This is a genomic window from Paraburkholderia sp. RL17-381-BIF-C (assembly GCF_046026435.1).
Classification (GTDB): Bacteria; Pseudomonadota; Gammaproteobacteria; order Burkholderiales; family Burkholderiaceae; genus Paraburkholderia.
The window spans coordinates 1-105,176 of sequence record NZ_JARESX010000023.1 but is presented as its reverse complement, the minus strand read 5'-3'; the positions used below and the strand labels follow the sequence as shown (position 1 = coordinate 105,176).

Annotated in this window: 85 protein-coding genes, 1 tRNA gene and 1 pseudogene; 67 read left to right on the top strand and 20 right to left on the bottom strand. The window is 60.7% G+C overall.

What is annotated here, in order from left to right:
* From P0D70_RS16605 to P0D70_RS16530, 16 genes are all read left to right on the top strand, one after another.
* Positions 1 to 786, top strand: a 786-nt coding sequence (locus P0D70_RS16605; RefSeq protein ID WP_408185311.1) for a hypothetical protein, incomplete at its 5' end; no start/stop codon positions are given.
* Positions 764 to 1,042, top strand: a complete 279-nt coding sequence (locus P0D70_RS16600; protein WP_408185310.1) for a hypothetical protein — start codon at positions 764 to 766, stop codon at positions 1,040 to 1,042. The genes P0D70_RS16605 and P0D70_RS16600, both read left to right, overlap by 23 nt.
* Positions 1,039 to 1,467 (top strand): hypothetical protein, encoded by a 429-nt coding sequence (locus tag P0D70_RS16595; protein WP_408185309.1) that lies wholly within the window; start codon positions 1,039 to 1,041, stop codon positions 1,465 to 1,467. The genes P0D70_RS16600 and P0D70_RS16595 overlap by 4 nt, the downstream gene beginning before the upstream one ends.
* A 48-nt stretch (positions 1,468 to 1,515) precedes the next feature.
* Positions 1,516 to 1,974, top strand: coding sequence for a tetratricopeptide repeat protein (locus tag P0D70_RS16590; RefSeq protein ID WP_091795591.1), 459 nt, complete (start codon positions 1,516 to 1,518; stop codon positions 1,972 to 1,974).
* Between the two features lie 55 nt (positions 1,975 to 2,029).
* Complete coding sequence (locus P0D70_RS16585) at positions 2,030 to 2,296, top strand: EscF/YscF/HrpA family type III secretion system needle major subunit (protein ID WP_408185308.1); 267 nt, start codon at positions 2,030 to 2,032, stop codon at positions 2,294 to 2,296.
* Positions 2,293 to 3,141, top strand: a complete 849-nt coding sequence (sctJ, locus tag P0D70_RS16580; RefSeq protein WP_408185307.1) for a type III secretion system inner membrane ring lipoprotein SctJ — start codon at positions 2,293 to 2,295, stop codon at positions 3,139 to 3,141. The genes P0D70_RS16585 and sctJ overlap by 4 nt, the downstream gene beginning before the upstream one ends.
* Entirely contained in the window at positions 3,138 to 3,713 is a 576-nt protein-coding gene (locus tag P0D70_RS16575; protein WP_408185306.1) for a hypothetical protein, read from the top strand. The genes sctJ and P0D70_RS16575 overlap by 4 nt, the downstream gene beginning before the upstream one ends.
* A complete protein-coding gene (locus P0D70_RS16570) occupies positions 3,707 to 4,666 on the top strand; it encodes a flagellar biosynthesis protein (RefSeq protein WP_408185305.1) in 960 nt (319 codons plus the stop codon). Before P0D70_RS16575 ends, P0D70_RS16570 begins: the two co-directional genes overlap by 7 nt.
* Positions 4,663 to 5,634 carry a FliM/FliN family flagellar motor switch protein gene (locus P0D70_RS16565; protein WP_408185304.1) on the top strand — a complete coding sequence of 324 codons (972 nt, stop codon included), beginning with the start codon at positions 4,663 to 4,665 and terminating at the stop codon, positions 5,632 to 5,634. Before P0D70_RS16570 ends, P0D70_RS16565 begins: the two co-directional genes overlap by 4 nt.
* Entirely contained in the window at positions 5,631 to 6,275 is a 645-nt protein-coding gene (sctR, locus tag P0D70_RS16560) for a type III secretion system export apparatus subunit SctR (RefSeq protein ID WP_408185303.1), read from the top strand. The genes P0D70_RS16565 and sctR overlap by 4 nt, the downstream gene beginning before the upstream one ends.
* Positions 6,272 to 6,547 (top strand): type III secretion system export apparatus subunit SctS, encoded by a 276-nt coding sequence (gene sctS / locus P0D70_RS16555; protein ID WP_408185302.1) that lies wholly within the window; start codon positions 6,272 to 6,274, stop codon positions 6,545 to 6,547. The genes sctR and sctS overlap by 4 nt, the downstream gene beginning before the upstream one ends.
* A 2-nt stretch (positions 6,548 to 6,549) precedes the next feature.
* On the top strand, positions 6,550 to 7,272 hold the full coding sequence (locus P0D70_RS16550) for an EscT/YscT/HrcT family type III secretion system export apparatus protein (protein ID WP_286161964.1): 723 nt from the start codon (positions 6,550 to 6,552) through the stop codon (positions 7,270 to 7,272).
* Entirely contained in the window at positions 7,269 to 8,009 is a 741-nt protein-coding gene (locus tag P0D70_RS16545) for an EscU/YscU/HrcU family type III secretion system export apparatus switch protein (protein ID WP_408185301.1), read from the top strand. The genes P0D70_RS16550 and P0D70_RS16545 overlap by 4 nt, the downstream gene beginning before the upstream one ends.
* 1 nt (position 8,010) lies before the next feature.
* Positions 8,011 to 10,089, top strand: a complete 2,079-nt coding sequence (locus P0D70_RS16540) for a flagellar biosynthesis protein FlhA (RefSeq protein WP_408185300.1) — start codon at positions 8,011 to 8,013, stop codon at positions 10,087 to 10,089.
* Between the two features lie 11 nt (positions 10,090 to 10,100).
* Complete coding sequence (locus tag P0D70_RS16535) at positions 10,101 to 11,423, top strand: FliI/YscN family ATPase (protein WP_408185299.1); 1,323 nt, start codon at positions 10,101 to 10,103, stop codon at positions 11,421 to 11,423.
* Complete coding sequence (locus P0D70_RS16530; protein ID WP_408185298.1) at positions 11,420 to 11,839, top strand: hypothetical protein; 420 nt, start codon at positions 11,420 to 11,422, stop codon at positions 11,837 to 11,839. The genes P0D70_RS16535 and P0D70_RS16530 overlap by 4 nt, the downstream gene beginning before the upstream one ends.
* Positions 11,840 to 12,040: 201 nt before the next feature.
* Here P0D70_RS16530 and P0D70_RS16525 read toward each other — a convergent pair whose 3' ends face one another.
* Positions 12,041 to 13,009: a DUF1521 domain-containing protein gene (locus P0D70_RS16525; protein ID WP_408185297.1), complete on the bottom strand. Its 969-nt coding sequence runs from the start codon at positions 13,007 to 13,009 to the stop codon at positions 12,041 to 12,043.
* 339 nt (positions 13,010 to 13,348) lie between these two features.
* Positions 13,349 to 16,636: a helix-turn-helix domain-containing protein gene (locus P0D70_RS16520; RefSeq protein WP_408185296.1), complete on the bottom strand. Its 3,288-nt coding sequence runs from the start codon at positions 16,634 to 16,636 to the stop codon at positions 13,349 to 13,351.
* Between the two features lie 225 nt (positions 16,637 to 16,861).
* Here P0D70_RS16520 and P0D70_RS16515 point away from each other — a divergent pair, with 225 nt between their 5' ends.
* From P0D70_RS16515 to P0D70_RS16495, 5 genes are all read left to right on the top strand, one after another.
* On the top strand, positions 16,862 to 19,540 hold the full coding sequence (locus P0D70_RS16515; RefSeq protein WP_408185295.1) for a hypothetical protein: 2,679 nt from the start codon (positions 16,862 to 16,864) through the stop codon (positions 19,538 to 19,540).
* Positions 19,541 to 20,134: 594 nt separating this feature from the next.
* Positions 20,135 to 22,117, top strand: coding sequence for an acetate--CoA ligase (gene acs / locus P0D70_RS16510; RefSeq protein WP_091795544.1), 1,983 nt, complete (start codon positions 20,135 to 20,137; stop codon positions 22,115 to 22,117).
* A gap of 159 nt (positions 22,118 to 22,276) precedes the next feature.
* Positions 22,277 to 22,645, top strand: coding sequence for a DUF4212 domain-containing protein (locus P0D70_RS16505; RefSeq protein ID WP_408185294.1), 369 nt, complete (start codon positions 22,277 to 22,279; stop codon positions 22,643 to 22,645).
* A 4-nt stretch (positions 22,646 to 22,649) separates the two neighbouring features.
* Positions 22,650 to 24,668 carry a sodium:solute symporter family protein gene (locus tag P0D70_RS16500; protein WP_408185293.1) on the top strand — a complete coding sequence of 673 codons (2,019 nt, stop codon included), beginning with the start codon at positions 22,650 to 22,652 and terminating at the stop codon, positions 24,666 to 24,668.
* 61 nt (positions 24,669 to 24,729) lie between these two features.
* Positions 24,730 to 24,820, top strand: a tRNA-Ser gene (locus P0D70_RS16495).
* Between the two features lie 223 nt (positions 24,821 to 25,043).
* Here P0D70_RS16495 and P0D70_RS16490 read toward each other — a convergent pair.
* Positions 25,044 to 26,045 carry an AraC family transcriptional regulator gene (locus P0D70_RS16490; RefSeq protein ID WP_408185292.1) on the bottom strand — a complete coding sequence of 334 codons (1,002 nt, stop codon included), beginning with the start codon at positions 26,043 to 26,045 and terminating at the stop codon, positions 25,044 to 25,046.
* Positions 26,046 to 26,291: 246 nt separating this feature from the next.
* On the opposite strand from P0D70_RS16490, the gene P0D70_RS16485 reads away from it, so the two are divergent.
* From P0D70_RS16485 to P0D70_RS16450, 8 genes are all read left to right on the top strand, one after another.
* Positions 26,292 to 27,347, top strand: coding sequence for a beta-keto acid cleavage family enzyme (locus P0D70_RS16485; protein ID WP_091795531.1), 1,056 nt, complete (start codon positions 26,292 to 26,294; stop codon positions 27,345 to 27,347).
* Between the two features lie 181 nt (positions 27,348 to 27,528).
* Positions 27,529 to 28,848 carry an MFS transporter gene (locus tag P0D70_RS16480; RefSeq protein ID WP_408185291.1) on the top strand — a complete coding sequence of 440 codons (1,320 nt, stop codon included), beginning with the start codon at positions 27,529 to 27,531 and terminating at the stop codon, positions 28,846 to 28,848.
* 114 nt (positions 28,849 to 28,962) lie between these two features.
* On the top strand, positions 28,963 to 29,943 hold the full coding sequence (locus P0D70_RS16475; protein ID WP_408185290.1) for a quinone oxidoreductase family protein: 981 nt from the start codon (positions 28,963 to 28,965) through the stop codon (positions 29,941 to 29,943).
* A 10-nt stretch (positions 29,944 to 29,953) separates the two neighbouring features.
* Complete coding sequence (locus tag P0D70_RS16470) at positions 29,954 to 30,802, top strand: TauD/TfdA dioxygenase family protein (RefSeq protein ID WP_408185289.1); 849 nt, start codon at positions 29,954 to 29,956, stop codon at positions 30,800 to 30,802.
* A gap of 93 nt (positions 30,803 to 30,895) precedes the next feature.
* Entirely contained in the window at positions 30,896 to 31,444 is a 549-nt protein-coding gene (locus P0D70_RS16465; RefSeq protein WP_408185288.1) for an RBBP9/YdeN family alpha/beta hydrolase, read from the top strand.
* Positions 31,445 to 31,515: 71 nt separating this feature from the next.
* Positions 31,516 to 31,929, top strand: coding sequence for a Rieske (2Fe-2S) protein (locus P0D70_RS16460; RefSeq protein ID WP_408185287.1), 414 nt, complete (start codon positions 31,516 to 31,518; stop codon positions 31,927 to 31,929).
* 43 nt (positions 31,930 to 31,972) lie between these two features.
* Positions 31,973 to 33,118: a porin gene (locus tag P0D70_RS16455; RefSeq protein WP_408185286.1), complete on the top strand. Its 1,146-nt coding sequence runs from the start codon at positions 31,973 to 31,975 to the stop codon at positions 33,116 to 33,118.
* A 31-nt stretch (positions 33,119 to 33,149) separates the two neighbouring features.
* On the top strand, positions 33,150 to 33,536 hold the full coding sequence (locus P0D70_RS16450; protein ID WP_408185285.1) for a BON domain-containing protein: 387 nt from the start codon (positions 33,150 to 33,152) through the stop codon (positions 33,534 to 33,536).
* Positions 33,537 to 33,763: 227 nt separating this feature from the next.
* Here the strand turns inward: P0D70_RS16450 and P0D70_RS16445 are convergent, their stop codons facing one another.
* Positions 33,764 to 34,267 (bottom strand): hypothetical protein, encoded by a 504-nt coding sequence (locus P0D70_RS16445; protein ID WP_408185284.1) that lies wholly within the window; start codon positions 34,265 to 34,267, stop codon positions 33,764 to 33,766.
* Positions 34,268 to 34,660: 393 nt separating this feature from the next.
* Positions 34,661 to 35,788: pseudogene (gene hpnI, locus P0D70_RS16440) on the bottom strand (bacteriohopanetetrol glucosamine biosynthesis glycosyltransferase HpnI); the annotation flags it as partial.
* A gap of 618 nt (positions 35,789 to 36,406) precedes the next feature.
* On the opposite strand from hpnI, the gene hpnJ reads away from it, so the two are divergent.
* On the top strand, positions 36,407 to 37,828 hold the full coding sequence (hpnJ, locus tag P0D70_RS16435; protein WP_091795503.1) for a hopanoid biosynthesis associated radical SAM protein HpnJ: 1,422 nt from the start codon (positions 36,407 to 36,409) through the stop codon (positions 37,826 to 37,828).
* Positions 37,829 to 37,901: 73 nt separating this feature from the next.
* Here the strand turns inward: hpnJ and P0D70_RS16430 are convergent, their stop codons facing one another.
* The gene (locus tag P0D70_RS16430) at positions 37,902 to 38,795 is read right to left on the bottom strand and encodes a transporter (RefSeq protein WP_408185283.1); all 894 of its coding nucleotides are present in this window, start codon (positions 38,793 to 38,795) and stop codon (positions 37,902 to 37,904) included.
* Between the two features lie 339 nt (positions 38,796 to 39,134).
* On the opposite strand from P0D70_RS16430, the gene P0D70_RS16425 reads away from it, so the two are divergent.
* The 5 genes from P0D70_RS16425 (at position 39,135) to P0D70_RS16405 (ending at position 44,826) form a co-directional block, all read left to right on the top strand.
* Positions 39,135 to 41,471: a DUF3141 domain-containing protein gene (locus P0D70_RS16425; RefSeq protein ID WP_408185282.1), complete on the top strand. Its 2,337-nt coding sequence runs from the start codon at positions 39,135 to 39,137 to the stop codon at positions 41,469 to 41,471.
* 38 nt (positions 41,472 to 41,509) lie between these two features.
* Positions 41,510 to 42,448 carry a phosphate acetyltransferase gene (locus P0D70_RS16420; protein ID WP_286161963.1) on the top strand — a complete coding sequence of 313 codons (939 nt, stop codon included), beginning with the start codon at positions 41,510 to 41,512 and terminating at the stop codon, positions 42,446 to 42,448.
* Between the two features lie 4 nt (positions 42,449 to 42,452).
* On the top strand, positions 42,453 to 43,640 hold the full coding sequence (locus tag P0D70_RS16415) for an acetate/propionate family kinase (protein WP_408185281.1): 1,188 nt from the start codon (positions 42,453 to 42,455) through the stop codon (positions 43,638 to 43,640).
* Between the two features lie 66 nt (positions 43,641 to 43,706).
* The gene (gene fabI, locus P0D70_RS16410; RefSeq protein ID WP_408185280.1) at positions 43,707 to 44,489 is read left to right on the top strand and encodes an enoyl-ACP reductase FabI; all 783 of its coding nucleotides are present in this window, start codon (positions 43,707 to 43,709) and stop codon (positions 44,487 to 44,489) included.
* Positions 44,490 to 44,514: 25 nt separating this feature from the next.
* The gene (locus P0D70_RS16405; RefSeq protein ID WP_408185279.1) at positions 44,515 to 44,826 is read left to right on the top strand and encodes a hypothetical protein; all 312 of its coding nucleotides are present in this window, start codon (positions 44,515 to 44,517) and stop codon (positions 44,824 to 44,826) included.
* Between the two features lie 16 nt (positions 44,827 to 44,842).
* Here the strand turns inward: P0D70_RS16405 and ydiK are convergent, their stop codons facing one another.
* The 6 genes from ydiK to P0D70_RS16375 form a co-directional block, all read right to left on the bottom strand.
* Positions 44,843 to 46,018, bottom strand: a complete 1,176-nt coding sequence (ydiK, locus tag P0D70_RS16400; protein ID WP_408185278.1) for an AI-2E family transporter YdiK — start codon at positions 46,016 to 46,018, stop codon at positions 44,843 to 44,845.
* Between the two features lie 20 nt (positions 46,019 to 46,038).
* Positions 46,039 to 46,971, bottom strand: coding sequence for a carbamate kinase (gene arcC / locus P0D70_RS16395; RefSeq protein WP_091795485.1), 933 nt, complete (start codon positions 46,969 to 46,971; stop codon positions 46,039 to 46,041).
* 64 nt (positions 46,972 to 47,035) lie between these two features.
* Positions 47,036 to 48,046: an ornithine carbamoyltransferase gene (locus tag P0D70_RS16390; RefSeq protein WP_408185277.1), complete on the bottom strand. Its 1,011-nt coding sequence runs from the start codon at positions 48,044 to 48,046 to the stop codon at positions 47,036 to 47,038.
* Positions 48,047 to 48,115: 69 nt separating this feature from the next.
* Positions 48,116 to 49,372, bottom strand: coding sequence for an arginine deiminase (gene arcA / locus P0D70_RS16385; RefSeq protein ID WP_408185314.1), 1,257 nt, complete (start codon positions 49,370 to 49,372; stop codon positions 48,116 to 48,118).
* A 481-nt stretch (positions 49,373 to 49,853) separates the two neighbouring features.
* The gene (locus tag P0D70_RS16380) at positions 49,854 to 50,441 is read right to left on the bottom strand and encodes a hypothetical protein (protein WP_408185276.1); all 588 of its coding nucleotides are present in this window, start codon (positions 50,439 to 50,441) and stop codon (positions 49,854 to 49,856) included.
* A gap of 92 nt (positions 50,442 to 50,533) precedes the next feature.
* On the bottom strand, positions 50,534 to 50,983 hold the full coding sequence (locus tag P0D70_RS16375) for a glycine zipper family protein (protein ID WP_408185313.1): 450 nt from the start codon (positions 50,981 to 50,983) through the stop codon (positions 50,534 to 50,536).
* A gap of 520 nt (positions 50,984 to 51,503) precedes the next feature.
* Here P0D70_RS16375 and P0D70_RS16370 point away from each other — a divergent pair.
* The 4 genes from P0D70_RS16370 to P0D70_RS16355 all read left to right on the top strand — a co-directional run bounded on the left by P0D70_RS16370 (position 51,504) and on the right by P0D70_RS16355 (position 56,988).
* Positions 51,504 to 53,237 (top strand): SulP family inorganic anion transporter, encoded by a 1,734-nt coding sequence (locus tag P0D70_RS16370; RefSeq protein WP_408185275.1) that lies wholly within the window; start codon positions 51,504 to 51,506, stop codon positions 53,235 to 53,237.
* A 127-nt stretch (positions 53,238 to 53,364) separates the two neighbouring features.
* Entirely contained in the window at positions 53,365 to 54,786 is a 1,422-nt protein-coding gene (locus P0D70_RS16365) for a DUF2252 domain-containing protein (protein WP_408185274.1), read from the top strand.
* A 354-nt stretch (positions 54,787 to 55,140) separates the two neighbouring features.
* Positions 55,141 to 56,154 (top strand): hypothetical protein, encoded by a 1,014-nt coding sequence (locus P0D70_RS16360; RefSeq protein WP_408185273.1) that lies wholly within the window; start codon positions 55,141 to 55,143, stop codon positions 56,152 to 56,154.
* A 279-nt stretch (positions 56,155 to 56,433) separates the two neighbouring features.
* Positions 56,434 to 56,988 carry a sn-glycerol-3-phosphate transporter gene (locus P0D70_RS16355; RefSeq protein WP_408185272.1) on the top strand — a complete coding sequence of 185 codons (555 nt, stop codon included), beginning with the start codon at positions 56,434 to 56,436 and terminating at the stop codon, positions 56,986 to 56,988.
* Between the two features lie 178 nt (positions 56,989 to 57,166).
* Here P0D70_RS16355 and P0D70_RS16350 read toward each other — a convergent pair whose 3' ends face one another.
* Positions 57,167 to 57,817: a hypothetical protein gene (locus P0D70_RS16350; protein ID WP_408185271.1), complete on the bottom strand. Its 651-nt coding sequence runs from the start codon at positions 57,815 to 57,817 to the stop codon at positions 57,167 to 57,169.
* Positions 57,818 to 58,079: 262 nt separating this feature from the next.
* Here P0D70_RS16350 and ppk2 point away from each other — a divergent pair, with 262 nt between their 5' ends.
* From ppk2 to P0D70_RS16290, 12 genes are all read left to right on the top strand, one after another.
* The gene (gene ppk2, locus P0D70_RS16345; RefSeq protein ID WP_408185270.1) at positions 58,080 to 58,901 is read left to right on the top strand and encodes a polyphosphate kinase 2; all 822 of its coding nucleotides are present in this window, start codon (positions 58,080 to 58,082) and stop codon (positions 58,899 to 58,901) included.
* Between the two features lie 405 nt (positions 58,902 to 59,306).
* Positions 59,307 to 60,761 carry a two-component system sensor histidine kinase NtrB gene (locus P0D70_RS16340; RefSeq protein WP_408185269.1) on the top strand — a complete coding sequence of 485 codons (1,455 nt, stop codon included), beginning with the start codon at positions 59,307 to 59,309 and terminating at the stop codon, positions 60,759 to 60,761.
* Complete coding sequence (locus tag P0D70_RS16335; protein ID WP_091795455.1) at positions 60,748 to 61,383, top strand: response regulator transcription factor; 636 nt, start codon at positions 60,748 to 60,750, stop codon at positions 61,381 to 61,383. The genes P0D70_RS16340 and P0D70_RS16335 overlap by 14 nt, the downstream gene beginning before the upstream one ends.
* A gap of 148 nt (positions 61,384 to 61,531) precedes the next feature.
* Complete coding sequence (locus tag P0D70_RS16330) at positions 61,532 to 61,930, top strand: response regulator transcription factor (protein ID WP_408185268.1); 399 nt, start codon at positions 61,532 to 61,534, stop codon at positions 61,928 to 61,930.
* Positions 61,931 to 62,090: 160 nt separating this feature from the next.
* A complete protein-coding gene (locus tag P0D70_RS16325; RefSeq protein ID WP_408185267.1) occupies positions 62,091 to 62,483 on the top strand; it encodes a hypothetical protein in 393 nt (130 codons plus the stop codon).
* Between the two features lie 14 nt (positions 62,484 to 62,497).
* A complete protein-coding gene (locus P0D70_RS16320) occupies positions 62,498 to 63,916 on the top strand; it encodes an efflux RND transporter periplasmic adaptor subunit (RefSeq protein ID WP_408185266.1) in 1,419 nt (472 codons plus the stop codon).
* Between the two features lie 13 nt (positions 63,917 to 63,929).
* Positions 63,930 to 67,163, top strand: coding sequence for an efflux RND transporter permease subunit (locus P0D70_RS16315; protein ID WP_408185312.1), 3,234 nt, complete (start codon positions 63,930 to 63,932; stop codon positions 67,161 to 67,163).
* Between the two features lies 1 nt (position 67,164).
* Positions 67,165 to 68,694, top strand: a complete 1,530-nt coding sequence (locus P0D70_RS16310; RefSeq protein ID WP_408185265.1) for an efflux transporter outer membrane subunit — start codon at positions 67,165 to 67,167, stop codon at positions 68,692 to 68,694.
* The gene (locus P0D70_RS16305) at positions 68,691 to 69,971 is read left to right on the top strand and encodes a paraquat-inducible protein A (RefSeq protein ID WP_408185264.1); all 1,281 of its coding nucleotides are present in this window, start codon (positions 68,691 to 68,693) and stop codon (positions 69,969 to 69,971) included. The genes P0D70_RS16310 and P0D70_RS16305 overlap by 4 nt, the downstream gene beginning before the upstream one ends.
* Complete coding sequence (locus tag P0D70_RS16300) at positions 69,958 to 71,577, top strand: PqiB family protein (protein WP_408185263.1); 1,620 nt, start codon at positions 69,958 to 69,960, stop codon at positions 71,575 to 71,577. The genes P0D70_RS16305 and P0D70_RS16300 overlap by 14 nt, the downstream gene beginning before the upstream one ends.
* A 164-nt stretch (positions 71,578 to 71,741) precedes the next feature.
* On the top strand, positions 71,742 to 72,386 hold the full coding sequence (locus tag P0D70_RS16295) for a PqiC family protein (protein ID WP_408185262.1): 645 nt from the start codon (positions 71,742 to 71,744) through the stop codon (positions 72,384 to 72,386).
* 97 nt (positions 72,387 to 72,483) lie between these two features.
* Positions 72,484 to 72,882 (top strand): hypothetical protein, encoded by a 399-nt coding sequence (locus tag P0D70_RS16290; RefSeq protein WP_091795436.1) that lies wholly within the window; start codon positions 72,484 to 72,486, stop codon positions 72,880 to 72,882.
* Positions 72,883 to 73,027: 145 nt separating this feature from the next.
* On the opposite strand, the gene P0D70_RS16285 is transcribed toward P0D70_RS16290, so the two are convergent.
* Complete coding sequence (locus P0D70_RS16285; RefSeq protein ID WP_091795433.1) at positions 73,028 to 73,615, bottom strand: BPSL1445 family SYLF domain-containing lipoprotein; 588 nt, start codon at positions 73,613 to 73,615, stop codon at positions 73,028 to 73,030.
* Between the two features lie 102 nt (positions 73,616 to 73,717).
* Here P0D70_RS16285 and P0D70_RS16280 point away from each other — a divergent pair, with 102 nt between their 5' ends.
* The 4 genes from P0D70_RS16280 (at position 73,718) to P0D70_RS16265 (ending at position 78,298) form a co-directional block, all read left to right on the top strand.
* Entirely contained in the window at positions 73,718 to 73,882 is a 165-nt protein-coding gene (locus tag P0D70_RS16280) for a hypothetical protein (RefSeq protein WP_408185261.1), read from the top strand.
* 186 nt (positions 73,883 to 74,068) lie between these two features.
* On the top strand, positions 74,069 to 75,820 hold the full coding sequence (locus P0D70_RS16275) for a SulP family inorganic anion transporter (protein WP_408185260.1): 1,752 nt from the start codon (positions 74,069 to 74,071) through the stop codon (positions 75,818 to 75,820).
* Between the two features lie 165 nt (positions 75,821 to 75,985).
* Positions 75,986 to 76,240, top strand: a complete 255-nt coding sequence (locus tag P0D70_RS16270) for an RNA recognition motif domain-containing protein (protein ID WP_091795429.1) — start codon at positions 75,986 to 75,988, stop codon at positions 76,238 to 76,240.
* A 267-nt stretch (positions 76,241 to 76,507) separates the two neighbouring features.
* Entirely contained in the window at positions 76,508 to 78,298 is a 1,791-nt protein-coding gene (locus tag P0D70_RS16265) for a SulP family inorganic anion transporter (RefSeq protein ID WP_408185259.1), read from the top strand.
* 69 nt (positions 78,299 to 78,367) lie between these two features.
* On the opposite strand, the gene P0D70_RS16260 is transcribed toward P0D70_RS16265, so the two are convergent.
* The 5 genes from P0D70_RS16260 to P0D70_RS16240 form a co-directional block, all read right to left on the bottom strand.
* Positions 78,368 to 79,870, bottom strand: coding sequence for a DUF2254 domain-containing protein (locus P0D70_RS16260; RefSeq protein WP_408185258.1), 1,503 nt, complete (start codon positions 79,868 to 79,870; stop codon positions 78,368 to 78,370).
* Between the two features lie 174 nt (positions 79,871 to 80,044).
* Positions 80,045 to 80,389: a hypothetical protein gene (locus P0D70_RS16255; protein WP_408185257.1), complete on the bottom strand. Its 345-nt coding sequence runs from the start codon at positions 80,387 to 80,389 to the stop codon at positions 80,045 to 80,047.
* Complete coding sequence (locus P0D70_RS16250; RefSeq protein WP_091795419.1) at positions 80,386 to 81,303, bottom strand: DUF2950 domain-containing protein; 918 nt, start codon at positions 81,301 to 81,303, stop codon at positions 80,386 to 80,388. The genes P0D70_RS16255 and P0D70_RS16250 overlap by 4 nt, the downstream gene beginning before the upstream one ends.
* A 12-nt stretch (positions 81,304 to 81,315) precedes the next feature.
* The gene (locus P0D70_RS16245) at positions 81,316 to 82,806 is read right to left on the bottom strand and encodes a DUF3300 domain-containing protein (protein ID WP_408185256.1); all 1,491 of its coding nucleotides are present in this window, start codon (positions 82,804 to 82,806) and stop codon (positions 81,316 to 81,318) included.
* A gap of 247 nt (positions 82,807 to 83,053) precedes the next feature.
* Positions 83,054 to 85,351, bottom strand: coding sequence for an Orn/Lys/Arg family decarboxylase (locus tag P0D70_RS16240; RefSeq protein WP_408185255.1), 2,298 nt, complete (start codon positions 85,349 to 85,351; stop codon positions 83,054 to 83,056).
* A gap of 443 nt (positions 85,352 to 85,794) precedes the next feature.
* Here P0D70_RS16240 and speC point away from each other — a divergent pair, with 443 nt between their 5' ends.
* The 9 genes from speC (at position 85,795) to P0D70_RS16195 (ending at position 101,037) form a co-directional block, all read left to right on the top strand.
* Entirely contained in the window at positions 85,795 to 88,098 is a 2,304-nt protein-coding gene (gene speC / locus P0D70_RS16235; protein ID WP_408185254.1) for an ornithine decarboxylase, read from the top strand.
* A 31-nt stretch (positions 88,099 to 88,129) separates the two neighbouring features.
* Complete coding sequence (potE, locus tag P0D70_RS16230) at positions 88,130 to 90,394, top strand: putrescine-ornithine antiporter (protein WP_408185253.1); 2,265 nt, start codon at positions 88,130 to 88,132, stop codon at positions 90,392 to 90,394.
* A 593-nt stretch (positions 90,395 to 90,987) separates the two neighbouring features.
* A complete protein-coding gene (locus P0D70_RS16225; RefSeq protein WP_408185251.1) occupies positions 90,988 to 91,782 on the top strand; it encodes a substrate-binding periplasmic protein in 795 nt (264 codons plus the stop codon).
* Entirely contained in the window at positions 91,779 to 94,577 is a 2,799-nt protein-coding gene (locus tag P0D70_RS16220; protein ID WP_408185250.1) for a bifunctional diguanylate cyclase/phosphodiesterase, read from the top strand. The genes P0D70_RS16225 and P0D70_RS16220 overlap by 4 nt, the downstream gene beginning before the upstream one ends.
* An 82-nt stretch (positions 94,578 to 94,659) precedes the next feature.
* Positions 94,660 to 95,793, top strand: coding sequence for an acyltransferase family protein (locus tag P0D70_RS16215; protein WP_408185249.1), 1,134 nt, complete (start codon positions 94,660 to 94,662; stop codon positions 95,791 to 95,793).
* Between the two features lie 170 nt (positions 95,794 to 95,963).
* Positions 95,964 to 97,226 carry an MFS transporter gene (locus tag P0D70_RS16210; protein WP_091795401.1) on the top strand — a complete coding sequence of 421 codons (1,263 nt, stop codon included), beginning with the start codon at positions 95,964 to 95,966 and terminating at the stop codon, positions 97,224 to 97,226.
* 114 nt (positions 97,227 to 97,340) lie between these two features.
* Positions 97,341 to 98,258: a LysR substrate-binding domain-containing protein gene (locus tag P0D70_RS16205; protein WP_408185248.1), complete on the top strand. Its 918-nt coding sequence runs from the start codon at positions 97,341 to 97,343 to the stop codon at positions 98,256 to 98,258.
* 163 nt (positions 98,259 to 98,421) lie between these two features.
* Positions 98,422 to 99,729: an MFS transporter gene (locus P0D70_RS16200; RefSeq protein ID WP_091795397.1), complete on the top strand. Its 1,308-nt coding sequence runs from the start codon at positions 98,422 to 98,424 to the stop codon at positions 99,727 to 99,729.
* 60 nt (positions 99,730 to 99,789) lie between these two features.
* Positions 99,790 to 101,037 (top strand): metal-dependent hydrolase family protein, encoded by a 1,248-nt coding sequence (locus P0D70_RS16195; RefSeq protein WP_091795394.1) that lies wholly within the window; start codon positions 99,790 to 99,792, stop codon positions 101,035 to 101,037.
* A gap of 34 nt (positions 101,038 to 101,071) precedes the next feature.
* Here P0D70_RS16195 and P0D70_RS16190 read toward each other — a convergent pair whose 3' ends face one another.
* Positions 101,072 to 101,983, bottom strand: a complete 912-nt coding sequence (locus P0D70_RS16190) for a DMT family transporter (RefSeq protein WP_091795391.1) — start codon at positions 101,981 to 101,983, stop codon at positions 101,072 to 101,074.
* A 125-nt stretch (positions 101,984 to 102,108) separates the two neighbouring features.
* Here P0D70_RS16190 and P0D70_RS16185 point away from each other — a divergent pair, with 125 nt between their 5' ends.
* The 3 genes from P0D70_RS16185 to P0D70_RS16175 all read left to right on the top strand — a co-directional run.
* Positions 102,109 to 103,038, top strand: a complete 930-nt coding sequence (locus P0D70_RS16185) for a LysR family transcriptional regulator (RefSeq protein ID WP_408185247.1) — start codon at positions 102,109 to 102,111, stop codon at positions 103,036 to 103,038.
* A gap of 131 nt (positions 103,039 to 103,169) precedes the next feature.
* The gene (locus P0D70_RS16180) at positions 103,170 to 104,264 is read left to right on the top strand and encodes an asparaginase (RefSeq protein ID WP_408185246.1); all 1,095 of its coding nucleotides are present in this window, start codon (positions 103,170 to 103,172) and stop codon (positions 104,262 to 104,264) included.
* Between the two features lie 596 nt (positions 104,265 to 104,860).
* The coding region (locus P0D70_RS16175; protein ID WP_408185245.1) for a PAAR domain-containing protein at positions 104,861 to 105,176 on the top strand (316 nt) is incomplete at its 3' end.

The window sequence follows — 105,176 nt, the reverse complement described above, 5'->3', positions numbered from 1 at the left end:
ACTCCGACGATGGCGGGCCACGCCGAGCGCGCCTATCTATTGCGCCATGCGCCGCTCGCCTATTGCGCGAAACGCTGGTCCGACGCGTCGCCCGTTGCGAAGGCGACGGTCTTTGCGGCGCCGGTCGCCTTCGCGCTGCTTGCGTGGATCACGTCGAATCCGATGACGGGCAGGCCGCACGCACCGCGCATCGACGACACGTTCCGGCTGGTTAAGACGCATCCCGATCCGAAGTCCGGCGCGCTCGTCTACGAGGGCTACGTGCAGTCGCCCGCGGATCTGTCCGCGCTGACCGCGCGGGCGTGGTCACGGCAGCGGGCGCCGGTCATGCGCGTGATCGTGCTTTCGCAATTGCAGGACCAGGTCGGCGATTTTCTCGCGCGCTATTACCGCGGCGCCGAGGTGCGGGCCGCCGAGCCGGGTGCGTTCACCGTGGTACTGCCTGGCGCGCCGGGGTTCGTGTCGCCTGAGTCGTGGGACTACGCACGTGTCGCGAGGCTGGCGCGCGCCGAGATCGAAGGGCTGCGCGAGCTCACGTTCCCCGGCCACTCGCTGGAGGGTGGAAAGGTGCGCGTGCCTCTCGAGGCACTGGGAATGAATCTTCTCGCCGGCAGTCACGCGGCCTGGCTGACCGATGCACAAGGTCAGCGCTATTTCGCCGGTGCGCGATTGCCTGTCGGGAGAATCACGCGGATCTCGGCCTGTGCGGCAGAGGTGACGCTCGACGATGGTTCGATCTACGAATTTTTTATGAGTACCGCCCATGACACGGAAAGATGCCGTTAGAAGTACGCCGGGTTCATTTGGCGAGCTTTCTATCGAGGAGAGGCTCGCTGAACCCGGAGGGGCCGGTCGAGAAGAACTCGTCGCCCGCCTGACGCATGAGATCGGCTGCCTGAACAGCGCAATGCCAACTGCTTCACGGGAGTTGCAAAAAGAACTGGTTTTGCTTGTCGAGTGTTTGCACGCGGCTCGGCAAGTTGTGGAGCGAAGTGTGAACTTCGCAAATGCGCGCGACAACCTTAAGGAAGAGAAATCATGAATGGTGTAAATCCGCTGGTCCAACCGAACCCGGGTATCAATCCCCACACCGCAGGCGGCGGTGGCGTCAACTCGGTATTTAACCGCAATGGCGGTGGTGGGGACGGTTCTTTTAGCGGCGACTTTAAGGTCGACAGCGTTAAAAACCTAGTCAAGGAGCTTTATCTGAAGTCAGTCGATAAGTTTAATTCAGCGGCGAACGCGGCTAAAGCCGATTCGCAACAAGCGACGCAGGCGGGCGGGCAGGGCGCGCAAGGTGGACAAGGCGCGCAAGGCGGACAAGGCGGCGCTCCGGGTCCTGCCTCCATGATGGACGCGCAGGCGGCATTGTCGGACGTCCAGACAACTCATTCGCTGGCTATCAACATGATCTCGGACGCTGGTCACGTGGCAACTGAGGCCGCGGGCGCACTTAAGACCTCCTAAAAAAGCGGTGCGAAGGCGCCCTCGCGGCGTCTTCCGGAGCTATTGCAGATGCAGGACGACACGTTGCAACTACTCATTTCGATTGGCCACTATGCCTGTGCTCATCGATGTTTCGACGAGGCGCGCTTTCTGTTCGGGCGGTTGGGATTGTTGTATCCGCAGCGCGCCTTCCCGTATATCGGGCTTGGCTTGGTGGAACTCAATCAGGCGAACTATCGCGCTGCCTCCCGGCTGCTCGGTCGGGCGGTGGATCTCGCGCCGGACAGCTCGGTGGCATGCGCATGGCTGGGTGCGTGCCAGTTGGCTGAAGGTCATTACGCACTCGGCACACGAACGCTGATGGCGGTGCCAAACGACGAGGATCCTAATGCGTTTTCGATGGCAACGGCGTTGCTGAAGCTACCCGAATGCGCGCCTTACACCCGTGCCGCGCGCGCTGCACAGACTACGCACGGCGCGGCTTTGTTTTCAACGATTGAACGACTAACTATTCGAGGCGGCCATTGACACGACTACCAATTCTTTTACTCCGTTGCCGGCGCCAGTCGATGCATGGTCCGCCATGCCTGCCGCCACTCCCCAGCTCACTCTCGGGTCGGGCGACGCACACCCGATGTACGAGCGTTTGCTGAACGACCTGCAGGACGGCTACGACGCATCGAAGCACGAGGTGACCAAACACCTGCATCATCGCGCATCCGGCAGCTTATCGACCCTGCAGATGCTGGACTTGCAGGCCGACATGATTAATTTCAACGTGCGGGTGCAATTCGTGACGAACGTCGCCGAGAAGATCAGCCACGCGATCGACAATCTGACGCAAAAATGATGCGCCGCGCCCTGATCCTGCTGCCGGTGCTGCTTCTCCTCGTCGGCTGCAGAACCTCGCTTTTCGAAGGCCTGGACGAGGACCAGGCGAACCATATCGTCGCCGCGCTGAGCCATCACGGCATCAACGGCTACAAGGAGCGCAACCCCGACCGCACCTGGAACATCTCGGTCGACGACGCCGATGCCGTGGTCGCCACCGAACTGGCGAGCGCTTATGCGCTGCCGCGCGGCGGCCACCCGAATCTCGGTGAACTGTTCAGCCGCCAGGGACTCATTTCGAGCCCTGAGGAAGACCGCGTCCGCTACGTGTACGGGCTCTCGCAGGAAATCTCCGAGACGCTCGAAAAAATGGACGGCGTGCTGCTGGCGCGCGTGCATATCGTGCTGCCGGAAAAGGATCCCATGGATCCGGCGCAGGACACACTGCCGTCGGCTTCCGTGATGATGCGCTATCGCAGCGACTACAACCTCGAACCGATGCGCGACCGGATTCGCGCGCTGGTCGCGGGCGGTGTCGAAGGGCTGACGCCGGCACGCGTATCGCTGACGCTCGTCGCGGTCACGCCGGTGCTGACCCTTCCCGCCGACTGCGCGGCGGATGACGGCGTCGCCAGTGCAGCGGGCGCGGTCGCCGCGACGACTTGCGCGCAGAGCGCCGGCTATACGCCGTCGCGTGCCACGGCGATGCTGGGCGTGCTGGCCTTGCTCGTGGCGCTGATGAGCGGCTCGATCTGGCTGTGGCGCTCGGGAAGGCGCACATGGTTCAAGCCGAAGAAGGGCGCCGAAGTGTCGGACACAAGTGCGCGTTCGGAGCGCGCCAGGCACGCCGGAGGCCAGGCATGAGGCGCGCCTACACCTGTGCGCCGGCCTATTGGGCGCATCACAGCTGGCTCGAACACGGCAAGCCGATCCGCGACGAACGTACCGCGCGCATCGCGCATGCGTTTCTGTTTGGAAGCTATCCGCAACTGGTTCAGGTGGCGCTGGCCGACGTGCCGCCCGCGCTGCCGATCTGGCCGCGGCCGGCTTGCGCGCGGCTGTGCCGGATCGTCGCCGCGCTTGCGTTCGCGCCTTCGCTGCGCCGCGTGGTCGCCGCGCAGGCTCGTGCCGCCTTTGCGGCGGGAATTGCGCCGCGCCTGCTCGGTGCGATTCAGCGGCACCCGCGTGCGCAGACTGCCGATCTGCTCGTCGAACCGGCGCCGTCGCTATTCAGCCGGCGCGACATGACGGCAGTCGGCCTCGCAGTCGCGCTCGAAGCCACCGCCGACTCGCGCTACGCATTCTGGTGGAGCCTGCGCTTGCCGCGCGAGATGTCGGAAACCGCGTCGCGTTATCGCGTGAGCAATTTATCTTCCGCCGAAGCGCGTGAGCTGGTCGCCGAGGCGCGCCGTCTGATGGGAGCGCATCCATGCTGATATGTCGACTGGGTGCCTGGCGCATCGAATCGGACGGACATCTGAGCGCGCATGAACTGGCGTCGCTCGACGGCCTGCGCGCAGTCGATGCCGACCGTGCAGCGGAGGCGGCACACGAGCGCCGCCGCCTCGGCACGCGGGTGCGCGAACTCAAGCGCCGCGCGTGGCGTCATGGCCACGCGGCCGGCACGGCGGCAGCGCTGCGCGAACATGTCGGACGCACGAGCGCGGTGGCATTCGCCGCCCATCGTCTCGAAGAGAGGCTCACGCAGATCGTGCTCGGCGCGGTGAGCGACATTGTCGGCGAACTGCCGCCGTCGGCCGCGTTGAAGCATCAATTGCGCCGCTCGATTACGGTCGCGCAGTCGCAGCGGCTTGTGTCGGTCCGCGTGGCACCGGCCGAGTTCGATGACGCGGTGCGCCTGATCGCCGCCCTCGAGCAGGACCTCGGCGCGCCGCTATGCAGCGTGCTCGCCGATGCGGGACTGCCGGCTCGCTCGTGCGTCGTCGAAACCGAGTCCGGCGTGATCGACGCCGGCTTGAAAGTGCAGTTGCGGGCGCTGGAGCGTGGGATCCGCGACAGCGTGGCGGCGGTGCTGCGCGAGTATGACTTCGCCGATGGTTCGGGCCGTACGGCGCTCGACACGATCGAGCAGGGCGTGCGACAGACGTTGGCCGTGCTCGCGGCGCCGTTGGCAGCGCCGATGTTGCCTTCGCCTTCGCCAATGCAGCCATTGCAGCCATTGCAGCCATTGCAGCCATTGCAGCCATTGCAGACATCGCAGACATCGCAGACATCGCAGACATCGCAGACATCGCAGACATCGCAGACATCCGTGACATCAGCGACATCAGCGACATCGCCCACGTCGCCCACGTCGCCCACGTCATCGCCACCCAAACCGCGCCCAGTCCGTGTCGTCCGGCGTTCATTCGTGCGGGAGGCGGTGTGACGCTCTGGCACGACATGGAAACGGTCGCGCTCGCGGACGCCGAGCGCACCAACCTGGCGATCCGCCACTTCGGCAGTCCACACGCGGTGTCGGTGGGCACGCGCAGCTTCACGCTGCAGTTCGAGCCGTGCCGCGCGTCCTATCCGCTGCGGGTGTCCGGTTTCGCGGGCCAGGCGCCATTCAGCGCCGCATGCGACGCCGGCGCGCTGCTGCCGGAACTCGCGCCGTCGGTGATCGACGCACGCGGCGAGGCTGCGCTCATGCATGTCGCCGACGCGTTGAATGACTGGCTGTGCGCGCTCGAAGGTCTGTTCGGTTTCACGATCGACCTGACCAGCGTTGCGTTCGACGCCGTGCCAGAGCAGGGCGCATACGGCCTTGCCGTCACCCATACGGCGAGCGGCCGTGCTGCCCATTTCTCAGTACGCAGCACGGCGGTCGATGCCTGGCTGCGACTGCGCATACCGCCCGTGCCGTCGAGAGAAGCATTGCTCAACCGCCTGTACGTGCGCCTGCCGGTTTGCCTGCCCGGTCCGTGGCTGTCGCTGCCGCGGCTGCGCAGGATCGCGGTGGGCGATGCATTGCTGTTCGACCGTCATTCGACTTACCTGCGTGTGCCATTGCGAATTGGAACATGCCGGATTCTTTTGAAGTTTACTCAGGAGTACACCTTGATAGAGCATGTCATGACTGATGAAACCCCGCCCGTCGAAGTCACCAGTGAACTGTTGCCGATCGACTCGATCACTTTCGCCTTCGAAGCGGTGCTCGGCACGTTGTCGTTGTCGGTGGCCGAACTGGCGCATTTGCGCGAAGGGTCGATCGTCGCGTTCCGGCTGCCGGCTCGCGAGCGCAAGGTCACCCTGCTATGCCAGGGCATTCCGTTTGCGCGCGGCGAATTGATCGATATCGAAGGTGCGCTCGGCGTGCGCGTCACACGGCTCACGCAGGAGGATCTGCCGGCATGAACGACCAGTTCGATCCGCTACAGAACATCTTCCTGTTTTTCATGCTGGGGCTTTTGCCAATCGCAGTCACGATGACCACGTCGTTCACGAAATTCAGCATCGTGCTGACGTTGCTGCGCTCGGCGCTCGGCGTGCAGCAGGCGCCGAGCAATCTCGTGATCTCCGGCCTCGCCCTCGCGGCGACGCTGGTGGTCATGGCGCCGACGGTGTCGAAGATCGAGGCCTCGCTCGATACCGGCGAAGGCGGCCAGGCTTCCATGCCGCGCCCCGTCGAAATCGTGCGGGCCGTGCGCGGTCCGCTTGGCGACTTCATGCTGAAGCACTCGCGGCCCAACGAGCGGCAGTTTCTCGTCAGCGCCGCGAAGCGGATCGATCCGGAGCGCGATGCGCGCGAAACCGATTTGCAGCTGCTGATTCCGGCATTCATGATCAGCGAGATATCGAGCGGCTTCGAGGCGGGCTTCCTGCTCTACATCGCATTTCTGGTGGTGGATCTGGTGGTCGCCAATGTGCTGAGTGCGATGGGCATGATGATGCTCTCGCCGACGACGGTGTCGATTCCACTCAAGCTGTTCATGTTCGTGTCGGCGTCGGGTATGTCGAAGCTCATGCACAGCCTTATCGTCGGCTATGCAAAATGAACGGCCTGCCGTCTCTCCCCACCTTGTCCAGCGACGCGTTGATGCTGGTGTTCTGGTTGTCGTTGCCCGCGCTCGCCGTGGCTACCGTTATCGGCCTGCTGATCGGGCTATTGCAGTCGATCACGCAGATCCAGGACCAGAGCCTGCCCTATGGCGCGAAGATCATCTGCGTCGGCTTCGTGCTGATCGTCACCGCGCCATGGGCGAACCGCGAACTCGCGCGCTTCCTCGCGCACGTGTTCACCTATATCGCGGCAGGGCGCTTGCATTGAGCATGGAATATATCCCTTATCTCGAAGGCTTTGCGTTCTGCACGATCCGGCCGGCCGTCGCGCTTCGCATGATTCCCTTCGGCCAGAGCGACTCGCTAGGAACCAAGTTGCGCCTGCCGATCATGTTCGCCGTTGCCATGCTGCCGCAGCAGGTCGGTTGCCCGCCGAACCTGTTGCTGGCGATGATCGTCGAAGTCGCGACCGGTGCCGTGCTCGGCCTGCTGCTTGGCACGATCTTCCATGCCGCCGGCGCCGCCGGCGCGATACTCGATCAGCAGGGCGGCTATGGGAGCGCTGCGATGTACGACCCGCACTTCCAGCAGGAAGCGGCGTTGTTCGAACAACTGTTTCTGCAGTTCGCCGCGTTGATGCTGTTTACAGGTCCGGGTTTGCCGCTGCTGTTCGGCTTCTTCACGGATGCGTGGGTGCTATGGCCTCCCGGGCAATGGCGCACCGACCTGCTCGATGTGTTCCGGCAACTGGCGCTGCGCAATCTGCCCGACACGCTGACCGAAGGCGTGCGGCTTGCGAGCCCGTTGCTCGGCCTCCTGTTGCTTGTCGACGTAGCGTTCGGGCTCATGTCACGGCATGCGAAGCGGCTCAATCCGTTTGCGAACGCGCGCACCGTGAAAGCCGCGGTTCTGACCTTCGCCGCCGTGCTCAGCGTGCCCGCGTTGTTCGAGCAGTTGCGCGTCGCTTTCGATCATGTGATCCATCTGCGATGAGCGACAAGACCGAAGCGCCAACTCCCAAGCGGATCCGCCGCGCGCGGATGGACGGCCAGATCACGAAGAGCACGCATGTGACGGTGGCCTTCAGTGGCCTGTGCTGGTGGCTGTATCTGTTTATCGAGGGTCCGCATCTGTACGCACTCGGCAGCCGCCTGATCGTGCACGTGACGACGCTGGACGCATCGCGCGAATTCGGCGATCTGCTCGCGTCGACGGGCGGCGCGCTTTACGCTTTCATTGCGCCGGTGCTGATGACGCTCGGTGTCGGCGCACTCGCGGTGCTGGTGCCCGAACTGGTGCAAACGCGCGGCCTGCTCGCATTCAAGCGCGTCGTGCCCGACCTCAAGCGGCTGAACCCGATCAATGGATTGAAGCAGATGTTCAGTCTGCGCCTCGTGTGGGACAGCGTGCTCACGATCATCCAGTTCATGATCCTGCTGCTTCTGTTCGCAGAGGCCATCGAGGCCTGCCTGCGGCAGCTTGCGCCCGCATGGACGTTTTCCTTGCCGGTCCATCTCGGCAATACGGCAATGTCGCACTCGCATCTGCTGGCCTTGATGGCCGCCTCGCAGATCGTGCCCAGCGTTGCCGACTATTTCATCCAGCGCTTTTTGTGGCTGCGCGGCCTGCGCATGGACAAGAACGAAATCAAACGCGAATACCGCGACGACGAAGGCGACCCCTACATAAAGAGCCGGCGTCGAGCGCTTCATCGGGAGCTTGGTCAATAACATGTCGAACCGTTCCATTCTCAGCCGCTACGATCTGTCGGCTTTTCTTGCGCGTCACGCAGACCTTGCCGTCGGCGTGGGCATTCTGGCGGTCCTCGCACTGCTGATCGTGCCAGTGCCGCCGTTCATACTCGATCTATTCATCTGCGTGAGCTTCGCCTCCGGTCTGACGATGCTGAGCGCCACGCTGTATGTGTCGAAGTCCGCGGACCTGGCGAGCTTTCCGTCGCTGTTGCTGATCACCACGCTGCTGCGTCTCGCGCTGGCCATCGCCTCGACCAAAATGATCCTGCTCCATGCGCACGCCGGCCAGATCATCGGCGCGTTCGGCGAACTGGTGGTGGGCGGCAATGTGGCGGTAGGGCTCGTGGTTTTCGTGGTGCTGGCGGCGATCCAGTTCATTGTCGTGGCGAAGGGCGCAGACCGCGTCGCGGAAGTGGCGGCGCGCTTCACGCTCGACGGCATTCCGGGGCGGCAGATGAGTATCGACGCCGACATGCGCAACGGGGTGATCTCGGCTGCGCAGGCGAGCCGTCTGCGCGCGTCGCTCGAACGCGAAACCTATTTCTACGGCTCGCTCGACGGCGCGATGAAATTCGTCAAGGGCGATGCGGTGGCGGGCCTCGTCGTCGCGCTGGTGAATATCGTCGGCGGACTGGCGGTCGGCATCGCGCAGCGCGGCATGTCGTTCGGCGACGCGCTGCACACGTACACGATCCTGACTGTCGGCGACGGCCTCGTGTCGCAGATTCCTTCGCTGATCGTCTCGGTCGCCGCGGGCATTCTTGTCACGAGAGTGAGTGCCGGTGACGGCGCCGACGCGCATCTCGGCAGTGATATCTACAGGCAACTGGCGGAGCATCCGAAAGCCATGGCCATGGCCGGCGTCGCGTGTGTTTCGCTAGCGGTGATTCCGGGTTTTCCGCATGTCCAGTTCATGGTCGCCGGCGGCCTGCTGCTTGCGCTCGCCATCACGCTGATGCGTAACGCCGCGGTCGCCACGAACTCGCAACGCGCGCTGATGCCAGGCATGACGCGCGACGGCGGCAACTACGTGCCGCGTATTCTCGACGACGTCGAGTTGGGCACGAGCGCGGCACTGCGCTTGCGACTCGGCCTGAGCGCGTTCGATGCGCTGCGGCCCGAGGCGCTGAACCGACGGCTCGGTCAGTTGCGCCGCAAGCTGATGGTCGACCTCGGCGTGCCGTTTCCTGGCCTCGCGCTGCTGCGCGATGCGCGGCTCGAACCCGAGCGCTACGTCGTGGATATCGAGGACGTGCCGTTTGCCAGCGGCACGCTGGTCGACGCGCATATGCTGGTGAGCGGCGACGCGAACCGCGTCACGTTCGAGGGGATTGCGGGCTATCGGCCGCGCGCGGAGAGATCGGTCTGGGTGCCGAGCGCGACGGCGGCCTCGCTCGACGATCCGGAGATCCACAAGGCGAGTGTGGACGAGGCGCTATGCGATCACCTCGCGGAGGTGTGCGAGCGCTCCGCGGCTGATTTTCTCGGCACTCAGGAGACGCGCTTTCTGCTCGACCAGCTGTCGATCGAATTTCGTGAGCTGGTTGGTCAGGCGGCGCAGGCTGTGAGCACCGTCCAGCTCGCCAGCGTGCTGCGGCAATTGCTTCAGCAACGCGTGGCGATCCGCAATCTGCGCGCGATTCTCGAAGCCGTGGTGCGCGTGCCGGCGGGCGAGCGCACGATTGACCGGATGGTGCGCCAGGCGCGCATCCAGCTCGGTCCGCAGATCGCGCGCGGCCGCGCCGACCTCGATTCGTGGACGATTTTCGCGGCGGTGCTGGAGCCTTCATGGGAGGCCGAGCTGGAGGCGCAGATCAGAAGCGGTGTCGACGGTGAGCCGCAATGCGTGCTTTCCGTGGAAGAGCTGGAGCGTGCGCAACGGGTTTTCTTGGCTGAACTGGACGGAATCGCGTTGATCGTCACGAACGCGATTCTGCGTCCGCATCTGGCGCGGCTATTGCACGACTTCGGCCGGCGCGTCGAGGTGCTGGCCATCGAAGAGATTCCGCTCGACGTCTACCGCGTCCAGGCTGTCGCGACGCTGGGTGCCGCATGAAGGGGAACGGCATGCCGTCTTTGGAGAAAAGTACGCCGGTGTTCTCGTCCGCACCGACGTTGCGCGGCCGGGTGGTCGAAGCGCGCGGCGTGATCGCGCGGGTGGTGGGTGTGTCGTTGCGGATCGGCGAAAAGGTGCGCCTCGTGCGGCCCGATACGCTGGAGGCGCAATACGGCGAAGTGGTCGGGTTTGCGCACGATGGCGCATTGGTCATGCCGCTTGCCGGTCTGAACGGCCTGTCGGATATCACCGAGGTGCAAGGTTGTGGCTCGGCATGGGGCACGTTCGACGCGGCAGGGTTGCTCGGCCGCGTGGTCGACGGTCTCGGCAATCCGCTCGACGGTGGTTCTGCGCCGCCGCCGCTCGTCAGCGCCGCGGCGCAAGACAGCAGCGGGGCGACGCTCAATCCACTCGAACGGCCGGTCATCACGAGGCCGTTTGCTACCGGCGTGCGGGCGGTCGACGGATTGCTGACCTGCGGCGTCGGGCAACGCACCGGCATCTTCGCGCCTGCCGGCGGGGGCAAGAGCACGATCATGGGCATGATCGCCAACGGCGCATCGACCGATGCGGTCGTGGTGGCTTTGATCGGCGAACGCGGGCGCGAAGTCGCCGAATTCATCCACGACCACCTCGAGCGGCGGCGCGCGTCGACCATTGTGATCGCCGCGACGTCTGATCGTCCCGCCGCCGAACGGATCAAGGCGGCGGAACTCGCGGCGCAGGTCGCGGTAGGGCTGCGCGCGAGCGGACGCAACGTGCTGTTGCTGTTCGACTCGCTCACGCGTTATGCGCGCGCGCTGCGCGAGCTCGGGCTGGCGGTCGGCGAACCGCCGCTGCGAGGCGGTTTTCCGCCCAGCGTGTTTGCGCAGTTGCCGCGCCTGATCGAATCGGCCGGCGTGACGGCGCAGGGCAGCATCACTGCGTTCTACACCGTGCTCGCGGATGAGGCCGACCTGTCCGATCCGGTCGCCGAGGAAGCGCGCTCGCTGCTTGACGGGCATATCCAGCTTTCGTCGAAACTCGGTGCGGCCGGTCACTATCCCGCCATCGATATTCTGCGCAGCCGAAGCCGGTTGATGACGCGCGTTGCCGATGCTGTGCATCAGGCCCGAGCGAACCGTGTGCGCGACTGGCTCGCGCGCTATGAAGAGGTCGAACTATTGCTGCAGATAGGTGAGTACCAGCGTGGTAACGACGCGGAGACGGACCGGGCCATCGACCGGCGCGCGGCGATCGAGCGCTTTCTGCGTCAGCCGTACGATACGCGTTGCGGCTGGGAGGACACGCGCATGCAGTTGCATGCGCTATGCGATGGCGCTCATCCGCTATGACACATAGCGTTGCCAGGCTGGCGGCGTTCTGGCGCGTGCTTGCGCGCGTGCGCCGCTTGCGCGTTCAGCGCCGGCTGCGGGAGATGGTGGACGCGCGCCGCGGCGAGCGTCGCGCCGCGGGTGTGGTGGCCGAGCGGATCGCCGCGCTCGAACGGCATGCGGAGGAGCGGCTACGGGTGCTGGCGTCGTGCCGGCGCGATCTGAGCGCAAGCCGGCAGTGGCATGCGACGCTGCGTGCGCATGACGCGCTTACGCCGACGTTGCGCAGGCAACTGACCGAAGCCGAGGCGGCGCATACGCGAGCGTGCGAGGAAGTGGTGCGAGCTTTGACGAACTGGCGACGCGAGACGGTGCGGCAGGAGGAGGCCGATACGCGTGCTCGTGAATGTTTGATGCGGCTGCGTGAAAGCGGATAGCGTGAAGTCCATTGTCGAGACGGTCCCACGGATCACGGGAAGCAACGAAGCCGGACTGTCTCGAGGACGTCCGGCTGCTTTGCATCGCGTGAACCACGCTGGCACGGTGGGCGGTAATCGACCTCGGGCCGGCTCTCACGCTTCACTCACCGGGCGGAGGGCTGCGGCCGCGCCGGTGAGTATTGTCCAGAATCGGGAGAGTTACGCTGCGTAGCGGTTGAAATCGGCCTGCGTCGGCGCTTTGCCGGTGTGCGGATCGACAAAGCCGGCGGCGCCCATGGTGGCCTCGAGCGTGTAGCCATGCGGTGCGGAGCGGCCGCGGCTCTCCTGCACGGTGAGCGGTGCGCTGCTCTCCTGACTGATGTTGCCGATCGTGTACGTCTTATTTCCCATGCTTAGGGTCGCCGTGTCCGCGTAGGAGACCTTCGAATTGTTCTTGGCTGCCTTCGGGTCGACTGTGAGGTGGCCGCCTGGAATTTTGAAGTCCAAGGCGCCATTGAATGTGCCCTGCTTATCGTAATGCGGGTCGCCCCAAACTTTATTCGTCACGCCGGTTTGCTTGTTGGTGATGGAGATCGACGAGTCGGCCTTCGAGAATTTAAAGTCGAAGGGCTCGGTGTGAATGGTGCCAGTTTTGCCGTCGGTGAAGCCGTCCACTTTGACTTGCGATGAACTCCTATCGCGGTCGTTGCGCGGCGGCGTGCGATCGCAATCGCGCGAGTCCTTCACGGAGCGGCTGTTGATTGCCATATTGCTTTGGCTGTACGACTCGCCGCGATGGTAACCCGGTGCGGGCGGTTGGCCATAGCCGCGGCCGATGCTCGTCGATTGCGCGGTGATTGTGCTGCTCGAGCCGTGCGGCGAGTTGCGGCTGGTCATGGAGAACGACGTCTGCGAGAAGTTGCCCCGCATTCTGGACATCGGTTCCGACGGGCCGCGAGCGCTGAACGAGTTGGCGCCAAAACGCTGCGGCTGTGCTGCAAACTGCGAATGATTGTTCGCGTTGTTATAGACGGCGAAGGAGTTGTAGTGGGCTTGCGTCGTTGTTGACATGTCGATGTTCCGGAAATAAAAAAGTCGGCTTGACCAGATTGACGGAACCGCGTCGCCGACGGTGTGGAATTGGCTCCGTGTATGACATGGTAGAGAGATTCGATTGTCGTTCGGCATACTTATTTATAGGGTGAGAGATGAGATGCAAATTGTTCGGGTGGTCCTATTTTTCAGGAGGTGCCCGTCGTGAGTTAGTGGCTGTAGGCCGACCCACTGCCAAAACCGGAGGGACAGAGCCGTCTAACGCGATCCCAGGCGCAATCAAGGGACGCAGGCGTCGCCGGATTGGCAGCGAGTGCCATCCGTTCAGCTAATACGGCCGGATAAGCACAGGGAGTCGAATTGCGTGGACGGATGCGTCAGATGCCGCAGTTCAGTCGAAGGTTTTCGGCTGATGCATTTCAGGAAGACGCCGAGGCAGTGGTGAAGGCGCTCAATGCTCCGGCGTCGCGTGTTCTATTGCCTGAGTAAATCCGCGTTGAAATGCGCGAGCTCCTCCTGCAAGTACTGATCCCTGATCTGGTCAACCTGGAACACCGTCAGACCGGAATGAGCGGCAATGTCGGCCGGCGTTTGTCCGTTGTTCAGTCGACGGATCACGTCCTGCCGGGTGGCGGGCGGTACAACTGGCGTGGGTGCCGCGGCGATGGGCTGACGGGCCTGTTCGGCCAGGAACTCTTCGTGCAGCTTCCGGGTTTCGTCCATCACATAGCGCTCGATTGTCTGGTTGACGGCCTCCGGCGTCAGACCCAGGTTCTTTGCGATCTGTTCAGCCGGAATCTGGTTTTCGACCTGCCTGAGCACTTCCGATCTCAATGCTTCCGGGCCCAAGGATTGTGGCGCGTCGACGCGCGGGCGTTTTGTCGATGGGTCGGTGTGCCCGCCAGTGGAGGTGCCCGGTTGCGGCGACGCGGGTCCTTCAGACCCGGTCGAAGTTTCGAGTGGTGGGATACTGGGATCTACTTGCGTGAATTGCGCAAGCAATGACGGGTGCGCCCTATATTGGGAACGAATGTCCTGGTCGATGCGATCCACCGTTTCGGGTTGGATATGCATATCGTGTGCTATCTGCTCTCGCGGAATGCCAGCTTCCAGCCGGCTTATGACCGCACATACGACTGAAAGGGAAGCCAGCGGCCGTGCCGGGCGGCTCGAGAGGTCCGTACTCGTCCTCAACCGGCCGACGGAGGATCTGCTCATGCCCGTTTCATTGCTGGTCTCCATAATCGTCCACCCATCCTCAAGCAGGGCTTCAGCTTTTAGCCTTATATGCGGCGGCACATTCGAGAAAGTCATACTGCGTTTCAGGTTGCGACCCTGAGGGGTTTCTACCTTCCCGGCCTCGGTCCCGATGTTCGTCTGGACGGGGTTCTTCAGGTTAGTCGGAACATCGGTTCGTCCCCCAGTGGAGGTGCCCGGTTGCGGCGATGCACGTCCGTGCGGCGCGGCCGAAGCGGTCGGCTGTTGGGCGCCGGTTGCCTGCTGAGGCGCGTGCCTGTCCCGGCGATAATGCTGGTCGATGTAATCGACGGTTTCGGGTTGGATATGTTTATCGCGCGCGATCTGCTCTCGCGGAGCGCCGGCGTTCAGTTGGGCAATGACCTCCTGTCGGAAGGGTTCTGAGCACAGCGGCATCGTCCAGGGATCCGGATTAATAAACGAGCTCTGAATGCGACTGACAGAGTTTGGGCTGATACCCAATAGTGTCGCGACGTCCTTCTGCATCCACCCGTCGCAAAGCAAATCTTTGGCTTTTAGTTTCGTTCCCATCGATATAGGGGTGCCCCCTTGCAGCCCAACATCCCGATGGGTTTCCCACTTCCCGGACCCTGAATCGTGACGCACGGGATAGGTGGGACGGGTCGGATTGGCGGGGTCGTAGATCCGGTAGGTGGTGTTGTCCTTGTCGTATTTCACCGCAAACGCCTGGTGGTCGGCGAGGATGAATTTCTGGCCGTTGGCCGTATCGACATACACGCCCGGCGTAGCCGATGGACCGTACGAGGATGGCACGTTCTTGAGTGCATAGGCTTCGGGCATGCCGCCGGCCGTGAATGCGGGACCTGCGGTCGCGCCGCTCACTGGCGGTTGAACCGTAGAAGACGGGTTGCCCGTCGGACCTGGTTGCAGCTGCATCGCGCCCTCACCAGGCCCGCCCAGCAACGGCTTCAGCGCGCTCTCGCCCGCCTCGGGCTCCCCCCTGCCGAGCAGCAACCCGGTGAACATCGCCCCCAGGTCGATGTTCCTCACCTGCTGACCGGTCAGCCCGCCCTGATTGGGGAAGCTGGCATCGAGCAGCTTCGTGGCGAACCAGTCCATGCCGGGGATCGGCGACAGGTCCGCGACGAACCGGCCGATCGCGTACAGCGCCTTGTCCAAAGGACCGCCAGTGTCTTGCCTCAGCATCGTACGGATCTGCCTGTCGGTGTCCTGTAGTGCGCCCTGATAGCCGGCCGCGAGGTTCTGTACGTAGTTCTGATCATACTTCGGCGGATGGGCCGCCACGCTGCTCAGGGTCGTGGCCGGCGTGGCAGCGCTCAGACCGGGGCCGGGACTGGCCATCGTCGAGAGCGCCTGCTGCTCCAGCTTCGTGACGCGCTGGTGAATGTCCGACCCCGGCTCCGACATGCCCTGCTGGAAGGTGAGCAGATCGCGCGTGCGATCTTCGGGCGAGAGCGTTCGCGCGGTCGAACGGCCACGTTCCTCCTGCGAGTAGCCATCGGGCGAGAGCAGCTTCTCCATCACCGACTGGTACGGGAATGTCTTCCCGTAAGCCGGCAGCCGCGTGCCGCTGTCCCACTCCGAATCGTCGGAGTGGGTGCGCAGGTGGAGTGTGTCCTTGCTGTTATCTTGCGGGTCGTCTGAAATCCTGTAGTGTTCCGCGTCGTCGAGAACCTGCTTCACGCGGGCGCTGGACGCGTCCCAGAGTTTCTTCTGGGCCTCATGAATGTCCTGCGATTCTTGCAGAATCTGATCCTGCATCCGCGACTTGATCCCAACGGCTTCCGCGAAGGCCTGCTCGCACTGGGTGGGCGTGGCGCCCGGCGTATCCATCTTCGTCGCCTCGTTGAGCAACGCGGCCATCTGTTTCTGGCCGTCCTCGCCCAGCAACCCGATGCCGACCGGCGCATTGAATACCGCGTTCATGCGACTGACCGGGTCCGATTCGACGCGGCGCATTTCCTGGTCGACGTCCTGATGCAACGAGGAGCTTGCCGCTTCATAGCCATCTTGCGGCACCGTGCGTAACGCCTCGGCGCGCTGCTCGAACTGCTTGCGCGTGGCCGGGTCCATCTGCGCGAGCGCGGAGGCAAGCTCCTGCTGGTCCTGGTTGACCTGGACCTCGTCGCGCGGCAGGCCGGTCATCACCAGCCTGGCCGTCTTCCACAGGACCATCGCGCTCTTCAGGTCGGCGCCATGGTTGCGTGACTGAGCGCCGCCATCGTACCGACCGACCATGTCGGCGGCAAATTGCGTCGCCGACGTTGAGGTCGACTGCGGCGCGGCCGGCGATACCACCGATGATTGCAACGTCGGATTGGTGGCGTACTTCTGCAGCAACGCGTGTGTTGCAACCGGTTTGTGAGCGCCGCGCTGGCTGTGAGGCTCACGCGATGCCGGCTGCAGGGGTGGTCCCGCCAGCGCGTCACGCGGATCGGGAGCCGGTGGTACGGAAGCGCTGGCCGGGCCGGACGGATAAGGAGATACAAGCGGACCGGAACTGTTGATCGGACTGGTAGACATGGTCGCACCTCGAAGAGTTGTGGACGAACGGTGCGCGATGAAGATCTGCCCACCGTGGTGGTCATCAGATCACCGGCGAACCTGTGGCATGTCATAAGGGGGTATAGATTTTGCATTGGCATTCAGATAGGCGTGACTCTTTGAATGCAGTACCGCGATACCACATCGCACTGACGTGGCGTGACCTAATGATTGCTCGTGCCGCTCCATTCAGAGGTCATCAGAATGACGACGTCCACTATGGGAAGTACCGTACGTGATAGCGAATATGCAGTTAGCTATCCACGGCAAACTGAAAAGTCCGCCGATAAAAATGCCACGCCGCCGTTCCCGGCGATCCAACCGCCCGACCCGCACGACCCGGTCTCTCCTACCGTATCGACGCCGTTCTCCAACAGCCTGAACTTAAAGACTGGCCTTCTTCTATCTACCTTGAACACGCTGCAAGACAGGCCGTCGCTGCCGGGAGGCAGTTCGTTTTCGTCCCGCCTGGTCTCGGCAAACCGCATGGGGCATGCGGGCAATGGCATGGTGTCGAATCTCGGCAGGTTCTTCAGTTCTTTGGGGAAGACACAGGATCCTGACGGTGGACAGGACCCAGCCCTTGCCGGATTGCAGGCGGGTAAGGCGCTGGGCAATGCGATCGGCTACGCGATCGATTTCTCGAAGGTCGAGGACAAGCTGGCAACACTGCGTAATTACCTGCGTGGACCGTTGAGACAGGGCGCGTTCTCGTTTCTCCCCAGTCGCGATCCGCACGAAGAGATCGCGCTGGTCGATTTCCGACCGACTTCGGCATCGAAGCAGTCTCAGACGACCACACTCCGAACCGGTAATGCGCAAACGCAAACGACTGATCAGTTGCAACGGTCGCACGGAACGCAGACCCATTTACTGTCAATGAGTCGAGATAGACCGACTCAAACGGAGAGTGCCGGCATCAGCAGGGCGACTCAAACGCCGCATCTCACGCAGAGCCGCTTCACTCAGGCAGCCTCGAATCAGACGGAACAGCAACCGCCGCATGCGACAGATGGAGAGGCAACGGGTGAGCACAAGTATGCGACGGCAGGCAATCACACCAGTACTCAAACAGATAAGCAAGTCGTCCATGAAGAAACTCAAATAGGGCGAGACGTCCAGGATGCCGAGATCCAGACGCATTCGCGGAGAACAACCGAAAGCGGCGATCAGGCGACACCGCAGTTCGCCGATGCCGGCAATCAGACTCGCATTCATGTGGCAGATCAGAATGTGCAAACGGGTTCGCCGAGTCGACTGGATGAATCGGTTCAGGCAACTGCGCATATGGAGCACAACGGCACTCAAACGAGCCTTCAGCAGCACGACCACGCCGTGCAGACAGTCGATAGGTTAAAAATCAGCACAGCAATTCAGGCCACTCCATTGAAGAACATGGCGGGAACTCAGACGGCGAGCGCGAAGCGCGACGCCGACGTACAGGCCATGCCGCCGAACGCTGTCCCGTCAGTGCCGCGGAAGACGGAAACTACAGCCGGCGCCGGACAACCTTCGCAGCCGGGCGTCCAGCAACGAAAAAATGGGCAGGATGCCGGATCCCAAACTGGCTGGCCGCTGCATGATCGCGAATCTCAAGCGACCGTCGAAAGCCGGTACCATGCCACGCAAGAGTTCCAGCCGATGACGGATCACCATGGCAGTCAAACGGTGGTCATCATGCGCGACCGCGACAACCAGACGGCGCCGCCATTCCGATCGCGTGCGACCCAGACTGTGCCTTTGCCCGCGAGCCTTAACGTTCCTGAGGCTTCACGCAAGGTGCTGCCCGGCAGCGTCAAAGCCAATGGCCACTGGCTGCCGATCGACATGCTCGCGCTGGCGTCGAGTTCGGCGAACGTGAAGAACGACCCGAGCACGATGAACCAGATGTCATTGGCCGCTGACTCGCTCAGTACCACCGGCGATGCCATCAGCGTGGTCAACATCAACGGCAATAAGTTGCTTGGCCTCTCGTCAAAGGCACTGTCGCTGCTCGGCACGGCGATCGGACTTGCGCCGTCTGTCGGGCAGTTGTCGTCCGATATCAAGGAACTGATCCGGAACCCGGGAAACGAGCAGGCGAAATGGAACGTAGGTAACGACTCCGCGCAACTCGTAGCCGGTCTCGCTGCGACGGCTGCGTCGTTTGCGTTCCCGCCGGCGGCGCTCGCGCCGTTGCTGCTGCCGAATTTCGCCGAGATCTATCACGCAGAGGCGCTCAGGAAGCAGGTTGACGATCTGCGCGCGCAGGGACGGGATGCAGAGGCCAACGCACTGCACAAGGAGTATGACAAAGCCGCGCTCAATGCGACGCCGGTGGTGAACTGGTTTTCTTCGTTCTATACGCCTGCCATGCGGCCCGCCATCGAGAGCTTCGAATTATCGCAAGGGAACAAGCCCGGCGCGGCGCCGATGGGCGACATAAGTTCCGGCGCCCACGGCGATCCAACTGTTCTCGTTTACTACGGACAGGCGATGCAGCAACGCGGGCGCAGTCTTGCCACGTCCGCGACACCGTATCTGAAGGCGCTTGCCGAGGGCGCGGGTGCGGACTCCGTGACGGTCGTATCGCATGCGCCGCAAATGTTCGGCTGGCCGTCCACAGGACAGCCGCTGCGCGTATTCGACCGGTCGATCGCGATGACCTATTCGAAAGCATCCGGCTCGGTGAGCTATCAGTTCTTCGGCAAAGAGCAGGACGGGGCTTTCCGGCTGCCCATTCTGAACGAAGGCGTGAAGACCGGCGATGGAAGAAAGAACCTCGTCGTCGTTGGTAATATTCTGGACCCGGACAAACAGCAGGTTAAGTTCGACCTTCAGGCGTATCGCGGCGATAAAACCGGCAGCGTATATCTGACTGATCCCAACCGATATATGGTCTGAGACGTGGGGAATCCGGCCAGTCATTCACCAGAATGTTAGTTGCCAATCCTAAGTTAAATGAAACCCGGCGAGTAAGCATGGCCGCCCTGTGTCCAGAGAACGGTGCGCGTTTGTGGGATCGCAGCCGTGTCGTTCCACTGGCGCCGATATGATCGCGAACGCGTGAAGGCCGCCGGGTTTCAATCGGGCGGCGTCGCGGCGGGGGCCAGTCTGCAGTTGCGCGCTAGCCGTTCGCGACGAAAGACACGCAGCGGCACCAGGAGTAACCCTGGGTATCGATCGGACATGGTGGCGTCTGGGCACGTGTCTTTGCCATGCAGCCATGACACGGCCAGATGGCTTCGGTTAACATTCAACATCAGAAGCGGCGGGGCGCGTCTTTGCCGACGATACCGCCGCGCGTAAGTAGCAGGTAAGTTGCGGCATTTATCGTGTTTGAAAGTCGGTGAGCGATCGCGCATGGCGCAGTGCGGCAGAGGCGATCAGTTGCCGAGGGTTGGAGACACCCGCCGCAGCTTTCGGGCGCCATACGATACGACGTGTCCCAGACGCGTCGGCCAGGTTTTACGTTTCATCTTCACCAAGGGGTTGTCGATGTCTGCGATTGAATCGGTTCTTCAGGAACGCCGCGTTTTCCCGCCCTCCGCAGAAGTAGCGGCGGGTGCAACGATCTCCGGCATGGATGCGTACCGGGCGCTCGCCGCCGAAGCGGAACGCGATTACGAAGGTTTCTGGGGGCGCCTCGCTCGCGAGACGCTAAGCTGGAACACACCCTTCACCAAGGTGCTCGACGAATCGAATGCGCCGTTCTACACGTGGTTCGAAGACGGCCAGTTGAACGCGTCGTATAACAGCATCGACCGTCATGTCGAAGCCGGCAATGGCGAGCGCATCGCGATCATTTTCGAAGCGGATGACGGCACCGTCACCAACGTCACCTATCAGGATCTGCTGCAACGCGTGTCGCGCTTCGCGAACGCGTTGAAGAAGCGCGGCGTGAAGAAGGGCGACCGTGTCGTGATCTATATGCCGATGTCGATCGAAGGCATCGTCGCGATGCAGGCTTGCGCGCGCATCGGCGCCACGCATTCGGTCGTGTTCGGCGGCTTCTCGTCGAAGTCGCTCAACGAGCGGTTGGTGGACGTGGGCGCGGTCGCGCTCGTCACTTCGGACGAACAGATGCGCGGCGGCAAGGCGCTGCCGCTGAAGAACATCGCCGACGAAGCCCTCGCAATGGGCGGCTGCGAAGCGGTCAAAAGCGTGATCGTGTATCAGCGCACCGGCGGCAAGATCGCATGGAACGCAGACCGCGATCTGTGGATGCACGAACTCGCCCAAGCCGAATCGGATCAATGCGCGCCCGAGTGGGTCGGCGCCGAGCATCCGCTGTTCATCCTGTACACCTCCGGTTCGACCGGCAAGCCCAAGGGCGTGCAGCACAGCACCGGCGGCTATCTGCTGTGGGCCGCGCAGACCATGAAGTGGACCTTCGACTGGAAGCCTACGGATGTGTTCTGGTGTACCGCCGACATCGGCTGGATCACCGGCCATAGCTACATCACGTATGGTCCGTTGACGCTCGGCGGCACTCAGGTCGTGTTCGAAGGCGTGCCGACCTATCCGAACGCCGGTCGCTTCTGGGACATGATCGCCAAGCACAAGGTGTCGCTGTTCTATACGGCGCCGACCGCGATCCGCTCGCTGATCAAGGCCGCCGACGCCGACGAGAAGGTGCATCCGAAGAGCTACGACCTGTCCACGCTGCGCATCATCGGTACGGTCGGCGAGCCGATCAATCCGGAAGCGTGGGTCTGGTATTACGAGAACGTCGGCGGCAGCCGTTGCCCGATCGTCGATACGTGGTGGCAGACCGAAACCGGCGGCCACATGATCACGCCGCTGCCGGGCGCCACGCCGCTCGTGCCGGGTTCGTGCACATTGCCGCTGCCGGGCATCATGGCGGCGGTGGTCGATGAAACCGGCCAGGACGTGCCGAACGGGCAGGGCGGCATTCTGGTGGTGAAGCGCCCCTGGCCGTCCATGCTGCGTAACGTGTGGGGCGATCCGGACCGCTACAAGAAGAGCTACTTCCCCGAAGAACTCGGCGGCAAGCTCTATCTCGCCGGCGACGGCGCGGTGCGCGACAAGGAAACCGCCTACTTCACGATCATGGGCCGTATCGACGACGTGCTCAACGTGTCGGGCCACCGGCTCGGCACCATGGAGATCGAGTCGGCGCTGGTGTCGAACCCGCTCGTCGCCGAAGCGGCCGTGGTGGGCCGCCCCGATGCGACAACCGGCGAAGCCGTGTGCGCCTTCGTGGTGCTCAAGCGTGCGCGTCCCGAAGGCGAGGAAGCGGTCAAGCTCGCCAACGAACTGCGCAACTGGGTCGGCAAGGAGATCGGTCCGATCGCCAAGCCCAAGGACATCCGCTTCGGTGAAAATCTGCCGAAGACCCGTTCGGGCAAAATCATGCGCCGCCTGCTGCGCTCGCTCGCGAAGGGCGAGGAAATCACCCAGGACGTGTCCACGCTGGAGAACCCGGCGATTCTCGATCAACTCGGCGAGTCGCTCTGAGCCTGGGTTTGCCTGTGTAAACCGGGGGTAAATGGCAAGAGCGTCCAAGGCGGTGCGCTCTTGACCGATGGCAGCTCCCGGCCACCGAAGCCAGTTCTTCAAGGCCACCGCGCGGACAATCCCGATTGCCTGCCCGGTGGCTTTTTGATACATAGGCGCATGGCCGCGCCGCAGCATTCCTCTCACGCTACGTTCAATCCTCCGCCAGACCCGCCCGCGGTCTCGGCGGCGATGGCGCGCGCGCATCAAAAATACTGGCGCTTCAACGTGGCATTGATTGCGACGTTGATGACCGTGGGCTTCATCGTGTCGTTCGTCTTTCCGCTGATGGCGCCGGCTCTGGCGCAGGTGCGTGTCGGGGGCTTCAGGCTGCCGTTCTACCTCGGCGCGCAGGGCGCGATCCTGATCTACCTGGCGCTGATCGTGGTGTATATCGTGCTGATGCAAGGCGCCGACCGCCGGCTGCAACGCGCCCTGGTTGCGGACGCAAGCATCGGCGTGTGCGTGCCCACCACGAGCGGAAACTGAGCCGATGAAGCTCACGAACCGGCTGATCCGTTCCTACGCCCTCTATACCCTCGGCTTTCTGCTCTTCATTTATGTGATGTGGCGCATCGAACGCACCACGGGTCCGGGAGTGTGGATCGGCTACGTGTTCCTGTTCGTGCCGATCGCGGTGTATGCGGTGATCGGCCTGCTGTCGCGCACGTCCGATCTCGTCGAATACTATGTGGCGGGGCGGCGTGTGCCGTCCGCTTTCAACGGTATGGCGACGGCCGCGGACTGGCTTTCGGCGGCCTCGTTCATCGGCCTCGCTGGCTCGATCTATGCGACTGGATATGACGGTCTCGCGTATCTGATGGGCTGGACCGGCGGCTATTGCCTGGTCGCATTCCTGCTCGCGCCGTATGTCCGCAAGCTCGCGCGCTACACGATTCCCGATTTTCTCGGCACGCGTTTTTCGAGCAATGCCGTGCGCGGCCTTGCGGCGCTGGCGGCTATCCTGTGCTCGTTCGTTTATCTGGTTGCGCAGATCCAGGGCGTCGGCCTGATCGCGACGCGCTTTATCGGCGTGGATTTTGCCGTCGGCATTTTCTGCGGCCTCGCGGGCATTCTGGTGTGTTCGTTTCTCGGCGGCATGCGCGCCGTCACGTGGACGCAGGTTGCGCAGTACATCATCCTGATCGCGGCGATTCTGATTCCCGTGTCGATGATCGCTCACAAGGATGGCCTCGGCTGGGTGCCGCAATTCGACTATGGCCGCTTGATGGGGCGGGTTGAAGGCCTCGAAAAGCAGGTGCGCGAAGCGCCGCTCGAGCAGACCGTGCGCGACGATTATCGACGCCGTGCCGCGCTCATGCAGGTGCGGCTCGACGCGCTGCCGCAATCGTACGTCGACGAGAAGCAGCGTCTCACGCAGGAAGTCGCCGACCTGCGCCGCCATAACGGGCCGCTGCGCGAGATCAAGGAGCGCGAGAGGGCGCTCGAGCAGTTTCCACGCGACGCCGGCGCCGCGCAGATCGTCTGGAGCCAGCGACGCGATGAAATGCTGATGCGCGCGGCCGCACCGGTGCCGATGCATGAGCCGTTCCCCGCCGCGACCGACCAGGATCGGCGCATTCATGAGCGCAATTTTCTGTCGCTGCTGCTGTGCCTGTCGCTCGGGACGGCGAGCCTGCCGCATATCCTGACGCGTTACAACACGACGACCTCGGTCGCGTCCGCGCGGCGCTCCGTGGGATGGACGCTCTTCTTCGTCGCGCTGTTCTATCTGACGGTGCCGGTGCTGGCGGTGCTGATCAAGTACGAGATATTGACCAACCTGGTGGGGCATCACTTCGCCGACTTGCCGCAGTGGCTCATGCAATGGCGCAAGGTCGAGCCGAGCCTGATCAGTCTCGCTGATACGAATGGCGACGGCATCGTGCGTTGGAGTGAGATCCAGATGCAGCCCGACATGGTCGTGCTTGCCGCGCCGGAGATCGCGGGGCTGCCTTATGTGATGTCGGGGCTGATCGCGGCGGGCGCGCTGGCGGCGGCGCTTTCCACCGCGGACGGTTTGCTGCTCACCATCGCCAATGCCTTGTCGCACGATGTGTACTACCACATGGTCGATCCGAACGCGTCGAGTCAGCGGCGCGTGACGATCTCGAAGATTCTATTGCTGGGGGTGGCGCTGTTCGCGTCTTATGTGGCGTCGCTGAACACGGGGAACATTCTGTTTCTGGTCGGTGCGGCGTTTTCACTGGCGGCGTCGAGCCTGTTTCCGGTGCTGGTGCTGGGCGTGTTCTGGAAGCGCACCACGCGGCTGGGGGCGGTGGCGGGCATGGTGGCGGGGCTGGTGGTGTGCATCTATTACATCGTCTCCACATACCCGTTCTTCACGCAGATGACGGGCTTCGCCGGCGCGCGCTGGTTCGGGATCGAGCCGATCAGTTCCGGCGTATTCGGCGTGCCGGCGGGGTTTCTGGTGGCGATCGGCGTGAGTCTGATCGACCGCAAACCGGACGCTTATACGCGGGCGCTGGTGGACTATATCCGGCATCCTTAAACCGGTTTGTGCGAGGGGTCTGGCGCAGGGCGCGAAGTTTGCTATAATTCGGCTCCCCGCCGGAGAGATGGATGAGCGGTTTAAGTCGCACGCCTGGAAAGCGTGTATAGGTTAATAACCTATCCGGGGTTCGAATCCCCGTCTCTCCGCCACCCTTCCAGTAAGCCTTTGCGCGTTTTCGCAAATTCTGCGCTGTGCCATAGAAATGGCCCAATGCCATGGAATTTCACCGCAAGGGTTTCACGCGCGCCGGCTTCCGTCGGTAAATTCGCTGTATTTTCTTGCCCGCCGCATGCGCCAGAAGTGCTTGCGCATGCTCGATCGTCCAGGCATCGCTCGCGCGCTTCTGACACAAGTTCTCACACAAGTCCGCGATCATTTCAAATGGCTGTTGCGCCAATCGCGCGGCGTCACGCCAAAGCGTGAATTGAACCAGTTCGTGAACGAACCCTGCTGCGAATAGCCCAGCAATGCGGAAACCCGCCCGATCGGATAGCGCGGATTGCTCATATAGCGCACGGCAAGTTCGCCCCTGACTTCCTCGACCAGGCGCGAGAAGCTGGTATGGGCCAATTCCAGTTGGCGCTGCATCGTCCGAACGCTCAGACGCAAATGTCGGGCAACCAGTTCGACGGTGGCCTGCTCGATGGGCAGCAACAAATAGATCGCCTTGCGCACTTCCAGCGCGGTCGAATCGACACCCGCCACGTTCAGTGAATCCGCGAGGCTCTCGGCATACCGCACCAGTTCCGGGTCAGCGGCGGGATTCGGGTAGTCGAGATCGGCGGCCGCACACACGAAGCCGTTGAAATCGCTGCCGAACTCCAGCGGACAGCCGAAGAAGCGTCGATGAAACGTCAGGTCTTTCGGTCCCTGATGAACAAAATGGACCGAGCGCGGTTTCCAGTGATCGCCAAGCAGGGCGCTGGAGTGGCGCCAGAGAATGCCGACCGCGAGTTCGATCGCCTGATTCGTTGGCGTGCCCGGTTCGACGACCAGGTCTTCGCGGATGGTGACTGTGTCCCCCACGTCCTCGACGTACAGAGCCAAGGCTTCGTTCAACAGATGCCGGTATTCGACGGTGGCCAGCAGCACTTCGCGCAGCGTGCGCTTGTGCGCGAGCAGGAGATTGACGACACCCGTACCGAACTTCTGCCGGGTCTCGGCCATTTGCAGCGCGAAAGTCGGGCATGCGGCCTTTTCGGCCGTCAGTTCCAGCAGCCGGCACGCGGCGGCTGCCGGGATGCGATCGTCCGGATTGGCAAGCGCCGCGGTATCGATCCCGACCTGCTGTGCAAGCTCGACCGGATTCAGTCCGACCCGCCGCGTCACGTCGAAATAGCCGCTCATGGCTACCGAGCGCAACATCGTTTCCATCCCTTTGTCTCCGCACCCGTCTCGCAAGCGCCGCCGCTGTGTCTGGTAATGAAATGCCTACCGTGCGCGCATCTCGGTGTTAACGCGCAGTGGCATGAAATGCTAAAAGGATGGCGCCCAATCATAAAAGTGTAGCGCAGGATTGCCGTATCGTGCGATCTCAACGGTTCATCATGTTCCGACCAGTTTTGATGCGACAGGCCTTGTCGCACGCGTCGGAATACCGTCCCCCTATTGGAGATCACGATGCAATTCCTCGACGATTCGCTGCACCCCGAGAACCAGGACAAGGTTGTCATCACGACCGCTCCCTACGGCCCGGAATGGATGCCCGAGGACTTTCCGGAAGACATTCCGGTGACGATGGCCGAGCAGATCCAGAAGGCCGTCGATTGCTACAACGCGGGCGCGACTGTCCTGCACCTGCATGTGCGTGAACTGGATGGCAAGGGCTCCAAGCGCCTGTCGAAATTCAACGAACTCATCGCGGGTGTCCGCGCGGCCGTGCCGGACATGATCATCCAGGTCGGGGGCTCGATCTCGTTCGCGCCGGAAGACGACGGTCAGGCCGCAAAGTGGCTCTCCGACGACACACGTCACATGCTGGCCGATCTCGACCCGAAGCCCGATCAGGTGACGGTGGCGATCAACACCACGCAGATGAACATCATGGAGTTGCTCTATCCGGCGTACCTGGAGGGCACCTCGTTGTCCAATCCCGCGCTCATGGCCGCTTATAGCGAAATGACGGTTCCCGCCGGCCCCGCATGGGTCGAGGAGCACCTGCGCCGTCTGCAGGCTTCGGGCATTCAGCCGCATTTCCAGCTGACGGGCATCCATGCGCTCGAGACACTTGATCGCCTCGTGCGCAAAGGTGCCTACAAGGGGCCGCTCAACCTGACGTGGATCGGTATCGGCGGGGGCTTCGACGGCCCGAACCCGTTCAACTTCTTCAACTTCGTGCATCGCGCGCCGGACGGCTGCACGCTCACGGCCGAATCGCTGCTCAAGAACGTGTTGCCGTTCAACATGATGGCGCTGGCCATGGGCCTGCATCCTCGCTGCGGCATCGAAGACACGATCATCGACCAGCACGGCAACCGGATGACCTCGGTGCAGCAGATCGAGCAGTGCGTGCGCGTGGCGCGCGAACTGGGCCGCGAGATCGCTTCCGGCAAGGAAGCGCGCGACATCTACCGCATCGGTGTGCAATACGAAACGGTCGGCGAGACGCTCGCGGCCAACGGCATGGCGCCGAATCGCGAGGCCGGTGTGAAAAACCTGCCGCTGCGCGCGGCGTAAAGGACGGAGCGCGGCTGACGCTTCGCGGAGGTCGGGTTCCGGCCAAAGCAGCGCAGGCTAGCTTCCTCAAAGGCAGGGATCCCCGGTATGCCGGGGAGGGTTGCACGGTATCCATAAAGGCCCCTTTTGCCCGACAGGGAAAAGGCGGCCGCCAACGAGCTGGACACGAAGGAGACGACTCATGTTCACGCATGCTGAGCCCACGACGGCCGATGTATCGACGACGCAACATGGCGTGCGCGCGTATGCGTGGGTGGTATTTGCCTTGACGGTCGGGTTGCTGCTCTCCGACTACATGTCGCGGCAGGTGTTGAATGCGGTGTTTCCAATGCTCAAGGCCACGTGGAATCTTTCCGACACCCGGCTGGGCTCGCTGAGCAGTGTGGTCGCGTTGATGGTCGGCGTGCTGACCTTTCCGCTGTCGGTGCTCGCCGACCGCTGGGGCCGCGTGAAAAGCATTGTCCTGATGGCGGCGATGTGGAGCCTCGCAACGCTCGGCTGCGCGCTCTCGACGAACTATAACGAAATGCTGCTCGCGCGTGCCTTCGTCGGTATCGGTGAAGCCGCCTATGGCAGTGTCGGCATCGCGGTTGTCCTCAGTATCTTTCCGGCTCGGTTGCGCTCCACGCTCACCGCCGCGTTCATGGCCGGAGGGGCATTCGGTTCAGTGCTGGGCATGGCGCTCGGCGGCGCGGTCGCGGCTCATCTCGGCTGGCGCGCGGCGTTCGGCGCAATGGCGGCCCTCGGGATCGTGTTGCTGGTGCTCTACCGGTTTGCCGTCACTGAAAAGCAGCTGGCTCGACTGCAGCCGGCGGGCATGAGCAGGCAAGTGCAGAGCCACGGTGTATGCATGAGCTTCCGGGCGCTGATGAAAGGGCTCTTTTCGACGAAGTCAGTCGTGTGCGCCTATGTCGGCAGCGGTATCCATCTGTTGGTGCCGGCGGCCGTATGGGCGTGGATGCCCAGCTTCCTGAACCGCTATTACGGCATGTCCACCGGCAAAGCGGCGATGAGCGCGGCAGTGTTCGTACTGGCAACCGCTTTCGGCATGGTGGTGTGCGGAATGCTGGCCGACCGGCTCAGCTCGCATGAACGCGAAAAGAAGTGGAGCACGGCCGTCGCCCTCTGCCTGATCTGCTTCGTAATGCTCACGATCGGTTTCCGGATGCCTGCGGGCCCGGCACAGCTCGTCCTGATCGGCGTCGGCATGTTCTTCAGTGCGGGCGCTACCGGCCCCTCGGGTGCGATGGTGGCGAACCTCACCCCGCCGTCGATCCACGCATCGGCGTTTGCCACCCTGACGCTCGCGAACAACTTGCTGGGGCTCGCGCCCGCTGCCGTCCTGACGGGCATCGTGGCTGACCGGATCGGGCTGATCGGCGCGCTGCAACTCGTGCCGTTTGCACCGCTCGTTGCGGCGGCCGCCTTCTTCATCGGCAAGCGCAGCTATGGCGTCGACCTCGATCGCGTAAATGCACTGCGCGAACAGGCCGGGCGCTGAGCCCACGATTACCCGCGTACTTTAGTACCTGGCAGGTGCGCCCGAAGGCAGGACGGGCAGACCCATTACAGGCCAAATAAATTTGCAGTTCGAGTAAAGGATAGGAGATTCGATATGGCCAAGGCAGTGCGTTTCCATGAAACCGGTGGTCCGGAAGTGTTGCGCTACGAAAACGTTGAAGTGGGCGACCCCGGCCCCGGACAGGTTCGCCTGCGCCATGAAGCAGTGGGCCTGAATTTCGCCGACACCTACTTTCGCTCCGGCCTGTACCCCGTGCCGCTGCCTGCAGGCATGGGTGTCGAGGCCGCGGGCGTGGTCGAGGCAATCGGCCCGGACGTGACCAACGTCGCCGTCGGCGATCGCGTCACCTATACCGGCTTTCTCAACACGCTCGGTGCCTACAGCACTGAACGCCTTGTCCCGGCGGCGCCGCTCATCAATCTGCCGGATGCGATTTCCTGCGAAACCGCTGCCGGCATGACGATGCGAGGTCTTACCTCGTCGTACCTGATGCGCCGCATTCACGATTTCAAGGCGGGTGACACCATCCTGCTGCATGCTGCCGCCGGCGGTGTCGGCCTGATCGTGTCGCAATGGGCGAAGCTGCTGGGTCTCACGGTGATTGGCACCGTTTCGAACGAGGCCAAGGGTGAAGTGGCCCGCGCTCATGGCTGCGACCACATCGTCTACTACGGCCGTGAGGACGTCGCGAAACGCGTGCGCGAATTGACCAACGGCGTCGGCGTGGACGTCGTGTTCGACAGCGTCGGCAAGGAGACCTTCGACGCTTCGCTCGATTCGCTCAGGCGCCGTGGTCTGATGGTCTGCGTCGGGACAGCCTCCGGGCCGATCCCGCCGTTCAATCCGCAGATTCTGGCCATGAAGGGCTCGCTCTACCTGACGCGGCCCGCGCTGGCGGACTATATCGCCGATCCCGCCGAGAAGGATGAACTCGCCGGCGAACTCTTCGGGCATGTCGCCGCCGGACGCATCAAGATCGAACTCAACCAGCGGTACGCGCTGGAAGACGCAGCGCAGGCTCATCGCGACCTCGAGTCGCGCAAGACGACCGGCTCGTCAGTCTTCGTCATTTGAGGAAAACGCCATGCAAGTCGACCAATTGACGTACAGCATCGGCGCCGAACTGATCGGCGTGAATCTTGCCGATGCGATCCACGACGACGGTCTGTTCGCCGAGATCCGTGCGGCGCTGCTCCAACACCGGGTGCTGTTCCTGCGCGATCAGGACATCTCGCGCGCCGAGCATGTTGCGTTTGCGCGGCGTTTCGGCGAACTGGAGGACCATCCCGTTGCCGGCAGCGATCCGGAACATCGGGGCCTCGTGCGCATTTACAAGAACCCGGATCAGCCTAACGACCGCTATGAAAACGCGTGGCACGCGGACGCCACGTGGCGCGAGGCGCCGCAGTTCGGCGCTGTCCTGCGCTGCGTGGAGTGTCCGCCGGTCGGCGGCGACACGATGTGGGCAAACATGGTCCTCGCCTACGAGAACCTGCCCGATCACATCAAAACCCAGATCGCGGATCTGCGCGCTCGCCACAGCATCGAGGCGAGTTTTGGTGCCGTAATGCCGATCGAAAAACGTCTCGCGCTTAAGGCGCAATTTCCGGACGCGGAGCATCCCGTTGTTCGCACGCATCCGGAGACCGGCGAGAAGGTGTTGTTCGTGAACGCGTTCGCCACCCATTTCACCAACTACCACACGCCGGCGCGCGTGCGTTTCGGGCAGGACGCTAACCCGGGCGCGGGTGACCTGCTGCGCTACCTGATCAGCCAGGCCTGCATTCCCGAGTATCAAGTCCGCTGGCGCTGGAAACCCAACAGCATCGCGATCTGGGATAACCGCAGCACGCAGCACTATGCAGTGATGGACTACCCGCCGTGTCACCGCAAGATGGAACGCGCCGGAATTGTCGGCGACAAGCCGTACTGATCGGGCAGCAACCGTCTTGCATGAGATCGGGGATAGTGCTTTGCGCTAACGCTGATCGACAGGGGACCGCTTCATGATTTTCGATAAGACGATATGACACCAACCATCCTTATGGTGCCGGGCCTACGCGACCACGTCGCCGAGCATTGGCAAACACTGCTGGAGCGTAGGCTGCCCAAGGTAGCCTCGGTGCCGCCGCTCGAGCAAGACAAGCTCAGTTGCGCGGCACGCGTCGCCGCGCTCGATGCTGCCCTCGCGAAAGTCGATGGCCCGGTAATTCTGGTCGCCCACAGCGCGGGCGTGATGATCACCGTGCATTGGGCCCAGCAACACAGCCGCAAGATTCACGGCGCACTGCTTGCCGCACCGGCCGACCTTGAGACGCCGCTGCCGGCAGGCTATCCGGCCTTCGATGCGATCGCTCAGAACGGCTGGCTGCCTATTCCACGAAAGCCGCTGCCGTTCCCGAGCATTGTCGGTGCGAGCCGCAACGACCCGCTTGCGCAGTTCGAACGTGTCGAAGCGATGGCGAGCAACTGGGGCAGTCGCCTCGTCGACCTTGGCGAAGTCGGTCACCTGAATCCGGCTGCGGGATTTGGCGAGTGGCCGATGGCGGAGATGTTCATCAAAGAACTTGAATAACCGGAATCCACTATCCCCAAGGCGTTTTTAAGCGCCATGGTGTCAGTAGTCCAAAACTAAAGGAACAGGCAATGTCACGTCAGATACCGGTTGGTGCGGTGGATGAACTCGCGCCAGGCCAGCGAAAACTGGCCTTCGTCGATGGCCGCAGCATTGTCCTGTTTAACATCGGCGGCACGGTCCACGCCATCGACAACGCGTGCCCCCACAACGGCGCTTCGCTCGCGAACGGCCGTCTCGACGGCCGCGTGCTGAGTTGCCCGGCGCACGGTCTGCGTTTCGACCTGCGCACCGGCTGCATGCCAGGCGCAGGCGGGTTGAGTCTGACGACCTTTCCGGTGCGTGCCATCGACGGAAAGCTGTTCGTGAGTGTCGAGGATCCGGTCATCGGTACCGTGCAGGCACCGGCATGCGATGCCGCATCGCGACACACACCGGTATCCGACGTGGTGACAACCCCGTTTCATTCAAGCAACAAGCCATAAGTAGCCGGGCCACCCGGCGCGCGCCACACCTGGAGGAGACACAATGAAATTCAAGTCAAGCAGCCTGGCAGTGCTGATAGTTTTTTCAGCGGCCGCTCATGCCCAGTCGTCGGTCACGCTTTACGGCGTACTCGACGCCGGACTGCTGTATCAGAGCACCACAGCCGCATTGTTTCAGCCGAACGCGCGTAACCTGGGGCATGTTTATCAACTCAAGGACGGCGGCATTTACTCCAGCTTCTGGGGGCTGAAGGGAAGCGAAGACATCGGCGGCGGATACAAAATCACGTTCAAGCTGCAAGGCACGTTCAACACCACCAACGGCAAGTTCGGGCTGTCCGACACGCCGGGCACGACCGCGCTCTTCAACCAGTTTGCGACGATTGGAGCAACGGGACCGTTCGGCACGTTCGACGCCGGCCGGCAGATCATCCCGATGATCTACGCGATGTCGGAAACGGACGTGCGCGGCGCGCAGTACTTTGGCAGCATCCTGACCGCCTGGCTGGGCATGAATCAGGCGGCCGGCTGGCCCGGCACCAGCACGAACGCTCCGATCGGTGCGCTGTATGACAGTAACGCGCTGGTCTACTCGTCGCCGAAATTCTATGGCGCGTCGCTCGCGCTCGAGTTCGCGCCGGGAGGCAACGCAGGGCAGTTCCAGGGCGGCACGCGAGAGTCGGCCGTGCTCAAGTATTCGAACTACGGTCTGAATCTGGCCGCGGTGTACTACAACGGGCACGACACCAATCCATACCCGGCCAATTACCCGACGGGTCCGGCCGTTCCGGCGACAGGCCTCGCCAATAACCGCTTCTATTATTTCGGCGCGATGTACACGATCAGCGGATTCTCGTTGTCCGCCTCGTACAGCGTCGGCAAGAATCCGGCGAAGAGCACCACCTACGACTTCGAGATGATTTCGGGCGGCCTTGGCTACCAGTTCAATCCGGTCTTCAAGGTGACGTCCGGCTACTACTATCTGAAGGACCGAAACAATTCGGCGAATCACTCGAGCGAAATCGCGGTGGGCGCGGAATACAGCTTGTCGAAGGCGACTAGGGCTTACGCGCAGGTCGGCTATGTGGACAACAAGGGAACCATGAACCAGACGATCGTCTATGGCACACCGGTCGCGCCCGGCGTCTCGACCACGGCGGCGATGGTTGGCATTCGCCATACCTTCTGATCCCGCCATCCCTATCAAACGGAGCAGAACCATGAAGAAAACCAAGGCACTCGGATTGACGATCGCCGCGTTGGGCGCTGCGGTGTCCATGAGCGCGTGGTCCCAGACCGCGCAGGTAGCCAGCGCACCAGCTGTTGCGCAAGGCTCGTCGGCGCAGGCGGCATCGGGTGCGGCCGCACCCACGGGGAGGAAAGCTGATCGCGCGCTGCGCCGGAAGGTGTACGCCGCCATCGGCAAATACAAGGAGATCAACGCCGGAGACATCAGTGTCACCACGAAGGACGGCGCGGTGACACTGAACGGCACAGTTGCGGAGACTGCCCAGATCGCCAAGGCCGAGGCGATCGCGAGAAGCGTCCCAGGCGTGACGTCGGTGAGCAACAAGCTGACGGTCAAGAAACCGTTTGGCGGCATGTAAGCTGCGTTAGTCAAGCGTGAGCTCGAAGACGGCTGCTCTCGCTCACTTCTACCCGTCCTGCAGTTGCGCGTGATTCCTACGCGCGACAAAGCGCCCGTCTGCCGTTTGATCAACGCACGTCGATGCTCTGGCTTTCCATCAAGCTCAACTGCCGCCGGCGCCAAAGTTCGAAGCCGGCCGGCTCGACTGCTTACGGGTGAGATAAAGGCATTGTCTGCTCGATGTGATTAGAACCGATTGCGCTGGCTGGGATCGAATTGGGGATCGGGTGATCGCTGCGTTTGCCGCAGCACGCCCTGATCGTCGAAATAGAAGTTGTATATCAGATGATCGATGTTGTTCTCCATGTACCGGTAGGACCAGACCTCCCGGCTCACGCGCTTGAAGTAGGAGGTTTCGAAAGGGCGGCCGAAGTTGACTAACACGTCGTCCCGGGTCCACTTTCCGACCTCGGCACGATGGAACTCATTGTCTCGAAGTACTTGCCGGACACCGAGCACTTTGCCTGAAGCGTCGATGTCCGCTGCCGTCGTCGTCGTTCCCATGGGCTGGGTCGGCCACATCAGCCGCTTGCCGCCGTTTGGTAGATCGTACGTTTCCTTCGGCGGGCCGAGGCGTGCAACAAGTTCGGACTGATCTGCGCCAGCGGCTACCTGTTGATGCGGTGGGGTGCAGCCCGCGAGCACCAACCCCGTGTAAGCCATGATCAGAAATGCAAGTCGGTTAAGCATGAAAGCCTCCGCTAAAGGTGATCGCGTCTGGCAGTCTCGCTTTCATGGAGCGTTGCGCCGCGGCTCGATGAACGGAGTGGGGCGCGCGCTGCTGTCACGTGGATCCGTTACGCTCGAAGGGACGACGCGGCGCCGACCGCCTTGACGCGTGAATTGTGTCCAGGGCAACGCGACGAAAGATCCAGCGTGTTATCGGTGAATGGGCTGGCTGACGCAAAACCGTAATCAACATTCATTTTGTTGGTCACTGGCTATTTGTAAAATCGAGGATAGTTATCCTTATCAGATAGCTTCATCGACAGCGTTAGGATACTTTGCTGTTTCCGGGCCCGCAGCTTCGAAGTCGCGCAACCTGCCACTTGAATCCGCACTACCGTCATTTGTCCTGACCGGCGTTAACAGGCCGTTGCCATCTACCTTGAAACTGAAGCCGCGCCAGTTGACCCGCGTCGACAGAAAACTCGCCAGGAAGATCGAAAAGGACACGATGTCCCAGAACGGCAGAAGCCACAGGCCGCGAAGTGGCTGCCCCAGCGAGCGGTCCGACAGGACTTTCAACGCTTGCCGCGCGAGCAGCGCGAGCGCCGCAAGCAGCCAGGCCCAGGCGGCGCCTCCGGAAAGCAGCACGGCCAACAGGGCAAAGGCGAATGGATGAATCAGCGCTGAGCCCAGATGGCCGAGTGGATCGATTGTCCGGATGGTTCGGCTCCAGCGCAATTCGTGCGCAATCAGCTTGGCGGCGCTGGTCTCGCCGCAGGCGTGAGACACCGTGAACGGCGGAATCACCACCTTCTCGCCAGTCATGCGCACCGCTTCGCCGATCGCATGGTCCTCCGCCAGGTGATGCACGAACTTGGCAAAGCCACCAATCTTCTCGAGCGTTGCGCGCCGCATTGCAATCGTCTGCCCAAAGCACGGACGCGCGAGGCCAAGCGCAAGACCCGTGACGACGCTGGGCAGGAACTGGTAATTGGTCGCCATGGCCGACAGGCGAGGCCAGAAACCCGGATCGGGCTGTCCGCGATAGATGCAGGTGACGAGGCCCACGCCAGGCTTCTGCAACTCGCCGATCACATTGCGCAGATAACCGCTGCTCACGCTCACGTCGCTGTCCGCGAACACCAGCACATCATGCCGCGCCTCGGGCAACATGTTGAGAATGTTGCTCATCTTTCGATTGGGACCATAGAGTCGCGCATCAGCCACGACGGTGATATGTGCTCTGGGGTATAGCAGACGCAGTTGTTCGACCGTTTGCAACGCTGGATCTTCCGCGTCGTGCACGCCGAACAGGAAGTGCACCGGGCCTGGATAGTCCTGCTCGCAGAAGCTCGACAGGTTGCCAAGCAAGGACCACTCGTCACCGTGCAGCGGTTTGACGATCGTGACGGGCGGAAAGCAGGTGGGCTGCGATGTCGTACGGGAAAAGAAACGCCCCATTAATGCGCCGGCGAGCAGCGTATACACAATCCCCAGCGCGGCACCCATGGCGCACAGAAGCGCAAGCCCGATGAGAAACATAGGTTCCCCGTGCAGAGGATCGTCGAAGGCGGAACGTCTTATTCGTTGATGTTCGGAAGTATAGGGGGTTTGTCGCCTTTTGCCGAAAGCTGTTGTTGCTCTTTTTTTTGCGCCGACTTTCATTCCAGCGTCACGCGATGACAAGAACGCCGCACACGTCCCGGGACGCAGATGGCGGCAGGCCGGCGCTGAACGTCACCCACCCGGGGTGGTTAATTTGCCTGGCGGTCATAGCAACCCGCAGTGCTTACAGTTCGCCAACGGGTAACCTCATCTCACGGCATCCCTAACTAGACTAGGCGAAAAAAACCCTTCCTGTCGAGCGCGAGATTCGTAGTATTCTTGAACGTCCCTTCGTTTCCTGGCGACAGCGGCCATTCCGCTCCGCTGCTTCAATCCCATTCGGTTTCATGGGGCGATGATGGTTCTATCTATTCTTGCTGTCTGCGCTTGCTGTCTGCGCATTTCGTTGTGGGGAGGGTAGCGTCAATGCCATCTATTGCAGCGACCGACTCAACGTTGAGTGCATGAATCAACTTCCCGTGCGTTGCCGACGCCCAGCGAGTTTCGGCGGGTGATGGATTCCGCGCATGCAGGCCATTTTCTTCGAGAGCATCTATGAAAACACTGTTTTTGCAGGCACCTTCATTCGATGGCTTCGATGGTGGAGCAGGGTCCCGTTTCCAGACGAAGCGCGAGATCCGTTCATTCTGGTATCCGACGTGGCTCGCCCAGCCCGCCGCGCTGATCGAGAATAGCCGCGTTCTGGATGCGCAAGCAGATGGCCTGTCGCTGGAGGCGTCGCTAGATATTGCTCAAGAGTGTGACCTCGTCATCATTCATACGAGCACACCTTCGTTTCCGAGCGACGCGCAATTCGCAGAGCACTTAAAGAAGCGCAAGCCCACGATACGGGTCGGGATGGTTGGCGCGAAAGTCGCCGTCGATCCGCATGGATCGCTTACGGCATGCGACGCTATCGACTTCGTGTGCCGCGAGGAATTCGACTTCACGTGTCGCGACATTGCGCAGGGTCTTCCGTTCGAGTCGATTCTCGGCCTGAGCTACCGTCTGCCCGACGGCGCAATCATGCACAACGAAGCCCGGCCCATTCTTGAAGATATGGACGAGTTGCCATTCGTTGCGCCCATCTACAAGCGCGACCTCAAGACAGAGAATTATTTCAGTGGCTACCTCAAGCATCCGTATGTTTCCATCTATACGGGGCGAGGTTGCAAATCGAGGTGCACCTTTTGCCTCTGGCCGCAAACGGTCGGAGGTCATCGCTATCGCACGCGGTCGGTCGAGAATGTTCTTGAAGAAGTGAAATGGATCAGGGACAACATGCCCGAAATCAAGGAGATCATGTTTGACGACGACACGTTTACCGATCTGAAACCGAGAGCCGAGGAAATCGCCCGTGGTCTTGGCAAGTTAGGTGTGACGTGGTCGTGCAACGCGAAAGCGAATGTGCCTTATTCCACCCTCAAGGTGATGAAGGAGAATGGCCTGCGGCTCCTGCTTGTCGGCTACGAATCAGGCGACGACCAGATTCTCGTGAATGTCAAAAAAGGCCTGCGAACCGATATGGCACGGCGCTTCACTGAAGATTGCCGTAAGCTCGGCATCAAGATCCACGGCACCTTCATTCTGGGGCTGCCGGGTGAAACGCGCGAGACGATCCAGAAAACCATCCAATACGCGAAAGAGATTAATCCGCACACGATCCAGGTGTCGCTTGCGGCGCCCTATCCGGGTACGAGCCTTCACAAGCAAGCAATCGAGAATGGCTGGCTGCAAGAGAGCAAGGTCATCAACCTCGTCAGTTCCACGGGGGTCCAGGTTTCAGCAATCGGCTATCCGCACTTGTCGCGCGAAGAGATCTATCGTGGCGTCGAGGAATTCTATAAACGCTTCTACTTCAGACCGGCAAAGATCTGGGAAATTGTCCGCGAGATGTTGGTCAGTTGGGAGATGATGAAACGGCGCTTGCAGGAAGGTGTGGAGTTCTTCAGATTTCTCAGGGCGCGCGAGGCTTAAAGAGCTTATCTGAAGCCACGTTTTTTTCGGCCTTGCGAGCGGAAGCAAACGTGGCTGCAGTGGCGAGATGGAGTTATCGGTCGAACCATCGATACTGCAGCGTCAGGGTAACGGACGTAAAGTCGCCACCTGCACGGGTCACAAGACCATGCGATAACGCGAGCTTGGTGGACCATCCGCGCGCAATCGGTGCGGACACCGTCACACCGTATCGCACGTTGGCCTGTCGATCTTCCGCTTCCACGTCGTTGGTCGAGGTCCGGCCGCCACTGGTGTATCCGAGGTCGCCGGCAAGCCAGAACCCGGGGCGGAACGTGTAGCCGCCGTGCAATTGAAAAGTCATCAGCGGGGCCTGAGTTCGCTGCGCACCGTTAAAGAACTCATTGTTGCTCGTAAAGAACCATACCCCCGCGGACCCATCGACGAACCACTTGCCAAGAGTCTGCGACACGCCGAACTCCGGCTTGAATGACCATCGGTTGGTTCCGATGTTGACTAATCGTGACCCAACGTATTGTCCCGTGGGCGCGATGATCGTCAAGCTGGTCCCGACCGCGGTTGCGGATTCATGCGCGGCAAACGCATCCGGAGGCAATGGCGGATTGCCGAACAGATTGAAGGCGAAGCGCAGCCGCATATCGCCCAGGCCAGAACGATGGACCTCTGTTGCCGAATCGAGAACATCTCCGCTGACGTTCCCGCGCGCGAACGGCAGCGCTATCCCCAGCGATGCCGTGTGCCCGAGAAAGCCAAACGTCGACACATAGGCGAGTGACCACAGATTGAACTGTGCACGTACCCCCGAGATGGGCAAGGACGAATCCGTCAGGACGTCGCCGGACAAGTGCGACCACGATGAGACCAGAAAATGCGTGCCGACCGGAGACGGAGAATAGGTGCGCGGTTCGAGTTCTTGCGCACACGCCACGCCGACCGGAAACAGAAATCCGGCTGCGGCAGTGCGCATGAGAGCCCAACGGCATGGACGATGCCTCATGGTCGGCTTGGGCAGGCGGCCATAGGCAACCTGGCTGGCCGCAAAATTTAAAGTGTAGAAGAGGGCACGATGTACGCAGCGTACCGGTCGCCTGATCACACAGGAATAAGACTTTGGTCCGATTTCATGCGATAGCCACGGGCCATACCATGAAACGATTTCGGGTCGGGCTGGTGCGCTGCGCGCACCCCGTGTAGCGAACGTTGCATGCTGGACGCTACGCTACTCAAAGCGTGCGTGCAGGTATGAAGAACGTGGCTGCCGTCTCCCGCTGGTGATCATTTCTTGTTCCTTTCCGAGGGTTGCGCAATGGATGCAGGAGCACAGTTGTCCCGCAGTCAGGATATCGCCACGAAGATTACTCGCGTGTTGCAGAAGCGCACAGGGGGCGCACAGGAACGGTTGACTCAACGTGTGCGCGATGCGTTTGACGGCGATCGTGCCGTCAAGCATGCCGCACATACAGTGGCTGCGCCATTCGACCCATTGCAGGCATGGCAGTACGCGATCGACGTTGCGCAGCGCTCGTTGCTGTTTTGGGACGTTCTGGTCGAGCGCGGCACCGAGTTCGTGGAGCGAAGCGCGCAAGGGCCGACCCCCGTGCTGCATTTCGACTACGACGTCATTCTCGACGGGCGGCAATTCGAGCGGCCCGTGAACTATGCGCTACTCCAGCTTCGCCCGCCCAAAGGCGTGGTGGTGGACGCGAACAAGCGCCCTTATCTCATCATCGATCCCCGCGCGGGACATGGCCCGGGCATCGGTGGCTTCAAGGACGACTCGCAAGCCGGGGTGGCACTTCGCGCGGGACATCCTGTGTATTTCGTGGTGTTCTTTCGTGATCCCGAACCTGGTCAGACACTGCTCGATGTCTGCACGGCAGAGCAGCAGTTCGTGAGGAAGGTGCGTTCGCGGCATCCGTCAGGCCCGAAGCCGGCTATCATCGGCAACTGCCAGGGCGGCTGGGCCGCGATGATGCTGGCCAGTTCCGATCCAGGCGAGACCGGACCCGTCGTTATCAATGGTGCGCCGATGTCGTACTGGAGCGGCGCGTGGAGCGAAGGTGAGAGCGACAATCCAATGCGATACGCGGGCGGGATCCTCGGCGGTTCGTGGCTCGCGTCGTATGCGGCGGATCTCGGCGACGGCAAGTTCGACGGTGCCCATCTGGTCCAGAACTTCGAAAACCTGAACCCCGCCAATTCGCTATGGGACAAGTATTACCATCTGTTCTCGAACATCGATACGGAGCCGCCCCGTTATCTGGAGTTCGAGCGCTGGTGGGGCAGCTACTACCTGATGAATCGCGAGGAAATTGAGTGGATCACACGCAATCTCTTCGTCGGCAACAAGCTGTGGTCTGGCGAAGTGAGCAGCAGCGGCGGGAAGCCATTCGATTTGCGCGAGATCCGCTCGCCGATCATTCTCTTCGCTTCGATGGGCGACAACATCACGCCACCTCAACAGGCGTTCAATTGGGTCGCCGATATTTATAAGAGTACGGAAGAAATCAAGTCGCGCGGGCAGGTGATCGTTGGTCTCATGCATCAGGACATCGGTCACCTTGGCATCTTTGTATCCGGCAAAGTCGCAAGAAAGGAACATACGCAGATCGTTTCCGTTCTGGAAACGATCGAGACGTTCCCGCCGGGCCTATACGGCATGTCGATCAAGGAAGTAAAGAGCGCATCGGGGGAAATCGGATACGAAGTCGAATTCAGCGAACATCGGCTCGAAGAGATCGCCGCGCATTTCAACCGTTTCGAGCGCGTGGACGAGAAGCCGTTCGAAGCGGTTGCCGCTCTGTCAGACTTCAATCAGCGGGCGTACGAACTCTTCACCCAACCCATCGTGCAGTCGTTGAGCAACGAGACGACGGCCCGCATGTTGCGCGAGTTTCATCCGCTTCGTTTCCAGCGGTGGGCACTGTCCGACATGAACCCCTGGCTCGGCTGGCTGCATCCTGCCGCCAAGGCGGTCAAGGAGAACCGCCAACCGGTTGATCCAGAAAACCCGTGGCATAAGGCCGAGAAAACCGGGTCCGACATCGTGAGCGCTTCGCTCGACTATTACCGGGCAATGCGCGATGCCGCGACCGAGGCAACGTTTTTCGGCATCTACGGGAATCTCTACTCGATCTATCTCGCCGACCGCAATCCGCATGCGAACCGCACGGATTCGGTCCCGACCGATCCTCGTGATCTGCCCTTTGTGCGCACAGCGCTTCAGGCGATCGGAGAGGGTGGCTACACCGAGGCGCTGGCCCGCGCGGCTTTTCTTCTCGCGCGCAAGGGCGAGCCCTTACCGCTGGCCCGCCTGGAGATGCGCAAGGAATTGGCTGAGAGCTACGCTGACTATCTTCCCGACATTGCTGCCGACCAGTGGCGGCGCATTCGTGGCGAACAGGAAATTATCGCCAGCTACGAACCCGATCAGGCGATCGCCACGCTGCCGACTCTACTCGCACATGACGAGGACAGAAGCCGCTTTCTCGAGTTGATCGACAAACTAGTCGCGGACGAGCGCGTACTGAATTCAGCGCCTACCGACGCGCAACGGTCGGCCCTCGAACGCATCCGCTCGGTACTCATGCCGCGCCCCGAACGCAAGCGTCCGGTTGCGGTGCCCGACCGGGTGCGCCGATGAGCCCGCACGCCACAGCAGAACCGACGATAGGAAAGCCGATGGAAGCCCAGCATGCGAAGTATCAGCGTCTGATCGAGTACTGCAAAAATTTGCCGGCTTTGCCGACAGCCGTCGTGCATCCATGCGATCGCAGTTCACTCGAAGGAGCCGTCGAGGCAGCAAAGATGGGCCTGATTGCGCCGTTGCTCGTCGGGCCACGCGCACGCATCGAGTCGCTTGCCGCTGAGCATGGCATTGATATATCCCCCTATCCGATCATCGACGCGCCGTTCAGCCACGCGGCGGCTGCCGCGGCGGTTCAGCTCGTGCGCGAAGGCAAGGCCGAGGCACTGATGAAAGGCAGTCTGCACACGGACGAGTTGATGGCGGAAGTCGTGAAGCGGGATACCGGACTGCGAACGGCGCGGCGCATCAGTCATTGCTTCATCATGGACGTGCCGCAATATGACGAAGCGCTGATCATTACCGACGCCGCGGTGAATATCACGCCGTCGCTCGAAGAGAAGGTCGACATCCTGCAGAACGCGATCGATCTGGGACACGCGTTGCAGTTTCCGGAAGTGCGTGCGGCGATTCTGTCCGCCACCGAAACCGTCAATCCGAAAGTGCCGTCCACGGTCGAAGCCGCCGCACTTTGCAAAATGGTGGATCGCCAGCAAATTACTGGCGCACTGGTCGACGGTCCGCTCGCGCTCGACAATGCAATCAACCTCGAAGCTGCACGAATCAAGCAGATCGACTCACCGGTTGCCGGACGCGCCAACCTGCTGATGGTGCCGGACCTGGAGGCGGGAAACATGCTCGCCAAAAGCCTGTCCTTTCTTGCCGGCGCGGATGCGGCGGGTATTGTGCTTGGCGCGCGCGTGCCGATCATTCTGACGAGTCGCGCGGACTCCGTGACGACACGTCTTGCCTCGTGCGCGGTCGCGGCGCTTGTCGCCAAGGCCCGGCGTGAGGCCGGCAAGATCGTCGGGTGACGCCATGGCCGACGTGATCCTCGTATTGAATGCCGGCTCTTCAAGCCTGAAATTCTCCGCATTCGATGCGGGAACGGCCGACCTCGACCTCGTTTTGCGCGGCCAGATCGAAGCGCTGTACACGGTCCCGCGTTTCAGCGCGACGGATCGGCATGGTGAGGCCGGTAGCAAGGAATGGGGTGCGGGCTACGAACTCGGCCATCTGGGCGCGATCGAGTATCTCTCCGCGTTTCTGCGCAGCCATGGCGACGGGCATCGCCTGACGGCGGTCGGTCATCGGGTCGTGCATGGCGGCCAGCGATTCTCCGATGCCGTTGTGGCGACACCGGCTATCGTCGACGAACTCGAGAAGCTCGCTCCACTTGCGCCGCTGCATCAGCCGCATAACCTGAAGCCTATCCGGATCATCTCGCAGTTGCGTCCGGACGTTACGCAGGTTGCGTGCTTCGACACGGCATTTCACCACACGCAGAGCGAGACGTCGCGCGCCTACGCGTTGCCTGTGGCCATTACGGAGCGGGGCGTGCGGCGGTATGGGTTTCACGGGCTGTCGTACGAATACATCGCAAGCGTGTTGCCGGAGATTTCGCCGACGGCTGCGGCTGGCCGGACCATCGTCGCGCATCTCGGCAATGGCGCAAGCCTGTGCGCGATGGTTGGTGGCAAGAGCGTAGCCAGTACGATGGGATTCACGGCGGTAGACGGCCTGCCGATGGGAACGCGTTGCGGAAGCCTCGACCCGGGCGTGATTCTCTATCTGCTCGATGAACTGAAGATGGATGCGCGGGCCGTCGAGGATCTGATCTACAAACAATCAGGCTTACTCGGCATGTCGGCCGTGTCGAGCGACATGCGTGTGTTGCTGAACAGCGTCGAGCCACGCGCCCGTTTTGCGCTGGATGTCTACGTCTACCGGATTGCGCGCGAAATCGGCAGCCTTGCTGCGGCGATGAAGGGCATTGACGGGCTGGTGTTTACTGCCGGAATCGGCGAGCACGCGGCCACGATTCGCGAGCGTGTCGTGATGGACGCGGCGTGGCTGGGAGCCGAGCTCGATAACGTGGCGAATCAGAGGGGCGGTCCGCTGATCAGCCTTCCGTCGAGCAAGGTGGCGGTTTGGGTTGTTGCCACAAACGAGGAACTCATGATTGCCCGCCACACGCAGGCGGCTGTCCACGCGTTGAAATCATGAGCATAGGTCCACGACGCGAAGTGTCACGCTTGCCAGCACCCAAGAGCCCTATCCAGGAGTTTTATCATGCCGATCGAGCAACCGCGTTTGATCCTGAAGGATGCGAAAGCGCTAGTCACGGGTATCGCTAACGAACACTCGATTGCGTATGGATGCGCGAAGGCGTTTCACGAGCTTGGGGCCAGCCTTGCGATCACTTACGCGAATGAAAAGACAAAGCCTTACGTGGAGCCGCTCGCGAAATCGCTCGATGCGCAGATCTTCATGCCGCTAGACGTGACGCGGGAGGGCGAGCTCGAAGCAGTCTTCGGGAAAATCGACGAACTGTGGGGGCAACTCGACATTGTCGTGCACGCCATCGCATGGGCGCCAAAGTCGGATCTGCATGGCGGGTTGTTGAATTCTTCGTGTGAGGGCTTTCTAAGCGCCATGGATATATCCTGCCATTCGTTCGTACGAATGGCGCGCCTCGCCGCGCCGCTAATGAAAGAAGGCGGTACGTTGTTGACGATGAGCTATTACGGTGCGAATAAAGTGGTGCCGAACTACAGCGTGATGGGCCCTGTCAAAGCCGCCCTGGAAGCCTGTACGCGCTATCTGGCGCACGAACTCGGGCCGAGGGGCATCCGCGTGCACAGCATTTCTCCCGGTCCACTCAAAACGCGCGCGGCGTCCGGGCTCAAGGATTTCGAACTGATGTTGAACGAGGCCGTGCAGCGTGCGCCTCTGGGCGAGGTGGTCGACATCATGGATGTGGGCTACACCTGTGCATTTCTTGCGACGCCGTACGCGCGGCGGCTATCCGGCGAAACGTTGTATATCGACGGGGGCCTCAACATCATGGCGTGATCCAACCGTCAAAGGCGGTGCCATCATGAACGCAATGGATACGACAATCATTCAGATCAGCTCCCCGCTCTTTAGCGACGAAAATACGCTTTGCTTTTCAGCACACGCTTTCGGCTGGGGCTATTGTGCATTCTCTCTTGATCGCGACACGGCGTGCGAAGTGCTCGGCGCGGCCGACCATTCGAACAGGCAGACGCTGCTGGCGTTCGCGCTTGGCCAGGTAAAGATACGGGAGGCTGTGAGCCGGGCAATGCGGCCGCGTTGTGGAGGACGCATCCGGCTCACCGGAGCAGATTTCCTCGAGAATGAGAGCACTGCCTCAGTCCAGCCTGACTGAACGAGGCGCTCGCATCTCACCCGTCCGCAACGGGGTGCGTCGTACTGTCAACTGGCTGAGGGGGCTGAGGTTGGACATCCGGATTCTCTGCGGCGAAAGTTCGGGGAGCCTCGATCCACGCTATGAGCAGATGATAAGTCACTGCGAGGATGACCGGGCCGATGAACAGGCCCACCGGTCCCAAGGCGAGCAGACCGCCTATTACACCAGTGAGGATAAGCACCATTGGCAGTGCTATTGCGCGGCGAATCAGGATGGGGCGCAGAATGTTGTCGAGCACTGAAACGCCAATGGTCCAGACGAGCAGCAAAATAGCCGGCAATCGAGCGTCATGCATGAACAGATAGGCGACGCAGCCGAGCATCGGCAGAAGCGGTCCGATCTGCACGAGGCACATCAGGAGCAGTAGGGCGCTCAGCACGCCGGCAAACGGAATGCCCGCGATCCAGATGCCGGCCGCGCCGAGCGAAGCCTGAACGACTGCCGTCACCACGACGCCCAACGCGATTGCGCGGATCGACTGGCCCGTGAGATGCACGATGTTCGCGCCGTTTTCCGGCGAGACACGCAAGGCCAGGCCCGTCACGAGCTGGACGGCCGATTCGCCTTTGGCAAAGAGCAGTCCGCAAATGATGATCAGCAGGATCAGTTGCACGGCAAACGAGCCAACGAGGCCCACTTGAATCACCATCCACCTGGCGGCGACAGCCGCATAAGGCTGCAATTTTGCGAGCATGCCGCCGGGGCCCGCGTCGGATAGCGATTGCCACTCGCGCACAAGACTCCCTGTCAGCGGCAGGCTGGCGAGCCAGTGGGGCGGGGACGGAAGCGCATAGTTGGGCAGCGCTTTGACGAAGGCCATGATGTCTGCTGCATGGTCGGCAAGCGTGGAGACAGCGCCGTATGCCGGTATGCAGATAACGACGATCTCGAGCAGCAGGAGCACTGTCACCGCCAACCCCCGGCTTCCGCGCAGGTACCGCTGGATCTTCAGCATGAGCGGCCAGGTCGTCACGACGATCGTCGTAGCCCACATCAGGGCGGGCACGAAGGGATGCACGATGTACAGACTACCGCCGACCAGCAGAAAAAGCGCGCTGACAGCCAGCACGATTCGGGCAAGGTCGACCGCGGGTCGGACCATCTGACGTCCGGATTCCGGCGGCCGGGTCGATTGAGCCGGGTGTTCCATCGTGCGCCTTCCTTTACGGCCTAGCTGGAATACTGAATTCCGCGCTCACCAGTACTGATGCGTGTTCCCGCGCGGCGTTCGGTGATGGCAACGATATCGGGCAGCGCGCCGATCACTGCATCCTTGCCGGTGTTTCGGGCAAACTCGATCGCAGCCATGACCTTCGGGCCCATCGATCCCGCCGCGAAACCCAGCTCTTCCAGCGCATCGGGATGGGCGACCGAGATCGCTTTTCTGGTTGGCTTGTCCCAATCCACGTAGGCCGCGTTGACGTCGGTCGCAATGATCAACATGTCGGCGTCGAGTTCCTGTGCGAGCAATGCTGAACACAGATCCTTGTCGATAACAGCCTCGACCCCGGACAGCTTGTGGTGCTCGTCATACACGGTGGGAATGCCCCCGCCACCCGCGCAGATGACGATCGTGCCATGCTGCAACAGCCATTTGATCGGCCGTATTTCGAATATATGCTTGGGGCGCGGGCTCGCGACCACACGGCGAAACTTGTCGCCGTCAGGGGCGATCGTCCAGTTTCGCTCTGCGGCGAGACGTGTGGCTTCTTCCTGGGTGTAGACGGGGCCGATCGGCTTGGTGGGATGTTGAAATGCGGGATCGGCCGCATCGACTTCGACTTGCGTCAGAAGCGTAGCGAAAGGCACTTCATAGGGCAGCAGGTTGCCCAGTTCCTGTTCGATCATATAGCCGATCATGCCCTCGGTTTGCGCGCCGAGAACGTCTAGCGGATAGGTTTCCACATCTTTATAGGCCGCGCCTTGCAGCGCGAGCAGGCCGACCTGAGGACCATTGCCATGCGCGATGACGATTTCGTTGTCCGGTACGATCTGGGCAATCTGTTCGGCTGCAATTCGTACGTTGGCTCGCTGATTTTCGGCGGTCATAGGCTCGCCACGGCGCAGTAGCGCATTCCCACCTAATGCAACGACTATCCGCATGATGCGCTCCCGAGTGACGGTCCCTGCCTGGACATGACCGTTGATGAAATTCAGTCCCGCCGGATCAGAGGTCCGCGAGTGTCGAGACCAGAATAGCTTTAATCGTATGCATCCGGTTCTCTGCCTGTTCGAATGCGATGTTCAACGGCGATTCGAAGACCTCTTCCGTGACTTCGATGCCGTTCGCGAGATTCGGATATTGGGCAGCGATCTGCTTGCCGACCTTTGTTTCACTGTTATGAAACGCAGGAAGACAATGCATGAACCGCACTTGAGGATTTCCGGAGGCTTTCATCATGTCCATATTGACCTGGTAGGGCAGGAGCATCTGGATGCGCTCTTTCCAGGCTTCAACGGGTTCGCCCATCGACACCCACACGTCGGTATGCACAAAATCGACACCCTTGACGGCAACCTTCGGATCTTCGGTCAACGTTAGACGTGCTCCTGTTTCCGCGGCAAACTGCTGGCACATTGCGACGTGATCCTCATGTGGCCAAAGCGCTTTCGGCGCGCCGATCCTTACGTCCATGCCGAGCTTCGCGCCGATGAGGAGCAACGAGTTGCCCATATTATTGCGAGCGTCGCCCAGGTACGCGTAACTGATGGCAGGAAGCGGCTTGTCCGTATTCTCCCTCATCGTCAGCACATCGGCCAGCATCTGGGTGGGGTGATACTCGTCTGTCAGACCGTTGAACACGGGTACGCCGGCATATTGCTCGAGTTCGTCGACGATTTCCTGTTTGAAGCCGCGATATTCGATAGCGTCGTACATGCGCCCGAGTACCCGGGCAGTGTCCTTCATGCTTTCCTTATGCCCGATCTGCGACGAACTCGGATCAATATAAGTGACGTTGGCACCTTGATCATAGGCGGCGACTTCGAACGCGCAACGAGTGCGCGTCGAGCTCTTTTCGAAGATCAGCGCGATGTTGACGCCTTTCAGATGCTGTTGTTCCGTGCCCGTGTATTTCGCGCGCTTGAGGTCTCTGGAGAGGTCGATCAGATACCGCAACTCCCTGCTGGTGTGATGCACGAGGCTAAGAAGACTTCTGTTTCGCAGATTAAAGGCCATGTTGCTTCTCCGTCAGAGATGAGTTCGGCGGGAGGTAGTCGGATTGACTGGCGGGCATTGGGGTGCCATTCAAAAATCGACCGCATCCCTGCTGATCGGGCATGTCATGCAATGACCGCCGCCCCGGCCGCGCCCCAACTCACTGGCCGCAATCGTGATGACTTCTACGCCGGCTTTACGTAGGAGCGTATTCGTGTAGGTGTTGCGGTCGTACCCCACCACCACGCCAGGCTCGATGCAGACCACGTTATTGCCGTCATCCCACTGTTCTCGTTCCGCGGCAAAACTGTTTCCACCGGTCTCGACCACGCGCAAACGAGGCAGGCCGAGCGCTTCCGCCACTACGTCGACGAACGGCTTTTCTTCGCGGCGAATAGTGAGCCCGGATGTGCTCGATTCGTCCGCGCGTACCGAGAAGGCAACGATCTGGTTGACTACTTCCGGGAAGATCGTGACGAGATCGCGGTCGCAAAAGCTGAACACCGTATCGAGGTGCATCGCGGCGCGTGACTTTGGCAGGCCCGCAACGACGACCCGGTCGACCACGCCCTTACTGAAAAGCGACTGGGCCAGTTCGCCGATAGCCTGCCTTGTCGTGCGTTCGCCCATGCCGACCAGAACCGCACGGTTCCCGATCGGCATGACGTCGCCACCTTCAAGCGTGGCCGACCCGTGATCCTTATCGGGATCGCCATACCATATCTGGAAGTCTCCTGAGGCGAAGTCAGGATGGAACTTGTAGATGGCGGAAGTGAGCAGCGTCTCCTGGCGACGGGCAGGCCAATGCATGGGATTGAGCGAAACGCCGCCGTAGATCCAGCATGTCGTATCGCGCGTGAAGAGAGTGTTCGGCAGAGGCGGCAGAACGAAGCTCGAATAGCCCAGATATTGCCTGTACATCTTCAGAATGCCACTGTGCTCGGTGTCAGGCACGTCCTCGGCCACCACGCCGCCTATCAGGAACTCCGCGATGTGGCGCGGTTCGAGCCCCTCGATCCAATGACGCACTTCCTGTGCGAGGCTGACGCCCACCGTGTCCGTGCGAATCTTGCGGTCGAGTATCCAGCTCAGTGCTTCCGGGTTGTGCACCGTCTCTGTCAACATGTTGTGCATCTCGACGACATCGACGCCGCGCTCGCGCATCTTCGTGACAAAGTCGAAGTGGTCGCGTTTGGCCTGGCTGACCCACATGACGTCGTCGAAAAGTAGCTCGTCGCAGTTGCTGGGTGTGAGTCGCTGATGCGCGAGCCCGGGAGAGCAAACCATCACTTTACGCAACCTGCCTACTTCGGAGTGAACGCCGAATGCGGTCTTTTCCTTGGTCATCATGTGTCTCCCCATGTTCGAGGGTGAGGAATCCTTATCGCAACGCCAACCATCAACCCGGCGACAAGCACGGCCGACATGCCACTCGGCAACATGCTGGGCGGGACAATAGAGGGGGTGGCGGAGAAAGCGCCATGCGAATGGGTACGCATCGTTCACGTGTCGTCATCGAATCAGGCAAGCCTGATCTGGGTACGATTGCGTTTCGACCAATGTGAGCGTGAAAGGCAACGCACACAATAAGACTTTGGTCCGACGCCCGTTGATAGCCAGATACCGGACGATAAAATCGCCATGCCGCTTTCTTCTGGCGCGCGCGACGTGGACCGCAACAAGGCCGCGGAAGAATCCACCATGCTTGCTTTCGAGTAGCGCAGCTTCCACGAGTACGGGAGCACCGCGTGGTGGGCGGGGAGGGAGGGGAAGGGCCGCGGGGCGTGGTCAACCGTGGGGTGCCGGGGGCGCGGCCGAATCCCGACAATCACTTGACCACTGCGGGCTCCACAGAAATGGCAACGGCCTCGTTGTACACCACTTGCACCTGATCGCCTTTCTTGATCAATTTGAGCTGCTCAGGGTCCTGCACGATCAGGTCCAGTGAATTGCCTTGCGGTCCTCGCAGGGTTACCGCGCCAGTTTGATGATTGACGGCAGTGACGTTCGCCATGACCGTCACCTCGCGACTTGCCGTTCCACCAGGCTTCGCACCGAGTGGTGCGCGCGTAATGTTCTGACTCTCATTGGCGGAGAGTGGCGCACTGCCTTTCTTCAGCGTGACGGTTAATGCCTGAGAGTATTCCGCTGTAACACTGTCGCCGAGCTTGAGTTGGCCGAAATTATGCGCTTCCTCGCCCACTACGAGTTGCACGACTTTGCCTTTCGCATCCTTTAACCAGACCGTGCGGGTTTCCGGCTCTATGCCGACCACCGTCGACGTTGTTTTGATCGTCCCAGTGACGGAGACCTTGCCGGGCGCACTTGTCACGCCCACTTTGGGTTCTGTTTGCGCGAATCCCGCCTGTGCCAGGGCCGCGAGCGTCGCTACGATGATGAGTTTCTTGCTGTTCATGATGCTCTCCTTGGACACCCGGTCTTTTTTTTGCGGGCGCGGTAGTGGGATGCCGTCATCAGGACATGTGTGGCTTCACCGGTGGGAATTGCTCACTTGATGGTGTACCCACGGCCTTCCATACACGCGCCCCAGGCACGATTGAACGTATCCATCGCGCCTTGAGTCTGTGACTGGGCGGCAGCCCCGGCAGCCCGCCGGTTCTGGCGTGCTCGCGAGCCTCCGACCATCGTGCCTGCCGTCGCGCCGATCGCCGCGCCTTTGCCCGCATCGCCCGCTATCGCGCCGACCACTGCGCCACCGGCTGCGCCACGCGCCGCACCTTGAACGCGCTCGCCACCGCCCACCGCGGGACCCGAAGGCGGAGGGGGGGCATTGGCGACGGCAGCCGGGTCCACACCCGTATTGCTCTTCGCCCACGAGTAACACGCGGCGTCGTCCTGCTGCTGCATTTGCTGGCTTTGTCCCTTCGACGGATACGCGATGGGCTTCGCCTCCACCACGCCTTCGAATGACACCGCGCCGGCCAACGCAGCGCAAATACAGCACTTCGTTAAGTTATTCACGGCAACTCCTTACTCGAGCCTTCGCCGATACAAACAGGTGCTCACGTCTTCACGCCATATCGGAGATGGGACGGTGGCGACCATGTCTGGTCCGGCGTGTCAGATGACGCGTGCAGTTTCGCTCCAGCGCAGAGGTGGCCGGATCGCGTTCATCATTGCGTTTCGCGCCCCTCATGCGCAATCGGACCATGGTCGTATTCAACGGAGCGGATCTGCAGGTGCGGCGACTGCTGCACGCGGATCGCGGCATAGCCGCGTAGCTACGTCGTAGCTGCGTTGTAGAGGCCTCGAGGCGGCGCAGACCCGAACTTCTAAGACCTTGGTCCGATGCGAATCGCACCGCGTACGCGGTAAGCTTGAAGATCGAGGCTGGCCGCTCGGGTCCCGCGTTGTGGAGAAGAGGAGAAGGGGAATTCACTATCGGCTATCCGCTTTAGAAACGGCGCGCGACGTCTGTGCCTGCCGGTAATGCTTCGCGCCCTGAGGGAGCACCTTTATGCGCAATCGGTCCTTGCCGCACCCCGGCTCCGGTTTCCGTCTGCCCGTGCTCGAATGGGTACGCGGCTATCAGAAGTCCTGGATCAAACCGGACGTTATTGCGGGTGTCACGGCGTCGGCTGTTGTATTGCCGAAGGCGATGGCGTATGCGACGGTTGCGGGCCTTCCTGTACAGATCGGACTCTATACGGCATTTGTGCCCATGGTGATCTACGCTCTGTTGGGCACGTCGAGGCCACTCAGTGTTAGTACGAGCGCAACGCTGGCTATCCTGACCGCTACCGCGCTCGGCCAGGTGACGCCAGGCGGCGGGGTGGCGCAACTGGCCATTGCAACCGCTACGCTCACGCTGCTTGTCGGTATCGTCCTTGTTCTCGCGGGGCTGCTCCGGCTCGGGTTCGTCGCGAACTTTATTTCCGAGCCGGTGCTCACGGGTTTCAAGGGCGGCATCGCAATCGTCATTGTGCTCGATCAATTGCCTAAACTAATTGGCCTTCACGTCGTGAAGGGTTCGTTCTTTCACAACGTGTATGCGCTCTTCGCAGGGCTTCCTCACGCATCGGTGGCGACCGTCATTGTCGGCGTCGTGACGATTGCGATCCTCGTCGCACTCGAGCATCTCTATCCGAAGTCACCGGCGCCGCTCATTGCGGTAGCGTGCGGGATCGCCGGTGTTGGCCTGCTTGGACTGCAGAAATACGGGGTTGGCGTAGTCGGCCATATTCCGACCGGGCTGCCGTCGCTTGTGATTCCGGACTTCTCGCTGATCGAGCAACTGTGGCCTGCTGCCGCGGGCATTGCACTGATGAGCTTTACCGAAACCATTGCTTCAGGGCGAGCGTTCGTGCAGAGCGGAGAGCCCACGCCGCTGCCGAATCGGGAATTGTTGGCGACAGGCCTCGGTAATGCCGCGGGCGCGCTGGTGGGTTCGATGCCTGCGGGCGGCGGGACCACCCAGACGGCGGTCAATCGCCTCGTGGGTGCGCGCACGCAACTGGCAGAACTGGTCACGGCTGCCGTCACCCTGGGCACGATGCTACTGCTCGCGCCGCTGATCGGCCTCATGCCGCATGCGACACTCGCGGCCGTGGTGATCGTCTATTCGATCGGCTTGCTCAAGCCGGCGGATTTCCGCGCCATTCTGGCAGTCAGGCGGACCGAGTTCATCTGGGCGCTCGTGGCGCTCGCAGGCGTCGTCTTGCTGGGTACGTTGAACGGTATTCTGATCGCCATTCTCGTATCGCTCGCGGCGCTCGCCTATCAGGTATCTGATCCGCCTGTGTATGAGTTGCGTCGCAAGCGCGGCACCAACGTATTCCGCCCGATATCCGAGCAGCACCCCGACGATGAACATTTCCCGGGACTCCTGCTTCTGCGGCCCGAGGGACGCATCTTCTTCGTCAACGCTTCGAACATTGGTCACAAGATCACCCCGCTCGTCGAGCGCGCGCGTCCTCAGGTGATCGCGCTGGATATGAGGTCGGTATTCGATCTGGAGTACACGGCGCTGAAGATGCTGACTGAAGCAGAGAAGCATTACCGAGAAAACGGAGTTTCCATATGGCTCGTCGGCCTCAGTCCCGAGGTTTTTGCCGTAGTGCAGAACGCGCCGCTCGGCAAGACGCTGGGACGCGAGCGGATGTTTCTCAACCTCGAGCAGGCGCTTGTCGCCTGGTGCGCGCGGGACGGTAAGCAGGCTGCGCCGGACGCGCCACGGGGCATCGTGCACTGAGCCATCCAGGATCGTTGAAGTTACGGAGTGAAGGGCGAACGTTAAATGGCGGCGTAAAGGTTGTGTCAGAGGGACCGACCGATGACACGGGAATAACGAGGCAAGAGCAAATCAGGCAGGGGATATCATGGATAAGGCTGTTTCACGCAAGGCGGCAAGCAGATCGAATGCTAAAGACGTTCAGTACCGCACACCTGATGAGAGGGCGGCGGAAGGTCGACTCATGCGCGATTCGGTGCCGCGGACGTCACAGGGAGGCTGGAAGCAGCCCGATGGTCGGCGGGATATCCTTGAACTTCTCAGCGAATCCAATGAGGGGCGCCTGCCTAGCCTGGTGCCGATTCGGTTCGGTCGTATGTCTGCGTCTCCATTCGCGTTCTATCGCGGCGCGGCGGCCTTGATGGCTGCGGACCTGGCCACGACGGCAACCAGCGGGTTACGCGTGCAGGCGTGTGGCGACGCACACCTGATGAACTTCGGCGGATTCGCAACGCCTGAGCGCAATATCATTTTCGATATCAACGATCTGGACGAGACCTTGCCCGCTCCCTTCGAGTGGGATTTGAAGCGGCTCGCAGCCAGTGTCGTGATCGCGGCGCAGCATCTGGAGTTGCCCTACAGCGACACGACGCGCATCAGCACGGATCTCGTGCGCGAGTATCGCGAACGCATGCACGACTTCGCATCCATGCGCGCGCTCGACGTCTGGTACGACCGCATCGATCTGCAAAAGTACCAGGATCGGACGGGCGATCCCGCCATTGTCGAGGCGGCGCGCAAGCGCATCGCGCAGCGCATCGAAATGGAGCGTCGCAAGACCGTGCCTGACCATCTCTATCCGAAGTTGGTCACGGAAGCAGACGGGCATCCCCGCATCAAGGACGAGCCGCCGCTCATCTTTCATCCCTCTGAGGACGTCGCCCCCGGGCTTCAGTCGGGCTATGCGGAGGCCATTGCCTCGTATCGCGAGAGCCTCGCCGAACCTGTGCGCATACTGTTCGACAGGTTCCACTTCGTTGATCTGGCGCTCAAGGTGGTCGGCGTGGGCAGCGTCGGCACGATCTGCGGAGTGGGGCTGTTCATGGCGTCGGACAACGATCCGCTGTTCCTGCAAGTCAAGGAAGCCAAAATGTCCGTGCTCGAACCCTATGCAGGGAAAAGCCTGCATCCCAACCATGGGCAGCGGGTCATTGCCGGTCATCGCATCATGCAGGCGGCCAGCGACGTGTTTCTCGGGTGGAGCCGCGGTCAGAATGGGCGTGACTTTTATGTCCGTCAGCTTCGCGACATGAAAATGTCCGTCATGATCGAGGGGCTGGACGCCGGCATGCTCCGGCAATACGCGCGCATGTGCTCGCACGCGCTCGCGCGTGCTCACGCGCGCTCGGGCGACGCCGCAATGATCGCCGGGTATATGGGTTCGGGCCAGACGTTTGACGACGCGATCACCGAGTTCGCTGCGGAATATAGCTCGCAGAACCGGCGCGACTACCGGCAATTCGTTCATGCGATCCGTGAAGGACGGATCGAGGCAATAGTCGAAGGCTAGAGGGCGCAATAGCGGGCGTGAGGTCACGGTTGGATTGGGATGAAGCGAGAGGTTCTCGCGCCACGACAATACCTTGACGGTGCGTCCCATGTGGCATTGGATTCACCTGCCTCTTTTGCGCCCATTAAAGCGGCCGTTGCCGAGCTTGATCTGGATCATTACGTGGGGTCGTGACCTGCCGATGATAACGGTGGTGAAGGCAGGCGTTCTGGATTGCTTAGTGGAAAGCATAATTTCACCGGTAATCGGGAATCCGCCTGCATCGCACCGCTGCAACTGGTCTACGTGGTCAAAACCGCCAGTCCGCAGACTATCCCTCAGCGTGAGCGAGAGCTTTTTTCAGGAGGCTCGGCAATGAGCATACTCAGCAGGCTATGGCATCGCGACGAACCACGCGGAACACCAGAGCAAGAAGAGCGGATCGACGCAACGATCGAGCGTATTCTCACGATGATCCCCCGCTTGCGCATGGCAAGGCGTTACCGTACACGCCTTGCGCCCGCCGTCGCTGCTTATCTTCGTTTCGAAACGGCTATGCTCGCTTCGTTGCCGGCAGCGCGTCAGGCGAGTATCAACACGTGGTCGTCCGATCCTCATCTACGCGCTTTCTTTGCAACGCCCGAAGACTTGACCACGGCATTCGGCCGCTCAGAGGCGTTGCGTGAATATTTCGACCTGCATCCTGAATCAGAGGAAGCCTATGCTGTACTCGGGATGGCCATGACTGAACGCCATGTGCTCGGCGTTGCGATGGAGGGCGACACAATTCGTCGTGACGTTGCGCAAACCACGATCTGCTTCGGCGACTATCGGGTCCGAATATGCGCCGCCACAGAGAGCGAGCTGCATCAGGAAATTGGAAACCGTCTTGTCGATCAACTGGCCTTGGAAGGATTGGCGAAGCTCGCGGCTGACCGCCGCGATCTGCTGTCTCGTGGACACGAACTTATCGAGGAGCGCTTCGCTCTGTTTCAGACGCAAGGCGCGGGTATGCGCTCTGTGACTGGGGGCGGCGACGAGTCCAGCACGGAGGAGTTGGCCCGCCTGCACGCGGCGATAGAAGACAATGCCGGCAAACTCGCGGCACTCAAGGCGCCTACCGAAGTCATCGAACTCGAATTTGAACGTGTCTGCGAAGTGCTGTCAGAGTCTTCTACACATATTTACCTGACGAAGAAACGGCTGCGCATCGATCTGATGAACGTGGTCCAACCAGCGGGCTCGCGGGGTAGCCACGATATTGAATTCAACTTCGCTCGAATTCCCGGCATCAAACCGGAGCAGCGTGCTTTTGCAGTAGTTCGGTATTCTCGTCACGAGTTACTGCCGGCTGGATTGCATATTGACCCTGCAATCAGGGCACTTTAGTGGAAACCGCTGGTCACGCTCGTTGTGAATTGCATCGGCGGACCGGGCGGCGTTTCTCATCTAAAGGATGCCGTGAATACTTTCAGTCGTGTACGCGCCTCATGCCCAATGGCAGAGATCACACGGGAGACCAAAGTCCTATATCCAATATTTCGCCTGTGATGTAGCGTGAAATTGACGTGCAACGAGCAGGTACACCGGTACTAATTATCGTCGGCGGTCGTTTTCCGCCGCTGGGCATCTAGGGCAGAATTTCCGCGTCCAGCGCTGCGGAGGCTGATGTACTCCTGGCAATGTGTGTTGCAAGGCGCGGCCTTCATCGTTTGGGCCGGTGTCCACTGGAGGGGCGACGTGAGTGGTGACCGTCGACTAAATCGGGAACTTTGTGCAATCGCTCTCGTTTTCGTCACTCAGACTGTTGCAGCGGGTTTTGCATGCGGAGATGAAATCACACTGCAAACCAATCTGTACAACATACACTACCACTATGACCCAGATCACATACCATACTCGCCTTTGGTCGCCGCAGAGTGGCGACGAAACGACGGGTGGTTGATCGGAGGCGGGGTATTTCTAAATTCATTTGGACAGTTCTCACAGACGGTTTATGGCGGATATCTCTGGAACATTGCCGACACCGGGTTTTATGCGAAGTTGGTGGGTGGTGCCGTTCACGGTTACACGGGGCAATACAAAGACAAGTTGCCGCTCAATGTCGGGGGATTCGCTCCTGGTATCATCCCGGCCATCGGATATAAGCTGGGGCCCGTGAGGATTGAGACACAGTTTATCTGGACCAGTGGGCTCATGATCACAGGCGGCATCGCCTTCTGACGGATATCGCTCGCTTCGTTCCAGCCTCGATCTCATTGAGCCATTCGTGTCCGTCATCGCCCAAGCGGCAAGCTCGTCGCCGGGCGGTTCGTGGTGAAGATCGGGGCAACGGTTCAGCATGCGCACACATCTCGCGATAGACCGGGGCCGTTGTGGAACGTAGTCGGCAGTCGCCTGGTCATCCGCCAAGCGCCATGACGATCATAATGAGTACGACCCCGAGTATCGCCATCAATGCGCCTGTGAAAGCGGGTCTTCCAACGCCGGCATACCGTCCCAGTGTCGCGCCCACCGCAAATAGCATCGCCACGGCAACACAACGGGATGAAGTCAAGGCAACGTGAATATTTTGCGTGACGAGAAAAGGAAGCGCGACAGGAAAGGTCGCGATAACGACAAGTAGAAAAATCCCAGCTGCCGCCGCGAAGTCCTCCGTGCGAAGAAGGGGGTGCCGGGTAAGATCCAAAGCAAGCAGGCGGTGCCGCATGCCGGCAATTTCCTCTGGTCCGCTGATCGCGGCAACATAACCGGGTAGAGAATCTCTGACCAGGTTGAACCCCGTTTCAGAGTCGGCTAAAGCGATCTGCGACGCGACCACTCGATTGTGGGTTCGTTCGGTTACGATCCTAAGCAGGTACATGACTGCGTCGACCAGACCCCATGCGAGATTGCAGCCTAGCGCAGCCCTTGTCGCGGCACGCGCCTGCTGGCCTTCAGGCGAGGCGAGCGAGACTGTGCCGACGATAGTAACGGCCATGATAATGCCGAACAATATTTCAGAGGTTCGATCTATCGGGTCCAGAAGCCTTCCGACCTTCATATTCTTCATTGATCTTCTACCGTTGTCCTCTTTCAACCGTAGTCCACAGTTGGGTGAAGTCGTTGAGGCTGGTCAATCTTCTCGACGAAAACAAGCACGGATCTAAGGTGAGCTTTTCGCAGAACGTAGACTTGCGTGGGCCGAAATGGAGGCATTGGATGTGCGGCGTCGCCATGCAGACGTGAATGGGCCGAAAGTCCTATTGCCGCACCGTGATATGCGGACGATAGTGAGGTGATGCCGTTAATTTTGCGCGTTTCAAGGGGGAGCAATGTCTAAAACGCTTGAGAGAAGGGAAAACGCGGATGCTGCCAGGTTGGGACAGATCGACAACAAGACTTACATGAAAGAGCTCGCTCGATTGCACGTTGAACTGGTGAAGCTTCAGGAGTGGGCTGTCGCGACCGGGGCGAAGATTTGCGTCGTATTTGAAGGGAGAGACGGTGCGGGCAAGGGGGGCGCGATCAAAGCCATTACGGAACGCGTCAGCCCACGGATCTTCCGTGTCGTTGCCTTGCCGGCACCCACTGATCGCGAGAAGACCCAGATGTACGTGCAGCGATATCTTCCCTATTTGCCCGCTGCGGGTGAAATCGTACTCTTTGATCGGAGTTGGTATAACCGTGCGGGAGTAGAGCGCGTGATGAAGTTTTGCACGGAGGAACAGGCGCAAGCGTTCCTGAAAGCAATTCCTCTGGTGGAAAAAGCGATCGTGGGTTCAGGCATTATTCTTTTGAAGTATTGGCTGGAAGTGAGTGAAAAAGAGCAGACTCGCAGGCTGGAATCGCGCATCAATGACGAACGAAAAATATGGAAGCTCTCTTCAATGGATCTCGAGTCATACAGCCGCTGGTATGACTACTCTCGGGCGCGCGACGAGATGTTTGCAGCAACCGACACGGAAGGCTCACCCTGGTTCGTGGTGCCTTCTGATCACAAGAAGCGCGCCCGTCTGAATATTATTAGCCATCTCCTGAATTCGGTTCCATACAAAGAATTGCCGCGCAAGCGGATTGCGCTGCCGGCGCGCCAGAAACCAAAGGGCTATGTCGATCCTGCATACCCGTTTCGATACGTGCCCGAGGTTTTTTAATAATCAAGCAGGCGCGCTTTTCATCTCGCTCTTAAGCGCCATGTGGCGGCAAGAAGCTAAACTAGTAGCCGCACTTTTTTCCAAATAAAATGGGAAAGTGGTGTAAATCCCTATTCAAAAATTCTAGCTTCAATTCGCTCAATTATATTTATGTTAGTTTTTCTTAATTAAATAACGATGGCTGCGAGGTAGACTTAGTTAGGTAAAAAAATAAAACAGTAAGGTTGACCGAAAACCGATGATATAAGTCAAAAAATAAGGGAGGAAATGCGCTAGAGTGAGTTCACAGGGTCGGCAGTTCTAAGTTGCAATATGGATTGGCCCGCGCGATTCGGAAGATATGTCAGGCGAGCGGACCAGTCGCAACGACCCGAAAAACGAGCTATACATGGCGCGGAGACATCGATGACGAATCGAATTGGGCAGGTGAAGGCGTTTGCCCTTCGCCTTGCTGGAAATTTGACGGCTCTATACTCCCCTCGCAGGCTTCCTGCTGCTAGTCGCACTGGCGTTGAAACTGGCTGTTCGATGGAGATGCAATTTTCGGCTGATGGGGCCTGCACTCTGTTGCCGCAAGACAGCCTGACGTCTGCTTTAGCGCATGTTGCGCACCCGGCAGGAGAGAGCCTATACGCATCCGGATCGACGGACACGAAGGCAAGCTCGCCACAGCAAATCATCTCGCCATTTTCGTGGTTTCGTGTGCCGCGTCGCCCGGCGCGTCAGATGCTTGATGAAACTATGCCTTTGCGAGAGGCGCTCGAGTTGGTGCCTGTTCCCATCCTGACAGTGGACGCGGAGAATCTCATCACGTTCGCCAATGGCGGCGCCGTTGAATTGTTTGGGCGTAGTCAGGACGAGATGATCGGCGCATCAATTGAGGTGCTTTTTCCACCTGCTGTTGATTGCGAAGGGCACCGTGCCGTTGACCATCTGTCCACAACTGGCGAACGCCCGGAAAGAGTTCTGGTACGTCAACTGGTCGCAAGTCGCCGCAGGGGCGGGGATTTCCCAGCGGAAATCAGGATCGTTCGGGTCAAGGCGCATAGTCAAGAGGCGCAGATAGTCGCTATTTCCGACCGCAGCGATTGCAGCGAGCTCGAACTGAGTCGGAACGAACTTGCGCATCTAGCCCGGGTTTCGTCGCTAGGTGAACTTGCCGGGTCCCTTGCCCACGAGTTGAATCAACCGTTGACAGCGATCCTCAGTAACGCGGAGGCTGCTCAAAGGTTGGTGAACCTGGGCGCAAGCAAAAACGCAGAACTTCGGGAAGCGCTACAAGATATTGTTGCTGATGACTGTCGAGCCAGCGAAGTCATCCAGAGAATCCGCACGCTGGTGAGGAATGGCAACATCGAGATGAAACCGTTGGACCTGGGGACGGTGGTCGCGGATGTGGCCGCACTGGTGCGTAGCGACGCAATGGTTCGCGGCGTACATGTGACCTTTTATGTCGAAGATGCATTGACCATGGTGCGCGGCGACCGGGTTCAATTGCAGCAAGTGCTACTTAACCTGCTACTGAATGGCTTCGATGCCATGCAGGCGCGCGCACCTGCGGAACGTGTCGTCGAATTGGCGGTGCACCGCGCGTCTGACGGCGGCGCGCACATTACGGTAAAAGACAGCGGTAACGGATTGCCGGCGGATCATATCGACAAGGTGTTCCTGCCTTTCTTCACCACTAAGCCGCAGGGATTGGGTTTGGGCTTATCCATCAGCCGCACGATCGTCAACGCTCACGGCGGCTGCATGTGGGCTGAGAAGAACGACGGCCCGGGTGCGTGCTTCCATATTACATTCCCGCCGCGTCAGACGTACGGCGGAATTGCTGGAGCAAATGACCATGAGTCAGCCTAACAGTCGAGTATTCCTTGTCGACGACGACGAGCAGGTGCGTTGCGCGATCTCGCGCCTGCTTCGCGCCGCCGGCTATTGTGTGCATTCCTTCGACAGTGCTGAGGTATTTTTCGATCGAGTGGATCTTTCGAGTTCTCCTGCGTGCCTTCTACTCGATCTGCAGATGCCAGGGATGACGGGGCTCGACGTACAGCATCGGCTGAATGGACGCGTTCCCATCGTATTCCTTACCGGACGTGGCGATGTCGAATCGAGTGTCGATGCGATGAAAGCGGGCGCACTCGACTTTCTGATCAAACCGGTTCGGGAATCGGTGCTGATTGCCGCTGTCGATCGAGCTCTGCAATCTGCCTGCAAAGAGTTTGAAGTAGAGCGGGAACATGCGGAGCTATTGGGGCGTGTCAATCAACTCACGCGTCGCGAACGCGAGGTCATGGCCCTTGTTCTGACTGGGCGTTTGAATAAGCAGGTTGCAAGTGATTTAGGGGCCGCAGAGAAAACAATCAAGATTCACCGTGGGCGTGTGATGGAGAAGATGAGGGCGAGATCAATCGTCGAACTCATTCGCCTCGCGGATAAGGCCGGTGTGCATGCGGCCGATGATCAATCGCCTTCTACTTGACCGCCTCCTTCGGCGCGCACTTCACTTGATTACTTCTTGTGCAAGTTATCTAGTGGACCAAAGTCCTATACCACGATCGCCCATCTGTCTTTAGGATGAACCTGCTGGGATCTACTCACAGGAGCATTTTCGCGATTGCGTCCATACAATGGTCAAGTCCAGTCGAATAGTCGCGGTGGTGGATGACGATGAGTCAGTCTGTCGCTCCATCAAACGTTTGTTGCTCTCCGCGGGAATCGGGGCGGAAACGTTTGTCAGTGGAGAAGCTTTTCTCACCGCGCTGTCGGCCATTCCTTCCTTTTCTCCGGACTGCGTCATTCTGGACATCCAGATGCCGGGCATCAATGGGCTGGAAGTCCAACGGCAACTTGCTCCGCGCGATCTCCCGGTCATCATCATCACCGCTCATGACGATATCACTGTGCGGGAACGAGCCATGGCGTCTGGTGCGACTGCCTATCTGCGCAAACCGTTCAACGGGTCAGCCTTGATCAAAGCCGTCGAACTGGCGTTAGGAATCAATCCTGGCGATAGCGGAGATTCCTGATTCGTCGCTGTATATGAGACTAAGGTCCGATTGTCTCGTGCAGGGTCGTCAAGCAAACTGAATTGCGTCGAAGCATACGTTGCGATGCCTGTTGGCTTCCGCTGTGGACGCGGGAGTGACGTCGTGCGGCAGTCAGGGGCGCTATTGAAGGAGACACGTAATGAAACTCGAGTCTACGGTCGTCGCGATCTCGTTCGCGTTTTGCGCGCTCAATGTTTACGCCGACGATTTCAATGGCAGCAAGAAGCTGGTTTGCGCGACCGTCGAAGCTCATGCGTGCGATCCCGGCCTGGAGTGCAAGCGTTCCTTGCCCGATGACATTGGCGCTCCCCGATTTCTAACTCTGGACTTTAAAAAGAAAGAGGTGATTGGACCCGTTCACACCACGCCTATGCTCGTAGGCAATAAAGAACCCGAGCAGGTAGTCATGGAGGGAACCGAGATGGGATACGCATGGACCCTGATCCTCGACTCGACTGACGGATCAATGACATTGATGCTCGCCAATAGTAGCGATGCAATCGTGTTGTTTGGCAACTGCACACCCTCCTGATCAGGGACAGTGCCATGAAAACGGCTTCGCTTCTCATTGGCCCGTATAGCAAGCTGTGCCACTCCCGTGGCGCACTAGTCCGGTTTTTCAACAGCAGGGAAATGCGGGCTGTAGCGCATTTCATCCGCAATACCGGCATCGATGCGACGGCGTCACGACTCGACGATCGTGGCGTGGCATATCGCCGGCCCAGTTTGGCATACCTCGGCTTGCCGCTGCTTTTCCTTGCGGCACTCACGCTATTGCCCGGCTGCAAGAAGCAGGCGGCGACTCCGGCTGCACGCCCGCCTGAAGTGACTGTGATGTCGGTGGCCCAGCAGGATACTCCGGTCGACTTCGAATTCACGGCCCAGACCCAAAGTTCACGCGAAGTGGAGATCCGTGCGCGCGTTGACGGCTTTCTGGAGAAACGCATGTACGTAGAGGGCCAAGTTGTCAAAGCAGGCCAGACTATGTTCCTCATGGACCAAAAGCCATTCGAGGCCGCGCTCCAAACAGCGAAAGGACAACTGGCCCAACAGCAGGCGCGATACCAGGTCGCGAAAGCGAATCTCGGGCGGGTGGTCCCGCTTGCGGAACAGAACGCGTTGAGCAAGAAGGATCTGGACGACGCGATAGGAAATGAAAAGCAAAGCGCCGCAGCGGTGATAGCGGCACAGGGAGAGGTTCAGACGGCCCAGCTCAATCTGGGGTACACGACCATTAAATCCCCGCTGACAGGTCTGTCCAGCTTTGCGCGGCAGCAGGACGGAAGCTACGTGACAGCGACGTCCAGCGGTCTTCTGACCTATGTATATCAACTTGACCCAATGTGGGTCAACTTCAGCATTTCGGAAAACGAGATGTTGAGATATCGGGACGAAATTGCCGCAGGGCGGTTGAAGTTTCCACCCAACAGCGAGTTTGTCGTCACGCTGATTCTGGCGGACGGAAGCTTGTTCTCCGAGAAAGGCCACATAGATTTTGCCAACCCCGCCTTTAACACGGAAACGGGGACTTTTCTTGTGAGAGCGGTATTCGAGAATCCGAAGGGGACTTTACGCCCCGGCCAGTTTGTCAAAGCGCGGGTGTCCGGCGCGACGCGGCCCAATGCGATGCTCGTGCCTCAGCGCGCAGTATTGCAGGGCGCCAAGAGCCATTTCGTGTGGGTGGTCGATAACGATTCGAAGGCTCACCAGCGCGTGGTCGAGGTGGGGGATTGGCACGGTGACGACTGGTTCGTCTCTGACGGGCTGAAGGTCGGCGAACGCATTGTGGTTGACGGCGCGTTGCGGGTCATTGCCGATAGGCCGCTCAATATCGTCAAAGGGGCACCGGCAGCAGGTAGTGCAGCGGCGCCGGCTTCTGGTTCGGCGGCAAGCCCTGCTGCTGAACCCGTTGCCGAAGGGCGAAATGCTGGGCCGGGCGGACCCGCAAGCAGCGCCACCCAGTGAATGGATGAACGACATGAATGTCTCGCACTTCTGCATCGATCGTCCGATATTCGCGTCGGTTATCTCCATCGTTATTACGCTCGGCGGAGCATTGGCGATGCTGGCGCTTCCGGTCGCCCAGTATCCTGACATCACGCCTCCGCAAATCACGATTTCTGCGACCTATCCGGGGGCCAACGCCGAAGTGGTGGCGAACAATGTCGCCGCACCAATCGAGCAACAAGTGAATGGCGCGGACAACATGATCTACATGAACTCGTCCAGTTCATCGACGGGAAACCTGACGATCAATGCCTATTTTCAGATCGGCACCAACCCGGAGCTTGCTCAGGTCGACGTTCAGAACCGCGTGAACCTCGCCCTTCCGCAATTGCCGCAGTCGGTCCAGGCGCAGGGCATTCAGGTACAGAAGAAGTCGTCCGCTTTCATGATGGTGATTGCGATCTATTCGCCGAGCGAACGTTACGATTCGGTCTATATCGCGAACTTTGCCAACATCTATGTGCTCGATGCCATCAAACGTATTCCGGGCGCGAATCAGTCGAGTATCTTCGGTAATCCGGACTATGCGATGCGTATCTGGCTCAAACCGGATCGGATGGCGCAGTTGGGCGTTACCGCGGCTGACGTTCAGCGAGTCGTGGCGAACCAGAACCAGCAATTCGCGGTCGGCAGCATTGGACAATCACCCACCGGGCGGCCGGTCGAGCAGTCCTTTGCCGTCACTACGACCGGCCGCCTCGCGGAGCCCGCCGAGTTCGAAAATATCATTGTGCGCGCGGCAAGCGGGGGAGCTGCGATTGTTCGGCTCAAGGACATTGGACGCGCGGATCTCGGACAAAAAGACTATTCGATTCGCAGCCGTTTCCAGGGAAAGCCCGCTACGGTCATTGCTGTCTATCAGCAGCCGGGCGCGAATGCACTCGAGGTGTCGAAGCAGGTGCGGGCGACGCTTCTGGAGCTTAAGAAGTCGTTTCCCGAAGGGTTGAGCTATGAGATTGCGATGGACACGACGGAATTCACCCGCGCATCCATCTCAGATGTCATCCACACCTTCTTTGAAGCATTGATATTGGTGGTGATCGTTGTCTTTGTTTTCCTGCAAAGTCTGCGCGCAACGTTGATCCCTATTGTGGCGGTCCCGGTCTCGATCGTGGGCACATGTATGTTCATGCTGCCGCTGGGTTTCTCGATCAATATGCTCACGCTGTTCGGAATGGTTCTGGCGATCGGGATTGTCGTGGACGATGCGATCGTTGTGATCGAAAACGTCGAGCGCAATATGACGGTCTATAAGCTAAACCCGAAAGATGCCGCGAAAAAAGCAATGGACGAAGTGGCGGGGCCGGTCATTGCGATTGTATTGGTGCTGTGCGCGGTCTTCGTGCCAGTGGCGTTTCTCGGTGGCATCACCGGACAGATGTACAAACAGTTCGCCATCACGATCGCTATATCGGTGGTCATCTCCGGTATTGTGGCGCTGACGCTTTCGCCAGCGCTTGCCGCTTTGCTGCTGAAGAGTTCGCACGGTGAGAAGAAGGGTTTTTTCCGCTGGTTCGACAACGCTTTCTCGCGAATGACGGCTGGATATTCGAGAGCGGTGAGACTGCTGATCAAGCGCTTTGTGATCGGACTGGTGCTTTTCGCCGGCATGATCGCGCTGGCTGTTGTCATGATGAGGTCTATCCCTGGGGCATTTTTGCCGCCGGAAGACCAGGGCTATCTGCTCGGCGCGGTCATCATGCCTGACTCCGCGAGTCTCGACCGCACCGGTGAAGTTTCACAGCAGGTGACGGATTACTTCAAGAAACAGGGGGCAGTGGGCAGCATTACAGTGGTGGATGGTTACAGTCTGCTGGATAACCAGAACAAGAATAACGCGAGCGCGTTTTTTGTCGGGTTCAAGAGCTTCGAGGAGCGCTATTCCTCGGAGAACAGAAAGACGCAGAACGCACAAGCGGTCCTGGTGGACGCCTATCGTGGATTTTCGACGGTAAAGGAGGGCGTCGTCATTCCAGTCAACCCGCCGTCGATCCCGGGGTTGGGTACGACAGGCGGCACAGAAGTGTGGATCCAGAGTAAAGGGGATGCAACCGTCGCCCAACTGGCGGAGGTGGCGGACGAGTTCGTCCAGAAGGCGAAGCAGCGACAGGAACTGACGGGCGTGACCTCGACATTCAATGCGTCGTCGAGGCAATTGTTGGTGAAGGTGGATCGTGACAAGTCGGAAACGCTCGGTGTCCCGGTCGAGGACGTGTATAGCGCGATGCAAACAATGTTTGGATCACTGTACGTGTCGCAGTTCAACCGGTCCAGTCGGCTCTGGCAAGTCATTCTGCAGGCGGAACCTTCGTACCGTCTCAAGCCTGAGGATCTCGATCAGATATTTGCGCGCAGTCGCAGCGGTACGATGGTGCCGATCAAGTCGGTGGCGAGTTATCAATATGTGACCGGCCCGGATCTCGTCACGCGCTTCAACAACTTTCCCGCCATCAAGATCACGGCAAATGCTGCTCCGGGTTTTAGCTCGGGTCAGGTCATCGCCGCGCTGGAAGACCTCGCCTCGCAAATGCCGCAAGGCTTCGACGTCGCGTGGAGCGGTGAGGCGTATGAGGAGCGTCAATCCGGCGGCACATCCGGCCTCGTGTTCGTCTTCGGCCTCGTGATGGTGTTTTTGATCCTCGCGGCGCAGTATGAAAAGTGGACCTTGCCGATCGGGGTGCTGATGGCAGTGCCGTTCGCCCTCTTTGGCGCGCTGCTCGCTATTCTGTTGCGCGGGTTGACCAACGACGTGTACTTCCAGATCGGGCTGACGATGCTGGTCGCGTTGGCCGCCAAGAACGCCATTCTTATCTTCGAGTTCGCGGTATTGAATCGTGGCACTGGCGCATCGGTTCTCGACGCTACGATGACAGCGGCGGAAGAACGGCTGCGCCCGATCGTGATGACCTCGCTGGCGTTCATTCTGGGGTGCGTGCCGCTTGCAATCGCACGCGGCGCGTCGGCGAACAGCCGGCACTCCATCGGTACGGGGGTGATTGGAGGGATGCTCGGCGCGACGGTGCTCGCCGTGTTCTTCATTCCAATGTTCTATTACCTGCTCGAGTCGATGTCTTCACGGTCAAGCGGCGGTAAGCAGACGCCAGACCAGGGAGGCGGCAACGTGAACCCCGCCACGCCTCCGGATGCGACGCCAGGTCCTGGCTCGACGCACCCGGCGCCGTCGGCACCGCGCGAGGGCGACTGACATGGAACGCCTGGCCCTTATGCGCGTCCTGGCCTCGCTCATTCTTCTTCCTTTGAGTGGCTGCCTGCTCGGCCCCGACTATGTGCGGCCGAAAGTCGATGTGCCTGCGACTTTCCGCTTCGCGCAGGACAGTTCGGTCGACGTCGAGAACACGGTCTGGTGGGAGCAGTTTCTGGATCCGGTGCTGAACCAGCTCATTGCAACGGCGCTGAGCGAAAACCGGGACGTGAGGGTGGCGGCCGCGCGGGTCGAGGAGTTTCGCGGCCAGTTCGTGACAACCCGGTCTGCTCTCTTCCCGCAAGTGGCTGCGGGCGCCGACGCATCACGTCAGCGTGCGTCGCAAAGCGCGGGTGTGCCGTTCCCGACGAACGTGAGTCCCGTTTATAACCAGTTCGACGCGACAGTGTCGGCGGCTTGGGAGATCGATCTGTTCGGCAAGTATCGGCGGCAAACCGAGGCTGCACGGGCAAACCTGCTGGCAAGTGAGGAGGGCCACCGCGCGATCATTCTCGCTTTGGTGGCTTCCGTGGCGTCGTCATATATCAACTTGCGCAACCTCGATCGGCAATTGGAAATTGCGAAAGACACGGCAGTCAGCCGGGCGGAATCGGTACGTGTATTCACTGCCCGATTCCAGGGGGGAGAGGTTTCGCAAATGGAGCTCGCCCAAAGTCAGTCGGAATACGAGTCGGCGCAAGCGACCATTCCGCAAATCGAAACGCAAATTGCCCAGCAGGAGAACGCGCTATCCGTGTTGATCGGCAGAAATCCCGGCCAGATTCTGCGAGGACGAGAACTGTCGGCGTTGGGGACGCCGCAGATTCCAGCGGGCCTGCCTTCGGAACTGCTGGAGCGCCGTCCGGATCTTTTGCAGGCGGAGCAAACGCTCGTCTCGCAGAATGCATTGATCGGCGCCGCGCGCGCGCTCTATTTCCCTTCGATATCGCTGACGGGGCTATTCGGCTCGCTCAGTACGCAGTTTTCGAGCCTCTTCACCGGGCCCGCCCGAGTGTGGTCTTTCGCGGGTTCATTGACGCAGCCAATCTTCACGGCAGGCAATATCTCAGGACAGGTGCGCCAGGCTGAGGCTCGTCAACAGGAAGCGCTGTTCGCATACGAAAAAACGATCCAGGTCGCATTTCAGGAGGTTGAAGACGCGCTTATCTCCGTGCAGAAAACGCATGAGCAACTAGGGTCGCAGGGAAATCAGGTGGAAGCGCTGCGTACTTACGCACGGCTGGCACGCTTGCGCTATGAGGGCGGTTATACGAGCTACATAGAAGTGCTCGACGCCGAACGCAGTCTCTTTAACGCACAGCTGGGTTACACGCAAACACAGGGCGCCGTGCTCACCTCGTACGTCAGTCTGTACAAAGCCCTCGGGGGCGGTTGGGTTCTGGAAGCTGAAAAGATGTCGAATCCCGCGCCTGCGCCGTCGGCCGCGCCGGTTCCGGCTTCCTCCGTGAGCACTGAGCCGGTTGCGCAGCAGGTCCCGCCGGCTGATGGGGCAATCGCACAGGAGCCGCGATGATCGACACCGATATCATCGCTTGCCACGACTGCGATTTGCTGCAGCGTGGAAGCCAGGTGCAACCCGGCAGCACGTTGCGCTGTCGCCGCTGCCACGCGGAGCTGCGTCGAGGCCGCTCCAATGGTCCCGAATATGCTTTGGCGTTTACGACGGCATCCGTGGTGTTGCTCGTCATCTCCAATGTGTTTCCGATCGTGGGTTTGTCGGTGAGCGGCACTCTCGTTCAAACGACGCTAGCCGGATCCGTGCGGGTCTTGTACCTGGATGGCATGTGGCCGCTTGCGGCGCTGGTGGGCCTCACGACGATTTTCATGCCGGTGGTGCAGACCGTGACGATGCTGTGGCTGCTGCTGCCTTTGCATTTCAGGCGCAAGCCTTGGGGTCCGGTAGGCGCATTCCGGCTGTTTCAACTGGCTCGCCCGTGGGGAATGACCGAGGTGCTGATCCTTGGCCTACTGGTTGCGCTCGTCAAGCTGGCGCATATCGCGAAGGTCGTGCCCGGCACGGCGCTGTGGTCCTTCATTGCGCTCATGATCATACTGGCGGCCGCCGCGGCCTCATTCGATCCACAAGAGGTGTGGTCGCGTATTGCCGCTGCACGAAACAACGATAGGAGCTTACGCCTGCCGCGGCGCACTCCCGCGAATGGTGCGCTGACAGGGGCAGCATGCGGACTTACGCTCTGTCACGATTGCGGTCTGCTGGTGGGCTCGCCGAAGGGTTCCGTTGCGCGGCATTGCCCGCGTTGCGGAGCGTCGCTGCACGTGCGCAAACCGGCCAGCCTGTCGCGCACGTGGGCGTATCTCCTCGCCGCCACCGTGCTCTATATCCCGGCGAACGTTCTACCCGTAATGGACACGAGTTCGCTGTTCGGCGCACAGAAAGACACGATCCTGAGCGGCGTGGTCTATCTCTGGGTATCGGGGTCGTGGCCGCTTGCCGTTCTCGTCTTTATCGCAAGCATTGCTGTGCCGATGCTCAAAGTTCTTGGGTTGGCCTATTTGACGATCTCGACACAGCTTCATTCGCAATGGCTGCCTGAACAGCGTACGCAAATCTACCGCGTAATCGAGCTGGTCGGACGCTGGTCGATGCTCGACATATACGTCATCACGATGCTGGTAGCCTTGGTCCAATTCAAGGCACTCGCGACTATCAACGCAGGTCCCGCGGCTATTGCGTTCGGCGCGGTGGTGGTGCTGACACTGTTGGCGGCGATGTCTTTCGATCCGCGTTTGATCTGGGACGCTGTGGAGCGGGATCATGACCACGCCTAGCGAAAAACCCGATACACCTGATCTGGTTGAGGCCGACGTGGTCCCGCGCTCGCGCTGGCGCATGCAGCTAGTGTGGCTGGTGCCTATCGTGGCGCTGCTGGTGGGCGGATGGCTCGCCACGAAGGCCGTGCTGGAACGTGGAGAAAAGATAACCATCAGCTTCAAGACGGGTGAGGGGCTGGAAGCGGGTAAGACCAAGCTCAAGTTCAAAGACGTCGATATCGGGGTCGTCGAAGCGGTGACGCTCTCAACGGATCACAAACACGTCGTCGCGAAAGCCGAAGTGGTGCGCGATGTGGCGAATATGCTTGTCGACAATACGCGCTTCTGGGTGGTGCGTCCGCGCATCTCCGGCGGCACGGTGTCCGGACTCGGCACACTTTTGTCCGGGTCTTACATCGACGTGGATGTCGGCAATGCCGTGAAAGCCCGTCATGACTTTGTTGGGCTGGAGGTGCCCCCTGTATTTGCCAGTGACATTCCCGGGCGCGAATTCACGTTGAAGAGCACGGGACTCGGCTCGCTGGATGTCGGCTCGCCGGTCTATTTCCGAAGGCTTCAGGTTGGACAGATTGCCTCCTATCAGTTGGACCCGGATGGTAAAGGCGTCACGCTCAAGGTATTCGTGAATGCCCCTTATGATCGGTTCGTGAAAAGCGATACGCGCTTCTGGCACGCCAGTGGAGTCGATATGGCATTCGATACGAACGGTCTGCGGATCGAGACCCAGTCGATCGTTTCGATCATCATCGGCGGTGTGGCATTCGAGTCGCCCGCGGATTCGGTCGAGGAGGTCGCGGCGGTGGCCAATGCGCAATTCGAACTGTATTCGACTCGCGCCGATGCGATGAAGCAGCACGACCGTATTGTCGATAGGTATGTAGTGAACTTCACGGATTCCGTGCGCGGTCTGACGGTTGGCGCACCCGTGGATTTTCGCGGCGTAGTGATCGGCGAAGTGACACAGATCTATACGCGATTCGACCCGGAACGCCGCCGCTTCAGTATTCCGGTTGAGATCCAGATCTATCCCGAGCGCTTTACCTCGCGCTATCAGACCGGGCGAGCCGGCGGCCGCATCAGCGAGGATCCAAAAGGAATCGCCAATTACCTGGTCGAAAATGGCTTTCGCTTCCAGCTAAAGAGCGGCAATCCGCTGACCGGTCAACTCTATCTTGCGCTGGATTATTTTCCTGACGCCCCGAAGGCCAAGATCGACTGGAACAGGTCACCACCTGAGTTGCCGGCTGTGCCGCGCACGCTGCAATCGCTGCAGGATTCGGTTACGCGCTTGCTGACGAAGCTCAATAGCATTCCGTTCGAGGCAATCGGAAACGACGCCCGTACGACGCTTCAAACCACGAACTCGATGCTCTCGAAGCTCGACGCGGATGTCATTCCGCGAGCTCACGACACATTGGCTTCCGCGCAAACGGCGCTCGATTCGGCGAATAGCGCTCTGCAACCCAATTCGTCCTTGCAGCAGACAACAGAAGAGACTCTTAGAGAGTTGACCCGTACCTCCGCGGCACTCCGTACGCTTGCGGACTATCTTTCGCAGCATCCGGAAGCATTGGTTCGCGGTAAGCCCGGAGGGCAGCCATGACTCGATATCGGCGTCGTGACGGGAGCGCAAGGCACGTGGCTCGGCACGGAAACGGCACGCCAGTGAGCGGATGCCGTCTTCCTGTCGTATTCATCGCGGGACCAAACGGCGGGGGAGTTCGTCGACAGATTCAAGGAAGGCGTGGGAATGCGCCTGGCGCAGGCGTGGCGCCGTTTGCCGCGTCATTCAGCGCTGTTTTGCACCGCTGCGCCGCGCATTCGATCCGCTATATCGTGTCATGCCTCGTGGTTGGACTGGTCGCCGCGGGGCTGGGGGGATGCAAGTCGTCACCCGCCAGGTTCTACACGCTGAGCCCGGATGCGACTCTCGCGACATTGGCGACGCCTCACGCGATCCCTCTGGCGGTAGGGCCGGTTACCGTGCCGGATCTGGTGGACCGTCCGCAAATCGTGACCCGGGCGGCCGGCAACGAAGTCGCCATCAACGAATTCGCGCGATGGGCGCAGCCTCTGAAAGGCAATATCGCGCGGGTCGTTGCGGCGGATCTGGGTACGCTGCTGAATTCGCAGCAGGTGACGGTGTTCGCGGGTACGACCGATCCGCTGGCCACATGGTACGTGAGGCTGGATGTCATGCGTTTCGACGCGGAACCCGGCCAGGACGTCATTGTGGACGTGCAATGGACCATCCGTGCTCCGGGGAAGCAGCCTGTTCGTTCAGGGCGATCTATTGTTCGCGAGGCAGTGTCCGGCGCAGGTTTTGAGGCGATGACCACGGCCTATGACCGGGCGCTTGCTGTGGTGAGTCGTGATATTGCGGCGGCAGTTGGCACGATGATTCAGCCATAGAGCAGACATGCTAACGATCACGGTGCAATGTCGGTGGATGTGAGGCGATCGCCGGGTGCCGCCCGTTTCAGAATTCATCTACCTTATAGGTGCTTCAATGCCAGCTCAATCCTTGCTTTCCGCGCGCAGCCTCATACGGTGTTTGACGAGTGTCGTCCTGGTTGCCGGAACAGGCGTCGCCTTCGCCGCCAATTTGAATTTTTTGAAAGACACACCGGTTAGCTATATGAAGGACGCAGACAGAAAGGCGCTCAACGACGCGGCGCAAATTGCGCTGGAGCGCAATAAGGATGGAGAGTCGCTGAACTGGAGCAACAGTGGCACCGGCAACTCGGTGTCGATTCACGGGACCGTCACGCCACGCGATACGGTGAAAGACGGTGACAAAACGTGCAGAACGGCGACGCTTGTCGCCATTGCGAAAGGACAGACGCAGACTTGGACGCCTGTCGTTTGCAAAGAAGGTGCTGGGCCGTGGAAGATACGGAAACAGTGAGTGTCAGACTATGCGGTGAACTCATGGAAAGAGGGCACTGCAGCAACCCGCTTCGAGCCGCTTTTAGCGGATAGTTTTGCGAGGCGTCCGGTTACGACTGCTGGTCAGGCAGTCTCCGGGACGCGGGTTTGGCTATACCTCGGTTTCAGAGGTTGAGCTTGGTCACTTTGGTTCCAGCGAGCGACGCATCCGCCATCAGGCCGGTATTGGTCAGGACTATGGCGACAACCTGGGCGGATGCGGATGTCGTGTCGATGGACCCGTTCGCACCCACCTTTAGCAAGGAGACCGCCACGTCGCCGCCGACCGACCAACCGGCCGAGCTGGTGAATTTGGCGAGCGAGTCCTTCGTCATAAAGAGGAAGATGACCGCGGTTGATTCGGCGCCGGCCTGGAAGCCGAAAGAAGCAGCCGTCGTGCTGTAATAGCCGACCGTCGCGCCGCCTACGCGCAATGCGCCTTCACCATACTCGGCACCCGCGATAAAGGCCACTTTCTTGACTGCCGGGAAAGTGAGGATGCCTTGCGCCTTGGATGCAAGTTCGCGTGCTCCCCCCACTGTTGCGTAAAGCCGCGACATCGTTCCGTCGACGCTCGCGTCGAGCGCCTGACGCTTCGACGCGTCCGTTTCGGGACTCTTGCCGCTGCCGCCTGTGGTGGTGCAGCCCGCGAACGCGAGGCCCGCGGCGGCAGTGGCTGCTGCGGTATTCAATACAAAGTTCCTTCGGTTCATTATCGTCCTCCGTTTCGGTTCCGAGGTGAATGCTCAGCAAATGCGTTACCCGTTGTGACGATTTCCAATTCTTTCCTGAATGCATGATGTCACAGCGGAAAAATGGAGGAATCAGACTTTGGTCTTATTGCTGAACAGACGCCGGTGCAGAGATTCAAAGTTTCCGGCGCGCTTGAGCCTGGAATTCCCGGCTTCCTCGCTGGAGATATTCTTTATGCAAAAGCCAACCGTATTCATGAAGTGGTCGGTGTTTTTCAGTCGTGCTGATTCTGTGAACCGTTGACCTGCGGGATCTGGATGAATCGAATCTAGGACCAAGGTCCGATGCCCCTCTTCATGATTGGGCATTACGCTCACAGAATAGTGCGGGGACGTGCACGTTGGTGCAGACCGAAGGTGTCGTCTTTACGCCGACAGAACACTGGAACAGCCTTGAGGAGAGGAGACGACCGTATGACCGAGGATCCTCGTCCTGCTAGCGATGTAACGCGAGCTGTGCCTTCGGGATGGCGGGCCATGTTTCCTCCCCTAACGTGGCTATCGTCTTATCAGCCGAAGTGGCTCACGCACGATGCCATTGCAGGAGCCACCCTGGCGGCCTACGCGATTCCCGTGTCGCTCGCCTATGCCACGCTCGCTGGATTACCGCCAGAGTACGGCATCTATTGTTATCTGGTTGGGGGGCTCGCCTATGCGTTGTTCGGATCTTCCCGCCAGCTAGCGATTGGCCCGACTTCGGCGATTTCGATGCTGGTCGGTGTGACAGTCTCGGAGATGGCTGGAGGGGATCCGGCACGATTCGCCGCCATTGCCGCCCTGACTGCGCTGCTGGTCGCCGCGATGTGCTTCGTGGGATGGATTCTGCGGCTGAGTTCGCTAGTCAATTTCATTAGCGAGACGATCCTGCTCGGGTTCAAGGCGGGCGCCGCCTTGACTATTGCTTTGACTCAGCTACCAAAGCTGTTTGGGGTGAAGGGCGGTGGCGAGCAATTTTTCGATCGCGTCGTCACGCTGGCCGGTCAACTTCCCAGTACCAATCTCGCCGTGCTCGGCTTTGGTGTTGCGGCGATCGTCGTGCTGCTACTGGGGGAGAAGTTCCTGCCCGGTCGACCGGTCGCATTGTTCGTGGTGGTGATCTCGATCATTGTGTTATCTGTGACACCGCTGATTGGCCTTGGCTTCAAGACTGTCGGCGCGTTGCCGCAAGGTCTACCCGAGTTTCGCTGGCCTGGCCTGCGCGTCCGCGATGTGGACGGTGCGATTTCGTTAGCGTTCGCGTGCATGCTGCTGTCGTACGTCGAAAGTGTTTCTGCCGCGCGGGCGCTGGCCCAGGCGAACGGTTACGAGATCAATCCACACCAGGAGCTACTCGGACTCGGCGCGGCCAATCTGGCAGCGGGACTGTTTCAGGCCTATCCGGTCGCGGGTGGTTTGTCGCAGTCATCGGTCAACGACAAGGCCGGCGCCAAAACACCGCTCGCGTTGGTCTTCGCTTCCGTGACTATCGGGTTGTGTCTGTTGTTCCTGACCGGAATGCTGAAAAACCTGCCAAGTGTGGTTCTGGCCGCGATCGTACTGGTTGCGGTGAAAGGGCTGGTCGATATCGACGAGATGCGTCACGTTTGGCGGGTAAGCCGGTTTGAATTTTTCGTCTCGATGGTAGCGTTCGCCGCCGTGCTTCTGCTAGGCATCCTGAAAGGCGTGATCGTGGCAGTGCTGGTTTCAATGTTATTGCTTATAAGACGCGCCGCACATCCACACGTAGCATTTCTGGGCAAGATTCCCGGCACCCGGATCTACTCCGACGTCGAACGCCACCCGGACAACGAAGCGACGCCAGGCGTACTGGTATTCCGCGTCGAAGCGTCGCTGCTCTACTTCAATGTCGAGCATGTGCGCGCTGCCGTATGGGACAAGATCCGGACTGGTGACGGGTCGCTCAAACTGGTTATCTGCGATCTGTCGACTTCTCCCGCTGTTGACCTCGCGGGTGCGCGCATGTTGGCCAAGCTGCATGAAGCGCTGAAGACGGCCGGAATAACGTTGCGGCTGGTCTCCGCTCATGCGGAGGTGCGGGATATTCTGCGCGCGGCCGGTGTTGAGAACCTGGTGGGCTACCTCCAACGTGGCATCTCGGTTGCCGACACGATCGACGAATGGAAGACAGGACGAAGTGCGCCGCCGCAAGTGGCAGGAGCGCTATGACCTGCTGCGCAATGAAACGCAGTGTGCGCCCGTTGAGGAACTCGTGGGCACGATGAACGTGGGCTGCACATGTGAAACGCGATACCGCTTGCATGTCGCCTTTCGGGGCAGACCCTTCACGTTGACGGCGGCTCAAGCATCATGGACAGTGAATAGGAGAGCGTTATGGCTGATTTATTTATTGGCAATATCGACGAGCATGTCAGCGAAGATGACATCAAGGCGTTTCTTGTGAAGTACGGTTTTCCGCCTTTCGACAGTATCGCGCACGTTCCAGGGGAAGGCTCGCGGCCGGCGGTGGTGGTCAGCTTCGAAGGTACGAGTCCGGAGGTGTTGCGTCGGCTGCAGCCCAGAGTTCACGACATGTTCTGGAACAATCGGAAAATCAATGTGCAGGTCATGAAAGACCGGTCGGAGTGAGGCGTATCTTTCAGACGTCGGTCACCGGGCACAGCTGTCAGGTTCTGACCTCGTGATGAAGCGTTCACGCGCGTAGGGTGCGGCGGTTTCTCGCTTCCCGAGCCCTCGTGGAAATCGAGAGGCAAGCGGAAATGCGCGAGAGCGGTAGTTGCTCCGCATTGGCGTTCAGGAGCGTGTGATGGATTCAAGGCGAATAGCAGAAGCCGCCGTCCGAGGCCTGGTCGCCGTGGTGAAACGGTGTGCTGTCCACCAGGCGTCCACGATCCAATGAACAAGCCGGATTTTTCAACTCCCACGCCGGAACCGGGCCGGATTGGGCCCCGGGCGAAGGCCGCCGATCAGGCCGGCGTGTTGCGCTGGCTGCCCGGCATCCGTACGCTTCGGACCTACCAGATCGCGTGGTTACCTCACGACATTGCGGCCGGCCTGGTGCTGACCACGATGCTGGTGCCGGTGGGCATCGCCTACGCGGTCGCGTCGGGCTTACCCGGAATTAACGGCCTCTACGCTTCTATCATTGCGCTGCTTGCTTACGCGTTGTTCGGACCCAGTCGGATTCTGGTGCTGGGGCCGGATTCGTCGCTGGCCGCAGTCATTCTGGCCGTCGTCGTGCCCCTATCGGCGGGCGACCCAATTCGCGCAGTAGCACTGGCGGGCATGATGGCGATCGTGTCGGGGGCGGTATGTATCCTGGCCGGTCTGGCGCGCATGGGTTTCATCACCGAGCTCCTGTCGAAGCCGATCCGCTACGGGTACATGAATGGCATCGCGCTGACGGTCCTGATCAGCCAGTTACCCAAAGTGTTCGGTTGCTCGATTCCGAGCGAAGGGCCATTGCGAAACGTGCGAGCCCTTGTCATCGCAGTGATGGACGGCCAGACTAACTGGACCACATTCATGGTCGGTGCAGGCACACTGGCCGTCATCCTGCTTCTCAAGGGCAGCAGGCGGATCCCGGGTGTCCTGATCGCCGTGGTAGGAGCCACTGTTATGGCTGGCGCGCTCGACCTTGCGGCACGCGCCGGTGTTGCGGTTCTCGGCTCGCTGCCGCAGGGCTTGCCTGCGTTCTCCATTCCATGGATCGCCACCGCGGACATGGCGCCCGTCCTGATCGGCGGCTGCGCCGTCGCGCTCGTGTCTTTTGCCGACACGAGCGTGCTTTCGCGTGTCTATTCGGCGCGCACGGGTGTCTATGTCGATCCGAATCAGGAGATGGTGGGACTCGGCGTCGCCAACCTCGCCGCCGGCCTGTTTCAGGGCTTTCCGATCAGCAGTAGCTCGTCACGCACTCCCGTGGCGGAGGCCGCCGGCGCGAAGACCCAGTTGACCGCCGTGGTCGGCGCGCTCGCGGTTGCCTTGCTGCTGATGGTGGCGCCCGACATGCTGAGGAATTTGCCCACCAGCGCGCTGGCTGCGGTGGTGATCGCATCGGCGCTTGGCCTGATCGAAGCCGCCGACCTGCGGCGCATTTATCGCATCCAGCGCTGGGAGTTCTGGCTATCCATCGTATGTACCGTCGGTGTGTTTCTGCTGGGTGCGATTCAGGGCATTGGCCTCGCTATCGTGATTGCCGTCATCGAGTTCCTGTGGGATGCGTGGCGGCCGTATTCGGCGATTCTGGGGCGTGTCGATGGTCTGAAGGGCTACCACGACATTACGCGCTATCGCGACGCTCATCGCATTCCCGGACTAGTCCTGTTTCGTTGGGACGCGCCCTTATTCTTCGCAAACGCCGAGTTGTTCTGTGACCGGGTGCTGGATGCGGTGGCGACATCGCCTACGCCGGTGCGCTGGCTGGTGGTGGCGGCGGAACCTGTTACGAGCGTAGATGTCACTTCCGCCGATATGCTGGCCGATCTGGATGAGACATTGCACGCGGCGGGCATTGAGTTGTGTCTCGCCGAGTTGAAGGACCCCGTCAAAGACAAGCTAAAGCGATTCGGGCTCTTTGCACGGCTTGGCGAAACGGCGTTCTTTCCGACAACCGGTTCCGCCGTCAGCAGCTACCTCGCGAGCCATCCGGTAGAGTGGGTGGACTGGGAGGACAGGGATCGCTAGGGAAGGGACGCTCGAACTGGCAACCGTTTCGATCGGAGCCCCTATACCCGGCAATCATCGCCATGACGGTCAGGATTTCCTGTGCTTTCGTGACGAACGCAAAGTACTCGGATGCGTTCGCCAATGTCCCTGCCAGGATGCTCTTTTTCCCCGCGTGGCAGTGGATGATTTCGTTTCGCCCGCGCCGCCGTTCTGCGCGTTCACGTCCAGGGCTCCGCCGAGCCCCTGCGGGTCGGCGACGCGGGCGAGCTCAATGTCGGCCGCGAAGTGATGATGGCGCACGATGCTGGCGTCGAGCAATTCAAGCTCCCGGAGCAACGCCGGGTGGCGGAACTCGGGCAGCGTGTTCGTCAGGTTGACGATCATGGCCCGCAGGCGCCGCTCGATCTGCAGACTGCCCGCACCGCAATGCCGTATTTCCCGGAACGTGACGTGAACGAAGTCTTCCCAGTCCGGCGTGCGAAAAATGACGCGCGGCCGTCCGCTGGCGTCGCTGAGCGTGCTGTTGGCCAGGGACCGCTGTCCGACCAGGCGAAGCAGCCGATGCAACTGGTCGATGGCGAGCACTGCGGTGGTCGGATCGTTGATGGCAGGCGATAGGGCCTTCAAGGCAATATCGACTTCAATGCGGAACGAGAACATGGGATCCTGCTCCATTGTACGTTCGGAGCCGAGCGCGACCAGGTTCTGCAACCGGCGGTCGCTGATCGTATCGCTGCTGCCGGTCAAATAGAAGAGCGGTTCGTCCGTGGCGAGAAAATCGCCGACCTGCGCGGCGAATTCGATGATGCAGCCGGCTCGCTGCGCCTCGCGAGAAAGTCCGGCCAGGTTCACCGCCAGCACCACCCCGGATCCACCGGGGTGATAGACGATGCGATCGGGCGCCCCCGGCGCCCCCGGCGTGCCCGGCTCCGCCCGGCCGTTGGTCCCGAATGCGCGCGAGCGTGACGTCCATGCCAGTTCAGTAGTGAAGCGCCGGCGAGCCGATTCTTCCGACGCGGGGTGAGGGTAGATGACCTCGATGACCGCAAACCCCTGCTCGGCGACACGACCCACGAGACTGACGGGCCGCAGCAGTCTTGCGGAATAGTCGATCAGCACGATGAATGCGACGAGTGAGCCGAGCCCAATCACCGTTGCAATGGACACTTGCAACTGAGGGACCGCCGAGGGTTGTCCAAGTTCTGCCATGGTCCGATGAGTCCAGAGCAAGGAAAAGACGAAGAGCCCAACGATCCACCGGATCACGTTATCGCGCAGTAGCGTAGTCGCAATGATGCGCGGAGTATATTGGCCACCCGCAACCTGGATGGCAACGAGCAGGGAGCCGAATGTAAACACCAGGCAGGAGAGGTTTAACGTAAAGATGCGATCGAGTATTGCGTGAGCTTCCTCGACGCTCACGGCAAGCAGTCCGTGTTGCAGATCGAAGCCGCTGCGTTGAGACATCCAGTAGCCAATTCTGTCGATGGCCCTGTTAAGAGCGATCGCGGCCATCACGGCGAGAATGGGTACGATCCATAGCGACGACCTGACGTGGCTGATCAGGCTGTATCGACGGTTCCAGGCCATGTCGGACTTCCTCGCCCGTCACGCGGGCGGGTAATGCTTGTAACGAAGGTAAGTCTTCGCGCTTCTCCGTAACTGATGCAGTCCAAGCGCCACAACGCATGATCTGCCTCGCGCCACGCTGCGATAGCCGCGGGGTAGGGCGCTGTCTCGCGCATCTCGTTGCATCGATCTGGCTCAGCGGCCCATACGACGATCGTAGCTGCGCGAGATGCGTGGCAATAGCGTCTGATCGTGCGTATCGCTAGAGTCGAAGCGCACCTGCACACTACCGTCGGACTGCCGTTGCACGCGGGTCGTGACGGTGCCGCCGCCGAGTCTCCCGACGACGATGCCGTTGGCCGGATCCTCGACGGTGAGCGCCAGTCCCTCGTCGCGCATTGCCCCTGCGGCAGCGGCAAATGATCGATCGTAATTCGCAGGCGTCGTCACCACTGTTCCGGCGACCGGTACTGCGTAATACGTGCAGGCCGCCAGGGTGATGAGGGCGCAGCACCCGGCGGCGAGCAGAATGCGTATCAAGGTTGCTCCTTCGTCCATCCGGGAGCGGGATCGAACGACTTGGTCGCGGCGGCCTTGGCCGCGCTATCAGGTCCAAGGTCTCGTTCGTAGACTTGCCCGTCGTGACTGACCATGAAGCTCTTGATACCGGTTTCTCCGTAACGAACCGGCCAGGCAATCACGGCAAAACCGCCGAAAAGCTTACCGTTCACGACATAGTCATACGCTCCGCCCGGGGCGTGAGGGCCTTGCGAGGTCAGCAGCTTGTAGTGATAGCCGTAGTAGCCCGCTTGCGATGGGTTGCGCGTGCCGGCCGTGATAAAGGCTTCGCCAAGAGGGCTCGGTTTTTCGTCGGGGCCAGTAGGCCAGTACAGGCCGTCGCGCTTGCCGGGCGAACTCGATAGTTTCCTGGCGTAAACAAGCACGCCACTGCCGTCATGGTCCGTGCTGGCGTATTCGCGTTGCGCATCGTAGATCGCCAGCATGGTCTGAATGACGGCAAGCTCGTTTCGTCCAATGCGGCGCAAGCGCATTTCCTCCACGCCGGCGTGCGTGTCGAAATGCCAGCCCTGCGGCGATTTCACGAGAGGAATGGGCAGGGTCCAGCCGTCATTGCCTACCTTGATGTCTGCACGTTCGCTGCCCGATGCCTGAATCGCATGTGACGTTTTCCAGGCTGTCAGGAAGCGGGTTCGCAACTCGGCGCCCACAGGAGGAATGAGCTCCCGAAAGTCATTGCCAAGCAACGACTTCAAGGCGGCTTCGTCGTCGTTGGCAATCGCATCGCCAAATGCAGTCATCGCATCTTCAGCGGATTTGAAGTCCTTCTGCGCGTATGCCGCCTGAGGTGCCGCGAGGCAAAGTGTCAGCGCAACGATAACTGCGCTGCCGATTGCGCCAAGCCGGGCCGCGAGGAATCGTAGTGGTGACTTCATGCTTTTGTCTCCTTAGCGCCTGCCACGTCCGCCACCGCCACCACCAGCCCGCGCTCCGCCGCCCTGTCGACTAAAGCTCGAAGACTGCGCACTTGCGCGCCCCCGGTTGAAGTCTTGCTGCGAGGCGCCGCCACCGCCTACACCCTGGAAGGCGTTGTCTCGACCGCCGCCTCCGCCGCCGGTGGCGGCCCGACCGCCTCCCGCACTGGCCCGGTCGGAAACGTCCGCACGATTGGTCGAGCCGCCAACATTCGCCCCGCCGGCGCGGTTGCTGACGCCGGCATTATTTGCCCCACCGCGATGGTCACCCACGCCCGCATTGTTCGCCCCACCGCCGCGGTTACCCGCGCCGGCATTATTCGCTCCTCCGCCACGGTTGCCCGCACCGGCATTGTTCGCTCCGCTGCCGCGATTACCCGCGCCGGCGTTGTTCGTCCCACCGCCGCGGTTACCGCCGCCGGCGTTGTTCGCGCCGCCTGCACGGTTGCCGGCGCCAGCCCTGTCGGAGCCCGCGGCGCGGTCAGTCGCGCCACCGGTACGGCCACGAAAGTCGCCGCGCGCGTCGGCACCCGAGACGTTCTTCCCGTACTTCTCACGGGACGCGTTGTCGCGATAGGCGACGCCCTGGCGATGGCCCGCATCATGCTGCCACTTGCCGCCCTGAGCCTTGCTGCGGTCGAAGTTGCGATCGATATTGGCGGCCTTGTTGACATTGATATTGACGTCTCCGCCGCCCCAGTTGCAGTTGCCGAAGATTGCGCCGGCAGCCGCGAGGCCCACGCCCCAGGCGAAGCCGGTGGCAAGCGCGGCGCCGGGATAGTAAGCCGGAGCAGGTGGCCAGTAATACGGAGGATAGGCCGGAGCCGCCCAGGTGCCGTACACGACCGTCGGGTTGTAGGCCGGCACGTAGATCACCTCGGGATTTGCCGGTTCGATACGCACGATGGTCTGCGTGGTTTGCCCGCCAGCCGGGGCCGGTTCCGTCATCACTTTCTGTTGCTCATTGGACTTGAGGTTGCCCGATTTCTGCGCTCGCGCACGTAGCCGCTGCACTGCATCGAGAACGTCCTTTTCCTGCGCAAGAAACGCATCGCCGAGCTTCTGTGTCCAGTCGAGCTTGTCGTTCATCGGTTCGAGCACTTGCGGAAACGCAACGAGCGATTTCACACTGACGTCCCACGGCTGATCCTGCACGGCCTTCACGGCCTCATCACCCTTGAGCTTTGGATTGGCCTTGACCCAACGCGCGGCATGCACGATCGCCAGCGGATAGGTCGAGGCCATCAATACCTGTGACAGGACGGAGTCCGGATAGAGTGCGATCGGTGCGACTAGCGCCTCGATCTCCTCCGGCTTGAATGTCGGCTGCTGCGCTTGGGCCTGTCCGGCGGCATCGTTCGAAGGATTGGGAGTCTGGGCAGGCGCACTGCTGGAACCAAGTGTCAGCGCAACGAGGAACCCCATGCACATCCCATAAGAGAGTCGCGCACTCCACTGGGTCATGGCCGCTCCTTGTCCAATATGATGGGTGGCACAGATTCTGGTTTTCAGATGCGAGTCCCGAGAGATGCCCGCATTGTCAGTACACCATCGCAAGCAGCGGATTACTATCGGCCTAAGGTCCTATATGCCCGCGCCTTCTGACGACTTGAGCGGCGCAATATCCAGACGCCATGTCTTTTCGAATTGGACACGGGGAATTGCAGTTGTGTGGAATGAAATCCATGACCGCTTCGAAGCGCGATCGTCCTCAGTGTGCGGGCTCTTTCAGACAACAAACCTCATAGAGAACTTCTGTTGCGTCGCGAATGATCTCGAGGCCGTGGATTTCCGTTTCGAACCCGGGAAATGCCGCGTACTGATCGCGGCAGTTCGCCAGATAATCGACTATGGCGGGTTTGTCGAACGTTTCGCCCGGCATGATCACGGGAATACCCGGTGGGTAGGGCACCAGCATGACCGCGGGAACTCGCCCCGCCAGTTTGTCGATCGGCACCAGTTCGACCTCGTTACGCACGAGTTTGTCGTAGGCATCGCAAGGCAGCATGACGGGTGTGGGCAGGTCGGTGTAGATCTCTTCCATTAACCTGAGCGTACTATGCGCCTCGTAGAAAGCATGCATCCTGGCGGCAAGGTCCTGTAGACCCAAACCGGTGTAGGCGTCGGGGTACTGCTGGACGAGTTCGGGATAGACTTGGGCCAGCGGCGCGTTGAGGTCGTACAGTTCCTTGAAGCGGAACAGTTCCGCCAACAACGTTCCCCATTTCCCCTTGGTGATGCCAATGGAAAACAGCACAAGGAATGAGTAAAGACCGGTCTTTTCCACGACGATCCCATGACGCCACAAATGGCGGGTGACAAGGCCCGCGGGAATGCCGCGAGCTTGCAATTTGCCGTCGATGTCGAGCCCGGGCGACAAGATCGTCACCTTGATCGGATCAAGCATCGCGTGGTCTTTCGTCACCTGCTTGAATCCATGCCATGTCGCGTCAGCCTTCAGCATGAAATCTTTAGGATTGACGTCGATCGGAGCTAGCGGTGCAATCTTCGCATTCTTGCTGTCCACTATTTTTTCGGGTTGCCAGGCGTTGAAGAACCAGTCGCCTACGTCATTCATTTCATGATTCGTTCTGGCGATCTTCCGGCGAAATGCCATCGCTTCGGCAATCGCGTCCTCGATCAAAGCGCGCCCCGCGCCGCCCGCCATCATGCGACTCGCCACGTCGCAGGAGGCGATGATGCTGTACTGAGGGGAAGTGGAAGTGTGCATCATGAAGGCTTCGTTGAAGCGCGCATGCGAATAATCCCCCTCGGCATTGTTCTTCACGTGAATCATGGAAGACTGAGACAGCGCCGCAAGCAACTTGTGAGTGGATTGTGTGGTGAAGGTAACCGGCTCTCCCGGTTGCGGATTGGCACTGGCTGCCATCCCATAGCGGTTTTCGTAGAACGGACTGAACCTGGCGTAGGCGAACCATGCTTCGTCGAAATGCAGTACCTCGATCTGATGAGCGAGAGCGGCGCGTATGGCCGGCGCGTTATAGCAGATTCCGTCGTAAGTCGAATTGGTCACAACTGCGAGCCGCGGCTTCATTTTCTTGTTTTGAATGAGCGGCGACTCGTCGATCTTTTTCTGAATCGCTTTTGGCGTGAACTCGGCCTCGGGAATGGGGCCGATGATGCCATATCGATTACGCGTAGGACGAAAATAGAGCGGCACCGAGCCGGTCATGATCATCGCATGCAGGATCGACTTGTGACAGTTCCGGTCGACCAGGACAACATCGCCACGCGACACGGACCCGTGCCACACCATCTTGTTCGACGTGGAGGTTCCGTTGGTCACGAAGTAGGTGCGATCAGCGCCGAAGGTGATCGCGGCCTCTCTTTCGGCTTCACCAACCACACTGGTATGTTCGAGTAACGATCCCAACTCGGGCACCGAGACCGACAGGTCGGAACGGAATGTGGCCTCGCCAATGAAGTCGAAGAAGGCTCTGCCAACCGGCGATTTGAGAAACGCCACGCCACCGGAGTGACCTGGCGTATGCCACGAGTACTTGTATTTGTCCGTATGTTCCATCAGCTCCCTGAAGAACGGGGGCAGTAATTTGTCGAGATACGCCTCGAGCGATTCCTTGAGTCTGCCGGCGATAAAGGAGGCCGTGTCTTCCAGTTTGTAAATGAAGCCGGTGAGTTGTGCGACCAACTCCACGGGTAGCTTGTCCAGTACGTCCACTGACGAATCGAGGAATATCCCGACGCGCGGGTAGCGCGAGCGAAAGCGCTTGATTGCCTGTACGAGATTCTCGACCGGGATCTCCGACACTGTCGCCTGGTTCAGCACGATGACGCCAATTTCCGGATGAGAGAGAATCTGCGCCCCGCCATCCGCAAAGTCGCTGGCCGTCATAACCTTGATGCCGTGACCGGCGAGTTCGGTGATGATCTCCCGGATCGCCCTTCCGCCTGCGTTGTCCGTATGCAGGTCCTGATCGATGATGAGAATTGGAAATTTTTCACGCAGGAGAGTGGGGGGATTGGGCATGGCGTTCTCCTGGTTGCTGGGCGATATTTTCGGCGAGGCTGAGACGAGGGCGCGACTCCGGACGGTGACTCGAACGAGGTGATGTTTTCCGCCGCGATAGTTAACCATTCCATGCCGGCGAGGTGTATCGGACCAACGTCCTATATGTCCACGGCGAATGGCAATGGCCCCCGTATTTCCGACCTTGCGGCATTCCCGTAAGACCAAGGTCCGATTACGGGTTCTTGCTGCCTGTGCTTCCATAAGGGCATGCTCAGATGTTCCTCGGTGTGAGTTTGCTTCGAGGTTCCCGGAGCGGGATACGAGCATGCGATACGTGTGCTTCGATCCCGCTGCGGTGAGCGGCGTCACTGGCGTGGCCCACATAATTATGGAGACTGGCGATGATTCCTCGCTCCGTTAAGGCGCCTGTCATTCCGGTCCCATTCAATCGGCTGTTAAAAGTGGTCGCGATCGTCGATCACACCAACGAACAGACCAAGGCCTTGCTCGATCTGATCGCGGCGGAGGGGTTTCAGATTGAAGTCAGGAACAACTTCATTCGCGACATTCATGAAGATGCGGGGGTCGGGGCGTACATCGCACTGGTGGACGGCGAGAACCTCGAGCACGCCCGCAAGATGGCGCTATTGATTCGTGCGCAGGGTTTTCTAACCCCTCTTTGGGCGCTTGCGGACTCGCACCGCATATCCAACCTTGCGGTGACGGGTGCGCTTGGCGAAGTGACGGGTTATATCTATCTCGGACAACAGTCGCCGGGCTTTTACGCGAAACAGGTGATAGCAAGCCTGGTCAAGTACGGGATGAGCCTTCTTCCGCCTTTTTTCGGCGGGCTGGTGGCCTACGACGCCGAAGCCAATATCGCATTCGATTGCCCGGGGCATCAGGGCGGACAGTTCTATCGAAAGTCGCCTGCAGGACAGCTGTTCTTCAAGCATTTCGGCGAGAGCATTTTTCGCAACGACTTGTGCAACGCCGACGTGGACCTTGGCGATCTGTTGATTCATGAAGGTGCGGCGGCTGAAGCGCAACGCCACGCCGCTGCAATATTTGGCGCCGATCAAACGTATTTTGTTCTTAACGGGACGAGCACGTCGAACAAGGTCGTGACAGGCGCCGTGCTCAAACGCGGCGACCTGGTGCTGTTCGATCGCAACAACCACAAATCGCTACACCAGGGTGCCCTGGTTCAGGCAGGTGCCATCCCGATCTTCTTGCCCACGGCTCGCAATTCATTCGGGATGATCGGTGCGGTGGACTGGGACGCCTGGGGGGAAACCTTGCTGCGTGAGCAGATTCGTGCGAATCCCCTCGTGAAAGACCCGGAGCGCAGCAAGTTGGAGCGCCCGTTCCGCCTTGCCTGTATTCAACTCGCCACCTATGACGGCACGATCTACAACGTGCGCAAAGTCATGGAGAAGATCGGGCACCTCTGCGAGTATGTGCTGTGGGACGAGGCGTGGATTGGCTATAACGCGTTTCACCCGCTCTTCGAAGATCATAGCCCGATGCGACTGAAAGGTCTGACCCCGGACATGCCGGGGCTTTTCTCCACGCAATCGGTCCACAAACAAGGCGCGGGTTTTTCGCAAGCCTCCCAGATCCATAAACGTGACGAGCACATTCGTGGTCAGAAGCGTTTTATCGAGAATAAGCGATTCAATGAATCGTTCCTGATTCACGCTTCCACCTCTCCGTTTTATCCGCTATTTGCGTCGATCGACGTCAACGCGAAGATTCACGAAGGTAAGGCGGGTGAAGTGCTGTGGGACGGGTGCATCGAACTCGGCATCGAGACTCGCAAGAAATTCCGGGAGTTCTCGCGTCACTATGCGTCGACAGGCGATACGCCACTGGAGCAATGGTTCTTCGACCCGTTCGTGCCCGATGTGGTGAGCGTCAAGGATTCCCGGTTTACGGCGGATCTGACGGACGTCGCGTGGGAGGACCTACCGACCGATGTCATCAAGCGCGAGCAACAGTGCTGGACGTTCAACCCCGATGCGAGCTGGCACGGCTACGAAGGGTATGCCGAAGGCTACACGATGGTCGATCCCAACAAGCTCACGCTGCTCACCCCAGGCATCAATAGGAAGACCGGCGAGTATCTCGACTTTGGTGTGCCCGCAACGGTAGTTGCAAACTATCTGAGAGAAGAGGGCGTGGTCCCGGAAAAGTGCGATCTCAACAGCATCCTCTTCCTGATGACGCCGGCCGAGGACGAGAGCAAGCTCAATACGCTGCTTGCGAGACTGGTCAGATTCAAGAGCTTGTGGGACCGCGATGCGTCGCTGGCAGAGGTTCTGCCGAGCCTGTACGCCGTGCACCACGAGCGCTATGCCGGTTATACGCTGCGTCAGGTCTGCGACGAGATGCACAACTTCTACCGCGAAGCGAACGTCAAGAATCTGCAGAAGCTGTGCTTTCGTGCGTCCAGTTTCCCGGAGCTTGCCATGTCGGCAGAAGAGGCCTACGACGCGCTGGTCGCCAATGAAGTGGATTACGTACCGCTCGATAGTGTGAAGAACCGCATTTCCGCCACGCTGGCGCTGATCTACCCGCCCGGAATCGGCGTCGTGGTGCCCGGCGAACGCTGGGATGAACGTGCTGCGCCCATGCTCGATTACTTCCTCGCATTTCAGGAATCGTTCAACCGGTTCCCGGGCTTTAACTACGAGGTGCAGGGCGTGTACCAGGAAAGAGAAAACGGACGGATCCGGTTTTACACCTATGTGGTCCGCGAGTAGTCGGCGCGGAACCTATTGAGGAGTGGGTGCCATGGCTGAAGCGAAAAAGAAAATGAACGTCATGCAGTTGACGTTCATCGTGACCGTTAACATGATGGGCTCAGGCATCATCATGCTGCCGGCCAACATGGCCAAAGTCGGAGCGATTTCGTTGCTGTCGTGGGTGGTGACAGCGGTGGGTTCGATGGCGATTGCCTATGGCTTCGCGCAGGCGGGCATTCTCAATCAGCGGGCGGGCGGCATGGCTGCCTACGCGGAGGACGCCTACGGCAAGTCGGGCTACTTCCAGGTGTTTTTCCTTTACTTTGTGTCGGTCGCCATCGCGAACGTAGCGGTCGCGAGTTCGGCGCTGGGCTATCTCGCGGCGTTCTTTCCCGGCCTGACGGCCTCTCCGATCGCCACGTGCATGGGCGTGATCGGCCTGCTTTGGCTTACCACCGTCGCGAACTTCGGTGGTCCGAAACTGACCGGGCAGATCGGTTCGGTAACCGTGTGGGGCGTCATCCTGCCGGTTGGATTCATCTCCATTGGGGGCTGGTTCTGGTTCCACGGCGGTACATTCATGGATTCGTGGAACCCGAAGGGAATGCGGCTCGTGGAGGGCATGGGTTCGAGCATTTCGCTCACGTTATGGGCGTTCCTCGGCATGGAGTCGGCGGTACAGAACTCGTCTGCCGTGGAGAATCCGAAGCGCGACGTGCCCTTGGCCAGCCTGTTCGGAACGCTGGGCGCGGCCGTCATATACATCCTGTCCACAGCCGTAATCCAGGGCATCGTGCCCAACGCCGATCTGGCGAAGTCGACCGGTCCGTTCGGTCTCGCGTATGCGCGGATGTTCACCCCGCTGGTGGGTAACATCGTGATGGCGCTCGCGGCAATGGCGTGTGTGGGCTCCCTGTTGGGCTGGCAGTTCACGCTCGCGCAGACGGCAAAAGACGCGGCCGACAGCCGTATGTTCCCGGCCGTGTTCGGCAAGGCGAACCGCACGGGCGCACCGGTCGTCGGCATGATCATCATGGGCGCGGTGCAGTCGCTCATGGCGTTGTCCACGATTTCGCCGAACCTGAGTGAACAATTCGAGGCGCTCGTCAACCTCGCGGTGGTGACGAATGTGGTGCCGTATATCGTTTCGCTGTCGGCGCTGTTCGTGATGATGCGCAATGCCGGAACGGAGCCTGCCGTATACCGGCGCAATGCGATTGTGACTATCGTGGCCATGCTCTACTCTGTGTACGCGCTTTATGCGGCGGGCAAGGACGCCGTGCTCGGCGGCATGCTGGTGATGGCGATCGGTTACGTGATCTTTGGTTTTATCGCGCCGCGCTTCTCTGCCACGCGCGGAGCTGCACGGGCTGCCGCGGCGGCGGCGGGGACAGCGGCACTGGTGATCGCGATCGGGATGGCGGCCGCTTTCACGCCGCATCGGGCGCATGCCGCCGGTGTGGTTGTGACGAATGTATCGGCGGGTAGTCTCGCGCGAATCAAACAGTCGGGCAAAATCAATCTTGGCTATGTGAGTGATGCACAGCCATTCGCCTATCAGGACGAAGCGGGTCATGCGTCCGGCTACGCCGTGGCGCTATGCCAGAAGATCGCCGACCATGTCAAAGGCGCGCTCGGGCTTTCCGCACTGGCGGTGCAGTGGGTGCCGGTCCCGGTCAACGACCGCTTTCGCGCCGTGCAGGAGGGGCGAATCGATTTGCTGTGCGGCGACGCCGACACGCTGACAGCAAGAAAGGAGATTTCGTTCTCGATTCCCGTCTATCCCGGCGGTGTCGGGGCGATTCTTCGAACGGACGCATCTCTTGGGCTGAGGGAAATACTTAGCGGCAACCAGACGCCAAACCGCCCGTTCTGGCGTGCCTCGCCGGCTCAAGTCCTGTCACAACAAACCATTGCCGTGGTGGCGGGTTCGCCCACCGAGCGGTGGGTGGCAGGAAAGCTCCAGTCGTTCGATATCACGGCAACGGTCAGGCCGGTCGCGGGTGTCGACGCGGGCGTGCAACAGGTGCTCGACCGCAAAGCCAATGTGTTCTTTGCAGAGCGGGCGCTCCTGTTGGCGCGGGCAAAGAGCAGTTCCTCGGCGAAGGAGTTGAGCGTCCTCACTCGCCAGTTCACCTATCTCCCTGTCGCCATCGGCATGCCGCGGGGAGACGACGATTTGCGGCTGCTGGTTGATCGCACACTCAGCGAGACATTCGCATCAGCGGATTTTCGGACAATGTACACAGCCTGGTTTGGCCAACCTGACGAAGACGTGCTGCGCTTCTTCCGGTTGAGCGCGTTGCCGGAGTAAGCGACGATGTGGGTTGCGCTCGCCGACCGGCATCACCCACGCCCGCGTGGGGCGTGCTGTCAATAAATCATTGATAGATAATAGCTATTTTGTTTTTCGTCGATCGGGTAATAGCCTGTCTGGCGGCGAAACCCGCTCTCTGTGCCAGGAAGCCTAATCAAAAACCCCGTAAGTTCACGTGCTTACGGGGTTTTGCGTTTGCGGCCCGTCATGCGGCGCCAATAGATGGCGCAGCGTCATGCAACCTTGCCGTTGAAGTTTGGCAATGCGTTCACCCACTCGCGTGAAGTCTCTGTACCTCGTGCGAAGGGGCGCATTTTGTCGACGCTTCGCTAAATGCGGTGCCGGACACGAGCGTGAAAAAGCGACGGCTCGTCCTCAAGAACGACAAATGGTTGCCGTTAGAGCGTACAGAGGTTTTGCGAAAGCAAAAATTGAACGCTCGTTGCGCATCGACGACCCATTGCCGCTGAGAAGCATCCTAAAATGCGCGACTAGACCAGATTTCCCGAGGAAACGGCGGCAAGGACATACCGTCGGGCCCGGGGGATTGACAAGAACTAAATGATGCGACATTCCGCTACGGAGGCGCTGTGATTCGGAACTGGCTTGGCGGTGTGTTATTGGCGACATGTTGCGTGGGCAACGTTTTTGCGGCGGGGCCGGATTGTTCCCGGCCATTCACGCTCGGATTGCACGACCACGGCCTGCTTTATTCGCTCGATACCGATAGCGGTATCGACAAGGATTTCGCCGATGAGTTGATCCGGCGTAGCGGCTGTCAGATCAAGGTCAATCTGATGTCGCGCGCGCGTATCTGGAAGCTGATCGAGTCGGGCGCGCTCGATTTCAGTCTCTCCGGCATCGCGAATGACGAACGCAACCAATATGCTTCGTTCGCATGGTACTTCAGCAACAAATACTATCTGCTCGTGCGCAAAGACGCGGGTATTCATGACGTCGCGGAGTTCCAGCGCGATGATCACGCCCAACTCGGTGTGATTCGCAGTTTTCGCTACAGCGATTCCGCCAATGAACTGGTCGACAAACTGACTTCGGAAAACCGGGTAAGCCAGGCAGGGGGACTCGAACCGCTCTATCAGGCGCTCATTCTTCGGCATATCCAGGGCATGATTATCGAGCCATTCGACTATCCCGCGCTGGAAGAGAAGAAGATCCGCGACGTGACGACGATCATCGAATTCAACGATCCCTCCGTGCCGCACGGACTGATCATGTCGAAGAAATCGCTCCCGGAAGCCGAACGCAGGAAGTGGCGGACGTTGGTGGACGAAATGCGCGCGGACGGGACGGTGCGCCGCATCTTTGAGAAGTACTTCAGGCCGGAACTGGCCGATGCCATGGTGAACTTCAAGGCGACGCCGTGATCCGGCTGCGCACCGTCCTGTTGCCGCTGCTCGTGTTGAGCGCGTCGCTGTGCGTCACGTGGATGGTATGGAACCACGAGCGGCAAGCGACCAGCAAAGAACTGCGCACGCAGTTTGATTACACTCTGGGCGATGCCGTTAGCCGCGTCGAACAGCGCATGGCGACCTACGAGCTCATGTTGCGAGGTGTGCAGAGTCTGTTCGCCGCGAACGGAATGATCGACCGCGACAGGTTCCGGCGCTATGTCGGCGCGCTGAATCTGGACGCGAATTTTTCCGGCGTCCATGCCGTCGGCGTCGTCGAATGGGTGCCTGCGGCGCGCAAGGCGAGCCACGTGGCGAGAATGCGCGAGGAAGGCATCGCCGGCTATACGATCGAGCCCGCGGGGCAGCGCGAGGACTATGCGCCGGTCGTTCAGCGCGAGCCCTATGTCGGCCTCGCACGCAGTTCGCCCGGCTTCGACGCGTGGAACGATCCGGTGCGGCGCGCCGCCATGGAGCGGGCGCGCGACTCCGGCATGGCGGCGCTTTCGGGAACGGTGCATCTGTCGGTCGACATGGATTCGGACCGGCGGCCGGGGTTCATCATGTACCTGCCGATCTACGCCGCCGGCGAAACGCAGGAGAACGCCGCGCAGCGCCGGGCCCACATTACGGGTTGGGTCTATGCATCGTTCCATATGCACGATGTGATGGCGAGCCTCTATGGCGAACAGCCGGCCGGCGTCTCGCTGGCCGTCTACGACGGCGTAGCGCCATCGGACGCAGCGCTTCTGTATCGCACCTCGGCAGCGAGCAGCCGGCATGCGCCGGCGCTGATTTCGGCCAACGAATACCTGGTCGTGGACGGGCGCGACTGGACACTGTCGATGAACGCCTCCGACGAATTTCGCTCCCGGCTAGGGAGCAACGCCGAGATGCTGATTGCGGGCGCCGGCATTGGCTTGAGCCTGTTGCTGGCCCTTCTGACGTGGCTCATGGTGACAGGGCGGGAGCGCGCTATCCGGCTGGCTTCGGCCATGACGCGGGAGCTGCGCGAAAGCGAAGAAAAGTTTCGTGCGATTGCCGACTGCACGGTGAACCTGGAGATCTGGTGGGGACCGGACGGGAAACCGCGCTGGATCAATCCGTCCGTCGATCATTACACAGGCTACACAGTCGACGAATGCATGGCCATGCCTAACTTCGCGCGCACGCTGATCCATCCGGACGACATAGCGCGCGTTGCGCCGGAGTTTCAGAAAGGGCTTCAGGGCTTTCGCGGCGACGATCTCGAGTTTCGTTGCGTGCGCAAGGATGGCTCGCTACTCTGGCTTTCAGTGTCATGGGTTCCGATCAGCAATGCGAGAGGAGACTTCGTCGGTTTTCGCACGAGCGGGCGCGATATCACCGAGCGCAAGAAGTCCGAGGAGAAGATCCGGGAGCTGGCCTTCTACGACACGCTGACCCGCCTGCCCAATCGCGCGCTGCTCCTGGACCGCCTGAGAGAGTCGATGTTGGCGAGCCGCGAGAACAACGTGTGCGGCGCGCTGATGTTCATCGATCTCGATCACTTCAAGACGTTGAACGATACGCTCGGACATGACAAAGGCGATCTGCTCCTGCGGCATGTTGCGTATCGGCTGTCCAGCAGCGTCAACAAGGGAGACACCGTCGCGCGGGTGGGCGGTGACGAGTTCGTTGTGGTGCTCGGCAATCTGAGTCTGGACAAGGCGGCCGCCACTGCGGAAACCGAAGCGGTAGGCGAAAAGATTCTCGCCGTGCTGGGCAGAACGTATCAGCTCAATGGCGTTCAGTTCCGCAGTACCGCGAGCATCGGCGTCACCGTCTTCAACGGCGAGCAGACCTCCACCGACGAATTGTTCAAACAGGCCGATCTGGCCATGTATAAATCCAAGGAGCGTGGCCGCAACGCCATGTGCTTCTTCGATCCCGCAATGCAGACCACCGTGCTGAAGCGGGCCGAGCTCGAGGTAGGGCTGCGCGACGCGATCGAGGAGAACCGTTTCGTTCTCCACTATCAGGCGCAAGTCGTGGACGGCGGCTATATAGCGGGTGCCGAGGCGCTCGTGCGTTGGGAGCATCCTGCGTGCGGCCTGATAGCGCCGGGCGAGTTCATTCCGCTGGCGGAGGAGACGGGCCTCATCCTGGAGATTGGGCGAACCGTATTGGAGTCTGCCTGTGCGCAACTCGCGCTGTGGGCAACGCAGCCGTCCATGGCGCATCTGTCGATCGCAGTGAACGTCAGCGCCCGGCAGTTTCGTGAACCGGACTTCGTGGAAAGCGTGCTGGCAGTCATCAATCGCAAAGGGGCGAGGGCGGACAGGTTGAAGCTGGAACTGACCGAAAGTGTTCTCGTTGAAAACGTCGAGGACATCATCGAAAAAATGGACGCCCTGCGGGCCCGCGGCGTGACTTTCTCGCTGGATGACTTCGGGATTGGATACTCGTCGTTGTCTTACCTGAAACGATTGCCACTGGACCAGTTGAAAATTGACCGCTCTTTCGTGCGCGATATTCTGGAAGACCCTAATGACGCCGACATTGCGCGAACCATTGTGGCGCTAGCGCGCAGCTTCGATCTTGGCGTGATCGCCGAGGGCGTCGAGACGGAAGCGCAAAGAGACTTTCTTGCCGTAGCAGGATGCCATGCCTATCAAGGTTTCTTTTTTTGCGAGCCGCTTCCGATCCAGGGTTTCGAGCAGTTCGTGCAGAACTTCGGGTCCGGTGGGCAGAGGGAAGTCTGGCCGCTGGGGAGCGATGAGAGAAACGTTGATTCGGGCTCGATGACCTGAGCGATATTGCGCAACGCACAATCGTACGATCGTTTCTGAATATTACAATCCCGCGCGTTTCTGTAATCTGTAGAATGCGTGGATGGAAACACACAGCATTCGAGACGCAAGTTCTTTGCGCTACGTAGCCGGCCTCGATGGACTTCGGGCCATTTCAATGCTGCTGGTCGTGCTGTTTCATTACACGAGCTATTTTTCCAGCCGCCTCGCGGGGCTGGACGGTGCGTGGCCCGCCATCGTGCGTGTTGCGTCGACGGGCTGGATCGGCGTCGACGTGTTTTTCGTGATCTCTGGCTTTCTGATCACCACCACGTTATTGAAGAGGCCGGTCGACTCGGTCGCGTCATACTCGACATTCATTCGGCGCCGTGCAATCAGGTTGCTGCCGGCCTACGTCGCAAGCCTGCTGATATTCACGCTTGTCGCGCTACTGCTCGATCCGCATAGCAAGGTATTGAAAAACGAGTATCTGCTATGGACATTCACAGCCAGTCTGCAGTCGCTGCTGGGTGACCGGGTCGCGCTTGCCGATCAGCATTTCTCCATGGCGCATTTCTGGACACTGGCGGTGGAGTGGCACTTCTACCTTGTCTTCCCCATTCTCGTCGCCCGTTGTCGCTCGTACTTTCGCCCGGCGGTGGCGCTGTTGCTGATCGCGATAGCTTTCAGAGTGATATGCCATTTCGCCGGGATATCCGACAACGGCATCTATACATTCACGCTTTGCCGGATCGACTCGATCGCGGCAGGTTGCCTGCTGGCACTCGTGCCGGCCCGCATTGGCCGCAGGCAGTCAGCAGCGGCAGCTGTGTTAGGCGCGGTGATCTTCATATCGATCTGGATTGCCCTGGCGCTTGCAGACGTCCCATTCAAGACGCTGGCGTGGCTTCAGACTTTTGGCTATACCCTTCTGGCGGTCTCGCTCGCGTTGATGATGTACCGGGTCATCCATTCCTCCCAGCGCTCAGCGATCGTGCGTGCGCTGGAATTCAAGCCCCTCGCGGCCATGGGGCGCGCAAGCTATAGCCTGTACATCTGGCATTTGCCCTTTTATCCGGCCATCGTGCTGGCCGCGCAAAACAACTTCACAGATGTCAGGCTCGCCTATCTGGTCGCGGCACTGACCGGCGTCCTGATGACCGCGGCGCTCGGAGGTCTCTCTTATCTGTTCGTGGAATCCCGGTTTACCCGGGCGCGCCCGACCGTGCTTGCCTGAAGACGGAGTGCCGTCGCGCCGCGACGCGTTGCCCGTGCTGCCGATTCTCCTCGATCGGCCACGTCACGTCACCACGGTAAGACTTGCCGCGCGGGGCCGTACAGCAAAACCGATCATCTTGCTCTAAACTGGCTGCCGCCCAAGCCAGCCCAATCAAGACCAAGATACTCATGCCGCCAGAGCCCGCCGACCCATCCGGTTCCTCATCCGTTAGTTTGCCGAAACAGCCTGCATTTCAACGTTTCTGGTGCACCCGCATCCTCTCGTCGCTGTCCTTCCAGATGCTCGCCGTGGCGATGGGCTGGCACATCTACGCGCTCACCCATAGCGCCTTCGCACTGGGCCTCGTCGGCCTCGCGCAATTTCTGCCGATGTTCGTGCTGACGCTCGTCGTCGGCCATGTCGCCGACCGTTACGACCGCCGGCGGATCGCGGCCATCTGCCAGAGCCTCGAAAGCGTCGCAGCATTGCTGTTCGCCGTCGGCACGTTCGGCGGCTGGATTAGCGCGCCGGTCATCTATGTGCTGGCCGCATGCGTCGGCGCGGCGCGCGCCTTCGAGTCGCCCGCGGTGGCTTCGCTGTTGCCGGGCGTCGTGCCGCGCGGACAGTTGCCCAAAGCGACGGCCTGGGCCACGTCCGCGAATCAGACCGCGCAGATCGCGGGTCCGGCGCTGGGCGGTCTGCTTTACGGCATTGGCCCCGGCGCGGCCTATCTCGCCTGCACGCTGTCGTTCGCCGCCGCCGCCACGGCCGTGTGGGGCATTCCGCTGCGGGCCAGGCCGGCGAACCGCGCGCCCGTCACGCTCGACTCGGTTTTTTCGGGCATTGCCTTCATTCGCAAGGAGCCGGTCATTCTCGGCGCGCTGTCGCTCGATCTGTTTGCCGTGCTGTTCGGCGGCGCGACCGCTCTGCTGCCGGTCTTCGCGCGCGATATCCTGCACACGGGGCCGCTTGGCCTCGGGCTGTTGCGCTCGGGTACGGCCATCGGCGCGCTCGCGGGCACCATCTGGCTCGCGCATTTCCCGCTGCGCAACCGCCCCGGCGCGGCGATGTTCGGCGGCGTGATTGCGTTTGGCGCGGCCACGGTCGTGTTCGGTCTGTCGCATCAGTTCTTTGTGTCACTCGCCGCGCTCATGGTGCTGGGCGCGTCGGACACCATCAGCGTGGTAGTGCGCCTGTCGCTCGTACAGCTGCGCACGCCGGACGAAATGCTGGGGCGCGTCAGCGCGGTCAATTCGCTTTTCATCGGGACGTCGAATCAATTGGGCGAATTCGAATCCGGTGTGACGGCGGGGTGGTGGGGCGCGCAGCCGGCTGTGCTGGTTGGCGGTGTGGCGACTATAGCGGTTGCTCTGCTGTGGATGCGCTTTTTCCCGGAACTCAGGCGCACGCGCTCGCTGGAGCGTGAACAGGAACTGGCGCCGAGCCACTGATCGCCGCAGGCGGCGCAAGGATATGCTGCGGCTCGCGCGACGCCTGCGTGCGCATGATTCGGCACGGGGCTTCACCCGCTATGATGATGACATCGTCACTCGGCTCTTCTCATCATGCGCATTGCGCCATTGCCTCCGCTCCAATGCCTGGTCGCATTCGAATCGGCCGTACGGCATGCCAGTTTCACTAAAGCGGCCGCGGAACTGCATCTGACGCAGAGCGCGATCAGCCGCCAGATCGCGCAACTTGAAGACTTCCTCGGCCGCTCGCTCTTCGTGCGTGAGCACCGCGCGCTACGTCTGACGATCGCCGGTGAAGGTTACGCGAAGCACGTGCAGTGGCTGCTTGCCAATTGCTCCGAGGCCACGCTGGATGTGATGAAGCGCTACGGCGATCTGGAGTTGACGATTGCGTGTTCGTCCGGCGTCGCGGTGCTGTGGCTCACGCCGCGGCTCGGCGCGTTTCGCGCGGCACACCCGAACGTCAAGATCAGAATGATCGTGCGCGACGGGCTCGCGTCGCTATCGCCCGCGGAATTCGATGTGGGCCTGTACTACATCCGCCAGCGCGCCGAGCCGCATTTCGCCGCGCGCCGCCTGTTCGACGAAGACGTGTACCCGGTATGTTCGCCGGGATATCTCGCCGGCCGGGTGCTGCAACCCGCCGATCTCGTGCACGAAACCTTGTTGATGCAGGAAGACGGCCAGCGGCAATGGATGTCGTGGTCCGAATGGTTCCGTCTCAATGATGTGCAGATGCCGGCTTCGCCGCAGGCGGTGGTCGTCAATCATTATCCGCAGCTCGTGCAGATGGCGATTCTCGGCGAGGGCGTGGTACTCGGCTGGCGGCACATGATCGACGCATGCCTGAGCGAAGGACTGCTGGTGCGCGCCACGCAGGCGTCGGCGAGTCACGGTGGCGGCTATTACGTCGTGTCGCCGAACGACCGCTCGCAGAACCAGGCGGCGCGCCTCTTCACGCGCTGGGTGTTCGAACAGGCCGAAGCACAGACGGGCAGGGCGCCGGGCTGAAACAGGCATGCATGCGCTACACGCATGCATGCATGCGAATCTTTCGTTTCGAAAACAAATCAGGTCTCTCTAGCATCGGGGTTATGCAAGCGAAAGCGCCATTCGATCATGGCGTGGTGCGATGCGACTATCGCCGACAGGCAGCCAGATGAGGAAAGGGACCATGCAAGGAACGCTTTCATCCAACCTTCCACTCTCCGTGGATACGCTCGCGCGGCAACGGCGCCGCGCCATTATCGCCACGGTGCTCGGCAATGGGCTCGAGTGGTTCGACTTCACCGTCTATAGCTTTTTCGCGGTCATCATCGCGAAGCTGTTCTTCCCGACCGGCAATGAGCTGACCTCGCTGCTGCTCGCCGTGGCGACCTTCGGCGTGGGTTTTTTCATGCGTCCGGTGGGCGGCATCGTGCTCGGCGTGTACTCGGATAAAGTCGGACGAAAGGCGGCGCTCTCGCTGACCATTCTGTTGATGGCGGGCGGCACCGCGCTCATCGGCCTCGCGCCGACCTATGACCAGATCGGCTTGTGGGCGCCGGTGCTGATCGTGGTCGCGCGCTTGTTGCAAGGCTTTTCAGCGGGCGGCGAGATGGGCAGCGCGACCGCGTTCCTCACGGAATACGCGCCGCAGGACAAGCGCGCGTTCTATTCGAGCTGGATCCAGGCGAGCATCGGCTTTGCCGTGTTGCTGGGTGCCGCGGTCGGCACGTTCGTGACGGCGAGTCTGAGTGCGGACTCGCTGCATTCGTGGGGCTGGAGAATGCCGTTTCTGATCGGCATTCTGATCGGGCCGGTCGGCTATTTCATTCGCAGCCGCATGGACGAAACCCCCGCGTTCAGCGCGGTGGCCGAAGAAGCCAAAAACGATTCGCCGCTTGCCGAAGTGTTCCGTACCTTTCCGCGCGAGACGTTCGCCAGCTTTTCGATGGTGATTCTGTGGACCGTTTGCACCTATGTGCTGCTGTTCTATATGCCGACCTATTCGGTGCGTACACTGCACTTGCCGCAATCCACCGGTTTTCTTGCCGGCATGCTCGGCGGCCTGATGATCATGTGCTTCTCGCCGGTAGTCGGCAAACTTGCTGACCGCTTCGGCCGCCGCCGTTTTCTCTCGGGCGCCGCTGTCTCGATCCTGCTGCTCGCCTGGCCGATGTTCGCCTATATCAACCGGGCACCGGGCCTCGCTTCGCTGATGGTGTTCCAGGGCGTGTTCGGCGTGCTGATCGCGACCTACACCGGCCCGATCCTCGCTGCATTCTCCGAGCTGTTTCCGACCAAGGTGCTGTCGACGGGCCTCTCCGTCGCCTATAACTTCGCCGTGACGATTTTCGGCGGCTTCGCGCCGTTCTTCATCACGTGGTTGATTGCTTCGACCGGCAGCAATATGGCGCCCGCGATCTACGTGATGATCGCCGCGACCATCAGCCTGGTGGGTACGTTCTTCGTGCGCGATCCGCGCCGGGCCGGCACCTGAAGCGGCGGGTCCGGCCGAGGTTGGCCGGACGCATTTCCTCATCAAGTCAGGAAGATATCAATGAGCATTACGGTAATCAGCGGCGGCAACCTACTCGATCTGGTCCAGGGCGTGTTGATCGAGCATCAGCATGTCGTGATCGAAAACGGCCATATCGTCGAAGTCACCGATCGTCCCGTCGATCTGCCCAACGCGCGCGTGATCGATGCCCGCGGCAAAACGGTGATGCCCGGTCTGATCGATTGTCACGTGCACGTATTGGCTTCGCGCGCGAACCTCGGCACGAACGCGGCGCAGCCGAATATCCTCACCGCGATTCGCGCGCTGCCGATTCTGAAGGCCATGCTCGGCCGCGGCTTTACGAGCGTGCGCGATGCGGGCGGCGCGGACTGGGGTTTGACGCAGGCGCTGGAAAGCGGGCTGGTGCCGGGGCCGCGTATTTTCCCGTCGGGCAAGGCGCTCTCGCAGACGGGCGGACACGGCGATTTCCGTCCGCGTGGCGACATGCTCGAACCCTGCTCGTGCTGTTTTCGGGCGGGCGCGATTGCGCGCGTGGTCGACGGCGTGGATGCGGTGCGGCTTGCCGCGCGTGAAGAGATTCAGAAGGGCGCCACGCAGATCAAGATCATGGCCTCGGGCGGCGTCGCTTCGCCGACCGATCCGATCGGCAACACGCAGTACTCCGAGGATGAAATTCGCGCGATCGTCGCCGAGGCCGAGGCGGCCAATACCTACGTGATGGCGCACGCGTACACGGGCCGCGCGATCTCGCGTGCGATTCGCTGCGGCGTGCGCACCATCGAGCACGGCAACCTCGTCGACGAAGCCGCCGCGAAGCTGATGCGCGAACACGGCGCGTTCGTGGTGCCGACGCTGGTTACGTATGATGCACTGGCCAGACACGGCGCCGATTATGGCTTGCCGGCCGACTCGATCGCCAAGATCGAAACCGTGCGGCAAGCGGGGCGCGATTCGCTGCAGATCTATGCGAATGCCGGCGTGCCGATGGGCTTCGGTTCGGACCTGCTCGGCGAAATGCACACGTTTCAGAGCGACGAGTTGCGCATTCGCGCCGACGTGCTCGGCAATCTGGAAGCGTTGCGTTCTGCCACGACGATCGCTGCGGAGATCGTCGATCCGAGCGGCAAGCTGGGCGTCATCAAGGCGGGCGCGATTGCCGACATCCTCGTGGTCGACGGCGATCCGCTCAAGGACATCGGCGTGCTGACCGGGCAGGGCGAACGCCTCGAGTATGTGTTTCAGCGAGGCGAAGTGGTGAGCGAGCGCGGCAGCGTCGCATCGCGCTGATCGGCACACGTGGGTTTTGGCGCGGGCCGTTGTTTCAGGCCCGCGCGGCGCTCACGCGCAGTGCGGTCCATCGCACCGTCGCCAGAATCGATGCCGCGACGATCAAGGCGCCGCCAACCCAGGCGGTCACCGAGACTCGTTCACCCAACCACAGGCACGCAAACAGCGCCCCGAACGCCGGTTCGCTTCCCATCAACAGCGAAACGCGTGTGGGGCTGCTGCGCTTGATCGCGAAGTTCTGCGCGAAGAACGCGAACAGCGTGCACGCGAGCACCAGATACCCCACATAGCCCCAGAAAGCAGCGTGCCCCGCAATCGCGGGCATCGGCTGCCACTGTTTCGGCGCGAATAGCCAGGCGGCCGCGGCGCTGCCGAACGCCACCACACCCGACTGAACCGCGGTCACCGACAAAGGCGGCAGGGCCGAATCGCGCATCGCGCGTTTGGTCACGCACACCGTCAATGCGCGCAGCAGGGCGGCGAACAGAATCAGCGCATCGCCCGGATTGAAACTGAGTGCGCCGTCGCCGGCGAGCAGCCATGCGCCGAGCAGGGAGAGCGCCACCGCCAGCCATTCGACGCGGCTCGGCCGGCGCTTGAGCAGCAACCATTCGACTATCGGCGTCAGCACCACACATAGGCTGATCAAAAAGGCGGCGTTGGCTGCGCGCGTCATCAGGATCCCGAAGGTTTCGCACAGGAAGATGCCCAGCAGCAGCGCGCCGGCAATGAACACGCCGCGCAGCGTGCGGGCGTCCGCAGCGCGCAGGTGGCGCAGGGCCGGCGCCAGGATCACGAAGGTGATGCCGAAGCGCAGCGCCAGCAAACCCAGCACCGGATAAAACTCCAGCGCACTCTTGACCACGCCGTAACTGGTGCCCCACACCACGGCGACAGCGAGCAGCATCAGATCGGACAGCATGAGCAGGCGTTCCTGTTTCGACATGGCGAACCTCGAGCTAAAGAGCCCGTATTGTCGAACTTTGCGTCACGCGTGATAATCGGGTCATCGCGCACAGCGTTTATGTCGCGAATGCATTAATAGACCGCTCCCACTCACGGATCCCGACGATGACCCCAACGGAGCTTTTCGCCTTGCTGCCGGATATGGCGGTGTTCGCGCGTGTCGTCGATGCCGGCAATTTCTCGGTGGCGGCGCGGCAACTCGGCAGCACGCCGTCCACAGTCAGCCGTCAAATCAAGCGGCTCGAAGACGCGCTGGCGACCCGCTTGCTCGAGCGCTCCACGCGCACGGTGCGGGTCACCGAATCGGGCGCTCAGGTGGCGCGCTTCTGCCGCGACATGGTGAGCGCCGCGTCCGGTGCGGTCGACGCGGCAGGGCAACTGGCCGGCAAACCGCAAGGCAGGGTCAGCTTGAGCGCGCCGACCCAGTTCGCAAAGTCCGTGATCCACCCGCTCGTTCCAGGCTTTCTGCGCGCTTACGACGAGGTGGACCTGCAACTCCTTTTCGCCGATCAGGACATCGACCCGCTAGCCGACGATGTCGATCTGGTGATCCGTCTGACCGAACATCCGCCGCAGGGTCTCGCGGGGCGCCGACTGGGCGCGGTGCGCTGGCTGCTGGTGGCGTCGCCCGCGTATTTGAGCGAACGCGGTACGCCGGCGCAGCCACGCGACCTGCTGAAACACGCGTGCATCTACCTCGGCGAGACTGCCGACGACAACCGCTGGCGCCTTCGCCGCGGCACGGAGACGCAGAGCGTCGACGTGAAGGGGCGCTACATCGCCAATCATGCCGGCGCGCGGGTTGAAGCTGCGCTGCAGGATTTCGGCATTGCATGCGTACCGGAGTTTGCCGTCCCGGAGTCGCTGTCGAGCGGCGAACTCATACAGGTCTTACCGGAATGGAAACTCGAAGCGCGCGCGTATGTGGGCTCGGTGTGGCTGCTGTATCCGCCGAACCGATTTTTGCCGCCGAAGGTGAGGGCATTGATCGACTATCTCGTCGAGCATCTTCACGATGCGCTTGATACTGCATGAGAAACATTGCGCGCGTGCTGAATAGCGGGGACTTGCCACGCTGTGTTGGTCCGAAAGCGAGGCGAACGTAGAATCGCCCGCGTCATCCACGATTCGATGCTGCCGCAACGATTAAACCGATCACGAGGAGAATGAGCATGAGCTTGCGCACTACCGGGCCGATTGCGGCGACTGTCTATCGCGGCGATTCGATTGAGAACACGCATCTGGCTCACGTCGCGGTGGTCGACGCGGATGGGCGCTTGCTGGCGTCATTCGGCGATCCGTCGCGCGTGACGCTGGCGCGTTCGGCGGCCAAGCCGGCGCAAGCGCTGGCGGTGCTGGAAACCGGCGCGTTGGAACGGTTCGGTTTCGACGAAGCCGATCTCGCGTTGATGTGCGCCTCGCACAGCAGCGAGCCGCGCCACATCGAACGCGCGCGACACATGCTGGCCAAGGCGCATGCGAGCGAAGCGGACTTGCGTTGCGGCGGCCACGCACCGCTATCCGACGCGGTGTACGTCGATTGGCTCAAGCGCGACTTCAAACCGGGCGGTGTATGCAGCAACTGCTCCGGCAAACATGCGGGCATGCTGGCGGGTGCGCAGTCGATCGGCGCGGCGATAGCGGGTTACGAGCGACCCGAGCATCCGTTGCAGGTGCGTGTCAAACACACGGTCGCGGACGTATGCGATTTACCCGACGATGCAGTGCAATGGGCCACAGACGGCTGCAATCTCCCGACACCGGCCTTTCCGCTCGATCGCCTGGCACGTTTGTTCGCGAAGCTCGCTGCCGCGCAGGACGAGGTATCGAAGGAGGCGGCTGCCACACCGCGCACGAAAGCGCTTGCCCGAATCTACCGCGCGATGACGACCTATCCCGAGTTGGTCGCGGGCGAGGGCCGCTTCTGCACGCAGTTGATGCAAGCCTTCGATGGCGCGATGGTCGGCAAGGTTGGCGCGGACGGCAGCTACGCGATAGGTGTGCGGGCATCGGCGCAGACGGAGAGGGTGGGCGCACGCGGCGCACTGGGTATCGCGGTGAAGATCGAGGATGGTAACGTCGGCATCCTGTACGCGGTGGTCGCCGAATTGCTGGCGTTGCTCGACATTGGAACGCTGGAGCAACGCACGAAACTTGCGGCGTTTCATAGACCGAAGATGTTGAACACCATGGGCATTGAAACGAGCCGGCTGACTTTTTCGGTCATGCTTAAACGATCAACGGAGCACGGGGTCCAGTGAACGGTCGCTACGGCGCGCGCGGCGCCGTCGAAAGAATGACTGCCTTGTCATTGAGGGTGAAGGTGCGAGGACTCTGATGATTCCAGATGCACTATTACCGTGACTGTGCGGGGGATCCGCATATGAGCCGGCGGTGCAAAGCCGCTTGGACCGATGCTTCGCATAGAAACGCTAGAAAGGATGCAGCGGGATACCGTTCTCGTGGAATTGCCCGCGATCCAAAATTGATCGTCTAAAGCCATCAGGTGCATCAGACCGCTCCGGTTCAATTGAGAGACGATTTACCGGAGGCGCAGGAAAAGACGAAATGTCTGTCAGTGGCTACGGCGGGGAGTTGAATGAAACGTCGTGGCAGCCTGTCCCGTGGTGTCCTGGAAGCGAGGCGCAAAAAATAGATTGAGATATGCGTCGCGCATGCCCATTTCCTTTTTCGGACCAGTCTTATAGGGACTGCGCTCCATTGCCGCGAGTCTTGATGGTCTTGTCAATTGTAAGCGGGAGACGGCATATGGAAAGCAAGGGTAACAAAGAGGTATTGCATCTGTTCAAAGATTGGCCCGCCAACGCGATTTAACTCCGCCAAGCGTAGACAAACTATGAGACGACGCATTGCAGTGGTCGGCGACACGTTGAGCAGCGGCGGCCGCATTCTGGACTATGAGCAAGTTAGCGGCTTCCGATTTCACGGGCATAAGGCCGCGCTGCTTGGCAACGAGGCGTATTGCGAAAGGTGCAGAAGCACGGGGACGCTCGCGAAGGCGGGCGGCCCGCATCGGCTTCACTATCACACGACGCGCGAGGCCGCACTCGACGGGGATATCGTCCTGTGCCAATGTCCAACTCCGCCTCACGTTACTGCGAGCCTCGCCGGCGAGTCGTGGTGCGATGACCGGGCCGAAGAATTCACGCATA

Coding starts and splice junctions, on each gene's coding strand:
- P0D70_RS16525 (WP_408185297.1), bottom strand. CDS start 13,009: ATGCCGAACGACAATCGAATCTCTCTACCATGTCATACACGGAGCCAA.
- P0D70_RS16250 (WP_091795419.1), bottom strand. CDS start 81,303: ATGAAGTCACCACTACGATTCCTCGCGGCCCGGCTTGGCGCAATCGGC.
- P0D70_RS16380 (WP_408185276.1), bottom strand. CDS start 50,441: ATGAACAGCAAGAAACTCATCATCGTAGCGACGCTCGCGGCCCTGGCA.
- P0D70_RS16535 (WP_408185299.1), top strand. CDS start 10,101: ATGCCGTCTTTGGAGAAAAGTACGCCGGTGTTCTCGTCCGCACCGACG.
- sctS (WP_408185302.1), top strand. CDS start 6,272: ATGAACGGCCTGCCGTCTCTCCCCACCTTGTCCAGCGACGCGTTGATG.
- P0D70_RS16455 (WP_408185286.1), top strand. CDS start 31,973: ATGAAATTCAAGTCAAGCAGCCTGGCAGTGCTGATAGTTTTTTCAGCG.
- fabI (WP_408185280.1), top strand. CDS start 43,707: ATGCCGATCGAGCAACCGCGTTTGATCCTGAAGGATGCGAAAGCGCTA.
- arcA (WP_408185314.1), bottom strand. CDS start 49,372: ATGACCAAGGAAAAGACCGCATTCGGCGTTCACTCCGAAGTAGGCAGG.
- P0D70_RS16290 (WP_091795436.1), top strand. CDS start 72,484: ATGCCAGCTCAATCCTTGCTTTCCGCGCGCAGCCTCATACGGTGTTTG.
- P0D70_RS16360 (WP_408185273.1), top strand. CDS start 55,141: ATGAGCATACTCAGCAGGCTATGGCATCGCGACGAACCACGCGGAACA.
- P0D70_RS16340 (WP_408185269.1), top strand. CDS start 59,307: ATGACGAATCGAATTGGGCAGGTGAAGGCGTTTGCCCTTCGCCTTGCT.
- P0D70_RS16485 (WP_091795531.1), top strand. CDS start 26,292: ATGCAATTCCTCGACGATTCGCTGCACCCCGAGAACCAGGACAAGGTT.
- P0D70_RS16405 (WP_408185279.1), top strand. CDS start 44,515: ATGAACGCAATGGATACGACAATCATTCAGATCAGCTCCCCGCTCTTT.
- P0D70_RS16595 (WP_408185309.1), top strand. CDS start 1,039: ATGAATGGTGTAAATCCGCTGGTCCAACCGAACCCGGGTATCAATCCC.
- P0D70_RS16205 (WP_408185248.1), top strand. CDS start 97,341: ATGCGCATTGCGCCATTGCCTCCGCTCCAATGCCTGGTCGCATTCGAA.
- P0D70_RS16545 (WP_408185301.1), top strand. CDS start 7,269: ATGAGCGACAAGACCGAAGCGCCAACTCCCAAGCGGATCCGCCGCGCG.
- P0D70_RS16185 (WP_408185247.1), top strand. CDS start 102,109: ATGACCCCAACGGAGCTTTTCGCCTTGCTGCCGGATATGGCGGTGTTC.
- P0D70_RS16465 (WP_408185288.1), top strand. CDS start 30,896: ATGACACCAACCATCCTTATGGTGCCGGGCCTACGCGACCACGTCGCC.
- P0D70_RS16275 (WP_408185260.1), top strand. CDS start 74,069: ATGACCGAGGATCCTCGTCCTGCTAGCGATGTAACGCGAGCTGTGCCT.
- hpnJ (WP_091795503.1), top strand. CDS start 36,407: ATGAAAACACTGTTTTTGCAGGCACCTTCATTCGATGGCTTCGATGGT.
- P0D70_RS16200 (WP_091795397.1), top strand. CDS start 98,422: ATGCAAGGAACGCTTTCATCCAACCTTCCACTCTCCGTGGATACGCTC.
- P0D70_RS16315 (WP_408185312.1), top strand. CDS start 63,930: ATGAATGTCTCGCACTTCTGCATCGATCGTCCGATATTCGCGTCGGTT.
- P0D70_RS16590 (WP_091795591.1), top strand. CDS start 1,516: ATGCAGGACGACACGTTGCAACTACTCATTTCGATTGGCCACTATGCC.
- P0D70_RS16305 (WP_408185264.1), top strand. CDS start 68,691: ATGATCGACACCGATATCATCGCTTGCCACGACTGCGATTTGCTGCAG.
- P0D70_RS16365 (WP_408185274.1), top strand. CDS start 53,365: ATGGATAAGGCTGTTTCACGCAAGGCGGCAAGCAGATCGAATGCTAAA.
- P0D70_RS16470 (WP_408185289.1), top strand. CDS start 29,954: ATGCAAGTCGACCAATTGACGTACAGCATCGGCGCCGAACTGATCGGC.
- P0D70_RS16350 (WP_408185271.1), bottom strand. CDS start 57,817: ATGAAGAATATGAAGGTCGGAAGGCTTCTGGACCCGATAGATCGAACC.
- P0D70_RS16490 (WP_408185292.1), bottom strand. CDS start 26,045: ATGGAAACGATGTTGCGCTCGGTAGCCATGAGCGGCTATTTCGACGTG.
- sctR (WP_408185303.1), top strand. CDS start 5,631: ATGAACGACCAGTTCGATCCGCTACAGAACATCTTCCTGTTTTTCATG.
- acs (WP_091795544.1), top strand. CDS start 20,135: ATGTCTGCGATTGAATCGGTTCTTCAGGAACGCCGCGTTTTCCCGCCC.
- P0D70_RS16475 (WP_408185290.1), top strand. CDS start 28,963: ATGGCCAAGGCAGTGCGTTTCCATGAAACCGGTGGTCCGGAAGTGTTG.
- ppk2 (WP_408185270.1), top strand. CDS start 58,080: ATGTCTAAAACGCTTGAGAGAAGGGAAAACGCGGATGCTGCCAGGTTG.
- P0D70_RS16570 (WP_408185305.1), top strand. CDS start 3,707: ATGCTGATATGTCGACTGGGTGCCTGGCGCATCGAATCGGACGGACAT.
- P0D70_RS16270 (WP_091795429.1), top strand. CDS start 75,986: ATGGCTGATTTATTTATTGGCAATATCGACGAGCATGTCAGCGAAGAT.
- P0D70_RS16330 (WP_408185268.1), top strand. CDS start 61,532: ATGGTCAAGTCCAGTCGAATAGTCGCGGTGGTGGATGACGATGAGTCA.
- P0D70_RS16190 (WP_091795391.1), bottom strand. CDS start 101,983: ATGTCGAAACAGGAACGCCTGCTCATGCTGTCCGATCTGATGCTGCTC.
- P0D70_RS16505 (WP_408185294.1), top strand. CDS start 22,277: ATGGCCGCGCCGCAGCATTCCTCTCACGCTACGTTCAATCCTCCGCCA.
- P0D70_RS16265 (WP_408185259.1), top strand. CDS start 76,508: ATGAACAAGCCGGATTTTTCAACTCCCACGCCGGAACCGGGCCGGATT.
- P0D70_RS16480 (WP_408185291.1), top strand. CDS start 27,529: ATGTTCACGCATGCTGAGCCCACGACGGCCGATGTATCGACGACGCAA.
- P0D70_RS16390 (WP_408185277.1), bottom strand. CDS start 48,046: ATGGCCTTTAATCTGCGAAACAGAAGTCTTCTTAGCCTCGTGCATCAC.
- ydiK (WP_408185278.1), bottom strand. CDS start 46,018: ATGGAACACCCGGCTCAATCGACCCGGCCGCCGGAATCCGGACGTCAG.
- P0D70_RS16520 (WP_408185296.1), bottom strand. CDS start 16,636: ATGTCTACCAGTCCGATCAACAGTTCCGGTCCGCTTGTATCTCCTTAT.
- P0D70_RS16335 (WP_091795455.1), top strand. CDS start 60,748: ATGAGTCAGCCTAACAGTCGAGTATTCCTTGTCGACGACGACGAGCAG.
- P0D70_RS16320 (WP_408185266.1), top strand. CDS start 62,498: ATGAAAACGGCTTCGCTTCTCATTGGCCCGTATAGCAAGCTGTGCCAC.
- P0D70_RS16355 (WP_408185272.1), top strand. CDS start 56,434: ATGTACTCCTGGCAATGTGTGTTGCAAGGCGCGGCCTTCATCGTTTGG.
- P0D70_RS16585 (WP_408185308.1), top strand. CDS start 2,030: ATGCCTGCCGCCACTCCCCAGCTCACTCTCGGGTCGGGCGACGCACAC.
- P0D70_RS16445 (WP_408185284.1), bottom strand. CDS start 34,267: ATGCTTAACCGACTTGCATTTCTGATCATGGCTTACACGGGGTTGGTG.
- P0D70_RS16310 (WP_408185265.1), top strand. CDS start 67,165: ATGGAACGCCTGGCCCTTATGCGCGTCCTGGCCTCGCTCATTCTTCTT.
- potE (WP_408185253.1), top strand. CDS start 88,130: ATGGCTGAAGCGAAAAAGAAAATGAACGTCATGCAGTTGACGTTCATC.
- arcC (WP_091795485.1), bottom strand. CDS start 46,971: ATGCGGATAGTCGTTGCATTAGGTGGGAATGCGCTACTGCGCCGTGGC.
- P0D70_RS16460 (WP_408185287.1), top strand. CDS start 31,516: ATGTCACGTCAGATACCGGTTGGTGCGGTGGATGAACTCGCGCCAGGC.
- P0D70_RS16540 (WP_408185300.1), top strand. CDS start 8,011: ATGTCGAACCGTTCCATTCTCAGCCGCTACGATCTGTCGGCTTTTCTT.
- P0D70_RS16285 (WP_091795433.1), bottom strand. CDS start 73,615: ATGAACCGAAGGAACTTTGTATTGAATACCGCAGCAGCCACTGCCGCC.
- P0D70_RS16420 (WP_286161963.1), top strand. CDS start 41,510: ATGGAAGCCCAGCATGCGAAGTATCAGCGTCTGATCGAGTACTGCAAA.
- P0D70_RS16260 (WP_408185258.1), bottom strand. CDS start 79,870: ATGGCCTGGAACCGTCGATACAGCCTGATCAGCCACGTCAGGTCGTCG.
- P0D70_RS16300 (WP_408185263.1), top strand. CDS start 69,958: ATGACCACGCCTAGCGAAAAACCCGATACACCTGATCTGGTTGAGGCC.
- P0D70_RS16210 (WP_091795401.1), top strand. CDS start 95,964: ATGCCGCCAGAGCCCGCCGACCCATCCGGTTCCTCATCCGTTAGTTTG.
- P0D70_RS16575 (WP_408185306.1), top strand. CDS start 3,138: ATGAGGCGCGCCTACACCTGTGCGCCGGCCTATTGGGCGCATCACAGC.
- P0D70_RS16370 (WP_408185275.1), top strand. CDS start 51,504: ATGCGCAATCGGTCCTTGCCGCACCCCGGCTCCGGTTTCCGTCTGCCC.
- P0D70_RS16500 (WP_408185293.1), top strand. CDS start 22,650: ATGAAGCTCACGAACCGGCTGATCCGTTCCTACGCCCTCTATACCCTC.
- P0D70_RS16425 (WP_408185282.1), top strand. CDS start 39,135: ATGGATGCAGGAGCACAGTTGTCCCGCAGTCAGGATATCGCCACGAAG.
- P0D70_RS16450 (WP_408185285.1), top strand. CDS start 33,150: ATGAAGAAAACCAAGGCACTCGGATTGACGATCGCCGCGTTGGGCGCT.
- P0D70_RS16245 (WP_408185256.1), bottom strand. CDS start 82,806: ATGACCCAGTGGAGTGCGCGACTCTCTTATGGGATGTGCATGGGGTTC.
- P0D70_RS16240 (WP_408185255.1), bottom strand. CDS start 85,351: ATGCCCAATCCCCCCACTCTCCTGCGTGAAAAATTTCCAATTCTCATC.
- P0D70_RS16415 (WP_408185281.1), top strand. CDS start 42,453: ATGGCCGACGTGATCCTCGTATTGAATGCCGGCTCTTCAAGCCTGAAA.
- P0D70_RS16215 (WP_408185249.1), top strand. CDS start 94,660: ATGGAAACACACAGCATTCGAGACGCAAGTTCTTTGCGCTACGTAGCC.
- P0D70_RS16600 (WP_408185310.1), top strand. CDS start 764: ATGACACGGAAAGATGCCGTTAGAAGTACGCCGGGTTCATTTGGCGAG.
- P0D70_RS16530 (WP_408185298.1), top strand. CDS start 11,420: ATGACACATAGCGTTGCCAGGCTGGCGGCGTTCTGGCGCGTGCTTGCG.
- P0D70_RS16430 (WP_408185283.1), bottom strand. CDS start 38,795: ATGCGCACTGCCGCAGCCGGATTTCTGTTTCCGGTCGGCGTGGCGTGT.
- P0D70_RS16280 (WP_408185261.1), top strand. CDS start 73,718: ATGGAGGAATCAGACTTTGGTCTTATTGCTGAACAGACGCCGGTGCAG.
- sctJ (WP_408185307.1), top strand. CDS start 2,293: ATGATGCGCCGCGCCCTGATCCTGCTGCCGGTGCTGCTTCTCCTCGTC.
- P0D70_RS16550 (WP_286161964.1), top strand. CDS start 6,550: ATGGAATATATCCCTTATCTCGAAGGCTTTGCGTTCTGCACGATCCGG.
- P0D70_RS16180 (WP_408185246.1), top strand. CDS start 103,170: ATGAGCATGAGCTTGCGCACTACCGGGCCGATTGCGGCGACTGTCTAT.
- P0D70_RS16325 (WP_408185267.1), top strand. CDS start 62,091: ATGAAACTCGAGTCTACGGTCGTCGCGATCTCGTTCGCGTTTTGCGCG.
- P0D70_RS16195 (WP_091795394.1), top strand. CDS start 99,790: ATGAGCATTACGGTAATCAGCGGCGGCAACCTACTCGATCTGGTCCAG.
- P0D70_RS16515 (WP_408185295.1), top strand. CDS start 16,862: ATGACGACGTCCACTATGGGAAGTACCGTACGTGATAGCGAATATGCA.